General features: G+C 71.7%; 97 protein-coding genes and 12 pseudogenes (1 of these 109 only partly in view). 71 read left to right on the forward strand and 38 right to left on the reverse strand.

Annotated features, from left to right (window positions below):
- Positions 1–55: 55 nt before the first annotated feature.
- Positions 56–1,051: an asparaginase gene (locus ACFPZI_RS00440; protein ID WP_381356550.1), complete on the reverse strand. Its 996-nt coding sequence runs from the start codon at positions 1,049–1,051 to the stop codon at positions 56–58.
- Positions 1,052–1,293: 242 nt separating this feature from the next.
- Here ACFPZI_RS00440 and ACFPZI_RS00445 point away from each other — a divergent pair, with 242 nt between their 5' ends.
- The 6 genes and pseudogenes from ACFPZI_RS00445 to ACFPZI_RS00470 all read left to right on the forward strand — a co-directional run bounded on the left by ACFPZI_RS00445 (position 1,294) and on the right by ACFPZI_RS00470 (position 6,747).
- Positions 1,294–2,385 carry a LacI family DNA-binding transcriptional regulator gene (locus ACFPZI_RS00445; RefSeq protein WP_381356553.1) on the forward strand — a complete coding sequence of 364 codons (1,092 nt, stop codon included), beginning with the start codon at positions 1,294–1,296 and terminating at the stop codon, positions 2,383–2,385.
- Positions 2,386–2,932: 547 nt separating this feature from the next.
- The gene (locus ACFPZI_RS00450) at positions 2,933–3,274 is read left to right on the forward strand and encodes a PadR family transcriptional regulator (RefSeq protein WP_381356555.1); all 342 of its coding nucleotides are present in this window, start codon (positions 2,933–2,935) and stop codon (positions 3,272–3,274) included.
- A complete protein-coding gene (locus ACFPZI_RS00455; protein ID WP_381356558.1) occupies positions 3,271–4,173 on the forward strand; it encodes a hypothetical protein in 903 nt (300 codons plus the stop codon). The genes ACFPZI_RS00450 and ACFPZI_RS00455 overlap by 4 nt, the downstream gene beginning before the upstream one ends.
- A gap of 121 nt (positions 4,174–4,294) precedes the next feature.
- On the forward strand, positions 4,295–5,167 hold the full coding sequence (locus tag ACFPZI_RS00460) for a DUF4184 family protein (RefSeq protein WP_381356560.1): 873 nt from the start codon (positions 4,295–4,297) through the stop codon (positions 5,165–5,167).
- 188 nt (positions 5,168–5,355) lie between these two features.
- A pseudogene (locus ACFPZI_RS00465) lies at positions 5,356–5,472 on the forward strand (alpha/beta fold hydrolase); the annotation flags it as partial.
- Positions 5,473–5,934: 462 nt separating this feature from the next.
- Positions 5,935–6,747: a CAP domain-containing protein gene (locus ACFPZI_RS00470; protein ID WP_381356563.1), complete on the forward strand. Its 813-nt coding sequence runs from the start codon at positions 5,935–5,937 to the stop codon at positions 6,745–6,747.
- Here ACFPZI_RS00470 and ACFPZI_RS00475 read toward each other — a convergent pair.
- From ACFPZI_RS00475 to ACFPZI_RS00485, 3 genes and pseudogenes are all read right to left on the reverse strand, one after another.
- Positions 6,677–6,983, reverse strand: a pseudogene (locus tag ACFPZI_RS00475) (hypothetical protein); the annotation flags it as partial. The gene ACFPZI_RS00470 and the pseudogene ACFPZI_RS00475 overlap by 71 nt on opposite strands.
- Positions 6,984–7,132: 149 nt before the next feature.
- Positions 7,133–7,387, reverse strand: a complete 255-nt coding sequence (locus ACFPZI_RS00480) for a hypothetical protein (RefSeq protein ID WP_381356566.1) — start codon at positions 7,385–7,387, stop codon at positions 7,133–7,135.
- 285 nt (positions 7,388–7,672) lie between these two features.
- Positions 7,673–7,846 (reverse strand): hypothetical protein, encoded by a 174-nt coding sequence (locus tag ACFPZI_RS00485; RefSeq protein ID WP_381356569.1) that lies wholly within the window; start codon positions 7,844–7,846, stop codon positions 7,673–7,675.
- Between the two features lie 509 nt (positions 7,847–8,355).
- On the opposite strand from ACFPZI_RS00485, the gene ACFPZI_RS00490 reads away from it, so the two are divergent.
- Positions 8,356–8,811, forward strand: a complete 456-nt coding sequence (locus ACFPZI_RS00490; protein ID WP_381356572.1) for a PepSY domain-containing protein — start codon at positions 8,356–8,358, stop codon at positions 8,809–8,811.
- A gap of 87 nt (positions 8,812–8,898) precedes the next feature.
- On the opposite strand, the gene ACFPZI_RS00495 is transcribed toward ACFPZI_RS00490, so the two are convergent.
- From ACFPZI_RS00495 to ACFPZI_RS00505, 3 genes are all read right to left on the reverse strand, one after another.
- Positions 8,899–10,392: a sensor histidine kinase gene (locus tag ACFPZI_RS00495; protein WP_381356575.1), complete on the reverse strand. Its 1,494-nt coding sequence runs from the start codon at positions 10,390–10,392 to the stop codon at positions 8,899–8,901.
- Positions 10,389–11,264: a response regulator transcription factor gene (locus ACFPZI_RS00500; protein WP_381356578.1), complete on the reverse strand. Its 876-nt coding sequence runs from the start codon at positions 11,262–11,264 to the stop codon at positions 10,389–10,391. Before ACFPZI_RS00500 ends, ACFPZI_RS00495 begins: the two co-directional genes overlap by 4 nt.
- Before the next feature lie 358 nt (positions 11,265–11,622).
- On the reverse strand, positions 11,623–11,886 hold the full coding sequence (locus tag ACFPZI_RS00505; RefSeq protein WP_381356580.1) for a hypothetical protein: 264 nt from the start codon (positions 11,884–11,886) through the stop codon (positions 11,623–11,625).
- A 325-nt stretch (positions 11,887–12,211) separates the two neighbouring features.
- Between ACFPZI_RS00505 and ACFPZI_RS00510 the strand changes: the two genes are divergently transcribed.
- The 12 genes from ACFPZI_RS00510 (at position 12,212) to ACFPZI_RS00565 (ending at position 31,032) form a co-directional block, all read left to right on the forward strand.
- On the forward strand, positions 12,212–12,382 hold the full coding sequence (locus tag ACFPZI_RS00510; RefSeq protein ID WP_031128743.1) for a thiazolylpeptide-type bacteriocin: 171 nt from the start codon (positions 12,212–12,214) through the stop codon (positions 12,380–12,382).
- Positions 12,383–12,948: 566 nt separating this feature from the next.
- Positions 12,949–14,799 carry a BTAD domain-containing putative transcriptional regulator gene (locus tag ACFPZI_RS00515; protein ID WP_381356583.1) on the forward strand — a complete coding sequence of 617 codons (1,851 nt, stop codon included), beginning with the start codon at positions 12,949–12,951 and terminating at the stop codon, positions 14,797–14,799.
- A gap of 145 nt (positions 14,800–14,944) precedes the next feature.
- A complete protein-coding gene (locus ACFPZI_RS00520; RefSeq protein ID WP_381356586.1) occupies positions 14,945–17,200 on the forward strand; it encodes a TOMM precursor leader peptide-binding protein in 2,256 nt (751 codons plus the stop codon).
- On the forward strand, positions 17,190–19,124 hold the full coding sequence (locus tag ACFPZI_RS00525) for a TOMM precursor leader peptide-binding protein (RefSeq protein WP_381356589.1): 1,935 nt from the start codon (positions 17,190–17,192) through the stop codon (positions 19,122–19,124). Before ACFPZI_RS00520 ends, ACFPZI_RS00525 begins: the two co-directional genes overlap by 11 nt.
- Before the next feature lie 65 nt (positions 19,125–19,189).
- Positions 19,190–20,824: a nitroreductase family protein gene (locus ACFPZI_RS00530; RefSeq protein ID WP_381356591.1), complete on the forward strand. Its 1,635-nt coding sequence runs from the start codon at positions 19,190–19,192 to the stop codon at positions 20,822–20,824.
- A gap of 13 nt (positions 20,825–20,837) precedes the next feature.
- Complete coding sequence (locus ACFPZI_RS00535) at positions 20,838–23,663, forward strand: lantibiotic dehydratase (RefSeq protein WP_381356592.1); 2,826 nt, start codon at positions 20,838–20,840, stop codon at positions 23,661–23,663.
- Complete coding sequence (locus ACFPZI_RS00540) at positions 23,651–24,781, forward strand: lantibiotic dehydratase C-terminal domain-containing protein (protein WP_381356595.1); 1,131 nt, start codon at positions 23,651–23,653, stop codon at positions 24,779–24,781. The genes ACFPZI_RS00535 and ACFPZI_RS00540 overlap by 13 nt, the downstream gene beginning before the upstream one ends.
- On the forward strand, positions 24,778–25,950 hold the full coding sequence (locus ACFPZI_RS00545; RefSeq protein ID WP_381356598.1) for a metalloprotease: 1,173 nt from the start codon (positions 24,778–24,780) through the stop codon (positions 25,948–25,950). Before ACFPZI_RS00540 ends, ACFPZI_RS00545 begins: the two co-directional genes overlap by 4 nt.
- 46 nt (positions 25,951–25,996) lie before the next feature.
- Positions 25,997–26,959, forward strand: a complete 963-nt coding sequence (locus ACFPZI_RS00550) for an ABC transporter ATP-binding protein (RefSeq protein WP_381356600.1) — start codon at positions 25,997–25,999, stop codon at positions 26,957–26,959.
- Positions 26,956–27,711, forward strand: a complete 756-nt coding sequence (locus tag ACFPZI_RS00555) for an ABC transporter permease (RefSeq protein WP_381356603.1) — start codon at positions 26,956–26,958, stop codon at positions 27,709–27,711. The genes ACFPZI_RS00550 and ACFPZI_RS00555 overlap by 4 nt, the downstream gene beginning before the upstream one ends.
- Positions 27,708–29,663 carry a TOMM precursor leader peptide-binding protein gene (locus ACFPZI_RS00560; protein ID WP_381356606.1) on the forward strand — a complete coding sequence of 652 codons (1,956 nt, stop codon included), beginning with the start codon at positions 27,708–27,710 and terminating at the stop codon, positions 29,661–29,663. Before ACFPZI_RS00555 ends, ACFPZI_RS00560 begins: the two co-directional genes overlap by 4 nt.
- Before the next feature lie 70 nt (positions 29,664–29,733).
- Complete coding sequence (locus ACFPZI_RS00565) at positions 29,734–31,032, forward strand: amidohydrolase (RefSeq protein ID WP_381356609.1); 1,299 nt, start codon at positions 29,734–29,736, stop codon at positions 31,030–31,032.
- Between the two features lie 161 nt (positions 31,033–31,193).
- Here ACFPZI_RS00565 and ACFPZI_RS00570 read toward each other — a convergent pair whose 3' ends face one another.
- The gene (locus ACFPZI_RS00570; RefSeq protein ID WP_381356612.1) at positions 31,194–32,069 is read right to left on the reverse strand and encodes an alpha/beta fold hydrolase; all 876 of its coding nucleotides are present in this window, start codon (positions 32,067–32,069) and stop codon (positions 31,194–31,196) included.
- A 443-nt stretch (positions 32,070–32,512) separates the two neighbouring features.
- Here ACFPZI_RS00570 and ACFPZI_RS00575 point away from each other — a divergent pair, with 443 nt between their 5' ends.
- The gene (locus tag ACFPZI_RS00575; protein ID WP_381356615.1) at positions 32,513–35,236 is read left to right on the forward strand and encodes a cation-translocating P-type ATPase; all 2,724 of its coding nucleotides are present in this window, start codon (positions 32,513–32,515) and stop codon (positions 35,234–35,236) included.
- Positions 35,237–35,871: 635 nt separating this feature from the next.
- A complete protein-coding gene (locus ACFPZI_RS00580; RefSeq protein WP_381356618.1) occupies positions 35,872–36,972 on the forward strand; it encodes an NAD(P)-dependent alcohol dehydrogenase in 1,101 nt (366 codons plus the stop codon).
- Between the two features lie 105 nt (positions 36,973–37,077).
- On the opposite strand, the gene ACFPZI_RS00585 is transcribed toward ACFPZI_RS00580, so the two are convergent.
- Complete coding sequence (locus tag ACFPZI_RS00585; RefSeq protein WP_381356621.1) at positions 37,078–38,268, reverse strand: acyltransferase family protein; 1,191 nt, start codon at positions 38,266–38,268, stop codon at positions 37,078–37,080.
- Positions 38,269–38,624: 356 nt separating this feature from the next.
- Between ACFPZI_RS00585 and ACFPZI_RS00590 the strand changes: the two genes are divergently transcribed.
- The 3 genes from ACFPZI_RS00590 to ACFPZI_RS00600 all read left to right on the forward strand — a co-directional run bounded on the left by ACFPZI_RS00590 (position 38,625) and on the right by ACFPZI_RS00600 (position 40,718).
- A complete protein-coding gene (locus ACFPZI_RS00590; protein WP_381356624.1) occupies positions 38,625–39,617 on the forward strand; it encodes a sporulation protein in 993 nt (330 codons plus the stop codon).
- A gap of 177 nt (positions 39,618–39,794) precedes the next feature.
- On the forward strand, positions 39,795–40,061 hold the full coding sequence (locus tag ACFPZI_RS00595; protein WP_381204207.1) for a GlsB/YeaQ/YmgE family stress response membrane protein: 267 nt from the start codon (positions 39,795–39,797) through the stop codon (positions 40,059–40,061).
- 81 nt (positions 40,062–40,142) lie between these two features.
- Positions 40,143–40,718, forward strand: coding sequence for a TerD family protein (locus ACFPZI_RS00600; protein WP_381356627.1), 576 nt, complete (start codon positions 40,143–40,145; stop codon positions 40,716–40,718).
- Positions 40,719–40,825: 107 nt separating this feature from the next.
- Here the strand turns inward: ACFPZI_RS00600 and ACFPZI_RS00605 are convergent, their stop codons facing one another.
- Together ACFPZI_RS00605 and ACFPZI_RS00610 are read right to left on the reverse strand one after the other, a co-directional pair.
- The gene (locus tag ACFPZI_RS00605) at positions 40,826–41,605 is read right to left on the reverse strand and encodes a class I SAM-dependent DNA methyltransferase (protein WP_381357346.1); all 780 of its coding nucleotides are present in this window, start codon (positions 41,603–41,605) and stop codon (positions 40,826–40,828) included.
- 6 nt (positions 41,606–41,611) lie between these two features.
- A pseudogene (locus tag ACFPZI_RS00610) lies at positions 41,612–42,088 on the reverse strand (helix-turn-helix transcriptional regulator); the annotation flags it as partial.
- 354 nt (positions 42,089–42,442) lie between these two features.
- On the opposite strand from ACFPZI_RS00610, the gene ACFPZI_RS00615 reads away from it, so the two are divergent.
- From ACFPZI_RS00615 to ACFPZI_RS00645, 7 genes are all read left to right on the forward strand, one after another.
- Entirely contained in the window at positions 42,443–43,648 is a 1,206-nt protein-coding gene (locus tag ACFPZI_RS00615; protein ID WP_381356629.1) for an ATP-binding protein, read from the forward strand.
- Positions 43,645–44,046 carry a roadblock/LC7 domain-containing protein gene (locus ACFPZI_RS00620; RefSeq protein WP_381356632.1) on the forward strand — a complete coding sequence of 134 codons (402 nt, stop codon included), beginning with the start codon at positions 43,645–43,647 and terminating at the stop codon, positions 44,044–44,046. Before ACFPZI_RS00615 ends, ACFPZI_RS00620 begins: the two co-directional genes overlap by 4 nt.
- A complete protein-coding gene (locus ACFPZI_RS00625; RefSeq protein ID WP_381356635.1) occupies positions 44,043–44,417 on the forward strand; it encodes a DUF742 domain-containing protein in 375 nt (124 codons plus the stop codon). Before ACFPZI_RS00620 ends, ACFPZI_RS00625 begins: the two co-directional genes overlap by 4 nt.
- Positions 44,392–44,994, forward strand: a complete 603-nt coding sequence (locus ACFPZI_RS00630; protein WP_381356637.1) for a GTP-binding protein — start codon at positions 44,392–44,394, stop codon at positions 44,992–44,994. The genes ACFPZI_RS00625 and ACFPZI_RS00630 overlap by 26 nt, the downstream gene beginning before the upstream one ends.
- Before the next feature lie 103 nt (positions 44,995–45,097).
- Positions 45,098–46,399, forward strand: coding sequence for a cytochrome P450 family protein (locus ACFPZI_RS00635; protein WP_381357348.1), 1,302 nt, complete (start codon positions 45,098–45,100; stop codon positions 46,397–46,399).
- 103 nt (positions 46,400–46,502) lie between these two features.
- Positions 46,503–47,789: a cytochrome P450 gene (locus ACFPZI_RS00640; RefSeq protein ID WP_381356639.1), complete on the forward strand. Its 1,287-nt coding sequence runs from the start codon at positions 46,503–46,505 to the stop codon at positions 47,787–47,789.
- The gene (locus tag ACFPZI_RS00645) at positions 47,786–48,586 is read left to right on the forward strand and encodes an enoyl-CoA hydratase/isomerase family protein (protein ID WP_381356641.1); all 801 of its coding nucleotides are present in this window, start codon (positions 47,786–47,788) and stop codon (positions 48,584–48,586) included. The genes ACFPZI_RS00640 and ACFPZI_RS00645 overlap by 4 nt, the downstream gene beginning before the upstream one ends.
- A 100-nt stretch (positions 48,587–48,686) precedes the next feature.
- On the opposite strand, the gene ACFPZI_RS00650 is transcribed toward ACFPZI_RS00645, so the two are convergent.
- Positions 48,687–49,094, reverse strand: a complete 408-nt coding sequence (locus tag ACFPZI_RS00650; protein WP_381356644.1) for a RidA family protein — start codon at positions 49,092–49,094, stop codon at positions 48,687–48,689.
- 257 nt (positions 49,095–49,351) lie between these two features.
- Here ACFPZI_RS00650 and ACFPZI_RS00655 point away from each other — a divergent pair, with 257 nt between their 5' ends.
- Complete coding sequence (locus ACFPZI_RS00655; protein WP_381357350.1) at positions 49,352–50,326, forward strand: endonuclease/exonuclease/phosphatase family protein; 975 nt, start codon at positions 49,352–49,354, stop codon at positions 50,324–50,326.
- 224 nt (positions 50,327–50,550) lie between these two features.
- Here the strand turns inward: ACFPZI_RS00655 and ACFPZI_RS00660 are convergent.
- Positions 50,551–50,641, reverse strand: a pseudogene (locus ACFPZI_RS00660) (dihydrofolate reductase); the annotation flags it as partial.
- 162 nt (positions 50,642–50,803) lie between these two features.
- Between ACFPZI_RS00660 and ACFPZI_RS00665 the strand changes: the two are divergent.
- On the forward strand, positions 50,804–53,443 hold the full coding sequence (locus ACFPZI_RS00665) for a SpoIIE family protein phosphatase (RefSeq protein WP_381356647.1): 2,640 nt from the start codon (positions 50,804–50,806) through the stop codon (positions 53,441–53,443).
- A 21-nt stretch (positions 53,444–53,464) separates the two neighbouring features.
- Here the strand turns inward: ACFPZI_RS00665 and ACFPZI_RS00670 are convergent.
- Positions 53,465–54,363 (reverse strand): annotated as a pseudogene (locus ACFPZI_RS00670) (xanthine dehydrogenase family protein molybdopterin-binding subunit); the annotation flags it as partial.
- Between ACFPZI_RS00670 and ACFPZI_RS00675 the strand changes: the two are divergent.
- Positions 54,343–54,480: pseudogene (locus tag ACFPZI_RS00675) on the forward strand (serine/threonine-protein phosphatase); the annotation flags it as partial. The pseudogenes ACFPZI_RS00670 and ACFPZI_RS00675 overlap by 21 nt on opposite strands.
- A 129-nt stretch (positions 54,481–54,609) precedes the next feature.
- Here ACFPZI_RS00675 and ACFPZI_RS00680 read toward each other — a convergent pair.
- From ACFPZI_RS00680 to ACFPZI_RS00725, 10 genes and pseudogenes are all read right to left on the reverse strand, one after another.
- Positions 54,610–55,302 (reverse strand): annotated as a pseudogene (locus tag ACFPZI_RS00680) (LLM class flavin-dependent oxidoreductase); the annotation flags it as partial.
- A gap of 19 nt (positions 55,303–55,321) precedes the next feature.
- Entirely contained in the window at positions 55,322–56,533 is a 1,212-nt protein-coding gene (locus tag ACFPZI_RS00685) for an LLM class flavin-dependent oxidoreductase (protein ID WP_381356650.1), read from the reverse strand.
- A gap of 81 nt (positions 56,534–56,614) precedes the next feature.
- Positions 56,615–56,782: a putative leader peptide gene (locus tag ACFPZI_RS00690; protein WP_381356653.1), complete on the reverse strand. Its 168-nt coding sequence runs from the start codon at positions 56,780–56,782 to the stop codon at positions 56,615–56,617.
- Complete coding sequence (locus tag ACFPZI_RS00695) at positions 56,779–57,603, reverse strand: GNAT family N-acetyltransferase (RefSeq protein WP_381356656.1); 825 nt, start codon at positions 57,601–57,603, stop codon at positions 56,779–56,781. Before ACFPZI_RS00695 ends, ACFPZI_RS00690 begins: the two co-directional genes overlap by 4 nt.
- A gap of 174 nt (positions 57,604–57,777) precedes the next feature.
- A complete protein-coding gene (locus ACFPZI_RS00700; protein ID WP_381356658.1) occupies positions 57,778–58,674 on the reverse strand; it encodes a glutathione S-transferase C-terminal domain-containing protein in 897 nt (298 codons plus the stop codon).
- Positions 58,675–58,930: 256 nt separating this feature from the next.
- Positions 58,931–59,053: a putative leader peptide gene (locus tag ACFPZI_RS00705; protein WP_326756621.1), complete on the reverse strand. Its 123-nt coding sequence runs from the start codon at positions 59,051–59,053 to the stop codon at positions 58,931–58,933.
- Positions 59,054–59,190: 137 nt separating this feature from the next.
- Positions 59,191–60,171 (reverse strand): ABC transporter substrate-binding protein, encoded by a 981-nt coding sequence (locus tag ACFPZI_RS00710; RefSeq protein WP_381356661.1) that lies wholly within the window; start codon positions 60,169–60,171, stop codon positions 59,191–59,193.
- Between the two features lie 71 nt (positions 60,172–60,242).
- Complete coding sequence (locus tag ACFPZI_RS00715) at positions 60,243–61,043, reverse strand: amino acid ABC transporter ATP-binding protein (protein WP_381356663.1); 801 nt, start codon at positions 61,041–61,043, stop codon at positions 60,243–60,245.
- Positions 61,040–62,071: pseudogene (locus tag ACFPZI_RS00720) on the reverse strand (amino acid ABC transporter permease). Before ACFPZI_RS00720 ends, ACFPZI_RS00715 begins: the two are co-directional and overlap by 4 nt.
- Positions 62,072–62,098: 27 nt before the next feature.
- Positions 62,099–62,410: pseudogene (locus ACFPZI_RS00725) on the reverse strand (LLM class flavin-dependent oxidoreductase); the annotation flags it as partial.
- 893 nt (positions 62,411–63,303) lie between these two features.
- Here ACFPZI_RS00725 and ACFPZI_RS00730 point away from each other — a divergent pair.
- The 4 genes from ACFPZI_RS00730 to ACFPZI_RS00745 all read left to right on the forward strand — a co-directional run bounded on the left by ACFPZI_RS00730 (position 63,304) and on the right by ACFPZI_RS00745 (position 66,738).
- Positions 63,304–64,563, forward strand: a complete 1,260-nt coding sequence (locus tag ACFPZI_RS00730) for an acyl-CoA dehydrogenase family protein (RefSeq protein WP_381356666.1) — start codon at positions 63,304–63,306, stop codon at positions 64,561–64,563.
- Positions 64,564–64,616: 53 nt separating this feature from the next.
- Positions 64,617–65,075 carry an RrF2 family transcriptional regulator gene (locus ACFPZI_RS00735; protein WP_381356669.1) on the forward strand — a complete coding sequence of 153 codons (459 nt, stop codon included), beginning with the start codon at positions 64,617–64,619 and terminating at the stop codon, positions 65,073–65,075.
- A gap of 136 nt (positions 65,076–65,211) precedes the next feature.
- Positions 65,212–65,409: a hypothetical protein gene (locus ACFPZI_RS00740; RefSeq protein WP_381356672.1), complete on the forward strand. Its 198-nt coding sequence runs from the start codon at positions 65,212–65,214 to the stop codon at positions 65,407–65,409.
- A 222-nt stretch (positions 65,410–65,631) separates the two neighbouring features.
- Entirely contained in the window at positions 65,632–66,738 is a 1,107-nt protein-coding gene (locus ACFPZI_RS00745) for an aliphatic sulfonate ABC transporter substrate-binding protein (RefSeq protein WP_381356674.1), read from the forward strand.
- A 175-nt stretch (positions 66,739–66,913) separates the two neighbouring features.
- Here the strand turns inward: ACFPZI_RS00745 and ACFPZI_RS00750 are convergent, their stop codons facing one another.
- Positions 66,914–67,297, reverse strand: a complete 384-nt coding sequence (locus ACFPZI_RS00750) for a hypothetical protein (protein WP_381356677.1) — start codon at positions 67,295–67,297, stop codon at positions 66,914–66,916.
- A gap of 290 nt (positions 67,298–67,587) precedes the next feature.
- Here ACFPZI_RS00750 and ACFPZI_RS00755 point away from each other — a divergent pair, with 290 nt between their 5' ends.
- The 16 genes from ACFPZI_RS00755 (at position 67,588) to ACFPZI_RS00830 (ending at position 83,512) form a co-directional block, all read left to right on the forward strand.
- Positions 67,588–69,303: a hydrogenase maturation protein gene (locus ACFPZI_RS00755; RefSeq protein ID WP_381356680.1), complete on the forward strand. Its 1,716-nt coding sequence runs from the start codon at positions 67,588–67,590 to the stop codon at positions 69,301–69,303.
- Between the two features lie 54 nt (positions 69,304–69,357).
- On the forward strand, positions 69,358–70,446 hold the full coding sequence (locus ACFPZI_RS00760; protein ID WP_381356683.1) for an NADH-quinone oxidoreductase subunit B family protein: 1,089 nt from the start codon (positions 69,358–69,360) through the stop codon (positions 70,444–70,446).
- 80 nt (positions 70,447–70,526) lie between these two features.
- On the forward strand, positions 70,527–72,308 hold the full coding sequence (locus ACFPZI_RS00765) for a nickel-dependent hydrogenase large subunit (RefSeq protein ID WP_381356686.1): 1,782 nt from the start codon (positions 70,527–70,529) through the stop codon (positions 72,306–72,308).
- Positions 72,305–72,880 carry a hypothetical protein gene (locus ACFPZI_RS00770; protein ID WP_381356688.1) on the forward strand — a complete coding sequence of 192 codons (576 nt, stop codon included), beginning with the start codon at positions 72,305–72,307 and terminating at the stop codon, positions 72,878–72,880. Before ACFPZI_RS00765 ends, ACFPZI_RS00770 begins: the two co-directional genes overlap by 4 nt.
- Complete coding sequence (locus ACFPZI_RS00775) at positions 72,877–73,542, forward strand: DUF5947 family protein (RefSeq protein ID WP_381356690.1); 666 nt, start codon at positions 72,877–72,879, stop codon at positions 73,540–73,542. The genes ACFPZI_RS00770 and ACFPZI_RS00775 overlap by 4 nt, the downstream gene beginning before the upstream one ends.
- Positions 73,539–74,177 carry a DUF6084 family protein gene (locus ACFPZI_RS00780; protein ID WP_381356693.1) on the forward strand — a complete coding sequence of 213 codons (639 nt, stop codon included), beginning with the start codon at positions 73,539–73,541 and terminating at the stop codon, positions 74,175–74,177. Before ACFPZI_RS00775 ends, ACFPZI_RS00780 begins: the two co-directional genes overlap by 4 nt.
- On the forward strand, positions 74,174–75,649 hold the full coding sequence (locus ACFPZI_RS00785) for a hypothetical protein (protein WP_381356696.1): 1,476 nt from the start codon (positions 74,174–74,176) through the stop codon (positions 75,647–75,649). The genes ACFPZI_RS00780 and ACFPZI_RS00785 overlap by 4 nt, the downstream gene beginning before the upstream one ends.
- Complete coding sequence (locus ACFPZI_RS00790) at positions 75,646–76,158, forward strand: hydrogenase maturation protease (protein ID WP_381356698.1); 513 nt, start codon at positions 75,646–75,648, stop codon at positions 76,156–76,158. The genes ACFPZI_RS00785 and ACFPZI_RS00790 overlap by 4 nt, the downstream gene beginning before the upstream one ends.
- Before the next feature lie 72 nt (positions 76,159–76,230).
- On the forward strand, positions 76,231–76,347 hold the full coding sequence (locus tag ACFPZI_RS00795) for a DUF6893 family small protein (protein ID WP_381356701.1): 117 nt from the start codon (positions 76,231–76,233) through the stop codon (positions 76,345–76,347).
- A gap of 145 nt (positions 76,348–76,492) precedes the next feature.
- Positions 76,493–76,888, forward strand: a complete 396-nt coding sequence (locus ACFPZI_RS00800; RefSeq protein ID WP_381356704.1) for a hydrogenase maturation nickel metallochaperone HypA/HybF — start codon at positions 76,493–76,495, stop codon at positions 76,886–76,888.
- Positions 76,889–76,890: 2 nt separating this feature from the next.
- Positions 76,891–77,586, forward strand: coding sequence for a hydrogenase nickel incorporation protein HypB (gene hypB / locus ACFPZI_RS00805; RefSeq protein WP_381357353.1), 696 nt, complete (start codon positions 76,891–76,893; stop codon positions 77,584–77,586).
- A complete protein-coding gene (gene hypF, locus ACFPZI_RS00810) occupies positions 77,583–79,970 on the forward strand; it encodes a carbamoyltransferase HypF (RefSeq protein ID WP_381356707.1) in 2,388 nt (795 codons plus the stop codon). The genes hypB and hypF overlap by 4 nt, the downstream gene beginning before the upstream one ends.
- Positions 79,971–80,080: 110 nt before the next feature.
- Positions 80,081–80,386, forward strand: a complete 306-nt coding sequence (locus tag ACFPZI_RS00815; RefSeq protein ID WP_381356710.1) for a HypC/HybG/HupF family hydrogenase formation chaperone — start codon at positions 80,081–80,083, stop codon at positions 80,384–80,386.
- Entirely contained in the window at positions 80,383–81,573 is a 1,191-nt protein-coding gene (hypD, locus tag ACFPZI_RS00820; RefSeq protein WP_381356713.1) for a hydrogenase formation protein HypD, read from the forward strand. Before ACFPZI_RS00815 ends, hypD begins: the two co-directional genes overlap by 4 nt.
- On the forward strand, positions 81,566–82,633 hold the full coding sequence (gene hypE, locus ACFPZI_RS00825) for a hydrogenase expression/formation protein HypE (protein ID WP_381356715.1): 1,068 nt from the start codon (positions 81,566–81,568) through the stop codon (positions 82,631–82,633). Before hypD ends, hypE begins: the two co-directional genes overlap by 8 nt.
- A 213-nt stretch (positions 82,634–82,846) precedes the next feature.
- A complete protein-coding gene (locus tag ACFPZI_RS00830; RefSeq protein ID WP_381356718.1) occupies positions 82,847–83,512 on the forward strand; it encodes a CBS domain-containing protein in 666 nt (221 codons plus the stop codon).
- A gap of 119 nt (positions 83,513–83,631) precedes the next feature.
- Here ACFPZI_RS00830 and ACFPZI_RS00835 read toward each other — a convergent pair.
- Positions 83,632–84,308, reverse strand: a pseudogene (locus ACFPZI_RS00835) (family 1 glycosylhydrolase); the annotation flags it as partial.
- Between the two features lie 396 nt (positions 84,309–84,704).
- Here ACFPZI_RS00835 and yicI point away from each other — a divergent pair.
- Positions 84,705–86,978, forward strand: coding sequence for an alpha-xylosidase (yicI, locus tag ACFPZI_RS00840; RefSeq protein ID WP_381356721.1), 2,274 nt, complete (start codon positions 84,705–84,707; stop codon positions 86,976–86,978).
- Positions 86,979–87,082: 104 nt separating this feature from the next.
- Here the strand turns inward: yicI and ACFPZI_RS00845 are convergent, their stop codons facing one another.
- Entirely contained in the window at positions 87,083–87,871 is a 789-nt protein-coding gene (locus ACFPZI_RS00845; protein WP_381356724.1) for an SAM-dependent methyltransferase, read from the reverse strand.
- A gap of 129 nt (positions 87,872–88,000) precedes the next feature.
- Positions 88,001–88,748 (reverse strand): annotated as a pseudogene (locus ACFPZI_RS00850) (hypothetical protein); the annotation flags it as partial.
- 309 nt (positions 88,749–89,057) lie between these two features.
- On the opposite strand from ACFPZI_RS00850, the gene ACFPZI_RS00855 reads away from it, so the two are divergent.
- The gene (locus ACFPZI_RS00855; protein WP_381356726.1) at positions 89,058–89,510 is read left to right on the forward strand and encodes a phospholipase; all 453 of its coding nucleotides are present in this window, start codon (positions 89,058–89,060) and stop codon (positions 89,508–89,510) included.
- Between the two features lie 66 nt (positions 89,511–89,576).
- On the opposite strand, the gene ACFPZI_RS00860 is transcribed toward ACFPZI_RS00855, so the two are convergent.
- The 3 genes from ACFPZI_RS00860 to ACFPZI_RS00870 all read right to left on the reverse strand — a co-directional run bounded on the left by ACFPZI_RS00860 (position 89,577) and on the right by ACFPZI_RS00870 (position 90,655).
- Entirely contained in the window at positions 89,577–90,098 is a 522-nt protein-coding gene (locus ACFPZI_RS00860; RefSeq protein ID WP_381357356.1) for a FecCD family ABC transporter permease, read from the reverse strand.
- Positions 90,095–90,319 carry a hypothetical protein gene (locus ACFPZI_RS00865; RefSeq protein ID WP_381356729.1) on the reverse strand — a complete coding sequence of 75 codons (225 nt, stop codon included), beginning with the start codon at positions 90,317–90,319 and terminating at the stop codon, positions 90,095–90,097. The genes ACFPZI_RS00860 and ACFPZI_RS00865 overlap by 4 nt, the downstream gene beginning before the upstream one ends.
- A 63-nt stretch (positions 90,320–90,382) precedes the next feature.
- Complete coding sequence (locus ACFPZI_RS00870) at positions 90,383–90,655, reverse strand: transcriptional regulator (RefSeq protein ID WP_381356732.1); 273 nt, start codon at positions 90,653–90,655, stop codon at positions 90,383–90,385.
- 208 nt (positions 90,656–90,863) lie between these two features.
- Here ACFPZI_RS00870 and ACFPZI_RS00875 point away from each other — a divergent pair, with 208 nt between their 5' ends.
- Together ACFPZI_RS00875 and ACFPZI_RS00880 are read left to right on the forward strand one after the other, a co-directional pair.
- The gene (locus ACFPZI_RS00875) at positions 90,864–91,337 is read left to right on the forward strand and encodes a carboxymuconolactone decarboxylase family protein (RefSeq protein WP_381356734.1); all 474 of its coding nucleotides are present in this window, start codon (positions 90,864–90,866) and stop codon (positions 91,335–91,337) included.
- Between the two features lie 38 nt (positions 91,338–91,375).
- A pseudogene (locus tag ACFPZI_RS00880) lies at positions 91,376–91,934 on the forward strand (succinate dehydrogenase); the annotation flags it as partial.
- 138 nt (positions 91,935–92,072) lie between these two features.
- On the opposite strand, the gene msrA reads toward ACFPZI_RS00880, so the two are convergent.
- Entirely contained in the window at positions 92,073–92,585 is a 513-nt protein-coding gene (gene msrA, locus ACFPZI_RS00885) for a peptide-methionine (S)-S-oxide reductase MsrA (RefSeq protein ID WP_381356737.1), read from the reverse strand.
- Between the two features lie 184 nt (positions 92,586–92,769).
- Between msrA and ACFPZI_RS00890 the strand changes: the two genes are divergently transcribed.
- The 3 genes from ACFPZI_RS00890 (at position 92,770) to ACFPZI_RS00900 (ending at position 96,123) form a co-directional block, all read left to right on the forward strand.
- Positions 92,770–93,213: a helix-turn-helix transcriptional regulator gene (locus tag ACFPZI_RS00890; protein WP_381356739.1), complete on the forward strand. Its 444-nt coding sequence runs from the start codon at positions 92,770–92,772 to the stop codon at positions 93,211–93,213.
- Between the two features lie 10 nt (positions 93,214–93,223).
- Positions 93,224–93,637 (forward strand): VOC family protein, encoded by a 414-nt coding sequence (locus ACFPZI_RS00895; protein ID WP_381356742.1) that lies wholly within the window; start codon positions 93,224–93,226, stop codon positions 93,635–93,637.
- Positions 93,638–93,723: 86 nt separating this feature from the next.
- Positions 93,724–96,123: an ATP-binding cassette domain-containing protein gene (locus ACFPZI_RS00900; protein ID WP_381356745.1), complete on the forward strand. Its 2,400-nt coding sequence runs from the start codon at positions 93,724–93,726 to the stop codon at positions 96,121–96,123.
- Positions 96,124–96,208: 85 nt separating this feature from the next.
- Here ACFPZI_RS00900 and ACFPZI_RS00905 read toward each other — a convergent pair whose 3' ends face one another.
- The 5 genes from ACFPZI_RS00905 to ACFPZI_RS00925 form a co-directional block, all read right to left on the reverse strand.
- A complete protein-coding gene (locus ACFPZI_RS00905; protein WP_381356746.1) occupies positions 96,209–96,661 on the reverse strand; it encodes an ATP-binding protein in 453 nt (150 codons plus the stop codon).
- 374 nt (positions 96,662–97,035) lie between these two features.
- The gene (locus ACFPZI_RS00910) at positions 97,036–97,686 is read right to left on the reverse strand and encodes a TIGR03086 family metal-binding protein (RefSeq protein WP_381356749.1); all 651 of its coding nucleotides are present in this window, start codon (positions 97,684–97,686) and stop codon (positions 97,036–97,038) included.
- Positions 97,687–97,906: 220 nt separating this feature from the next.
- On the reverse strand, positions 97,907–99,247 hold the full coding sequence (locus ACFPZI_RS00915; protein WP_381356752.1) for an aminotransferase-like domain-containing protein: 1,341 nt from the start codon (positions 99,245–99,247) through the stop codon (positions 97,907–97,909).
- A gap of 4 nt (positions 99,248–99,251) precedes the next feature.
- Positions 99,252–100,265, reverse strand: a complete 1,014-nt coding sequence (locus tag ACFPZI_RS00920; RefSeq protein ID WP_381356754.1) for an alpha/beta hydrolase — start codon at positions 100,263–100,265, stop codon at positions 99,252–99,254.
- An 84-nt stretch (positions 100,266–100,349) separates the two neighbouring features.
- Positions 100,350–100,994, reverse strand: coding sequence for a TetR/AcrR family transcriptional regulator (locus tag ACFPZI_RS00925; protein ID WP_381356757.1), 645 nt, complete (start codon positions 100,992–100,994; stop codon positions 100,350–100,352).
- Positions 100,995–101,154: 160 nt separating this feature from the next.
- Between ACFPZI_RS00925 and ACFPZI_RS00930 the strand changes: the two genes are divergently transcribed.
- Positions 101,155–102,234, forward strand: coding sequence for an alpha-hydroxy acid oxidase (locus ACFPZI_RS00930; RefSeq protein WP_381356760.1), 1,080 nt, complete (start codon positions 101,155–101,157; stop codon positions 102,232–102,234).
- Between the two features lie 272 nt (positions 102,235–102,506).
- Positions 102,507–103,931: a class I adenylate-forming enzyme family protein gene (locus ACFPZI_RS00935; RefSeq protein WP_381356761.1), complete on the forward strand. Its 1,425-nt coding sequence runs from the start codon at positions 102,507–102,509 to the stop codon at positions 103,929–103,931.
- 5 nt (positions 103,932–103,936) lie between these two features.
- On the opposite strand, the gene ACFPZI_RS00940 is transcribed toward ACFPZI_RS00935, so the two are convergent.
- A complete protein-coding gene (locus ACFPZI_RS00940) occupies positions 103,937–104,605 on the reverse strand; it encodes a 4'-phosphopantetheinyl transferase family protein (RefSeq protein ID WP_381356764.1) in 669 nt (222 codons plus the stop codon).
- 18 nt (positions 104,606–104,623) lie between these two features.
- Here ACFPZI_RS00940 and ACFPZI_RS00945 point away from each other — a divergent pair, with 18 nt between their 5' ends.
- The 8 genes from ACFPZI_RS00945 to ACFPZI_RS00980 all read left to right on the forward strand — a co-directional run.
- Positions 104,624–104,887, forward strand: coding sequence for an acyl carrier protein (locus ACFPZI_RS00945; protein WP_381356767.1), 264 nt, complete (start codon positions 104,624–104,626; stop codon positions 104,885–104,887).
- 215 nt (positions 104,888–105,102) lie between these two features.
- On the forward strand, positions 105,103–106,752 hold the full coding sequence (locus tag ACFPZI_RS00950) for a class I adenylate-forming enzyme family protein (protein WP_381356770.1): 1,650 nt from the start codon (positions 105,103–105,105) through the stop codon (positions 106,750–106,752).
- Entirely contained in the window at positions 106,749–108,014 is a 1,266-nt protein-coding gene (locus ACFPZI_RS00955) for a beta-ketoacyl-[acyl-carrier-protein] synthase family protein (protein ID WP_381356772.1), read from the forward strand. The genes ACFPZI_RS00950 and ACFPZI_RS00955 overlap by 4 nt, the downstream gene beginning before the upstream one ends.
- Positions 108,015–108,035: 21 nt before the next feature.
- Positions 108,036–109,100 (forward strand): 4-hydroxyphenylpyruvate dioxygenase, encoded by a 1,065-nt coding sequence (gene hppD, locus ACFPZI_RS00960; RefSeq protein WP_381356775.1) that lies wholly within the window; start codon positions 108,036–108,038, stop codon positions 109,098–109,100.
- A 69-nt stretch (positions 109,101–109,169) separates the two neighbouring features.
- Complete coding sequence (locus ACFPZI_RS00965; RefSeq protein WP_381356778.1) at positions 109,170–110,087, forward strand: phytanoyl-CoA dioxygenase family protein; 918 nt, start codon at positions 109,170–109,172, stop codon at positions 110,085–110,087.
- The gene (locus ACFPZI_RS00970; RefSeq protein ID WP_381356780.1) at positions 110,087–110,983 is read left to right on the forward strand and encodes a prephenate dehydrogenase; all 897 of its coding nucleotides are present in this window, start codon (positions 110,087–110,089) and stop codon (positions 110,981–110,983) included. Before ACFPZI_RS00965 ends, ACFPZI_RS00970 begins: the two co-directional genes overlap by 1 nt.
- Positions 110,984–111,028: 45 nt before the next feature.
- Positions 111,029–113,005, forward strand: coding sequence for an FAD/NAD(P)-binding protein (locus ACFPZI_RS00975; RefSeq protein WP_381356782.1), 1,977 nt, complete (start codon positions 111,029–111,031; stop codon positions 113,003–113,005).
- Positions 113,006–113,150: 145 nt separating this feature from the next.
- A protein-coding gene (locus ACFPZI_RS00980) for a nitrosuccinate lyase (protein ID WP_381357358.1) crosses the window boundary here: on the forward strand, positions 113,151–113,684 show its start. 966 nt of this gene lie beyond the right edge of the window; only the first 534 of its 1,500 coding nucleotides appear in the window; the start codon lies at positions 113,151–113,153; its stop codon lies beyond the right edge, outside the window.

The following is a 113,684-nucleotide window of genomic DNA, read 5'->3' on the forward strand; positions in this document are numbered from 1 at the left end:
TGGGGTGGGGATGTGTCAGTAAGTCGGTGTGGGGGCGATGGGTGGTGGGTGGTGATCAGGCTCCGGACAGCGGGTCCTCTCCGGCGAGCCAGGCGCGGACGAGTGCCTCCGGCGACCGGCCGGGGACGGCGCTCGCGACGGCCAGCAGCAGCCGGGCCTGCCAGGGGCTGAGGTCGCCGGCGAACACGGCGCCGACCCGTTGCAGTTCGGCGCCGCCGCCCGCGTAGAGGGGGGCGACCGGACCGGCATGCACCCGTGAGCAGATGAGCACCGGGTGGCCCGCGGCCACCGCCTCGGCGACCGCCTCGACCAGCTCCGGCCCCGCGTTGCCCGCGCCGACCGCCGCCACCACGACTCCCGCGGCGCCGGCCGCCAGGCTGGACCGGACGAACAGCCCGTCCGCACCGGGGTAGACCGGCACCACGTCCACCCGGGGCAGCCGGGGGAGGTCGAGATCGAGAGGGAGCCGGGGGCTGGGCCTCGGCTGCCACAGCGGTGTCACGAGCCGGTCCATCACGCGGAGCGCCGGCCCGCGCCCGGGCGCGGTGAAGGCATGCGCCGACATGGTGTCGCTCTTGCGGACCCCGCGGGCGGGGAACGCGGAGCCGTCGAAGACGAGCAGGGGGCCGTGCCCGCGGGCCGCGTCGGCGGCGGCCACGGTCAGGGCGTCGCCCAGGTTGGCCGGGCCGTCGGCAGCGCGGTCGTCGAACGGGCGCTGCGCACCGGTCAGCACGATCGGCCGCGGGTCGTCGAATGCCAGATCGAACAGGAAGGCAGTCTCCTCCATCGTGTCGGTGCCGTGCGTCATCACCACTGCGTCGGCCCCGTCACGCAGGGCGCCGCGCACCTCTCGGGCCAGCGCCAGCAGGTCAGCGGTGTCGAAGGCGTAGCTGCCCCGGGTGACGACGTCCCGCGTGCTCACCTCCGCGTCTGTCGGCAGCGGACCGACCGACGCGAGCAGTTCCTTCGCGAGCACGGTCGCCCGGCGGCCCTCCACCCCGGCCCGGCTCGCGATGGTGCCGCCGGTGGCCACGACCTGGATTCGACGCATGAACTCTCTCTCCGCATCTTCGCAAACGATTGCAGTGAGGCTACGCAAACGATTGCCCTTTGGTCAATGGTTGTTGGACACTTGCCTGGCCCGGAGGGTCGGGAGTATGCGAGGCTCAGGAACGCAACAACGTTAAACAGCTGTCGAATTCGAGCAGAACCGGCCAGGGCCCAACAGGATCCGAAGAGAGCCGAGCAGGTTCGAGAAGAGGGGTAGCGGGAGTGGATCGCCAGGGAGCACGGGTGGGAACCGGTGCACAGACCGGTCGCGCCCCGGTCACGCTCGCCCAGATAGCCCGGCAGGCGGGCGTCCACGTCTCCACGGTGTCACGGGCGCTGAGCCTGGACGAGGACGTGCGCGGCGGAGTGGCCACCGAGACCGCCACGCTCATCCGAGGACTGGCCGAGGAACTCGGCTACCAGCGGGACCCGGCCGGAGCGGCACTGCGCACCGGCCGCTCCCGGATGCTGGGCGTGCTCGTCCCGCGGCTGACCGACATCGTGCTGGCCACCATCTACGAGGGGATCGACGCTGCCGCGTCGGCCGCCGGCTACCACACCGTGGTCGCCAACACCGGAGACGACCCCGAGATGCAGCGGCGCCGGGTGGACGCGCTGCTCGCCCGGCGCGTCGACGGTCTGGTGCTCGGCGACGCCCGCTCCGACTGCGATCTCGTGGCCGAGCTGGCCCGCCAGCGGATCCCCCTGGTGCTGGTGTCACGCCGGCTGCCCGGCCGGGTGTCGGTGACCACCGACGACGCCCTCGGCGGGCGGCTGGCCGCAGAGCACCTGCTGGGCCTCGGCCACCGGCGGGTCGCGGTGGTGGCCGGAGAGCCCTACGCCAGCACCGGTGTGGAGCGCACCCAGGGCTTCCTGGACGCCTTCGCCAAGGCAGGACTCCCCGTACCGAAGAGCCATGTCATCAACTCCACCTTCGATGTGCCGGGCGGCCGTGCGGCCACCGACCACCTGCTGGGCCTGTGCCCGCGCCCCACGGCCATCTTCGCGGTCAACGACTTCGCGGCGATCGGTGTGATGGCGGCCGTCCGGGACGCCGACCTCACTGTCGGCCGGGACGTGGCGGTCGTCGGCTACAACGACGTCCCGCTCGCGGCAGCCCTCCCGGTGCCGCTGACCTCCATACGCTCCCCGATGTACCGGATGGGCGAAGTGGCCGCCACCACCCTGGTGAACATGCTGAACGGCAAACCGGGCCGCTCCCGCCGCCTGCACCCCACCCTGATGACCCGCACCTCGACCCTCGGCACCCCCCACCCGGCCCGGCCCGCCGAAGCCGCAGGACAACCCCTCGCACCGACCACACCGCCGAAATGAACCGGACACCCCACGGGCGGAAATACTCCTCCGCCCCCACCGCCGGCACGCCGGAACCCGACCGGGAACACCGATCGAACCCACCGCGTGACGCCGCCCGGCCAACGCCATGGAGCGGGAATGAGGTTCCCCCGGGATGCGAAGGGAGCTAGAGCGGGTCAGATGGGACTCAGGAGAGGACCTGTGACCATGGCTGCCCCCAGAAAGTACTCGTCGGAGTTGCGTGAGCGTGCGGTGCGGATGTGTCGCACTGCCGATCCGGATCCGAAGCCGCAGACCAAGAAACCGGCCGTCGATCTCGGCGTGCATCCCGAGGCCCTGCCCGGCGATCCGCTGGGCGGCGGCCACCGTCTGCCCGGCCGTCGGTCGCCCCACACCGGACACCTGCGCCAGACGCCACACCCCGGCGTCCAGCACGTCCCGCACGGTGCGAATCCCGCCCCTCTCCAGGTCCCTGGCCCGCGCCCGCACCCCGGCCGGGGGCCCAGCTGTCGCTGACGTGGCTCACCGCATCGAGATAGTCCGGCGGAGTGACTATCATCGTGGGATGAGTGAGCGCGCGATGCAAGAGCCCACGCTGATGGTGCTGACAGCCCTCGCGGACGCACCCCGGCACGGATATGCCATCGCGCAGGAGGTCAGGGCGATGACCGGTGGCCGTGTCGTGCTGCGTACGGGCGCCCTTTACGGGGCCCTGGACCGTCTGCTGGCCGACGGCCTCGTCGACGTCGAGCGCGAGGAGGTCGTCGATGGCCGGGCCCGGCGGATCTTCACCTTGTCGCCGTCGGGGCGAAAGCGGCTGGCGGCGGAGGCCGAGCGGCTGGCCGTGACAGCAAAGGAGGCCACCCGCCGCCTGTCCGTCACGCGGCCTCCGGCGGCCGCCACATGATCGAGCGTGTGCTGCGGCTGTATCCCGCCGCCTACCGGCAAACCCATGGCGGGGAGATCGCGGCGACCTATCGCGAAATGACCGCGGGCGAGCCGCTGAGCTCGCGGCTGCAAGAAGGTGCAGGTCTGGCGGCGCACGCGGTGCGGATGCGCATGGGGCTGGGGTCGGCCGCTCCCCTCGCGCGGGTTCTCGCGCGGGCGTATCCCTTCGCGCTGGCTGCCTCGGCCGCCGCGTGCGGCCTGCACCTTCTGCGCTGGTACGCAGGCCTGGTCGCCTCGCCCACCCCGTGGGGGGTGCAGCTCAGCACCGACCTGCGGGGGGCGTGGGGTGTGCTGCTCGTCTCGTCGCTGGTCGTGTGCGCGGGTGCGGCGTCGGCGCTGGCCGGCCGGTGGCGTGCGGGGGTGCCCTGCACGGCGGCCGGGCTGCTCTCCTTCGCGGTGGCCGCGGTGGTCAGCGGGCCGGCGTTCGGTGACCCGGTCGTCACCCCGGCCGCGATGGCCCTGGCGGCGGCCGTGGTGCTCGCATGCCCGCCGGACCGGCGCCTGGAGAACACCGCGGTGAGGTGGGCGGGCCCGGCCGGTGCCATGATCGCGCTCGTGGTCGTACCACGGGCCGCCATCGACGCGCACGCGGTGCCGTGGGTCAGCACCGATTACGGGTGCTGGCCTCTGCTGGTCCTCGCCGCAACCGGTGTCGTGCTGACCTGGCGCAGCGGATCACGAGGCGGCCGTGAACTGGGAGCGATGGTCATGGCGTCCCCGCCTCTGCTCGCCGGCGCCTACACGACAGCGTGGGGCGAGGCGACTGCTGCCGTGTTCCTGGCAGTCATGGTGCCGGCCACCACGGTGATCGCCTTTCTGGCCGGCCGGCTGGAGCGGACCGGCCGCACCCTCCTCTGAACGGTCTCCCTCGACCCTCGGCCGAGCATCCCTCCCGGCAGCGGTGTCCGCCATCGTCCGATAGTCCGTCTGGCGTAACATTCCGTTCGACGGACTATCGGGTCCGTGCGAGAGGATGCTCATGCCGTTCACCCTGTCCCACCTCGCGGCCGTACTGCCGCTGATGCGGCGGCCCTTCGGCCGGGCCGCACTGGCCGCCGGAGCCGTCGCACCGGACATGCCCTACTTCGTTGTCACCACGGGCCTGCCCGTCAGCGCGCAGTCCTGGTACGAACCCTTCGTCAACGCCACGACCTCGCACACAGCCCTCGGCGCTGTCACCGTCACCCTGCCGTACGCCCTCACGCTGTGGGGCCTGGCGCGAGCCGGCCGTCGCCCGCTGGCGTCCCTGTTGCCGCTACCCGCCGCCCCGTCGCCGCCCCGGACGGCCGGCACGTTGATACGGCGAGCCGGGTGGATCGTCCTGTCCGCCTTGATCGGCATCGCCACGCATCTGATCTGGGATGCCTTCACCCACCACGACGATTTCGTGGTCACTCATGTGCCCTGGCTGACCTCCACTCCGGTGGGCGGCCTCACCTGGGCGCGGACGCTGCAACACGCGAGCACGATCGGCGGCCTGACCGCCATCGCGGCGTACGTATGGCGCAGGCGGGCCCGCCTCCTCAACGGTAAGGGCCGCACCGGACCCGGGAACGCAACGCGGCGCCGCGCTCTCCTCGCAATGGCCCTCCTCACGGCCGTCGGCGCCGTCGCCCACGCCTGGTGGCGGCTCGCCGGCCCGGAGGCGGCGACAACCGGGGTGTCGCCGAGTGCCGTGATCGAAGGGGCGCTGTCCGACGCGGCGAAAGGCGCGGGCGCGACCCTGACCGGCATCCTGCTCCTCCATGTCATCGCGTGGTGGGTCCGGCACGCCCTCACCGCAGCCCGCCCCCACGGGAGCGGAGCCGGCTCCGTGCACGACGACGCCCCGAGAGCGAACACCGCCGCCTGACGCGCCACCGGCCGGACCCGGCGCTGGGGGCGCTGTGCCCAGGGCATCGTTGTCAGGGGAAACTCAGACGCCGCTTCCCAGCCTGCGGCGCAAAACGGACCGGGACAGGGGCCCGCCTCAGCGATTACCGGCATGAACGACCGTTCAACGGGCACCACCCCGAGGGCGAACTTCAGTGCCCGCCGCGGCGGCTCGGCCGCATCGACTCCCTGCTGCGTGAGCCCGGCCGGATGAAAGCCATGCAGAACATGGACCGCCGCGCCCCGGCCGACAACGGCGCGCAGCTCGGCGACGTCCGCTGCCCGGGGCGGTTCGCCCACAGCTGTTCCATGAATCGCGCCCGGTGAGGACCAGCGACCCTGCCCCGCCGCCAGGCGTTCTGCGGGCGCGCTCCTCGGCCTCCGGCACCAGTCCAGAATGCATGATTCCGTGACATCCATCACGCGCGTCCTCGATCTACGCGGGCCGGTTAGTAGAACCCGCTCCACTGATATAGGAGATTTATCCGTCTTAACGTGAGCGTGAGGCGGGCCGAGGTGGGTGGTGATCCGGTGGGAAGCCGAGAGTCACGGTTTTTTCGCCGGGCGAAGGCTTCTGACGAGGCAGCAGGCATCCCGAGGGCCCGTCGCGAGCAGGTCGGCACGCTCTCCCGCCCGCCGCAAGAACCCCGCCGACCTACGAAGCGCAGTAGTGCAACCGCCCTTTGCGCCCGGCGCCGGGCCGTCCCAAGAATGACCAGCCTCCGGACAACAGGGGCGAGGTCACACATGGGAAAGCATCGTCATCAGCGGCGGTACCGGCGGACGGTCGTCACGGCAGCCGCCATGGGCGTCATAGGCATACCCTCGATCGCCATGGCCTGTGCCGACTGGCCCGGCAGCGGGCAACGGCAGCACCAGGGCACCGCCACCCCAGCCGCGGCCGAGGACAGGTGGGACGACGCCGACCGGCACCACCAGCGGAACAGCCGTCAGCACGGCGAGCCCACGGCGGCGCCGTCGAACACACCGCCCCCCACCCCGAGCGCTTCGAAGGCCGGGGCACCGCAGCGCAGCAGCGCCGAGCCGTCGCACAAACCGAAGAAAACGGCCCCCAAGGCATCCGCTTCCAAGCCCACCACCGCGACCCCGAAGCCCACCACGATCGGCCCCGAACCCTCCGCCGGTGCTTCGAGTCCCGCCACGACGGGCGGCACCAAGGCCTCCGGACCCGTCGCCAAGGTCGTGGAAATCGTCAACGCCGAGCGCGGCAAGGCCGGTTGCTCCCCCCTGAAGGTGAACGCCACCCTGACCGAGGCCGCGCAGAAGCACAGCGAGGACATGGCGGCAAGCGGCAGCATGTCGCACACCGGCTCGGACGGATCCTCGCCCGCCGACCGCATCACACGTGCCGGCTACAGCTGGAGCACCTACGGCGAGAACGTCGCCTACGGCTACTCCACTCCCGAGCAGGTGATGGCCGGCTGGATGGCCAGCCCCGGCCACAAGGAGAACATACTCAACTGCGCGTTCAAGGAGATCGGCGTCGGTCTCGCGCAGCCCGGCTCCTACTGGACCCAGAACTTCGGCACGGCCCGGTAGGCGCCGTACGCTCACACGCGCCGTGGCCTGCCGTCAGCACCACGTACACGACGAGCGACGCACCGGCCCCACCGCCCAGCCGTAGTCCCACGAGGAACTTTCAGGAAGGAGATCAGCCCCTCCTCGGGGAAGGGGCCCTTGCCCGGGGCCGAGTGCAAGCCGCCCACCGCGAGCACCCCGCCGACCAGGAAGGCGACGGCGTGCAGGTTCCAGCCGGACAGGCACCAGCACCGGCCGGCAGCGAGAGCGACGGCAAGGAGCAGGAGCGCGCTGCACGCCGCTCTCCCGCAGGGGCCGACCCTTGGGAACCAGAACCCGGCCGCCCGGTCGTGGCGGGATTACGTGGCGACGGTGGGTGTCCCTCAGCGGGGCGCCGTCGCGCGACTCATTCACGTTGTCCCGGCAGCTGGATGAGCTCCATGCGGAGCGCGTGGAACTGGCGGTGGTGGAGACGGTGCTGCGCCGGCTGGAGCAACAGGTTGCCGCTGTTGCGCCCGCGACTGGGCCCTGCCAGGTGGGTGGACGGGCGGTGCTGCTGGTGCCCGCACCAGGAACGGGGCATGGACGAGGCGGCGCTGCCGTCGGAGTACCGGCAGATCCGGCACGTGGTGGAGGCCGTGGGCGGGCCGGTGATGGCCAAGGACGTGTGGCACCGCGCTCGGTCCGGGCATCGAGCTGCGCCAGGTCGAGCCGATGCGCGACAAGCTCAGCCGACTCGCACAACGCGGCTGGCTGCGCAAGACACCCGACGGACGATCCACCACTGGTCTGTGACATCAGGCGGGGAGCGCAACCAAGCTTCCTGCAAAGGTAGTTGAGCTTGGCGTGAAGAAGAACAACTGCCCCATCGAAGGGTGGGGGTGCTCAGGGTGGTGGCGCGGCCCCGAGCACCCCGTCAGCGGGTCGGCGGGCGCAGAGGCCAGGGTCAGCGTCGGCTCCTGGAAGCCCGGCCCGCACCGATTCCCGCCACATGCAGAGCCAGCGCAGTCAGCCCCAGCAACATCACATTCACCGAAGAGAACACATCGTTGGTACCGATGTCCGCCGCGTTGATCAAAAACGCGAGGAAGAACAGCACCGCGGCCACTATGCCAAGCATGAACAGGCTCCTCTCCAAAGGGTGAAGCCCGTATGCCCAGACATCACCCCCACAAGCCTGGCACGGAGACTGAGCTCTTTCAGCGTTGCCTCTCCAGGGGGAGGTTGGCTGCGGCGATTGACGTCGTCCGGTTCAGGGTGTTTGAGGCGCGCCGCAACTTTGCGAGTCGCAGAGCCGGATGACCGGCGGACCGGGCGAGAATACACCCCGGATCCCCATTCTCCGCCAACGCGCGCCGCACCTGTATGCGAGGGGACGCATCTCAACCGCACACATGAACAATCCACATGAAGACCACGCATACCTCGAATACGACGCCCCAACCGGTGACTCGGTGCAGGCGAACGGCGTCGACCGGACGACTCCAGTGCGCCACAGGCACCCCTGCCGAAATTTGTGCCTGCTCTGGCCTCCGTCTCGCCTCTTCCTCACCTTTCGCTGGTCCATCGCTCGCTAGCGTCCTCCTTCCGGGACAACAGACCGGGGAGTCGCATTCCAAGGAGGAATCGATGCGGAAGACGAAGGTGTTCACCCTGCTCGGCGGCGGGCTGCTGCTCTCCGTCACGGTGGGAGCCACACTGGCCATGGCAGGCCAGGGGGAGCAGGAGTCGCAGGGTCGGCAGGCCACCGTCCGCGCGGCGTCGCCGACCGGCTTCGAAATCGAGATCGATCCGGAGTTGGACGCCCGGTTCGGGCCCAGGCCGGTCAACGCTGTCCAGGCTGCCGGGATCGTCACCGACAGCCGCCCCGGCGCCCGAGTGATCAAGGTGGAGCTGGACGAGGAGGGTGGCAGGGCGGTGTGGGAAGTGGAGGCGCAGGACGGTGCCGGTGAGATCGAGGCCCTCGTCGACGCCTTCACCGGTCAGATAGTCGGCCAGGATTCCGAGGACGAGGGCGAAGGCGGGGACGAAGACAGGAACGGGGACCGGGGCGGGGACCGTCGGGACGGCGATGACGACGACTGAGCCGGCCCCTGGCTGAAGTTGATGACAGTGACCGCCGATTACCGACGGTCACTGCGCCGCCCCACAGACGTGCGAAGCGGCAGCGCGTCAGATCTCGGCCGGCTGTCGCCGGGCAGGTGGGCGTGGGCGGGGGAAGGCGTGACTGCCCTCCGGGCGGTCGACGCGGGACAGGCGGACCACCGCGCTGAGGCCGCCGGTGGGGGCGGGGCGGAGGGTGACGTCACCACCGCTGGCGTGGGCGAGGCGCTGGACGAGGGCCAGGCCGAGGCCCGTCCCCCCTTTGGGGGCGTCCGGGGCGCGCCAGAAGCGGTCGAAGGCGCGCCGCCGCTGTTCTTCGGTCATGCCGGGGCCTTCGTCGCTCACGTGCAGCTCGGCCCAGGAAGCACGCCCGTCGGATGCGGTCCGTCGACGGTCGGCGCGGTAGCGGTCGGCGCGGTGGCGCAGCTGGAGGCTCACCGTAGTGCCTGGCGGTGAGTGACGCAGCGCGTTGGAGAGCAGGTTGTCCAGAATCTGCTCGACGGCTCCGGGCAGGGCGCGGACCGGGCCGACACGGTCGCCGGTCAGGCGGAGAAGGACACCGTGGTCCTGGAAGGCGGGGGCCCAGGTCCGGTGGCGTTCGGCACAGACTCGTGCCACGTCGACCGGTTCGCGCCGGGCAGCCTTCTCCTCCAGGCGGGCCATCGCGAGCAGACCCTCGACCATGCGGGCGAGCCGGTCGGTCTCGGTCTGCGCGGCGGCCAGGCTGCCGCGGCCATGGTCGGCGACGGCGGGCTCGAGGTTGTCCAGGCGCAGCCGCAGAGCGGCGAGCGGGGTCTTGAGCTCATGTGAGGCTTCACCGGCGAAGGCCCGCTGGGAAGCGAGCAGGTGTTCCAGCCGGGCTGCGGTCTGGTTGAAGGCGGCGGCCAGGCTGCGTACTTCGGGTGGTCCGTTGGTGACCGTTACGGGGCCACCGGCCAGGCTGCCCCCTGCCAGCTGGAGCGTGGCCTGCTCTAGCTCCCGGATGGGGCGACCGGCCCACCGTGCGATGGCGAAGCCCACGCCGGCCACGACGGCCAGTACCGCGAGTCCGACCAGGGCGAGGAGCAGCCACACCTGGTGCACGCGGGCGTGGACGGTGTCGGTCGGCAGGGTGATGCGAACAGCTGCGACAGGGGGGACGGCGTGGCCGACCGGGGCGGCGACGGACAGGTACTGCACCCCGCCGATCCTGGAGGTCCGCACATCCGTGGAGCCCCGGCCGCCCAGGGCGGTGGCGACTTCCGGGAGCCCGGCCAGGTCGCGTGCCCGCTCCGGGGACATCGGCTGCGAGGAGGCGATCACCGTGCCGTTGCGGCTGACGGCGGTCACCTGTCCGCCGATGCGGCGGGCACACTCGGTCACCCGGCGTGGCAGGTCCTGCGCCTCCCGGCCGGCGTCCATGGACAGTTCGGCGAACGCGGACAGGGATGCGGCTTCGTCATGGGCGACGCGGACCATACGGTCCCGCTCGGCACGCGAGTACACGAACCCCAGCGGGATCTCCAGGCAGAGCAGGACGAGCGCGGCGATGCTCAGATACGTCAGCAACAGGCGGCGGGTCACCGGGAGGCAACTTCTCGGGAGGCCCCGTGCCCCTGACCCGGGCCGCCCGACCCGGCGGGGATCACGGTGAGGCGGAAACCCACGCCTCGCAGGGTCTGGATCCAGTCCGGATGGCGCAGCTTGCGGCGCAGCGCGGCCACGTGGACATCAAGGGTCTTGGTCGGGCCCTCATAGTAGGGATCCCACACCCGGCCGAGAATCTGCTGGCGCGAGCACACCGCGCCAGGGTCCTCGGCAAGCAATGCCAGCAGGTCGAACTCCTTCGGCGTCAGGGCGATCAGCGACTCGCCGACCCACACCTGGCGGGTCCGCCGGTCCACCACCAGCGGGCCCGGTACGGCATCACCGGCCGAACCGCCCGCGGGAGCCGGGGCTTGCGGGGTCGTGGGTGACCCGTATGCGGGCTGATGCGAGGACGGTGTCCGTGGTGCGGGGGCGTATCCGTACGACGGGGCACCCGTCGCCGAGGCCATGGGTACGAAGCCCCCGGGTGCCGGGGCGAAGACGATGTCGGTTCGCTGGGCCCGGCGGGTGACCGCGCGTATACGAGCGACCAGTTCCCGCAGACTGAACGGTTTCGCCAGGTAGTCGTCAGCGCCCAGTTCCAAGCCCAGGACGCGGTCGGCCTCCTCGCCCCGTGCGGTGAGGATGATGACGGGAACGTCGGAGACCTGCCGGATGCCGCGGCAGACGTCGATGCCGTCCATGTCCGGCAGCCCCAGATCGAGCAGAACGACGTCCCCGTACGGCCCCTGGAGTCCTTCGGCACCCGTGGCGACCCGGCTGACCGACAGTCCGTAGTTCCGCAGGCCCTCGCCCAGCGGTTCGGCGATCGTCTCGTCGTCCTCGACGAGCAGCACCTGTACGCCCATGTGAACCGTCTCTCCGTGAATCCGGACAACCCAAAAGCCCGCACAACGCAGGCTGTTTCATCCCGCCACACGGCAAGCACCAGGCATCCGGCGAGGCCGCCCTCCAGTACGCGTGGGAGGCGCTCGGCGTTCAGCGCACCACCACGCCCGCTCGGGCACGCAAGAAGCTACTGCCCCGGCCACTCCTCGGATCCGTACGAGCCGCTGTTCGACGAGATCCTCCGGACGGATCTGAATGCGCCACGCGAGCAACGGCACACCGTCGCCCGGGTCTTCCACCGCCTGGTCGATGGGTGCGGGGCGAACGTCTCCTACGGGATGGCCCGCCCCTACGAACCATGCTCTCATTCCGCCCGTCTCACTCGCGTCCGCTGAACCCCGGCCGGGCCCCCGGACCGGCCATCACCATTCCCGGCGCCCCGCCGATCAACGACAGCCCACGCGGCTTCCCGGCAAGCCAGTTACGGGCCGTTCCGGCCAGGAGGCCCCATGTCGCATCGGAAACCAATGCGATCAGAACGCGGATCAGGCCCAGCAGCAACAGCTGCACCTGGACGTTTCCCGTCGAGGGGTTGACGGACCGCGGCAGCACCGAAGACAGCAGCCCCTTGGGATTGCTCACCCCCACGATGAAGCCCTCTCGGAAAACCCGGCCCGTATGGTCCGGGAGCTGCCCGGCGTGGGCACGAAGGCGGCCGCAGCCCTCGCCGAGTACGCCTGCACACGTCGGCAATGTCGCCGACGTCTCCGAGTTCACCCTGCAGCGCCTCCCGGGTGCCCGGACCTGCCTGCCGGGAGCCCCGGTCGGCCTGCGCTGGCGCGGCGTGCCAGCGGAATGACAGCGGAAGGCATGCCGAACGGTGAGTGGTGGCCGCTGGAATGGTCCTGCAACCGCCCGGCGGCCACCACCGGACACGGTGGTCCGCCCCGACTCCTGGGGAGACACCATGAACAAGGACCTGAGCACCCTCGCCGACGAGATCCTCGAGCTCGAGGCCGAGACCTTCGAGATCTCCGACTACTCGGACGCCAGCGAGGTCGTGCTGGCCGGCTGCACCAGCACCAGCTCCACCTCGACCTCCAGCTCCACCTGCAGCACCACCTCCTGCTCCGCCTGACCCAGCGTCCGGCGCCGCAACGCCCGGCCGGTACCCGCCTCCTCCATGGAGGAGGGCGCCGGCCGGGCACTCGGCGTGCCCCGGGACCGGTCGCGACGGTGCCCGACGGGGCATGTTCCGGCCGCGGGCCGGAGAACCGGCGGGGCGGAAGTGAACACCGTGAAAAGGTTCGGAGAATCCGGTGGATCGAGCACGTTCGTTTCCCTGTCCGTACCGGCGGTAAGTTGACGCCCCGTCGACCACCGGTAAGCCATTTACCAGTAAATATGCCCTGCTGGTAGGTATTTGACGGTACGTCAGTGACTGAAACTTGCCTCTCAGGCATTTCACAACCACCCCTTGACCCACCGTTCTACGCCAGTAGACACTCACCACTGCCGCAAGTCCGAAGGCATACGTGCAGTACAACTTCACAATCTGCGCCGTACCGCCCGTGCTGGCGAAAAAGCAGGCGTCCCGAATGAGCCACCGCTCCGACAGCGCCCGCTTCGACGGCACGGCACCGCTGCCCCGAAGGGGGTGGCGATCCGGATCCGCAGAAGTTCGAGGGTCAACGGGGGAACCAGGTGCGTTTTCAGTTGCTCGGCCCGCTCAGCATCACCGACGGGCGTGAGGTGGTCGTCCTGCCACCGGCCAAGCCGACGTCGCTGCTGGCGGCACTGCTGGTCCGGCCCGGCGAGGTGGTCCCCACGGAGCGGCTCCGCCAGGCCGTCTGGGGGGAGAGACAGCCGGCGACGGCGAAGGCGGCCCTGCAGAGCTGCGTCCTGCGGCTGCGCCGTCTCTTCGCCAAGTACGACATCGAGGAGCAGGCGGTGGTCGCGGTCGCCGGGGGCTACCGCCTTCCGGCCGACGACGACACCCTGGACCTGCTGCACTTCCGCCGCCTGGTGTCCGAGGCGGCCGGCGGCGGAGAGTCCGAACTCCCTTTGCTGCGCACCGCACTCGGCCTGTGGCGGGGACCGCTTCTGGCCAACGTCCCCTCCGACCTCCTGCACCGCGACGAGGTTCCCCGGCTGGTCGAGGAACGCCTGCGCGTCCTGGAACGCGTCTGCGAGATACACCTGGCCCGCGGACGATGTCGCGAGGTCCTGGTGGACCTGTGGGAGGCCACCCGGACCCACCCCCAGCACGAAGGACTCTCCGCCCAGCTGATGCGGGCGCTCTACGGGGCGGGACGGCAGAACGAGGCGCTCGCCGAGTGCCGGAGGATCAGGGCGCACCTGCGGGACGAACTCGGCGTCGACCCGGGCGCGGCACTGCAGAACCTGGAACTGGCCATTCTGCGCGGCGAGGAACTCCCCGGCGCGGCCCTCGCCCCCGCGGAGCGCGGCGGGCACGGCGCCGCGGCCGGAGTGGTCCCGTACGGCGACGGCCATCCGTCCCCGGGACCGGCCCCCTCGCCGCGCCCGCGGCTGCCCCGCGTCCCCGGCTTCACCGGACGCTCCCGCGAGACCTCCGACCTCGTGGACCACCTGAACAGCGGCGGCCGGAGCGACGGGCGGACCGACGCCGCACCGGTGATCGCGGTCATCTCCGGAGGGCCCGGCATGGGCAAGACCGCGCTGGCCCTGCACGCCGCGCGGCTGGTGGCCGACCGCTACCCGGCGGGCGGCGTACTGCTGCCACTGACCCGACCCGACGGTACGCCGCGGCCCGCCGACGAGGCGGCGGCCGAACTGCTCGCCGTGCTCCCCGCCGGCACCCCCCGCGGGTCGTGCCTGGTGGTGCTCGACGACGTCGTGCACCCGGACCAGGTACGGGACCTGCTCGACGTGCCCGGCTGCGGTGCCCTCGTCGTCACCAGCCGCATGCGGCTGGCCGCCCTGGTCGCCACGCACGGCCCGGCGGTACTGCAACTGGGCGCGCTGACACCGCAGGAGTCGACGGCCCTGCTCACCGCTGTCCTGGGGCGGGAGCGGGTCACGGCGGAGGCCGAGGACGCGTGTGCCCTCACGGACCTGTGCGGGCATGTCCCGCTCGCACTGCGAATAGCCGCCGCCCGGCTGCTGACCCGGCCCAAGCTGCGCCTGGCGGACTACGCCGCGTGGCTGCGCCGGGACCTGCCCGCCCGGCTGGCGCTGCCCGACGACCCCCGGATGTCGGTGCCCCTGACGCTCGACGGAGCCCTGGACCGGCTGCCCGGACCACTGGCCGACGCCCATCTGCGGCTGGCCCGGCTCAACGGACAGCTCACCGCACCGGACGCGGCCACCGCGCTCCGCGTGCCCGAGACCCACGCCGAGGAACTGCTCGAGCGGCTCCTCGACACCGGGCTCCTCGATGAGGAACAGCCCGGAACCCTGCGCATGAACAGCCTGTTCCGGGCACACGCGCTGCACCGGGTGGCCCGGACCGGCGACCTCCCGCGGGCCGTCGTCGCCGCGGACCGGCTCGCACTGCCCTCCGGAGCCACCTGACGGCCCCGGCGCCACCACAACGGGGACGCGGCCGGCCCGGCCGGTCCGCGCCCGAACGCCCCGCCCCCACCCACTCCTTCAGATTCACCCACTCCTTCAGATCCACTGCGGCCGACAGGCCCCGACCCGGAGGTGCGATCCCCGCATGCCCACGACGCCCTACGAGGAGACCGCGGACACCCGGCCCAGGGTGCGCCGCGACGTGCTGTTCACCGAGACGCCCAACGGCGTGATCTTCCACAACGCCGACGGTGGCTTCCAGCTCAGCTCCCCGTCCGCCTACCGGTTCGCCACACTCCTCGTCCCGCACCTGGACGGGAGCCGGACCGTGGCGGAGATCTGCGCGGGTTTCCCGGACCCGCAGAAGGCGATGGTCGGCGGTCTGGTCAAGGCGCTCTACGCCCGCGGCTTCGCCCGGCCCGTGCCGGACACCGGGCACCGACCCGGCACGTCCCCGGACGCGGCGGTCACCGCACACTTCGCGCAGCAGATCGCCTACCTCGACCACTACACCGACAGCGCCGGGGAAAGGTTCGCCGCCTTCCGCGGCACCCGCGTCGCGGTGCTCGGTGACGGCCCGGTCGCGCACTGGTGCGCGCTGTCCCTGATACGCAACGGCTGCGCGCACGTCGCCGTGGAGGCCGCCCTGGCCGAAGGCCCCGCCACCGCCGCGGAGTTCGGCCGGCTCCGGGAGGCGGCGGCGGAGTTCACCGCGCAGGGGGTCCCGGCCGAGGTGACGGTGCTGCCCGCGGCCGGCCCGGCCGGCTGGGACGCGTACGAGGGGTACGACGTGGTGGTCGTCGCCGCCGGCGGCGACGCGTTCCGGACCGCGGTCACCCTGCTCGGCCGGGGCGTGCCCGAGGGCCGCACGCTGCTGCCCGCCTGGACGTTCGGCGGCCGGGCGGTGGTCGGACCGGTCAGCGCCCCGGACACCGACGGCTGCCTCGCCTGCGCGGCGCTGCGGCTCGGCGCGACCGGGGACCCGGCGGTCGCGGCCGGCTTGTGGAGCGGACTGGCCCTGGGAACCACCCCGGCCCCCGGGCCGCGCGGACCCCTCGCGGCGATGCTCGGCAACCTGCTCGGCTACGAGGTGTTCCGGCTGGTCACCGAGGCCCTGCCGGCCGAGACCCGGGGCCAGGTGCTGCTCCAGGACATGGCCTCCTTCGACGTCCTGGCGGAGCGGCTGCTGCCCCACCCGCGCTGCCCGTACTGCCGGACCCTGCCCGCCGAGCCCGAGCCCGTCGACCTGACCGCGGCCCCCGCACGGCCCGTCTTCGAGCCGGTCGTCGCCGCCGCCCCGGACGACGGCGCGACCGAGGGGCCGCTGGCCGAGCTGGACCGCCGGTCGCTCGCGATCCGGCCGTCCGTCGGGGTCTTCACCCGGTACGCGGACGAGCCGGTCACCCAGACCCCGCTGAAGGTCGGCGCGGTGGAAGTCGGGCTGGGCGCGGCCGGGACGCGGACCGTCGTCGCGTTCGACGTCCAGCACACCGCGGGCGCCCGCCTGCGGGCTCTCGACGCCGCCGCCGAGGTCTACGCGGAGCACGTGGTGCCCGCCTTCCCCGCGCCGGGCGGCGCGTCCCTCTCGGACGGCGCGGAGGCCGCGCGGGTGCGGCCGGAGACGCTCTCCACGGCGACCGGCGCCGGGGGCGACCCGGTCTCCACCTGGACTTCGGCCACGTCCCTGCTGACCAAGGAGCGGATCCTGGTGCCGGCCGGTGCCGTGCGGCCGTTCGGGCCGGACAACCAGGACCGCCGGTTCGAGCCGTCGCGTGCCGGGGCCGGCGCGGGCGACGGGCTGCCCGCCGCCGCGGCGGCCGGACTGCTGTCGGCGCTCGCTCACGACGCGCTGCAGCGGGCCGTGCGCGGCACCGGCCGGACCGCGGTGTTCTCTCCTGCGCTGCTCGCCGACGACCCCGAGGGAACCTTCCTGCTCCGTTCCGCCGGTCATCTGGGCCTGGAGACCGAGCTCCTCGACCTCGGGGAGGCGGACCGCACCGGGGTGTCCGTGGTGCTGGCCCGCACCCGTCCCGCGGAGCCGGACGAGCCGGTCCGCTGGGCCGTCGGCGCCGCCCTGGACCGGGCGGCGGCGGCCGGCGACGCCCTTCGCGACCTGATCGGCACGGTGCAGCTCACCGCCGAGGGGGTACTGGGCACGCCCGACCTGGGCGATCCGCTGCTGGCCGATCTGGACGCGGCCCTGATCCCGGTCACGGCCGACGCGGCCGGGAAGGAGCCGGCCGCCGACCGGCCACCGGTGACGTGGGCGGACGTCCTGGAGCGGCTGGCCTCGGCCGGCCGGGACGCCCTCGTCGTGCCCACGCACGCGGCCGACCTGCCCGCCGCCGGGATCCACACCGTCCGCGTTCTGCTCACCGGGGCGGCCGGCGATGACCGTTGACCTGACCGAGGCCGCCGCGGAGCCGCGCGAGGACGCGTGCCGCCGCTTCGCGGAGGACCTCCGCCGGACCCTGCGCGACCTGCCCGCCCTGCCCGGACGCCCGGTTCCCGACATCGGTGTCGGCGCGCTCGGGGTGCGGGACGCCTTCACCGACACCGGGGATGCCCCGGACACCGTCCTTCCCGTGCATCTGTACGGCCGGCAGGCGGTGATCGGTCCCTGGCCCGCCGAGGGCCGGGCGGGCTGCGCCGTGTGCCTGCGGCGCCGCTGGCAGGGGGTGCGCTCGGTCGGTCTGCGGGAGGGCCTGGAACTGCGCGGCGGCACCCGGGAGGCGGGCCCCTGGCCCTATCTGGTGCCGTTCGCCGCGCAGGCGGTCGCCGCGCTGATCGCCCGGCTCGCCGAGGCCGGCCCGGACGGGGACGCGCCGTTCCCCGACGTGTGGCTGATGAACCTGGATGACCTGACGGTTCGTCACCATTCGCTGGTGCCCGAGCCGGACTGCCCCCGCTGCGGCACCCCTGAGCCGATGACCGCCGGGTCGGCGGCCCTGAGCCTGCGGCCCGCGCCGAAGTACCGGCCGGGCGTCAGCCGGGTCCGCCCGCTGGACGACTACGGCCTGCGGGTGGACGCGTTCGCCAACCCGCACTGGGGGGCGATCGGCCCGTCGGTGGTGTGCGACGTCACCTCGCCGACCACCTCGGCCACGGTGGGCTGCTTCTCCAGCCGCTCCGGCGACTACCTGCGGGAAACGTTCTGGGGCGGGCACGCCGACACGTACCACGACAGCACCCGCATCGGCGTGCTGGAGGGCCTGGAACGCTTCGCCGGGATGCGTGCCCGGGGCCGCGCCGTCACTCTGACCGCCGCCCTGGACGACCTCGGGCCGGACGCCGTCGACCCGCGCGAGACCGGCCTGTACACGGACGACTTCCACCGGGCGAACCCCTGGGTGCCGCCGTTCACACCGGACCGGGCGATCCCCTGGGTGTGGGGCTGGTCGCTGCGGGACGGGCGGCCGCGCCCCGTGCCGGAGATCCTGGCCTTCTACCACAAGCCGGGCATCGAGCACCGCTTCGTGCAGGAGAGCTCCAACGGCTGCGCCTCCGGGGGCAGTCTGGAAGAGGCCGTGCTCAGCGGACTGATGGAGGTCCTGGAGCGGGACGCCTTCCTGCTCGCCTGGCACGGAATGCAGCCGCTGCGCGAGATCGATCCGTCGACCAGCACCGACCCGCGCACCCGCTTCATGGTCGACCGCATGGCCCTGTACGGGTACCGGGCCCGGTTCTTCGACACCCGGATCACCTTCCCGGTTCCCGTGATCACCGGGGTCGCCGAGCGGTTCGACGGGGGGCCCGCCCGGATGTGCTTCGGGGCCGGGGCCTCCCTCGACCCGGAGGCCGCGCTGGCCGCTGCCCTGTGCGAGATCGCCACCGACTCGGTGCAGTTGCCGCAGCGCTTCGAGCGCGACGCGGCCGGGTACCTCGCCATGGCCGCCGACTACGAGAAGATCACCAGCCTGCACGACCATCCGCTGGTCTACGCGGTGCCGGAGATGGGCCGTCACGCCGACTTCCTGCTGCGGCAGTCCGCGCCCGCGCGGCCCCTCGGCGTGGCCGACCTGGCCTGGAGCCGCGCCGACGGCTCCGGCCCGGACGTGCGGGACGACCTGCTCGCCGCCGTGGAGGCCGTGACGTCCGCCGGGTTCGACGTCGTCGCCGTCGACCAGACCACGCCCGAGCAGCGCGCCCTCGGGCTGTACACCGTGAAGGTGCTGGTGCCCGGGCTGCTGCCGCTCGACTTCGGCTGGAGCAGGCAGCGGGCCCGGCACATGCCGCGCATGCGCACCGCGCTGCGCGAGGCAGGGCTGCGTGCGGACGACCTGACCGAGGCCGGTCTCAACCCCGGCCCGCATCCGTTCCCATGACCGGCCGACCACCCCGGCGCGCGAGCACCGGCGAACCGAGGAAGAACCGAGGAAAGGGGGATCTTGTGGGGTACGCCCATGAATACGCGCACGCCATCCTGCACCGCGGCCGCGTCCCGATGGAGCCCACCGACCATGTCGTGAACTGGGACGACGGTCCGCGCAAGGGCAAGTACTATCCGCATGCCGAGGCGTTCGCCCTGCCCGCCACCGAGGACCTCGCCGACGTCCCGGTCGGGCCGGGTCTGCTGCCCGGCACCGTCCCGGTGCGGGACGGCGACGCCGCCCGCGGCTTCAGTCTGCCGCTGCTGTCGGCGATGCTCCGGGACTCCTACGGGCTGACCGGGCGCCGCCTGGGCATCCAGGCCAACACCGACCTGCCCGGTCTGCCGTTCTACACGCACGCCAACTGGTCGCGCGGCACCGCGGGCGGCGGGGGCCTGTACCCGGTGAGCATCCACTGGGCGTCCGGCGCCTCCGGTCCCCTCACTCCGGGCCTGCACTACTACGACATCCACCGGCACGCCCTGCAGCGGCTGCTGGCCGGCGACGTCACCGACCGGGTCCGCCGGGCGCTGGGCCCGGACGTGCCCGCCGAGGCCCTCGACACCGACCAGTACCTGATCCTCGGCGTCAAGTACTGGCAGAACTCCTTCAAGTACAACAGCTTCTCCTTCCACGTGGTCTCCACCGACGTCGGCACCCTGGTGCACACCTGGCGGATCTGGGCCGCCGCCCGGGGACTGCGCCTCGCCCCCGTGATGTGGTTCGACGAGCCCCGGCTGAACGAGCTGCTCGGGGTGACGGGCGAGGAGGAGTCCGTGTTCGCGGTCGTGCCGCTGCACTGGGACGCACCGGCGTCTTCGCGGGCCCCGGCCCTCGACGACACCCCGCGCACCGACCCGGCCCACCGGCCCTCCGTCCGGCACCGGGACGTCGAACGCTCCCGCACCCTGATGGACTTCAGCGCGCTGCGCGAGATGCACTCGGCGACCCTGGCCGGCGCCACCGACCGGCCCGCCTCCGGGGCGCTGGCGGCCGCCGCGGCCCTGCCCGCCGATGCCGACGGCGACCGGGTGGAGCTGCCCGCTCCGGCCTTTCCCGGCACCGGCCTGCGCCGCACCCTGCGCGACCGCCGCTCCAGCTTCGGCCGGTTCGACGCCCGACGCCGGGTGGCCGGGGAGCACCTGTCGGCGGTACTGGCGGCCTGCGCCGGGACCCGGCTGGCGGGCGACACCGACCCGGCCGGCGAGGTCCGGCTGGCCCGGATGTACGCCTTCGTCAACCACGTCGAGGGCGTGGAGCAGGGGGCGTACGTCTACGACGCCGACCGCGGCGACCTGCGGCTGGTCGCCGCCGGCCCGCAGGGCTCCTTCCTGCAGGAGAACTACTTCCTGGCCAACTACAACCTGGAGCAGGCCGGGGTGGTCCTCGTGCCCACCGTACGGACCACCGCCGTGCTGGACGCCGCCGGCGACCGCGGCTACCGGCTGGCCGTGGGCACCGCCGGCGCCGTCGCGCAGAGCTTCTACCTGGCGGCGTCCGCCCTGAGCCTGGGCGCCGGTGTGGCGCTCGGCTTCGACAACGTCTCCTTCGTCGAGCGGCTCGGCCTGGCGGACGGCGACGAGGCACCCCTGCTCATCATGGCCCTCGGTCACGAACGGCCCGGGCCCGCCGACTACCGCCACGAGATCGCCTGACGGCCGCGAAGGAATGCTCATGACCCCGATAGAGTCCGGCGCCCCGGACACCCTCCCGGAGCCCGCCGCACCCGGCGCCCACTGGGAACTCGGCCGGCGCTTCGTGCTGCGCGCCGCCGGTCTGCCCGTCGAGACCGTGCACGGCCTGCGCTGCCCCGGCACCCGCCGCTGGGCCGACACCGTGCTGGACGAGGAGGAACGCCTGAGCGCCGCCGGTGCGGCGCTGAGCGACCTGCTGCACACTCTGGTCAAGTCGACCACCGGCCCCGAGGAGGACGCGGGGGACGCCGCCGCCCGCCGTGGCCTGATCAACCTGCGGCGGCAGATCTTCAACAACCGGCTGCCGGCCGACCCCGCGGCCGCCGTCCGCCTGGTGGCGGAGCGGGACCCGCACACCGGGCGGCTCACCGAGGAGTGGCTGCGCGACCGTGCCCGCCTGGAGGAGCTCCGGGCCGAGGGCGCCGACCTCCTCGCCGGTGAACTGCGGGAGAACCGCGGCGTGTTGCGCGAGGTGTTGGCCGACGACCGGCTGCGCCTCGGTCTGCTGCTCGCCTCGCCCGCCCTCGACGGTCGGTTGGACACCTACCTGCGCGACACCAGTGCGCGGCCGGGCAACCGCCTGCGCAAGATCGAGCGGTCCGCGCTGACCTACCTGTACCGCACGGCCTGCAAGACGAGCCCCTTCAGCACCTTCACCGGCATCGGCCTGGGCACCTTCGCCGACGGCCCCGAGGACGGCGCGGCGTTGCGCACCGGCGAGGACTGGGTGAGCCACGTACGGCTCAATGTGGTGGCCCTGGCCCGGCTCACCGAACTGATCATGGCCGACCCGGCACGCCACCAGGACCTGCCGGTGGTCCTCTCACCGGGCTGGGGACGCGAAGCCGACCGCATCCGCTATGTGCGCCACGTGCTGGCCGCGGGCGACGACAGCGCCGCGGTCACCTTCGACGCGGTCCGCGACCGGTTGTTCTTCCTGCGCAGCAGCGGCACTCTGGAGCGGCTGCTGGAGTGGCTCGGCGGACACGCGCAGCCGGTGCGCCACCGGGACCTGGTGGCCTGGCTGGAGAGCGAGCACGACGCGGGACACGAGGCGTGCGAACGGTACGCGTCGGCTTTGCTGGAGCTCGGCATGGTGCAGGTGCCGGTGCTCCGCGCGGACGTGCACGACCACGACCCGCTGCGCTCCTACCAGGACGCCCTGCGCTCGCTGGGGGCCGCCTGGGCCGACCGGCTGGCCGGCCTGTTGGACGGTCCGGCCGACTGCCTCGCCCGCTACACCGGGGCCGGCGTCGACGAACGCCGTTCTCTGCTGGGCACCCTGCGGACGGGGCTCCTCGACGCCCAGCGGGAACTGGGGGCGGCCGAACCGGCGCTCCCGCAGACCCTGGTGTACGAGGACGTGGACACCGGTGACGTGTCCACGTGCGCGTCCGCCGTGCTCGGCGGGGACACCGGACGGGCCCTGCGCGCCGTCGAGGGCGTCCTGCCGCTGTTCGACCTGACACTGCCGCAGCGCATCACCCTCATGGGCTTCTTCATCGCCCGCTACGGCCGCGGCGGCCGGTGCGACGACCTGCTCGGCCTGGTCCACGACTTCCACGAGGACTTCTTCGACCAGTACATCTCCTTCACCTCCAAGCGGGCCTCCTTCGACGACCAGGGCATCTATGTGCCCGAGGAGAACTGGCTCGGTCAGAGCGAGATGAAGTCGCTCGACCAGGCCCGCCGCCACTTCCACGCGGGGATGAGCGCCCTGTGGCGGGACGACGCGGAGCACGGCGCCGAGGAGATCGAGCTTCCAGCCGCGCTGCTGTCCGAGACCGTCGGCGAACTCGGCGGGATCACCGGCCACTTCACCCCGCAGAGCCACCATCTGCAGTTGTCCCGGCCCGAGGGCGGCCGGCCCCTGGTGGTGCTCAACAAGTCGTACGGCGGACTGGCCTTCCCCTTCAGCCGGTTCACCCACCTCTACGACGGCACCGCCCCGGACGGCGACCCCGCCGCTCCCGGATTCTGCGACGCGCTGCGCGCGGAGATGGCGGCCCGTTGCCCGGACGGCGCCGTGCTGGCGGAGGTCACCGGCGGTCCGGTCACCAGCAATCTGAACCTGCACGGACGGCTGACCGACTACCAGATCGTGTGCCCCGGCGAGACCAGCACCGTGCCCGAGGAGGACCGGATCCACCTGGACGACCTCTACGTCGTCCACGACGAGGCGGCCGGCCGTCTGGTGCTCCGCTCCCGCCGCCTCGGCCGCGAGGTCGTGCCGGTGTACCTCGGCTACCTCGTGCCGATCGCGCTCCCGGAGATCCCGCGCAGCCTGCTGCTCCTCTCCCCCAGCACCATGGCGCCCTTCGACGTCTGGTCGGGGGTGCCCGAGGGCGAGGCGGTCGACGGCGTCACCCGCAGGCCCCGGGTCACCCACGGGGACGTGGTGGTCGGCCGGCGCACCTGGACGGCGGACGCCGAGGTCCTGCCGGTCCGCTCCCAGGGCTCGGGCGAGGAGGAGCACTACCTGGAGTACCGGCGCTGGCAACGCGCCCACGGCCTGCCGGACCGCTGCTTCGCCACGGTCTCCCACCCCGGCCAGGGCCCCATCGGGGCCAAGCCCGTCTACGTCGACTTCGACAGCCCGCTGTGCCTGGCCACGTTCGACGCCCTGGTGGAGCGGAAGCCCGGTACCCGGGTGGCCTTCCGGGAGATGCTTCCCGCCGAGGACGGCCTCCACCTCACCTCCCGGCGCGGCCGGCACGTCGCCGAACTCGCCGTGGAGACCTTCACCACCCGTCAGCAGCCGCAGTCCGACCAGGAGGTCGCACCGTCATGTCCGAACTGACCGAACCCGCGGCCTTCCGGCCCGCCCCGGGCACCGCCGCCTCGCCGTGGCTGGCCCTGCACATCTTCTACGCCGCCAACCCCCAGCCGCTGCTGGTGAAGTGCGTCCGCCCGCTGGTGGAGCGGCTCACCGAGGAGGGGCTGCTGTCCGGTTACTTCTTCATCAACTACTGGCTGGAGGGGCCGCACGTCCGGCTGCGGCTGCGTCCGAGCGGTCCGGCCGCCGAGGCCGAGGTGCGGCGCCGCGCCGAGGAGGCGATCAGCGGCTTCCTGAAGACCCGCCCCGCCCTGTACGAGGTCGACTCGGGCTTCCTGAAGGACTTCTACAACTCCCTGTTCGACATCGAGTTCCCCGATGAGGACCGCGCCGCGTACATGGGCCCGGACGGCCGGATGAACCTCAGGCCGAACAACTCCTTCTCCTACGAGGTCTACGCCCCCGAGTACGCCAAGTACGGCGGTCCGGCCGGGGTGGAGCTCGCCGAATGGCACTTCCGGCACTCCAGCGACCTCGTGCTGGAGGCGTACCGGAGCATGAACCTGCACCTGCGGACGGTGCTGCTGGGCACCTCCGCGCAGCTGATGATGGTGATGGCCGGCTGCTTCCTGCCCGAGGAGGAGCGGCTCGCGGACTACCTGGACTCCTACTACGAGTTCTGGCACCGGCTGTTCCCCGGCACCGGTTTCATCGGGTCCAGCGAGTACGAGCGCACCTACGAACGGGAGGCACCCGCCCTCGGCGCCCGTTTCGCCCAGGTGCGGCAGACGGTGGCGAGCGGTGACCTGTCCCGGCTGCCGGCGTTCCTGCGCCGCTGGGCCGAGCACTGCCTGGAGCTGCGCGAGCGGGTGGTGGACCTCACCGCACGCGGCGAACTCGCCTTCCCGGCGTGGGACGGCCCGGCCCGGGAGGACGCCGGCCAGGTGCGCGCCGAGGACCCCGACGCGGCCCCCCTGGTGACGGTCACGCACGCCCCGGCCGTGCTGCCCCGCCTCCTCTCGCCGTACATGCACATGACCAACAACCGGCTGCACGTCACCATCCGGGACGAGGCGTACCTGGCCTTCGTCCTGGGCCGGGTGCTGCGGGAACCGGCCGGGGGACGGCAGGCGGCCTCATGAGCGCCACCGACCACGCCGGCACTGCCGCCGGCCAGTCCGGCCGGGCCCCCGGCGGCGGTCCTGCCGCGGGCCGGGCCGCCGCCGCCCGGGCCTACCGGCCCGCCCTGCGGCCGGGCGTACTGATCAGTCCTGCGCTGCTGCGCGGCCCACGCACCGTGCACCTGATCAAGCACCCGGTCAGCGGCGCCGCGTTCGAGGTGGGCCCGCGCGAGCACTTCGTCATCGGCCTGCTCGACGGGACACGGAACGTCGACGACGTCGTGGCCGCGTACGCGGAACGCTTCCGGCGCAGGCTGCCGGAGGAGCAGTGGACGCGGCTCCTGGGTCTGCTGGGCACCCGGGGTCTGCTCGACGGCTCCCCGGAGCCCGCGCCGCCGGAGCCCGGCCCGGCACGTACCGGCACCTTCTGGGCGGGCAGCCGGCGGACCGTCGCCGACGCCCACGCGACGACCGGGCGCCTGCACCGGCTGCTGCGGCCGGTGCTGCGCCCCTGGGCGCAACTGCCGGTGGCCGCCGCCGCCGTGGTGATGACCGTCGCCGTCCTCGCAGACGCGGGGGCGTTCCTCGACGGGACGTGGGAGCTGCTCACCAGCCCCCTGGCGCTCGTCCCGTTCGCGGTCTTCCTCTGGTTCAGCATCTGCCTGCACGAGCTCGCCCACGGCGTCGCCGCCCGGCACTACGGCGGAGTGGTGTCCGAGATCGGGCTGCGCTGGCGGTTCCCGGCCATGATGATGTACTGCACGGTCGACAACTACCTGTTCCTGCCCGGCCTGCGGGCGAAGCTGGTGGTCGCCGCCGCGGGCGCCTACGTCAACCTGGCGCTCCTGCTGCCCTTCGCTCTGTGGTGGGCGCTCCTGGACCCGGCCGATCCGGTCCGCCCGGTGCTGACCGGGATGCTCTTCGTCGGCATCGTGCAGGCGCTGAGCAATCTGGTCCCGCTGTCCCCGCTGGACGGCTACCGCATGCTCGGCCACATCCTGGGCGCCGCCAACCTCGCCCCGGAGACCGGCGCGTACCTGACCCTGCGCCGCCGCGGGCGGGACGCCGTCGCCGACTACCCGCAGCGCGCCCGCCGCCTGTACGTCTCCTACGCCGTCACCGCGGCCGCCTTGGTGCTCGTCGCGGCGGCCGGCACCTGCGCTGCCGTCGTGTGGCTGTTCCTCCGCTGACTCTCCGACCCTGAAAGAACACGCAACTCATGAATGAGGTACCCGTATGAGCTCCCCCTCCCCCACCACGGACCACGGAGCCCAACCGGCCGTCGTGGTCGACGACGTGACCAAGAACTACGGCAGCCGGCGGGCGGTCGACGGGGTCTCTCTGGACATCCGGCGCGGTGAGTTCTTCGGGCTGCTGGGTCCCAACGGGGCGGGCAAGTCCACCCTGGTGGAGATCATGGAAGGGCTGCGCCGGGCCGACTCCGGCTCGGTCACGGTGTTCGGCGAGTCGCCCTGGCCACGCAACACCGCGCTGCTGCCGCGCATGGGCGTACAGACCCAGTCCTCGGCCTTCTTCGTACGGCAGACCGTGCACGAGCACCTGCGCACCGTCGCGGCGCTGTTCGGCACGGACCGCGCGGCCGTCGACCGCACCCTGGAGGCCGTGGGCCTGGGCGGGAAGCACGACGTCCTGGTCGACAACCTCTCCGGTGGCCAGCGGCAGCGGCTCGCCATCGCCTCCGCGCTGGTCCACGGCCCCGAACTGATCTTCCTCGACGAGCCGACCGCCGCACTGGACACGGAGGGCCGGCGCGATCTGTGGGAGGTGCTGCGGGGGCTGAAGGCGGAGGGCCGGACCATCGTCTACACCACCCACCACCTGGACGAGGCGGAAACGCTCTGCGACCGGGTGGGCATCCTGGTGGACGGCCGGCTCGTCGTCACCGACGAACCGCAGAACCTGATCGGGACCTTCGGTGCCGCCAGCCGGCTGCTCGTCCCGCTCGGCCGGATCGACGAGGAGCAGGCCGCCGGCCTGCCGGGCGTCGAGGGCGTCACCGTACAGGGCGGGCACCTCGTCCTGCAGACCCGCGCCACCGGCCGGGTCCTCGCCGCCCTCGACCCCCTCACCGGTCTGGACGGCGTGCAGACCCGCAGCCCCAGCCTCGAGGACGTCTACCTCGAGCTCACCGCCCGGCCGCAGTCCCCCCTCGCATCGAACAACCAGGAGCAGTCATGAGCGCCTACTCCGCGCTGACCACGGCGGGTTACCGCGCCCAGGTCCGGGACAAGACGACCGTCTTCTTCACCTTCGCCTTCCCGCTGATCTTCCTCGTCGTCTTCGGTCTCGTCTTCCGCGGTCGCAGCGTCGAGGAGAGCGGCTTCTCCTACCTGTCCTACACGGCCGCCGGGGTGCTCTCCTGGGGTGTCGCCAACGCCGCCGTCTTCGGCATCGGGTTCACGCTGATGCAGTGGCGCTCGGACGACATCCTGCGCATGATCCGGCTGTCCCCCGCCCCGCTGACCGCCGTCATCGGTTCCCGCTACGTACTCGCCCTGGGCGTGGGCCTGGTGCAGTCGGTGCTGTTCATCGGGGTGGCGATGCTTCCGGGCTTCGACCTGGTGCCCGACTCCCGGTGGCCGCTGCTGATCCCCGTCATGATCCTCGGCATCACCACGTTCCTGCTGCTCGGGGTGATCATCGGCAGCGTCGCCGACACCCCGGAGTCGGTGGCCGGCATCGCCAACTTCCTGATGCTGCCCATGGCGTTCCTGTCCGGTTCGTTCTTCCCGCTGGACGCCATGCCGGACTGGCTGCAGAAGGTCTCGATGGTCCTGCCGCTGCGCTATCTGAACGACGCGGTGTCGGCCGCGCTGACCGGCCGCGGCGATCTGTCGGACATCGGCTGGGGCGCTCTCGGGCTCGTCGTGTTCGCCGTGGTCTTCGGTGCCGTCGCGGCGCGCGCCTTCCGCTGGACGAAGTCCTCATGAGCGCCGCGACCCTGCCGCTCGCGCACCCCATGGCGCGGGCCCGCGACGCCCTGCAGGAAGCCCTGGACGGCCACTTCGGCGCCGTGGACGCCCCCCGGGTGGTTCCGGTGGGCGCTGTCGGCGCGGGCGGCCCGGACGCCCGGGACCGGGACCCGTGGGCCGCGGACCGGCCCACCGCGCTGGTCCACGTCACCGCCTCGGCGGTGCTGCTCGGCCCGTGGGGCGGCGACGGGACCGCTCCCGCCTGCGGCCGCTGCCTGGCCCTGCGCTGGCAGCGGCTGCGCAGCCGCAGCGAACGCAACGCCCTGGAGACCGCCGGGCCCGACGGGCCCCGCCCCGCCGGGGCCTGGCCGGTACTCACCGGCCACGTCCGGGACACCGTGACCGCGCTGTGCGAGGCGCTGCTGCGCGGGCCGCTCCCGGCGCCCCCGGCGGAGCATCCGGCGGACCGCGCCCTGCCGCAGGTGACCCGGCTGGACCTGGCGAACCTGACGATCCGGACGTACCCGCTGCTCGCCGACCCGCTCTGCCCGGACTGCGGCCGCCGCGCCCCGGCATCGGTCGCAGTCGAGCCGCTCACCCTCGCCTCGCGCCCCAAGCCGGACCCGGACACCTACCGGCTGCGGTCGGCCTTCGCCTACCCGCTGCCCACCGACGCCCTGGCCAACCCGGTCTGCGGCGCCCTGGGTGCAGGCACCTGGACCGACGTCACCTCGTCCACCACCGCCCCGGTGGCCGGCAGTGCCTTCGTCCGCGGCTACGCGGGACTGCACGACGTCACCTGGAGCGGGCAGGAGAACTCCTTCGCCACCAGCCGCCGGCTGGCGTTCCTGGAGGGCCTGGAACGGTACGCGGGCACCCACCGGCGCGGGGGCCGCGCCCCGGTCGTCGGCTCCTACGAGGAGCTGCGGGCCGACGCGGTCGACCCCGGGGTGTGCGGGCTGTACAGCCCGGAGACCTACCGGGACGACCCGCTGACCGACCCCTTCGACCCGGGCCGCCCCATCCCCTGGGAGTGGGGCTGGTCGCTGCGGGACGAGCGTCCGGTGCTGGTGCCGTCGCGGCTGGTCTATTACAGCGCCCCGCTGGCCGGCGACAACTTCGTCTTCGAGTGCTCCAACGGCTGCGCCATCGGCGGCTGTCCGGAGGAGGCCGTCCTGGGCGGTCTGCTCGAACTCGTCGAGCGGGACTCCTTCCTGAACGGCTGGTACGGCGCGGCCCGGCTGCCCCGCATCGACCTGGCCACGGTGGGCAGTCCCACGGCCGTCGCGATGGCCGAGCGGGCCGCCCTGCAGGGCTACGACGTCCACGTCTTCGACAACCGGATCGACCTGGCGATCCCGGCCGTCACCGTGGTCGGCGTCCGCCGGGACGGCGGACCGGGCACCCTGTCCTTCGCCGCGGCGGCCTCCCTGGACCCGAGGTCCGCGGTCGAGGGGGCCCTGTCCGAGGTGCTGAGCTACATCCCGCACCTGTCCCGGCAGACCGCCGAACGCCGGGACGAACTGGAGGCCATGGCGGACGACTTCTTCCTGGTGCGCCATCTGAAGGACCACCCCCAGCTGTACGGGCTGCCCCGGATGTCCGCGTACGCACAGGCCTACCTGGAGCCGTCCCCGGCCCGTCCCTTCGACGAGGTGTACGGGGACTGGGAGCGCCACGGCCGGCCCCGCACCGGCGACCTGCGGGACGACGTCGCGATGGTGCGGGACGAACTGGTCGCGGCGGGCCACGACGTGATCGCCGTCGACCAGACCTCGCCGGAGCAGGAGCGGGCGGGGCTGCGCACGGTCGCCACGGTGGTGCCGGGGCTGCTGCCGATCGACTTCGGCTGGAACCGGCAACGGGCCCTGCTGATGCCCCGGCTGCGGACCGCGCTGCACCGCGGCGGGCACCGGGACCACGACCTGACCGACGCGGAGATCCTCCGGGCCCCGCACCCCTTCCCGTGAATCCGTCCGTCCCCTTCCGGGTCCCCACCGCGGCGCGGCGGGGACCCGGCCGTCCTCGCGGAGCCCGCCGATGAACCCACCGTCCCACCCCTCCCCGGCTCTCCCGGTATCCGACGCCCCGGCCCCGGACAGTCTCCTCGCCCGCGCCGGGGAGGTGCTGCGGCCCGCCCTCGACCTGTACCTGGACCTGCACGCGCATCCGGAGACGTCCGGGCGGGAGGAGCGCACCGCCGACCGTTTCGCCCGGTCCCTGGAGGCGGCCGGCTGCACGGCGACCCGCCGGGTGGGCGGCCGCGGCGTCGTCGGCGTCCTGCGCAACGGGGACGGTCCCCGGGTGTGGCTCCGGGCGGAACTCGACGCGCTCCCGATCGAGGAGCGGACCGGACTGCCGTACGCCAGCCGCAACGGCGCCATGCACGCCTGCGGCCACGATCTGCACCTGGCCGCGGCCACCGGCGCGGCCGGCCTGCTCGCGCGCCTCACCGACCGGTGGCGGGGCACCCTGGTGGTGGTGGGGCAGCCCGCCGAGGAGACGCTGTGCGGGGCCGAGGCCATGCTGGGTGACGGACTGTACGAACGGTTCGGCCGGCCCGACGTCGTGCTGGCCCAGCACGCCGCGCCGCTGCCCGCGGGCACGGTCGCGCACGCGCCGGAGCGGGTGCCGATGACGGCGGCCGGCGCGGTGCTCGACGTCCTGCTGCACGGGCGGGGCGGCCACGCCGCCACCCCGCACCTGGCGGTGGACCCGGTGGTCGCCGCGGCCTCCGTGGTGACCCGGCTCCAGGGCGTCGTGGCCCGCGAGACGGCGCCCGCCGACCAGGTGACCCTGACGGTGGGCACACTGCGGGCCGGGACGGCCGCCAACGTCATCCCCGACGAGGCCCGCCTCGGCATCGCGCTGCGCGCGGCGAACGAGGCGTCCCTGGAACGGGCGCTGTCCGCGGTGCGCCGCGTCGTTCTCGCGGAGAGCGCCGCCGCGGGGGCGCCGCGCGAGCCGGAGGTGACGGTCGCCTCCCGCTCGGCGGCCCTGCTGTGCGACCCGCACCACACCGCCTCCGTACGGCGGGCCCACGCCGCGCTCCTGGGCGCCGGCCGGGTGCTGGACTGGCCCGGCTCGATGGCCACCGAGGACTTCCCGCTGTTCGGGGACGCCGGCGCCCCCGTCCACGGCCTGCGTGGAGTCCCGTTGGTCTACTGGATGCTGGGCGTGGTGGGCGCGCGGGAGTGGCGCCAAGCGGCGGCGGGCGGTGCCGACGCCGCGCCGGCCCCGAACCATTCCCCGTTCTTCGCCCCGCACATCGGCAGCGTCCTGCGGCCCGCGATCGGCGCGCTGGCGGCCGCGGCGGTGGACCGGTTCGCCGACGGGTAGCGGGCCACGGCCGGCTGGGTCACCTACAACATCGGCGCCGGGTGGCCCGACCCCATGGAGTACAAGATCGCCCTCGGCGAGGCTCACGACGTCCTCATCCACCTCAACGACGTCGAGGCCACCACTTACCTGGGCACCCCCTGAGTCGGACCGACGGGCCGTCAGCCGGCGTGGTCGAGAACCTCGCGCAGTTTGCGCGCGAATGCCTCGGGTTGCCCGGCGTAGCCGAACTCGCCGTCCAGGAAGCCGCCGTGGTGGCTCGGGAACACCGTGGGCTGCTGTCCGAGCAGTCCGGCCGTCGCCACCGCGGTGCGTCCGGTGAGGGTGTCCAAGGACTCCTCGCCCACTGCGATCTCGATCCGCGTCGGCGCGTCGGTGAGCGCGTCCGTGTCGGGGCGGTGGCTGCTGACCGTCCATGAGCGGTCGGAGAGCAGCGGATCGTCACGGGAACCGTCGTCGTCGGCCGGCATCCCCAGGGCGGCGGGGTCCGGCGCGGGCCGGGCGAAGTAGTCCTCGGTGAACTCGCCCTGCCAGGAGGTCATCATGACGAACGCGGCCATGCCGGCACCCCAGCCCTTCTCCTCGTAGGCATCCCGCACGGCCGCGCGGGCGCGTACGGCAGCCTGGGCGTCGGGGAGCAGGGTGATGAGCGGAGGCTCGTGGGCCACCAGGGTGGTCACGGCGTCGGGGTACGTTTCCACCAGCGCGAGCGCGGTCACCGCTCCCCCACTGCTCGCGAACATCTCGACCGGGCCCGCGCCGAGCGCCTCGATGACAGCGTGCACGTCGGCGGCCTGGAGGGCGGGACTGTGGTCGACCCGGCCGTCCTTTCGGACGCTGCGGCCGATACCACGCGGGTCGTAGGTGATCACGGTGCGCTCGGGGAAGTACGACGCCAGTGCGCGGAAGCCTGCGGCGTCCATGGGCTGGCCGATCATGAACAGCGGCGGGCGTCCGTCGGCGGTCGGCAACGGGCCGAGGACGTCGTGGACGAGGTCGGCTTCGGAGGTCCTGAGGATCTGTGCTTGTGTGGTCATGGCGGTGTGGACCGGTCCCGAGCCGAGAACTCATCGGCCGCCGCCTCGGGCGGTCGCGGACAGGACGGCGGTACGGCGCCGTGCGGGCCGGACGGTGGTGCGCGGGGTGGTGGCAGGCCGGTGGCAAGCCGAACAGGTGACACCGTCTCCGGGTCTCGCGGTCGCCCGGTCTCCTGCTTGCCCGCCGTCGCTGCCACTGCCACTGCCACGATCGTCCATGCCTGTGGCGGTTTTGAACCGGTGGTGACCGGCTCCGCTTCGTCTCCCGGTACGAGAAACAAACACACCGGACGGGCCGGTCGAGGGCGGGTCAGGGCAGCTCTCTTGTCCCCGGGCCGGCCTCCGGATTCTTCCTGTACGCGCATGCCCGGCCGCGTCACCGCATGCAAAATGAAGCAATGTTTCCTTCCGACGATTCCGCCACGCCACCGCCCTGGCATGCTTTGCCCGCAACTGACGCAACGGGCCGGCTCGACGTGGACCCCGGTGCGGGGCTTTCGTCTGCCGAAGCTGCCCGGCGGCTGGCGGAGCACGGGCCGAACCAGTTGGACGAGGCTCCGCGGGAGCCCCGGTGGCGGGCCTTCCTCCGGCAGTTCCAGGATCTGCTGATCATCATTCTGCTGGTGGCCGCCGTGGTCAGCCTGGTGGTGTCCCAGGAGTGGGAGACCCCGATCGCGATCGCGGTGGTGGTGCTGCTCAACGCGACGATCGGGTTCGTGCAGGAGTCCCGCGCCGAGGCGGCACTGGACGCCCTGCGGGAGATGACGGTCACTCACGCCACGGTCCGCCGCGACGGCCGCCTGATGCAACTGGCCGCCAGTGAACTGGTCCCCGGGGACGTGGTCACCCTGGCGCCGGGCGACCGGGTGCCCGCGGACGGACGACTGCTGACATCGGCTTCCCTGGAGGTGCAGGAGTCCGTCCTGACCGGCGAGGCACAGGCCGTGGCCAAGGACGCGGATGCCGAGGTCGCGGAGGACGCCCCACTGGCCGACCGGGTGACGGCGGTGTTCATGAACACCGCCGTCACGCGCGGCCGCGGCGAGGTCACGGTCACCGCCACCGGTATGAGCACCGAGACCGGCCGCATCGCCGACATGCTGCACTCGGCCAAGCCCGGTCCGACGCCGCTGCAGCGTCAGATCGACACGCTCAGCCGCACCCTCGCCCTGATCGCCGGGCTGGTCATCGCCCTGGTGTTCATCCTGGGCCTGGTGCGCGGGCAGGACTTCGGCGACCTGTTCATCAGTGCCGTGTCGCTGGCGGTGGCGGCCATCCCCGAGGGCCTGCCCGCGGTGGTCGCGTTCACTCTCGCGATGGGCACGGGCCGGATGGCCAAGAAGGGGGCGATCGTCAAGAAGCTGGCGTCGGTCGAGACTCTCGGCAGTACCACCCAGATCTGCACGGACAAGACCGGCACGCTGACGCTGAACCAGATGACGGCGCGGGAGATGCTGCTGGCCGGCCGCCGGCTCACGCTCTCCGGCGAGGGCTACTCCTCCGAGGGGCGGATCCGCACCACCGACGGACAGCCCCTGCCACAGACCCTGGACCACGCACTGACCGCGATGGCTCTGTGCACCGACGCCGTGATCCGCGACGGTGAGGTCGTGGGTGACCCGACCGAGGGCGCCCTGGTGGTCCTGGCCGAGAAGGGCGGCATCGACGTGACCGGGCTGCGGCAGGGTCGGCCGCGGCGACTGGAAGTCCCCTTCGACTCCGACTACAAGTTCATGGCGACCTTCCACGACTGGACGGACGACTCCGGGCGTGCGGTGATCCGGTGCTTCGTCAAGGGCGCCCCCGACGTCCTCGCGGACCGTGCGGACCGCCTCGTGGGCGAGGCGGGGGTCCTGCCGTTCGACGACACGGCCCGCCGTCGGTTCTACGAGGGCAACGCCTCGCTGGCCGAGCAGGGCATGCGTGTCATGGCGCTGGGCATGGAGGATTTCCCCGCCGACGACTTCCAAGCTCCCGAGGACCCCAAGGATCTCCTCGACCGGATCGTGCTGACGGCCATGGTGGGCATCGTCGACCCGCCCCGTCCGGAGGCGCGCACGGCGATCGCCGAGTGCATCGACGCCGGAATCCGGGTCCGCATGATCACCGGTGACCACGCGGTGACCGCCGGTGCCATCGCCCGCGAGCTCGGTATCCCCGGAGCCGCCGTGACGGGCGCCGAGCTGGACCGTATCGACGACGAAACCGCCCTGGCCGACCGGCTGGACGAGGTGGGCGTCGTCGCCCGGGTGTCGCCCGAGCACAAGATCCGTATCGTCCGGGCGCTGCAGGACCGCGGGGATGTCGTCGCGATGACCGGTGACGGTGTCAACGACGCCCCCGCGCTACGCAAGGCCGATATCGGGGTGGCGATGGGTGTCACCGGGACGGAGGTCACCAAGGAGGCCGGCACGATGGTGCTGACCGACGACAACTTCGCCACCATCGTGTCCGCGGTCCGCGAAGGCCGCGGCATCTACGACAACATCGTGAAGTTCACCCGGTTCCAGGTCTCCACCGCCCTGGGCTTCGTGGCTACCTTCCTGATTGCCTCACTGACCGGCCTGGCCGGCGGGGCGCCGTTCACCGCCCTGCAGATCCTGTTCGTCAACCTGGTCATGGACGGCCCGCCGGCCATGTCCCTGGGCGTCGACCCGGTCAGCCCGGACGCGATGAAGCGCGCGCCCCGCGCAGCCGGCGAACGGATCCTCAGCAGGCAGCGTCTCGCCCGCATCCTGCTGGCGAGCACAGTGATGGCGGCCGGCACGCTGGCGGTGCTGATCTGGGCCCCCGGCCCGGAGGCGGAACTGGGAGAGGCGACCGTCGCGGGCACGATGGCCTTCGTCACCTTCGTGTTCTTCCAGGTCTTCAACCTGCTCAACGTGCGGCACGACACCCGCAGCATATTCAGCCGTGAAACACTGCAGAACACCTCCGCTTTCGTCGCCACGGCGGCCGTGATCACCCTGCTCATCGTCATCGTCGAGACCGAAGCACTGCACGGCTTCTTCACCACCACCGACCTCACCCCCGGTCAGTGGCTGGCGTGCGCTGCCGTCGGCTCGGCGATCCTGTGGACCGGCGAGGTGCTCAAGTCCGTGCTGCGTGCGCGTGCCCGCCGCACGCGCGTCACCGGCTCGCAGCCGACGTCCCGGCAGGCGGCATGACGGCGGTGCGCCGGGCGGACCGACCGCGCGGGCAGGGCAGGCAGGCAGGCAGGCAGGCAGTCGGACACAACAGGTAGGCAGGGCAGGGCAGGGCGGACGGACCGGGCTGTCCGCCCTGCTCTGCCTTCTGCTCCTGCCTTCTGCGCCCCCACGGTCGTGAGGGTCTACGGCCTCTCAACGAGGTCACGGTCGCCGGGCGTGCGCGCGGGCCGCGGGGGCCCTGCAGCCGCTGCCGTACCGGCCCGACCGCACCGCACTGCGCGGGCTGTCGGACGCTGTCACGCCCGGCGGCACCCTGCTCGTCGTCGGCCACGACGTCGCCGACCTGCCTCCGCACCACGAGTCCGATCCGACTCCGCCGCCTCCTGACTGCCCGACGACATCGTCGGGTTTCTCGACGAGAAACTGGGCTGTTCTGCTCAACGAGGACCGCCCGCGCACGGCCCCCGTGCCCGTCGGTAGGTACCCCACCCGCGACACCGTCCTGCGGGCGCGGCACCTGCGGTAGCCCGGCATCCTCACGCAAACCGGGCCGGCGGAACCGAGGCACGCGGGACCCCTGTTCGCATCCACTTTCAAAATAGTTTACGGTTCAACTATCTGCTGAATGTACGCAGGAAAGGATGGTTTGCACCATGAACGTCACCGCCGCTGTAGTCCGAGGCAAGTCGATGCCGTTTGCCGTCGAGGAGCTCGAACTGGACGACCCTCGTCCGGACGAGGTCCGGGTCCGGATGGTCGCCACCGGTGTGTGCCACACGGACGCGATCGTGAGGGACCAGGTGTATCCGACACCGCTGCCCGCCGTCCTCGGCCATGAAGGCGCCGGGGTCGTGGAGGCGGTCGGCAGTGCGGTCACCAGCCTGGTCCCCGGGGATCACGTGGTCCTGTCGGCCGCGTCCTGCGGAGTCTGCGCGCAGTGTCTGAGCGGGAACCCGACCTACTGCGAGAACGCCTACGACCAGTGCTTCGGCGGTCGGCGCTCGGACGGCACCACTTCCCTGTCCTCGAACGGGGAGGCCGTCTCCTCCCACTTCTTCGGCCAGTCCTCCTTCGCGACCTACGCCAATGTCGTGGAACGAAGCGTGGTCAAGGTTCCCCACGACGTGCCCCTGGAGAAGCTCGGCCCGCTGGGCTGCGGCCTGCAGACCGGCGCCGGAGCGGTGCTGAACGAACTGCGTCCCGAGGCGGGCACGTCCCTGGTGGTCTTCGGCGCCGGAGCGGTGGGCTCGGCGGCCATCATGGCGGCCAAGGTCGCCGGCTGCACCACCGTCGTCGCTGTGGACCTGCACGACTCCCGGCTGGACCTCGCCCGCCGGATCGGCGCCACCCACACGATCAATTCCGGCAGCGCCGACGTCGTGTCCGAGCTGAAGAAGATCACCGGCGGCAAGGGTGTGGACTTCGTCGTGGACACCACCGCCGTACCGGCGCTGCTGACCCAGGCGCTGGACGCCCTCGCCATCCGGGGGACCATCGTGCTGGTCGGCGCCGCCGCGTCGGGGACGACGGTTCCCTTCGAGATCGGTGACTCCCTGCTGAAGGGCTGGACCTTCAAGACCGTCATCGAGGGCAGCTCGGTTCCGCAGGTCTTCATCCCCCGCCTCGTCGAACTGTGGCAGCAGGGCCGCTTCCCGTTCGACGCGCTCGTGAAGACCTACGAACTCGGAGCGATCAACGAGGCCTTCGCCGACTCGGCCAGCGGCGTGGCGATCAAGCCGGTCGTCGTCTTCTGACGGTCCGGGGCCTCTGACGGTCCGGTCGGCTCCCGCGGGAGCCGGCTGCCCACCCGGGAAGGGGCGTACGAGCCCACAGGGCAGGGCTCGTACGCCCCTCGGGTCCTAACCGGACCGCTGTGATGCCGCTGCCGGTGCCGGACCCGGTTTCCGTGCTGATGCGGGCGCGGGGGCCTGCCGTCGGAAGGCCCAGTCCATTTTCGGCTCGAACGCGGCACGGAAGATCCGCCGCACCGGTGCGGTGCACAGGGCGGTCACGACCACGGCCGCGATCACGGTGACGGTGATCTCGCCGAGCGGGGTGTGGAACCAGTCGTTGTGGGACCAGTGCCAGTGGTTGGCGGCCTGGATGAAGAAGCCGTGCAGCAAGTACCCGTACAGCGTGCCGGCGCCCAGCGCGGTGAACCACGTCCGACGCCGCGGGACGAGGGCTACGAAGGCGGCGACGAGGACCGTCGAGCAGCCGAAGACCGCCAGCGTCATGACCGGCCCGTACCAGGAGGGCGCCGCGAGATCCTCGGCACTGGACTTGTGGAAGAACCAGGCGTAATTCATCCGCGTCACGGCCCAGTAGGCCACGACCAGCGCGCCCGCGAGCACCGGCACGGCCAGGATGCGCACCTCACGACGGCGCACCACCTCGAAGTGCTTCTTCTCCAGTGAGAGGCCGAGTACGAAATACGGCAGGAACTGAAGGGTGCGGTGGAGGTCGAGGTCCTTGCCGATGGACGGGGTGAGGCTGGCCAGTGCCGCGATGGTGAGGGCGATGGGCAGCGGCCGGCGCAGGGCCCGCCAGATCGGGGTGGTCAGCCGCCAGATGAACAGGGCGGCCAGGAACCACGTCAGATACAGGGGGTCCAGCAGGCTGATCGAGCGATCCGGTTCGTTGTCGCTCCACCGGGTGAAGAAGGTGTACGCCACCTCGAAGACGACATACGGCACGGCGACGCCGGTGATCAGGCGCTTGATCTTCCCCGGGCTCCAGTCGAAGCTGCGCGAGAAGTAGCCGGAGATGATGATGAACGCCGGCATGTGGAAGGCGTAGACCAGCGTGTAGAGGGTGGTGACGGTGCGGCTCTCGCCGCGCAGTGGTTCCCACGCATGGCCGACCGCCACCAGCACGATGGCCAGGTACTTGGCGTTGTCGAAGAGCGCGTCCCGCGGCTTCACCGACCGGGTCTGCCCGCCGACCCTGTCGCCGGCCGGTGCGGTGTCGGTGCGGGTCTTCTCCTTGTTCGGTCTCGTCGGCGGCCCGTCCGTCTCCCCGGGGCTGCGCGAGGGCAGCGTTTCGTTCACGATTCCTTCCTTCGGGAACCCAGACAGAGCAGAACACCTCTTACGGGAGTTACGTAAGTGACATGAGAGTAACGACCCGGGAAACCGTAACCGCGGCCGACGTCCGGGTAAACCCGAACCCGTGGACATGTGACCATCGCGATCATGCGCGGTGACGGGTGAGGGAGGTCCCGTGTCCATCGGCGGCGCGGGGCCCATTTTCGGCCATTCCCGCCGCGTCGGCACTGAGTGCACGTCTGCCCGGACACCGCCGCCCTATGCTTCTACATGCCTGTAGAAGGCCTGTGCCGCGCGTCCGCGGAGACGTGCGGCACTGCGCTTACGAAACACTCGCACGTGAAGGAGTGGACGCCGCGATGGTGTTCAAACGACTGCTCGGCTCGCTCGGTGTGGGCGGCCCCACGGTCGACACGGTCCTCGACCCCGGTGCGCCCCGGCCCGGAGCCGCACTGACCGGGCAGGTCCATCTCAAGGGCGGTGACGCCGACTTCGACATCGAGCACATCACGCTGGAGCTGGTGGCCCGTGTCGAGGCCGAGCATGAGGAGGGGGAGAGCGAGGGCGCCGTCGCCTTCGAACGGTTCACCGTGGGCGGCGGCTTCCGGCTCGGCGCCGACGAACTGCAAAGCGTCCCGTTCACCGTGGCGCTGCCCTGGGAAACCCCCGTCACCGAGCTCCACGGCCAGGGCCTCGGCATCATCCTGGGCGTGCGGACCGAGCTCGCTGTGGCGGGCGCCAAGGACAAGGGCGACCTGGACCAGCTGAGCGTCGGGCCGCTGCCCGTACAGGAAGCGATCCTCGAGGCGTTCGGCGGGCTCGGCTTCGGCTTCCGGTCCGCCGATCTCGAGTACGGCCGTATCGGCGGCACCGGCCAGCAGCTGCCCTTCTACCAGGAGATCGAGCTGACCCCGCCGGCGCAGTACGCCCACCGGATCACCGAGATCGAGGTGACCTTCCTCGCCGGTCCCGGCGGCATGGAGGTCGTACTGGAAGCGGACAAGCGCGGCGGACTCTTCTCCTCCGGCCACGACGCGGTGAACCGGTTCACGGTCTCCCACGACGGTGTCGAGCACCAGGACTGGAACGCGATCGTCGACGAGTGGATGCGCCGGCTCATGGAACACCGGGCTCCGTACGGCTCGCACGGCGATCATGGGCACGCCGGGCACCACGGGTACGACGAGCGCCACCACGACGGGCAGCACTCCGGCCCCGGCATGGGGACGGTCGTCGCGGCGGGCGCGGCCGGACTGGCCGTGGGGGTCGTCGGCGGCATGGTCGCGGCCGAAGTCATCGACGAGGTCGGGGACTTCTTCGAGGGCGAAGAAGAGGCGGAGGACGAGGGCTGACCGCACGGGGCGGGCCGGGCACGGTATGCGCCCGGCCCGTCTCGCCCCGTCGTACGGCACCCCACCCCACAGCTTCTACAGAATTGTAGAGGTTAGGCTTGCCCATGTACGGATGCCTGCTGTGCCGCACCGTCGGCATGGCCGGCGCGGCACGGCGACACGACTAGGAGGGGCGTCATGGGCGTCATCGCATGGCTGGTGCTGGGACTGCTCGCAGGGGCGATAGCCAAGGCCGTCCTCCCCGGGCGCGACCCGGGCGGGCTCATCGGTACGACGGTCATCGGCGTCGCGGGGGCCTTCCTGGGCGGCTGGTTGTCGTCGCAGTTCCTGGACCGGCCGGTGCAGCGGGAGTTCTTCGACGCCGCCACCTGGGGATCGGCCATCGTGGGCGCGCTCGTCCTGCTCATCGGCTACCGCGTCCTCTTCGGCAACTCACGCAGCTGAGTGTCGGCCGGGAACGACCCATCGACCGCGGGCCACCGCGAATACTCGATACCACCGAGAACGACCGAGAAGGAGTACCCAGTGGGAGTTTCCCTTTCCAAGGGCGGCAACGTCTCTCTCAGCAAGGAGGCCCCGGGCCTGACCGCGGTCGTGATCGGCCTCGGCTGGGACGTACGCACCACCACCGGCACCGACTACGACCTCGACGCCTCCGCGCTGCTGCTCAACGCCTCCGGCAGGGTGCTGTCCGACCAGCACTTCGTCTTCTACAACAACCTCAAGAGCCCGGACGGTTCGGTGGAACACACCGGGGACAACCTCACCGGTGAGGGCGAGGGCGACGACGAGTCCGTCAAGGTGAACCTCGCCGGTGTCCCCGCCGAGGTCGACAAGATCGTCTTCCCGGTCTCGATCCATGACGCGGAGAACCGCGGCCAGAGCTTCGGCCAGGTCCGCAACGCCTTCATCCGGGTCGTCAACCAGGCGAACAACCAGGAGATCGCCCGCTACGACCTCTCCGAGGACGCCTCCACCGAGACGGCGATGGTCTTCGGCGAGCTCTACCGCAACGGCGCCGAGTGGAAGTTCCGCGCCGTCGGCCAGGGGTACGCCTCCGGGCTCGCCGGAATCGCCGCCGACTTCGGCGTCGGGGTCTGACACCCGGCCGGACCAGCTGCCGGGCCGGCTCCTTCGTGGCCGGCCCGGCGCCGGTCCCTGTCACGGGGCGGGCGCCACGGCCCGCCCGGGAATCCTCCGCGCGGGGGCTATCTCCCGGGCGCGGTCGAGGACTCGGCCGGGTGCGCGGGCGCGGGCGGGATGCGGTAGACCGAGACGTGGGAGCGCGACTCGGCGGTGAACTCGGCGCCGTTCCAGTCCGCGTGCCTGGTTTCCAGTTCGAATCCGGCCAGCTGCGCCATGAGGTCGAGTTCGGCAGGCCAGATGTAGCGGTGCGGGGAGCGGTCCAGCCGCGCCGTCCGGGTCTCGTCGAACCGGACGTGGTGCGACACCACCTGCTGGTGCAGTACGTCGTACGTGTCCAGGAGGATGTAGCCGGGTTCGGACCGCATGACCGTGGCCGCCTGGCCCGGTGGGAGCCTGCGCAGCTCCGGCACCCAGAGTTCGATCACGAACCGGCCGCCGGGGGCGAGGTGACGGGCCGCGTTGTGGAAGCACTCGACCTGCTCGGCCTGGGTGAGCAGGTTGGAGATCGTGTTGTAGACGAGGTAGACGAGGCGGTACTCCCCCGGCGCGACGGTGGTCGCCATGTCACCGATGACCACCGGGATCGTCGCCTCGTCCGCCTTGGTGCGCAGTCGCTCCACCATCGGGCGCGACAGCTCGATGCCGGTGACGGGAACACCTCGCTCGGCGAGGGGCACCGCCACCCTGCCGGTCCCGACGGCGAACTCCAGCGCCGCTCCACCCTCGGCGAGCCGGGCGAGCCGGTCCACGGTCGGTCGCAGGGCCTCGGGCGCGAACATGCCGGTCCCGGGCGTGTCGTAGCGCCGTGCGGCGTCGGCGTCCCAGATGTCCTGCTGCTGCAACATTCTTCAACGCTCGCCTACTGCCGGTGGGTCGTCCAACGAATTTCGGGGCGCGACGGGTCCGCCGTGCGGTGCGGGGGCCGCGGGGGCGGCAGTCGCGGCGGCGGTTGTGTATCGGCGGCCCAGGTGGGCGAAAGCGGCCTTGAGTTCGGGCGGGCCGACGACCTCGATGCCGGCGGCGAAGAGGCCGCCGGTAGCGGCGAGGCCTGCCCATGACCACGCGCCCGGGGTGAGCCGGCAACGGTCGGGGCCGAGTTCCTCGACGACTCCGTCGCGGGCGTAGCGGGACACCTCGGCGGCGGGCAGACCGAGGATCACCTGGCCACGGCAGGGCCACTCCCCCGACCCGTCGGAGCCCCGGAACCTGGCGGCGACGAAGCGGGACACCTCGCCTCCGGGCAGTTCCCGCGGGGTGAAGCGGGGGCCCGTGGGGGTCCGTGGTGTGATCCGGTCCGCCCGGAAGGTGCGCCAGTCCTCGCGGTTCCACCCGGAGTTCCGCCAGGGTTCCCTGCTGGTTTCGGCCCGGTTTCCTCCGGATCCGGCAGCACGCATTCCGTGTCGGTGACACGCGGAAGGCAGGCGTGTGAGGGTCTGGTGAGGGTCGCTGAGTGACACACGGGGCATACGTTTTGCGCATATGTAGCTGATAAGATCATCGGACTTTCAGCAGACTGACGGCGCGTCATGAACGCGTACGGGGGACAGTCTCTAAGGCCCCATCGTCAAGGAGTGAGGTGTGGTCCGCCCGTGGGCCCGAGCCGTTCGACGGCCGGGTCGCTCAGCATGGACCGGTGGGCCTCCCGCGCTCCCGGCGCGATGCGACTTGAAGAGAGTCTCATGACGTCATTGATCCGGGATCCACTGTTGTGGATCTTGCTGGTAGTGCTCATCGCTGCGGTGTTCGCAGTGATGAGGGCGCGGAGAACCAACCTGGCTCTCCGCAGAACGAGGAAGGACCTGGAAGCAAGCCTGGGGCAGACCCAGGGTCAGCTCGCCCAGCAGCAGGGGCAGATCGCCGCGCTCAACGCGCGGCACCGGGGCGACCTCGCCGACGTCCGCGCGGATGCCGAGTCGTCGACCAAGGCCGTACTGAAGTCGGCGATGGGAACACTGCAGTCCCTCGCCGAGGAGCAGCAGCTGCTGCTCGACGAGCTGCTGAAGAAGTACGGCAACGACACCGAGGTCCTCGCCGACCTGATGTCGGTGGACCACACCGGCAGCCAGTTCAGCCGCCGGGCCAAGGGTATCTCGGTACTGTGCGGCGGATGGCTGGGCCGGCGTGACGGCGCGGCGACCGTGTACGACGTGGCGCGCAGCGCCCAGGGACGGATCAAGGACTTCAACCGGGTCGGCATCCACGCCCAGGTCAGCGTCTCCGTCTCCACCAAGGCCGTCGAACCGGTGGCCGTCGTACTGGCCGAGCTGCTGGACAACGCGACCACCTACAGCGCTCCGGGCACGCCGGTCGAGGTCAACATCCAGGCCGTCCCGACGGGTGTGTGCTTCATCGTCGACGATGCCGGGCTGGGCATGGACCAGGAGACCAAGGACCGGGCGGTGGCGCTGTTGTCCCCCGAAGGCGCGGTCGACATCACGAGTCTGGGCGATCCGCCCCGATTCGGGTTCGCGGTCTGCGGCATGCTCGCGGCGCGGTACGGCTTCGCCGTCTCCGTGGGCTCGGTGTCCCCCTACGGCGGAGTGCGTGCAGTGATCCGTGTACCGGAAAGTCTCCTTGCCGCCGAGACGCCCGCACCTGCCGAGCCCGTCCAGGAAACCTCCGGGGAGGAGGCCGTCCCGCAGCGGCTCGCTCCCGTCCCGGTGGGCCCCTCCCATGTGGTGGGCAGGACCAACGGCGGGCTTCCCAAGCGGCGCCGGCGGCAGGGCCCCATCTCGGTGGTCCCCTCGCCGGACGCCACGGCCACTGCCGACGAGCCCACGCCCGAGCAGGCCAGCGAGGTGACCGCGTCGCGCCTCGGCGCGTTCGCCCGCGGCACCCAGCTCGGCCGGATCACGAACACCATGGAAGGACCTGATCAGCGGTGAACACCGACCTGTCGTGGGTGCTGAACGACGTGCTCGAGGTGCGCGGTGCCCGTCACGCCGTCCTCGTCTCGGGTGACGGCCTGCTGCTGCAGCGTTCGGACGACATCTCGCGCGACGACGCGGAGACGAATGCCGCGGCCATGAGTTCCATGCAGTCCCTCAGCCGCGCGGTCTCCGGTTTCGTCGGTTCGGGCAACGGCGTCTGGAAGCAGACGCTGCTGGAGTACGACGGCGGCTGGATCTTCCTGAGCGCCGCCGGTCAGGGCGCCTACCTGGCCGTCTCGGCGGCTCCGGACGTCGACATGGAAGCCGTGTCGTTCCGTATGCAGAAGACGGTGGTGGCGCTCAGCAAGGCGATGAGCGTCGCACCGCGCTCGGCCCATGGTGGCGGCTCATGACGGCTCCCGGCGAGGAGGAATCCGTCTCCAGCGACTTCGTCCGCTCCTACGTCATCACCGGTGGCCGGAGCCTGCCGGCCTCGGACGATCTTGCATTGCACACCCTCGTCACGCTGGCTCCCGAGCGGACTCCTCCGCTCGGGGCCGGGCCCGAAGTGACGGCGATCTGGGACCTGTGCGCGGGGGGCTACCTTTCGGTGGCCGAGGTGGCCGGCCACCTCGGGCTGCCGGTCGGGGTGGCCCGCCTGCTGCTGACCGACCTGTCCGAACAGGGGCACCTGCTCCACCGCGCCGAGCCGCCCCGGGCCCAGAACGTTGACAGAGCGACCCTCGAGAAGGTTCTGCATGGACTCCAATCCCTCATCAGCTGAGACGGCCCAGGGCTCCATCTACGTCTCCAGCGCGGTGACCAACGCCGCCAAGATCCTCGTCGTCGGGCATTTCGCCGTGGGCAAGACGACGCTCATCGGTTCGCTGTCGGAGATCACTCCGCTGCGCACCGAGGAGAAGATGACCCAGGCCTCCGTGCACGTCGACGACCTGCGGGGCGTGACGGGCAAGACCACCACCACGGTCGCCCTGGACTTCGGCCGTCTCACGCTGAGCGAAGACCTGGTGCTGTACCTCTTCGGCACGCCGGGGCAGCAGCGCTTCATGCAGCTGTGGGAGGACATGGCCCGCGGTGCGCTGGGAGCACTGCTGCTGGTCGACCCCGCGCGGCTCGAGGAGACGTTCCCCGTCATCGACCTCGTCGAGGGGTACGGCCTGGAGTACGCCATCGCCGTCAACACCTTCGACCCGTCCGCCGCCTACGGCGAGGCGGAGGTGCGTGAGGCGCTCGACCTGCTCCCGGACACCCCCGTCGTCTACTGCGATGCCCGCGACCAGCGGTCCTCCGCCGAGGCGCTGATCGCGCTGGTCCGGCATCTGCTCGAGCGCGCGGCCTGACCGCCCCGCGCCCACCCCGTCCGGGAGCGTCAGCTCCCGGTTCATCAAGGAAGACTTCATGGATCTTCAGCAGACATCTGCGCCCGCGGGCAGCAGATGCCCCATGCACGACGCCTCGTTCGCCGCCGATCCGCAGGCGCTCTACGACCGGTTGCGGGCCCACGCTCCGGCCGGTCCGGTCGAGCTCACCCCGGGCGCGGACGCCACGCTGGTCGTGGGACACGAGATGGCGCTGCGCGTCCTGCAGAACACCGAGCTCTTCGCCCGCGACGCCCGCCGCTGGAAGGCCCTGAACGAGGGGCGCATCGGGATGGACAACCCGGTGCTGCCGATGATGGCGTACCGGCCGAACTGCCTTTTCACCGACGGTGCGGTGCACCTGCGGCTGCGCAAGGCGGTCACCGACAGCCTGGCCAGGCTCAACATCACCCGGGTCCGCCGCGACGTGGAGCCGATCGCCGACTACCTGCTCGACCAGTTCAGCGAGCGGGGCCGGGCCGACCTGCTCAACGACTACGCCAAGCTGCTGCCGCTGCTGCTGTTCAACAAGCTGTTCGGCTGCCCCGCGGACATCGGTGACACCCTCACCACCTCGATGTCGGCGATCTTCGACGGCAAGGACGCGCTGCGCGCCAACGAGGACCTCACCGCCTGCCTCATGGAGCTGATCGCCCTCAAGCGGCGCCAGCCGGGCGACGACGTCACCTCGTGGCTGATCCAGCACCCGGCCGGACTGACCGACGAGGAACTGAAGGACCAGCTGGTGATGCTGATGGGCGCCGGGGTGGAACCCGAGCGCAATCTCATCGGCAACGCCCTGCTGCTGATGCTGTCCGGCGCGGGCGGCCGGCAGAGCGGCATGATGATCGAGGAGGCCCTCGACCACGTGCTGTGGAACGAGACCCCGATCGCCAACTACGCGACCCACTACCCGGTCCAGGACGTCGACCTCGGCGGCCATATTGTGGAGGCGAACACCCCGGTCGTCATCTCCTTCGCGGGCGCCAACGGCGACCCGGCGCTCGCCGAGGCCCGCCGCGCCCACAGCAAGGGCGCGCATCTGGCGTGGGGGGCAGGACCGCACGCCTGCCCCGCCAAGGACCCGGCGACCGTGATCGCGACCACCGCGCTCGAGCGGCTGCTCAACGCGCTGCCCGACCTGGCGCTGGCCGTGCCCCGGGAGGAACTGCAGTGGCGGCCGGGGCCGTTCCACCGGGCCCTGGTGACACTGCCCGCGACCTTCAGCCCGTCACCGGCCACGCGCATGGCGGCGGCTCTGCAGAGCCGTGCCTCGGTGCCCGGCGCGGAGCAGCCCATGGCCGTGGCGCCGTCCGTCCCGATGCGGCAGGAACCGGGACGGAAGAGGGGATTCTGGAGCAGTTTCCTCGATGTCTTCCGTGTCTGATGCACCGCATGTGACAGGAGCAACACTCTGAGGCGCATGACGGAGGAGGGTGGAGGGGTAGGTTCCGGCGGAACCCGGCAGCGCCCAGCCAAAGGAGCTCCGCGTGACCACCGTTGGCGACATACGTGGCATCAGCGCCATTCCTGGCACGACGACCACCGACCGCCGAGCCGTCATCTCCCTCCTCCGTCGACTGCGTTCCAGCGAGGGCCAGAGCAACCCACTTCCCATCTGGTCGGATCTGCGTTCCATGGGAGACGTCGTACGCGCCCCCTGGGGCGGCTACTTCGTCACCGGATTCGAGGCGTGCAGCCAGGTCCTGCGCGGCAGGAACTGGCTCGTCCCCGACTTCGCCTGGCAGGAGCGCCAGGGCGACCAGGAGCGCTGGGAGGCCCCCGCCACCCGTGAAATGACCAGGACACTCATCCGGCTCAACGCGCCCGCCCACACCTGCCAGCGGCGGTCCCTGGGCAATCCCTTCGACCGCTCGTCGATCGAGGACATGCGCCCGGGGATCGCCGCTCTCGTCTCCGGACTCCTCGACGGACTCGCGGACCGGCTGCGGGCCGAGGGCGAGGCCGACTTCGTCTCCCTCGTCGCCGAGCAGTTGCCCATCCACACCGTCGGCCGGTGGATCGGCATCGGCCCCGAGGACCATGCGCGGATTCTCAGTTTCACCCACCGGCAGGTCTACGCACAGGAGTTGCTCCCCGCCAAGAGCGAGCTCGCGATATCGGCCCAAGCGACCCTGGAGATGCGGGCCTATTTCACGGAGCTGATCGAGCACCGGCGCGCGAACCCCGGCCACGACGCCCTCACCGGATGGATCCACCACTGGGACGCCCAGTACCCGGACGACCGGGAGGCCGCGGACCGAATCGTCTACGACCTGACCATGTTCATCACGATCGCCTCCCTGGAGACCACCTCGGTCCTCCTTGCCAACATCGCCTGGCTGCTGACCCAGGACCCCTCGCGCGCCGAGTGGCTGCGACAGCACCCGGAGGACATCGACGACGCGATCGAGGAGACGCTCCGCTACGACCCGCCCATCTTCGTCAACTCCCGTATCGCCGCCGACGACACCGTCCTCGCGGGGGTGCCCATGGCGAAGGACACCACCGTCCACGTCCTGTACGGTTCCGCGGCCCACGATCCCCGCCGCAACCCGGATCCCGGTGCCTTCGACATCCGGCGGGGCGGCGGGCACCTCGCCTTCGGCGGCGGCGCGCACTACTGCCTGGGGGCGGGCCTCGCCCGGCTCGAGGCACGTGAGCTCATCACCCAACTGCTGGAACGATTCCCCACCTTGCGGCCCTCCGCACCTCCCACGTACGACACGACCCGTGTCGTATTCCGCCGCGTCACCTCCCTGAAAGTGGCCGTATGAACACCCCGCTCCTGTCCGGCGGCCCCGACGATCCCGACGACCGGATACTGAAGACCCTGCGCACCCGTCGGCAGGGTCCTGTCCTCACCATCGAGTTGAACGTTCCCGAGCAGGGCAACGTCGTCAGCGAGGCCATGCTGGACGACCTGCTCTCCGTGCTCGACGACCAGGACCCCTCGGTACGCGTCCTGGTGCTGACCGGCGCCGGGCAGGACTTCTGCCTCGGCGGGGACCGCGACGAGTTTGCCGAGCACCTCGCCCAGGACGCCACCGGCAACGGCATCCGTGTCTCCGGCGTCAAAGGCCGGCGAGTGTGCGACGCGCTGACGTCCCACCCCGCCGTCACCATCGCACGCGTCCAGGGCAGGGCCATCGGGGCCGGCTTCGCCCTCGCCCTCGCCTGCGACCTGCGGGTGGGTGCCGACACCGCGTCCTTCCGACTGCCCGAACTCGCCCTCGGTCTGCCCACGGCGTGGGGCGGCCTGCTGCCACGGCTGGTCAGTGAGGCAGGCGCGGCGTCCGTGCGCGAGATCATCCTCACCGGACGCCCCCTCGCCGCCCAGGAGGCTCTCGGCCTGTCGATCCTGCAGCGGGTCGTGCCCGAGGACTCGCTCGACGCCGCGGTCGATGAGTGGGCCAGACCGCTCCTGCGGCGCTCGTTGCCTGCGGTGCGGGTCACCAAGACGCTGCTGAACTCCCTGACCGCCTCAACCCGTCTCGCCGACGCGTCGGTCCTGGATCCCGAACTGATGGCGGCGGTCGCCAGCGAAGTACACCATATGCGTACGAGCCGCTGATCACGCCCTTCGCAACGTCACCGGCCCCTGGAACACGCCGACTTCCGGGGGCCGTTACTGTTCCCGCCGTCCTGGGCCGCAGCCGAGGACCGTGACGGCCTCAGGCGAGCACCGCGATGGCCTCGATCTGGACCAGGTGGTCGGGGATGTCCAGTGCCTGTACGCCCACCAGCGTGGCCGGAGCCGCCGGGGCGGTTCCCAGCTTCTGAGCCGCGCGGGTGGCGCCCTCCATGAACTGCGCCATCTTGTCGGGGGTCCAGTCGATGACGTAGGCCGTCAGTTTCGCGGCGTCGGCGAAGGTGGCGCCCGCCGCGGCCAGGGCGGTGGCGACGTTGAGGCAGCACTGCTCGACCTGGGCGGCGAGGTCGCCCGCGCCGACCGTGACGCCGTCGGCGTCCCCTGCGACCTGCCCGGCGATGAAGGCCGTCCTGGAACCGGACGCGATCGCCACCTGCCGGTAGACGCCGATCTCCGGAAGTCCCTCGGGGTTGACCAGGGTGATGGCCATACTGCCTGCCTCCTTGCGCTGTGAGCCCGCGGGCTCGCTGCCGTCGGCCCGCTGATGGCCCGGGCGGCCGTGGTCACCCGTGGTTACTCGAGAACCGTAAGAGAGTGGCCGCTGACATGGAAGAACGCACTTTTTGGTGACTGGGGAACCTGAAGGTGACCCAGGTACGGAAACCGCGTCACGCGGGAGCGCGTCCTGAGGAGAAGGATCATGCGGGCGGGCAGCGGGACAGCGGGGAGGAACGGGTGGGCGACGGACTGTGGGGGGCGCGCGGTGGATCGGTCTGGACACGGGGGCGGGTGATCGCGGCGGCCGCGGCGCTGACGGCGGGGCTGCTGGTGTTCCACCGCGCGGTGCCCAACTCCGTGGGCCGGGCGGGCAGTCTGCTGGAGTCGTTCCTGCCCTGGCCGGGACTGGTGGTCGTCGTGCTGTTCGCGGCGGCGCTGCTGCGGCGTTCGGCGACCGCGCTGCTGGCCCTGCTGCTGCCGGTGACCGCCTGGACGTATCTCTTCGGCGGGCTGTTCCTGCCCGAACCGCGGGCCGGGGCGCGGGATCTGGTGGTGGTGCAGCACAACGTCAGTGACGAGAACACCGACCCTGCGGGTACCGCCCGCGCCCTGGCCGACGCCGGCCCCGACCTCGTCGCGCTGGAGGAACTGGTGCCGGCGGCACTGCCGGTCTACCAGCGGACACTCGCCCGGCGCTACCCGTACCACGAGGTCCGGGGCACCGTCGGTCTCTGGTCGAGGCATCCGCTCACCGATGCCCGGCTGCTGGACATCAAGCCCCGGGGGATCACGGAGCCGTGGAGCCGCGGGCTGCGGGCCGTGGTCAGCGGCCCGCACGGGGACATCGCGGTGTACGTCGCGCACCTGCCCTCGATCCGGGTCGGGCCGGGCGGCCTCGCCTCGGCCCACCGGGACGAGAGCGCCCGCCTGCTGGGGCGGGCCCTCGCCGCCGAGGAACTGGAGACGGTGATCCTGCTGGGCGACCTCAACGGCACCGTCGACGACCGCGGCCTGGCCCCGCTGACCTCTCGGATGAACGTGGCGGAACGCGGCTTCGCCCTCAGTTTTCCCGCCGCGCTTCCACTGGCCCGCATCGACCAGGTGATGGCCCGCTCGGCCACCGTCCGCCACATCCGCACCCTGTCCGGCACCGGCAGCGACCATCTGCCGGTCGCCGCGCGGATCACACTCGACCGAAGCACCCGGCCAAAACGGCAGACCTGACGGTGGGTCCGGAACAGGCATGGGGCCTGCCTGCCCTGTCGACGGGTGCGGAAGAGCAGGTGCACAGGACGCGGTCACCCTGGATACCGTGTGCGGGTCGTCGAGCAGGTGCTGGGGACTCTCGTTTGGATCGGGCCGGATCGGGGAGCGGGGCCGGTGCCGGGGGCACCGCCCACCAGCCGCGATGCGCTCCCCACGCGAGCTCTCCGGCCTGGCGACGGCCCGGGTGACGTCGTCGACGAAGTGGTACGACGCCTCGGGGTGCCATCCCTCGGGCCTGGGCCGATGCGACACCACGACCACATGTTCGCCGGAGATGAAGCCGTCGAGAGACATGGACATGTACAACACGAGCCGCGCCATGAGGTCTTCCGGGAAGGGTTCCGGGTTCCGGATTCTGTATGAGGTGGGACCGCCGCGGACGTACGGACTCATCGGTCGCACGCGGCGGCGGGTGCCGTGGGGCAGACTGATCCCATGGGCGACCTCAATGCCCCCGGGGCACCGTCACGGCGGTTCCCTCCGGAGCCGGAGAGCGTGGCGGAGGCTCGGCGGTTCGTGCGGGCCACGCTCGACGGCGCCGCACCGGCCACACTGGACACCGCGCAGCTCCTGGTCAGCGAACTGGTGACGAATGCGGTGCTGCACGCACGCACCGAGATCGAGGTGACGGCCCGGACCGGTGACGGCGGGGTCCTGGTACGGGTGAGCGATTGGCGGCCGGAGCGCGGGCTCGTGCCGTACGAGAGTCCCGCGTACACCGGTACGGGGCAGGGGCTGGCCCTGGTCGAGCGGCTGGCGTCCCGGCACGGCGTCGACACGGGCGACGCGGTCAAGACGGTGTGGTTCGAGCTGTGGCCCGAGGGATCGCCGCCTCCGTCGGACGGGTGGGTGACCGCCACACCCCGTTCCGGGCAGGGCGAGACCGTGACGCTCCTCGATGTACCGGCGGCGCTCTGCCTGACCTGCACACAGCACCGGCACACGCTGCTGAACGAGGCCGTTCTGACCCTGGCCTCCGGGGACGTCCCGGGTGTGACGGCGGAGGACCTCGCGGTCGCCCTGGACATGAACGACGTGATCAGTGCGGGTGTGACGGCCACGCTGCGCCGGCAGCACGCCGAGGCGGAGTTCGGGTCCCTGCCCCTGTGGGTGCCGTCGGACGCCGGACCTCCGATGGAGACCTTGCGCGCGGTTCTCGACATGGCCGAGGAGGCTGCCCGGGACGGGCGTCTTCTGACGCTGCCGGCACTTCCGCGCGGCCGCGGCTTCCAGGAGTGGCTGTTCGACCAGATCGGCGACCAGCTCGCCGGGGAACGACCCACGGCGTGGACGGTGATGCCCCGGAAACCGGGCGCCGGTGCCTCGGAGCCGGTGCTGTGGGACGCCGGGCAGGTGCAGGCCAGCAGGGTCGCGACGATCGCCGCCGACGAGTCGAATCGGATCATCGCGGTCAACGGGCCGGCGGCGGACCTGCTCGGCTGGCCCGCGGACGATCTCGTCGGGCAGCCGCTCACCGCGCTCATCCCGGAGCATCTGCGCAGGCGTCACACCATGGCGTTCACGTCCCTGCTGCTCAGCGGGCAGCCCCGGATCCTGGGCCGGGCGCTGCCGCTCCCCGCATTGCACCGCGACGGTGGGCTGGTCCCCGTCCGGCTGTTCGTCGAGAGCCAGGAGACCGGCGACGGCCGCACCGTGTTCGTGGCCGAGTTCTCCCCCAGGGGATCCGCGCCGTCGCCCCCGTCCCGTCCGCCCGGCCGGCTCCGGCCCGGAGCCCTGCGGGAGGCGGGTGGCGCCCCCTGGTCCGCCTCTCCCGGAGGGGACCGGAGAACGGGCGTGGGCCGGATCGTTGGCACGTCCGATCTGGAACGGCTTTCCCTGCTGGCCGAGACGGGGGCCACGCTGAGCACCCTTCCGGACCTGAACGAGGGCCTGCGGCGGGTGGGCCGGATCCTGACCCGATGGCTTGCCGACTGGTGCCTGGTGGACCTGTTCACGGAGCAGGACGAGGTGGAGCGGGTCTGCGTCATGCACCGTGCGCCCCAGGGGCCGTGGCCCGAGGAGTACGAGGGCCGGCTTCCGCCGCTGTCCGAGACCTCCCAGGGGCCGCTGGCCCGCGCACTGCGCGGGGCGGGCCCCCTGCTGTTCACCGAACTCCCGCCCCCGGGCCGGGCCGCGAGCCCACTGGACGCCCACTATGCGGAGCTGTTCCGGAAACTGGGTGCGAACAGCGCGGTGGTCGCCCCGCTCCGGTCGCCCCGGAAGGTCATCGGCGCGCTCACCCTCGCCCGGAAGGGGCGCGGACGGCCGTTCACCGAGGAGGATCTGCCGCTGGTCGACGAGCTGGGGCGCGCGATCGGCCTCCGGGTGGACAACGCCCGCCTCCACCAGGAGACGCGGAAGATCGCCGAACGCCTCCAGCGTTCGCTCCTGCCGGCGCTGCCCGAGATCCCGCGTCTCCGGCTGGCCGCCCGCTACGCGGCCTCCTCCGCCACGGCCGAGGTCGGCGGCGACTGGTACGACTGCTTCGCCCTGCCCGACGGGGACACGGCGCTGGTCATCGGTGACGTCGCCGGGCACGACCTCGACGCGGCCGTCGCCATGAGCCAGCTGCGCAGCATGCTGCGCGGTATCGCCGTGGACCGTCAGGAGCCGCCGGGGGAGGTTCTGCGTCGCCTGGACATGGCGAACCACACCCTGCACCAAGAGGCTACCGCGACCTGCGTCTACGGTCTGATCAAGGAACTCGGGAACGGCCTCTGGAAGTTCGTCCACTCCTCCGCGGGCCATCTGCCGCCGCTGCTCGTCAGCCCGGACGGCCCCACCCGCTACCTGGAGGACGGGGCGGGGCTGCTGCTCGGCGTCGACCCCGAACTGGTCCGTCCCCAGGCCAATGACGCGATCCCGGCCGACTCGACCGTGCTGCTGTACACCGACGGCCTCATCGAACGCCGCACCGAGTCCCTGGACCACTCCCTGGACCGGCTCCGCGGACACGCCGCCGGGCTGGCCCACGAGCCCCTCGACGTGTTCTGCGACGAGTTGCTCATCGGACTGGCCGCCGGCAGCGACGACGACATCGCGGTACTCGCGGTCCGCCCCGGGCCTTTGCCCTGACGGCGCGTGCGGCGAGGCCGTTCAGTCCGCCAGCGCGGTCAGCACCTTGTCCGGCGTCAACGGGAGGTCGCGGAAGCGGATGCCGGTGGCGTGGTGCACGGCGTTGCCGATGGCCGCCGCGGTGCCGACGATGCCGATCTCGCCGATTCCCTTGCTCCCCATGGGGTTGAGGTGGGCGTCCTCCTCGTCGATCCAGTGCGCCTCGATGCGGGGCACGTCTGCGTGCACGGGCACGTGGTAGGTCGCCAGGTCCGACTCGGTGAAGTCGCCGAAGGCGGTGTCCATCGTGCTGCCCTCGGTCAGGGCCATGCCCAGGCCCATGATCATGCCGCCGACGAACCGGGACCGCGCGGTGCGGGCGTTGAGGATCCGTCCCGCGGCATAGACACTCAGTAGCCGGCGCACCCGGACCTCGCCCGTGACGCGGTCCACGGCGGTCTCCGCGAAGTGCACGCCGAAGGCGTGGCGCGCGTAGGGGCTGTCGGCGTCGGTCTGTCCCCCGGTGTCCGCGTGGACGGTGATTCCCTCGTCGGGCAGCGGACCCGGGCGAGCGGCGAGGGCTCCCGCCAGCCGGGTGCACGCCTCGTGGACGGCCCTCGGTTCCGGAGGAGCCTCCGGCCGGCGGTACGGCGGGCAGGTCGCTGTTGCCGACCTCGGTCCGTACCCGGTCGAGGGGGACGCCGAGGACGTCCGCCGTCACCTGAGTGAGCACCGTGCGGGCTCCCGTGCCGATGTCGGTGGCGTTGATCCGTACGACGAACGTTCCGTTCGGCAGCGCGCGTGCCTCGGTGGTGGACGGTGCCACGAGAACGGGGTAGGTGGCTGCCGCGACGCCCGTGCCGACGAGCAGGGGGCCCTCGCCACGCGAGCGGGGGCGCGGGACGGCGCCCGGCCCAGCCGAACCGCCGCGCGCCGTCGCGGCCCTGCACGAGGAGCTGCTGACGCATGTGGGCGGCAGGCTGCACGACGACGCGGCACTGCTCCTGCTGCGCAAACCCGCCGTCACGGAGCCCGCAGTGTCCGAGCCGAAGGCCGGCGAGGCCGGGCCCGCCATCCCCGAACCCGCCGCCCCCGAGTCCCCCGTGCGGGGGACGGCGGCCACCGGACCGGTGGTCCCGGCTCCCGCGGCCGCCCCGGTGACGGGGCTCGGCAGCGGCGGACTCGACGGCGTCGGCGAACTCGCGGCCCTCCTCGGAGTCGCCCGCCTGGAAGATGACGGGGCGGCCCTGCGGCGAGCGGGGGACGTTGAAACGTCCCTGGATGTCGAAGTGCTGTCCTCGGTGGACGAACGCTCCGGCGCGGGCGTCCCTGAGGAAGGTGCCGGTGGCCCGGTCGGCGAGGATCTCGTCGCCGTGCCAGGAGTCGAGGAGTTCGATCGCCGTGGCGAGGAACTCCTTGGCTCGGGAGTACCGTTCCTCCTCGGGCAGGAAGCCGCCGCGGCGGAAGTTCTCGCCGGTGAAGGCGTCCCAGGAGGTGACGACGTTCCAGGCCGCCCGACCGCCGGACAGGTGGTCGAGGGAGGCGAACTGGCGGGCCACCTCGTACGGTTCATTGAAGGTGGAGTTGATGGTCCCGGTCAGGCCGAGGCGGTCGGTGACGGCGGCGAGAGCGGTGAGGACCGTGAAGGTGTCGGGGCGGCCGACGACGTCGAGGTCGTAGATCTTTCCGCCCTGCTCGCGCAGGCGCAGCCCTTCCGCGAGGAACAGGAAGTCGAACTTGGCGCGTTCGGCGGTCCTCGCGAAGTGGACGAAGGAGCTGAAGTCGATGTGGCTGCCGGCGGCCGGGTCGCTCCATACGGTGGTGTTGTTGACGCCGGGGAAATGGGCGGCGAGATGGATCTGCTTGGTCGGCTTGCTCATGATGGGGTGGTCCTCCGGCTCAGGCGGTGGCTGCGGCGGCGTAGCGGCCGGCGGGGCACTCGAGGCCCAGGAGGCCGCGCAGGGTGCTCGCCTCGTAGGCGTGGCGGAAGGCGCCCCGGCGCTGCAGTTCGGGCACGAGCGCCTGGGTGATGCGGGGCAGGTCGTGGCCGAGCACGGCGGGGCGGAGCCGGAAGCCGCTCAGCCCCGTGCTGTGCAACTCCTGGAGGAGATCGGCGAGTTCGTGGGGCGTGCCGGTGAAGAGGGGGGCGTCTGCGGTGTACGTGTACCCGGCGAGGGCATCGAGGCGGTCGCGGCGGGCTCGGGCGGCCGCCGGGTCGTCGTCCAGGAAGACCACCAGGTCGCCGAAAAGGTGCAGGGGTTCTGCGGCGCGGCCGGCCGCCTGCTGCTCGCTGCGGATCTCGGTGACGATGGCGCGCGCGTGGTCGGTGTCGTACGGGGTGACGTAGCCGATGTCGGCCTGGCGGGCGACGAGACGGTACGGGATCGTCGCGTGGGCGAGGGCGCTGACGACCGGCTGGCCCTGGGGCGGGCGCGGGGTGACGGACGGGCCCTTGACGCTGAAGTGTCTGCCTTCGAAGCCGATGTGGTGCAGTTTGTCGCGGTCCACGAAGCGGCCGGTGGCGCCGTCCCGGATCTCGGCGTCGTCCTCCCAGCTGTCCCAGAGGCGGCGGACGACGTCCACGTAGTCGGCGGCCTCGTCGAAGAGGTCGGCCAGCGTGTCCCGGGCGCCGGGGCTGTCGTAGCCGTCGATGCGGGGGACGGTGCGGCGGCCGAAGTGCGCGGCCTCGTTCGGCCGGGCCGTGATCTGCACGCGTACACCGGCGCGGCCGGAGCTGATGTGGTCGAGGGTGGCGACGGCCTTGGAGTGGTGGAACGGCTCGGTGTGCGTGACGACCACGGTCGGCACCAGCCCGATGTGCCGGGTCAGCGGTGCGATGCGGGAGGCGGTCAGGACGGCGTCCAGGCGGCCCCGGACCTGGTCGGTGCGGTCGTCCGGGTCGAAGGGGTGCGAGGACTGCGGGCCGAGACCGTCCTCGAAGGTCACGAAGTCGATCAGGCCGCGCTCGGCCTCGGCGACCAGGTCGGCCCAGTAGGCGGCGGTGAACAGGTCCCTGGGCCGGGCCACGGGCTCACGCCTTGAGGCGGGGTGCCAGCCGGTTCCGTCCAGGGCGACGGCGAGGTGCAGACGGGAAGCAGGGGTCGACGACACGAGGGGTGCCTTCCTGAAGGTCCGTACGGGATCACCGGGCCCGGTACGTGGAGGGGCCGCGGCGGCTTCGGGGGCGACGGGTCAGGGGCGACAGAGCGCGCCGGCGACGCGCTGGAGGTCGATGTGGGGCCGGGAGTGGAGAGGGACGGTGCACGGGACGCGTATCGCGCGCGGCCCGCCCGCCGGCTGCCGTCCGAGGCATGCCGCGGGTCCGGGTGGTGGTGCGTCTCGTATCGCGCCGGGGTTCACCGTGTCCGTCCCTCGGGCGGTGTTCCGGGGCTGCGGACCTGGAGGAGGGTGGCGCGGCGGCGCACCGTGAAGCCGATCGCCTCGTAGAGACGGATGGCCGGGGTGTTGTCCGCCGCGGCGTGCAGGAACGGGCGGTCGCCGCGTTCCCGGATGCCGTCGGCGACGGCCCGGACCAGCCGGGTGCCGAGGCCCCGGCCGCGGTGGCCGGGGTCGGTGCAGACCGCGCTGATCTCCGTCCACCCGGGGACCCGGATGCGTTCACCGGCCAGGGCGACGAGTCTGCCCCGGTGACGGATGCCGAGGTAGGTGCCGAGTTCGACGGTCCGGCCGAGGAAGGGGCCCGGCCGGGTGCGGGCCACCAGGTCCAGGATCTCTGGCACGTCCGCGGGGCCGAGCCGTACCGCGTCGGGGGCGGGCTCGGTCCGCAGAGCCGTGCCGACGAGTTGTACCGCTGTGCCGCGGCCGGTGACCTGCCAGCCGTCGGGGACATCGTCGGCGGGCTTGAGCCGGACGGTGGTCCCCGGCCCGACGAGGGTGTGCAGATCGTCCCAGGCTGCCGGGTCGGCCGGATCGGCGAGCGCGGCGAAGTCGTAGACGTCCGCCGGATAGCGGGCCGCCCGGCCGGCCCGCTCGGCGAGGTGGGCGTGCGACCCGTCCAGGGCGGCCCATACCGCGTTGTCGAGCCGGGACGTGTCCGGGAGCACCGGAACGGGTGCGGCGGGTGCGAGTACGGAAGGGACGAGTACGGATGGCGCGGACACAGCCGGGGTGGGTGCGGGCGGGGCGGGTGCGTCGTCACTGAGGTCGATGGGGTGGGCCAAGGGAGCGGAGTCCTCTCGGGTACGACGGTCGGGCGTGGACGGGCGCAGGTGGACGCGGTCCGCTGTATGCGCGAGCGCCACGGGACCGGCCGGTCTCTCGGTGCCGGTGTGCTGCCGACCGACGGGGGCGGACGCCGGAGCGCCTGGCGGCCGGCGTCCGCAGCCGGGCGGGGGTCAGGGCCCCTCGGTGGATGCGCCCGAAGGGGTGCGGTCGGGGGCACGGCCGGGCCAGGTGACGATCGGCACGGCGGTTCCGGTGGCTGCCGGGGCACGACAGTGGGCGCGGTGGCGGCGGGCGATGGCGTCGACGTCGAGGTGGCCGCCGAAGGCCGGGTGGCCGGCCAGCCGGCGGGCGTAGGCCCACAGGATCTCGTACGCGGCGATGTCCCGTACGGCCTCGGCGTCGAGGTGGTGGCGGTGCACGGTGTCGAGCTGGACCAGGGTGACCCACAGCTCCACGTCCGCCACGGTGATCCGGTCGCGGATCATGTGGTCGCGGTCGACGAGCCAGCTGTTCAGTGAGCCAAGCGTGCGCAGCAGGGTGCCGAGCGCCTCGGCGCGTGCGGCGGGTTCGGCGTCGGCCGACCCGGCGGAACGTGCTGCCTCGTCGATGCCCTGGGCACACATGCGCTCCACGGCCTCGATCTCCGACTCCGCGCCGCACGGGTACGCCGTGGAGCGGCCGCCGTCGAACCGCCGGGCCAGGTCGCGAGCGATGTCGGGGGCGTGGGTGCTCACGATCCGCCCCGACCAGTCGTCGCTGAGCACCGGTGCCAGGGCCGGTCCGGTGTAGCGGTGGGCACTGGCGTCGTACAGCGGGGACAGCTCCGTGTACCCGCCGTCCGGACGGTCGGGGACGGCGGGCAGGACGGTGACCGCGCAGGCATCGTCGAGGTCGAGCAGGGTGTGCGTGATGGCGATGCGCAGACAGGCCGGGTCGGCGGTGGACAGGTGGAGGCGGTAACGGCGGGGCACGGCGTAGTGACCGCTGCGCACGTCCCGGCCGATCCGGCCCCGGAAGGCGGGGGCGGACGGCACGGGCGTGTGCGTGGCGGGCGAGATGACGGACATGGCTCTCCCCAGGGCAGGCGCGCGGACGAGGGCGCGGAGGAAACGTCGTCGGTGCAGAGCGCGTGGCACACCGGCACGGCGACGGGCGGCGGCCCGTGAGACGGAGCGGTGGGGTGTGGACGCGCGGAGGCCAGGCCGGCTAGGCCGGCTAGGCCGGCTAGGCCGGCTAGGCCGGCTAGGCCGGCTAGGCCGGCTAGGCCGGCTAGGCCGGCTAGGCCGGCTAGGCCGGCTAGGCCGGCTAGGCCGGCTAGGCCGGCTAGGCGAAGGATCCGATGGCGCTGCAGACGCGCAGCAGATCGATGTGACGGCGGGAGGTCAGAAGAAGCGACCGTCGGGGCGCGCGGCTCACTCGGCTGGTGACCGGCTCAAGGCGCCCCATGCTTCCCTACCTGTTCACTAGGAATCCTTCATCGAGTGTCGAGCCGGCCGCGCTCCGCGTCAAGAGGTGTCCACAGGGTGACCACGGCCCCCGCGGCTCGCCCGGAGCCCGCCCGGAGCCCGAATCCCGCCCGACGCCTACTTGTTGGTTTTGGGCAGGCCGGGCGGGTTGATCTCGGATTCGGTCACCGCCTCGTCGGTCAGCCCCCAGCGCTCCAGCACCTCGGCGTACGTACCGTTGTCGATGATCTCGTCGATCGCGCCGGCGAGCGCGTCGACCAGGCCGCTGTCCTTCTTCGTGGTGGCCGCGATGAGGCCCTGGAGGGTGGCGCCGCCACCGGAGTACGAGCCGACGACCTCGGTCCTGCCGGTGGTGGCCGCGTAGTAGGCGGAGGTCGGGCTGGGGCCGAGGTAGAGGTCGATGCGGCCGGACTGGAGCCCGAGATGCATGTCGCTGTCGTTCTGGTAGTACTTGATGTCCACCGGATCCCGGCCGGCCTTCTCGTTGTCCTTGCTCCACTCGACCAGCAGCTTCTCCTGGTTGGTGCCGCTACTCACGGCCACGGTCCTGCCCGCCACGTCCTCGGCCCCGGTGATCTTCAGGCCGCTGTTCTTCTTCGCCTCGAACGCCAGGTTGTCCTCGCGGTAGGTGGCGAAGTCGTACTTCTCCTTGCGTTCCTCGGTGACGGTGATGTTGCTGAAGCCGACGTCGTACTTGGCGCTGTCCAGGCCGACGAAGATGTTCTCCCAGGAGACGGGGTTCAGCCGCAGTTCGAGGCCGAGGACGTCGGCGACCAGCGAGGCGATGTCCGGCTCGACGCCGATGACGGTCTTGTTGTCGGTGGCGTGGAAGGTCAACGGCGCCGCGGAGCCGGAGGAATTGACGACCTCCAGTGTCCCTCTGCCGCTGATCTCCTTTGGCACCTGTGCGGCGATGGAGTCCACCTTTTCAGTGGTGACGCGGTTCTGGTCCGGGCTCAGGTTGATCTTCGTGAGGGCGCCGGACGTCTGCTTCACCTCGGTGGTCCCGCCGTCCGAGGGGTTGCCGCATGCGGCGAGACCGAGGACTGCGATGAGTCCCAGCGCGGCGGCGGTGCGGCGGTTGAGCGAGGTGGGCATGGGCGTACTCCTTGGGTGCGGGACGGAGAGGGAAACGGGAAGAAGAAGGGGACGAGGAAGGGGGCGGCGGGTCAGAGGACCTTGGAGAGGAAGGCCCGGGTGCGGTCGTGCCGCGGAGCGTCCAGCACGGCCGCGGGCGGCCCCTGCTCCACGACGACCCCGCCGTCCATGAACACCACGGTGTCGGCGACCTCACGGGCGAAGCCGATCTCGTGGGTCACGACGATCATGGTGGTTCCGGTGCGGGCCAGGTCCTTGATGACGTCGAGGACCTCACCGACGAGTTCCGGGTCGAGCGCCGAGGTGGGCTCGTCGAACAGCAGCACTTTCGGTTCGAGGGCGAGCGCGCGGGCGATGGCCACCCGCTGCTGCTGGCCGCCGGACAGCTGCCGCGGATAGGCGTCGGCCTTGTCGTCGAGCCCGACCCGCGCGAGCAGCCGCCGGGCCGTGGCCTCGGCCTCCCTGCGCGGGCGGCGCAGCGCGGAGACCGGTGCCTCGACGAGGTTCTCCAGCACGGTCAGGTGCGGGAAGAGGTTGAAGTTCTGGAAGACGAAGCCGATGCCGGTACGCTGCTTGAGGACGTCCTTCTCCTTCAGCTCGTACAGCTTTCCGCCCGAGCGGCGGTAGCCGATGAGCTCGCCGTCGATGGCGATCCAGCCCTGGCCGACCTTCTCCAGGTGGTTGATGGTGCGCAGGAGCGTGGACTTCCCGGAGCCGGACGGGCCGAGGATCACGGTGACCTCACCGGTGCGGACCTGGAGGTCGACGCCGCGCAGCACCTCCAGCGTGCCGAAGCTCTTGTGGACGCCGTGGACGTCCACCATGACCTGGCTCGTCACCTGGCTCGTCGGCTCGCTCGTCACCGCGCTCATCGGCTGCCTCCCAGGGGCTTCAGTGGTACGACGGGCTGTTCGCGCTGTGCCGCGGCCGCGCGCAGGGTGCGGATCAGGCGGCGGGCGCGCTGGAGGGGGGTGGGCGGCGGGGTGCGGTCGGCGCCCCGGGCGTAGTGCCGCTCCACGTAGTACTGCGCGACCGACAGCAGCGAGGTCAGCACCACGTACCAGGCGGTGGCGACCAGCAGCAGGGGGATCACCCGGCCGTTGCGGCCGTAGATCACCTGCACCTGGTAGAACAGCTCGCCGATGGACATGACGTAGACGACCGAGGTGCCCTTGAGCAGGCCGATGATCTCGTTGCCGGCCGTGGGCAGGATGGCGCGCATCGCCTGCGGCAGCACGATCCGCCGGATCTGACGCAGCCGCGGGACGCCCAGGGCGGCCGCGGCCTCCAGCTGTCCCGGGTCGACGGAGACGACTCCGCCCCGGACGATCTCGGCGGCGTAGGCGGCCTGATGCAGCGTCAGCCCGATGACGGCGGCGCCGATGGTGCCGATCAGGCTGTTGCTGTCGACGGACCAGAACACCGGGCCGAAGGGGATACCGACGCCCAACTCCTTGTACAGGGCGCTGAGATTGAACCAGAACACCAGCTGGACGATCATCGGGATCGACCGGAAGATCCAGATGTAGGTCCAGGCGACGGTCTGCAGCAGCGGACTGCGGGACAGCCGCATGAAGGCGAGGACGGTACCCAGGAGGAAACCCAGCACCGTGGCGTAGGAGGTGAGTTGGAGGGTGACCCACACCGCCTGGACGATGGTCTCCGAGAGGACGTAGTCACCGAAGACGCCCTATTCCCAGACGGGGTTGGTGGCCATCCCGTGCACGAACTGCGCGACCAGGACGGTCACGGCGACGGTCGCGGCCCACCGGGCGTAGTGGCGTGCGGGGACGACCTTCGACGAGCCCGGATCGTCCGGGGCGGGTGTGGCCGAGGGGCGGCCGCGGCCAGGGGAGGACGCGCCGGGCGGTGCGGCGGCGGATTCGGTGGGGAGTCCCATCGTGGCGTTCCTGCTCACTCGTCAGGCGTGTTCGGGCAGCCGGCCGTCGCTGATCCGGTCGAGGGTGGCGAAGATCTTCGCCGCGAAGGTCGGGCAGGAGACGTTGGGCCGGTGGGCGAGGAGGATCTGCAGACGGCCCGGCCTGCTCGCGATGCAGGCGGCGGCCGGTGCGGGGTCCGGCGCTCCGGAAGCGTAGGCGAACAGCACCCGGTCCCAGCCGTGGTCCTCGTGGGCACGGGCCAGCCGGAGGGTGTGGTCCTTGTCGAAGGCCGCGCCGGAGCGCGGTGTCGTCTCGGTGCCGTCGTTGGTGGCTGCGATGCCAAGGAACTCCACTGACATGGGAGAATGCCTTTCCTCGAATCTTGGGACGCCGTCGGCCGGCACGGAAGCGGCGCCGAGGTGGCTTGGGCGGCATGAAGGCGGCGGGGAAGCAGCAGGGGGCGGCAGGGAGGAGCGCACGGGATCCGGGCGGGGCAGCGGCCTTCCGCGCAGCCTGATTCGGCGGCGCTTCGGTGTGCTGGGGTGCCGGGGTGGGCCGAGCGGGTGTGACGACGCCGGGGGCATGGGCCGGGAACGGGGCGGCGGCAGCGCGTGTCAGGTCCGGCGGGACCGACCGCCCCCGGGCTCAGGGTGTGGCGTCGGGTGTTCTTGACGCCCGCTCACGGCGGTTCCGCGCAGGAGGAGGTCCGGCCCCACGACGGGGGTGCCGAGGAAGGGATGGGCCGGTCGGACGGCCCGCTGCCGCGTCAGGCGCAACACTGGGCGGACCACACACGACCGAAGTCGATGTGGTCGCGAGTCACCAAGTGCTGCGCGGCGTTCATGCGACCCATTGAGCAGCACATCGCGCTTCTCGTCAGCTGTCGCCCGGATACCGGACTGTCGCCGGGCTGCTGCCGAACATGGCTGACGTGGACGGGCGTTGGGCGCCTACGATCGGCGGGCCGTGTTGAGGGACACGTTCAGCACCGAGCACGACGACGCCGGTTGCCACTGCGTATGCGAACGCACGCCGTATGCACGCCTGGTCACAGCGACGGCGCCGGACGCCCGGAGCACGCTCAAGGGCCGGCGTGACCGATAACCGACCCCTTTCCCCTATCTTCCCTATCGATTTACTAGGGAAGTGTTGACGGGGCTCAGCGCGGGCGCACAGGATGAGGAGCGGAATCCAGGTTCCGCACCGCGTGCCTGCGCCGCGCCGAGCGGCCGACCTCGAGGAGACCACCGTCATGGGCGTTGCCCCCGCGCCGGCCGGCCCCGTCCAGGACTCCGACCGGCGTTCCTTCGGCCGCCAGGACGTTGACCGGACAGGGCCGGACCGTGCGCACTGGCTGCGCGTCGCCCGTGAGACGGCGGACGACCTGGCCACCGACGCGGCGGCGAGGGAACAGGCGGGCAAGGTCCCCGTCGACGAGGTGTCCCGGCTGCGCGAGGCGGGACTGCTGGCCCTGCTGGTGCCGGCCCGGTTCGGCGGCGGAGGCGCGGACTGGCGTACGGCCTACGCCGTTGTCCGGGAGATAGCCGCGGCGGACGGCGCGATCGGCCAGCTGCTCGGCTCGCACTACTTCCTGTCGTGGAGCGCCCGGTTCTTCACCAATCCGGCCCGTGCCGCGCGGATCGAGCGGCGGTCGGCGGCGGAGCAGTGGTGCTGGGGCGGCGGTTTTGCCCACCAGGAACCCCCGCTGACGCTGACCGGGAAGGCCGGCGGGCAGGTGCTGGACGGTCGGCAGAGTTTCGCCGCCGGGGTCCTGGTCGCCGACCGGCTCGCCGTGCGCGCCGTCCGGGCCGACACCGGTGAACCACTGGCCGTCACGGTCGATCCGGCCCTGCCCGGTGTGGGGGTGGACGGGGACGCGGACACCTTCGGCCAGCGGCTGGCGGCCGGCGGGTCCATGGAGTTCGACGCCGTGCCGGTCACCGCCGACGACATCCTCGGCTCGCTGTCCGCGGACGAGGACGTCCTGTCGCCCCTGACGGCGCTGGCGTCCCCGGTCAGCCGTCTCCTCTCCGTGCAGCTCCGGCTCGGCCTGGCGGAGGGCGTGCTCGCCGAGGCCCGTGAGTACAGCAGGTCGGGGCAGTGGCCCTGGCACCCCGCCTGGCCCGCCGAACAGCCCCGGGATCCGCAGACGCTCACCGCGTTCGGGGAACTCACCGTCCTCACCCGTTCCGCGGCCGCGCTCACGGATCAGGCGGTGGACACCGTACTGGCGGGGCTGGAGCGCGGGGAAGGGCTCACCTACGACGAGTACGCGGAGATCTCGGTCCTCGTGGCGATGGCGGAAGCCGCCGCGTCCAGGGCCGCGCAGGAGTCCACGTCCCGCGCCCTCGACATCATCGGCGCCCGCTCCATGTCCGCGCGGCTGGGCTTCGACCGGTTCTGGCGCAACGCCAGGGCCCACACCCTGTACGAGCCGGTCTCCCACCGGCTGCGCGACGTCGGCGACTACTTCCTCAACGGCGCGCACCCGCCCTTCGTCCTGCCCGCCTGATCATCCGGGGGCCCGCGCCGGACACCGGCCGCGACGTGCGGGATACTACGGATATGCGGATCTCAGCCAGGGCGGACTACGCGGTGCGGGCCGCGCTGCAGCTCGCCGCCTCACGGGACGACGTTCCCCTCAAGACCGAGGCCATCGCCGACGCCCAGGACATTCCGCACAAGTTCCTCGAAGGCATTCTGAACGACATGCGCCGGGGCGGTCTCGTCCTCAGCCGGCGCGGCGGCAACGGCGGATACCGGCTGGCCAGGCCGGCCGAGTCCATCAGCATCGCCGATGTCATACGTGTCGTGGACGGGCCGCTGGTCTCGGTGCGCGGGGTCCGCCCGCCGGACCTGTCCTACTCCGGGCCGGCCCAGTCGCTGCTGCCCCTGTGGATCGCCCTGCGGTCCAATGTGCGCGAGATCCTCGAGGGGGTGTCGCTGGCCGATGTCGCCACGGCCGAACTGCCCGCCGATGTCGCGGCGTTGACCGATGCCCCGGACGCCTGGGTGAACCCCTGACACACCGGCCGACCAGTCAAGTGTCAGATCATGAGATGACTCCATCCAGCATATGAACACCCCCTTGGGGTGGGCGTCGTCTTCTGCCACGATCCCTAGCAACCAGGTAGGAAAACTAGGGATCAGGGGGGCGGCCATGGTCATGCGTACGCTCGACCGTGCGGCTCGCCTGCTGCCCCACCTGACCTCGCGCCGCCACATCGACTTCGGCCGCACGTCGAGCGCCATCTGTCGTCACTCCGCGCCCCAGCAGGCCCCCTCCGGGCAGCCCGACCGCGGGCCGTCGGGTTCCGGACGGTCCGTCAGCGGACTGTCCGCCTCCCGGCACGCCTGAGGCGGCCCGCTCACGGGACGCCCGGGCTCCGCGCAGCGCACCGCCGCGCCCCGCCCACCCCGGTCCCGTCCTCCCGTCCGCCGGTCCTCCCGCCCGCGCCGTACGTCCCGCCCGGCCGTGCGCCGGGGCCCGGCAACCGGCGTACCCGTCGGCGCGCTCCGGCGGGCCCGCCGCCGCACCCTGCCGTTTCACCTCCTCACCCCTTTCCGAAAGGACACCTCCGTGTCTGCCGCCAGACCGCTCACTCTCCTGCGTGCCATCGCCGTCACCGCGACGCTGCCCCTCCTGCTCACCGCGTGCGGCTACGGCTCCGAGTCCACCGACGACGGCGAGCAGTCCGAGGTCGCGGCGGACGCCGAGAAGCTGTCCGTCGGCGAGGTGAAGCTCGGCTACTTCCCGAACCTCACCCACGCCAACGCGCTGGTGGGTGTCCAGGAGGGCCTGCTGCAGAAGGAACTCGGCGCCACCAGGATCAAGTCGGCGACCTTCAACGCCGGGCCGTCCGAGATCGAGGCGCTGAACGCCGGTTCCATCGACATCGGCTGGATCGGCCCCTCCCCCTCCATCAACGGATTCACCAAGTCCCAGGGCAAGAACCTGCGCATCATCAGCGGCTCCGCCTCCGGCGGCGTGAAGCTGGTGGTGAACCCGGACAAGATCAAGTCCGAGGACGACCTCAAGGGCAAGAAGATCGCGACTCCGCAGCTCGGCAACACCCAGGACGTCGCGTTCCTCAACTGGATCGCGGAGAAGGGCTGGAAGGTCAACGCGCAGAGTGGCAAGGGCGACGTCTCCGTCGTCCGCACCGACAACAAAGTGGCGCCCGACGCCTACAAGTCCGGCTCGATCGACGGTGCCTGGGTGCCGGAGCCGACGGCGTCCAAGCTCGTCGCGGAGGGCGCCGAGGTGCTGCTCGACGAGGCCGACCTGTGGCCCGACAAGAAGTTCGTGATCACGAACATCATCGTGTCGCAGAAGTTCCTCAAGGAGCACCCGGACGTCGTCGAGGCCGTGCTGCGCGGCTCGGTGAAGACCAACGACTGGATCAAGGCCAACCCCGACAAGGCCAAGGCATCCGCGAACAAGGCCCTCGAGGAACTGTCCGGCAAGGCCCTGCCCCAGGACGTCCTCGACCCGGCCTGGGAGTCCATCGCCTTCCTCGACGACCCGCTGGCCTCCACGCTCGACTCACAGGCGCAGCACGCGGTGAAGGCCGGCCTGCTGAAGCAGCCCACTCTGGACGGCATCTACGACCTGGCACCACTGAACAAGGTGCTCAAGGCCGAGGGCAAGGAAGCGGTGGACGACGCGGGTCTCGGCGTGAAGTAGCAACCGCGCTCCGGTCCGGGTGAGTTCGCAGGAGCGGCGGCCGTCACCACGGCCGCCGGTGCCGCCCGCGCCGACGGCCGGGCGCTGAGCGCGGCCGCCGCCTCACCCGACGGCGGCCGATGAGGCAGCCGGCCCGGGCCCGGCGGCCCCTCCGGGCACGGGCGCCCGCCGTCCGTCAACCCGACCGGTGTCCGGTGTCGGAGTCGTCGGGGTCGACCCCGGTGTAGGCGTCCTCGTCCTTCGTGCCGCTGGGGCGCCCGGAGCGGCCCCGGCGCCCGGTGGCCCGCATGCCTTTCTCCTGCTCGGCGCCGTAGTCCTCGCCGCGCCGGGTGTCACTGCTCACGACGTCACCGGGGACCGAGGTGCGCTCCTCCTTGGCGTGCTCGCGGCCCGGTCCGCGTGAGGGGGCGTGCTCCTCGGTGTGGAAGGACCGGCGAGCGCTCGGGTTCTCCTGCTGCCGCGTCTCGTCGACGTCCGGGGACCAGCCGTGGTGCTCGGTCCCCTTGTGACGACCGGCCCCGCCACCGGAGGGTTTCGACGGTTTGCGCTCCTTGGCCATGTCTCGGCCCACCTGTCCACTGTCGTAGTCGTAGGCGGCACGTCTCCTGAGTGCCCAGGACAGTAAAAGTCTCCCACTCACTCGCATCGCCGGCATATCGGGCAGTCCACGGGATGGTGGTCCCGGCGTGAGAGCGCGCGAGCCCGACGGCCGTCGGCCACGTGCCGTGAGCGGTCACTCGGTCGAGTGAGGAGCGGGATTCATGTCGACGCTCACGCCCCGCCATGGCCGACGATCGCAGGCAGCCCGTCGCCTCACCCTCACGGCCGCGGTCCCCCGGAAGGGTCGTCATGCGCATCCTGCTCATCGCCGGCGCGTACAACAGCCTCACTCAGCGCGTGCACGCGGAGTTGCACGACCGTGGGCACGCCGTAGCCGTGGAGGTGACGTCCCGGGGCCCGGACGTGGTCGCCGCCGTCGGCCGGCACGGACCCGACCTGATCGTGGCGCCCATGCTGAAGACGGTCGTACCGCGAGAGGTGTGGGCGGCCAGGACCTGTCTGATCGTCCACCCCGGGCCCGTCGGGGACCGCGGACCGTCGTCCCTGGACTGGGCGCTCCACGAGGACGCCGGGGAGTGGGGCGTCACCGTCCTCCAGGCCGAGGAGGAGATGGACGCGGGGCCCGTCTGGGCCACGGTGACCTTTCCCGTGCCCCGGGTGGGCAAGAGCGACCTGTACCGCAACGAGCTGTCCGACGCGGCGCTCGACGCGGTGCTGACGGCCGTCGACCGGTTCGCGTCCGGCAGCTTCACCCCCCTCGACCAGCGCACCCTGCCGAGCACGCCGGGTGCCCGGGTCCGTCCCCCGATGCGCCAGGAGACACGCCGTATCGCGTGGGCCGACGACGCGACCGAGACGGTCCTGCGCAAGCTGCGCGCCGCCGACTCCCAGCCCGGCGTCCTGGACGAGCTGCTCGGCGGGCAGTGGTTCCTGCACGGCGGCCACGCCGAGCGCGACCTGCGCGGACGGCCCGGCGAACTGCTGGCGACCCGGGCGGGTGCGATCTGCCGGGCCACGACGGACGGCGCGGTCTGGATTCCCGAACTGCGGGCCCGTACCGGTGCCGGCGCACCGAGGGCCTGCAAGCTGCCCGCCGCCCGCGCCCTGGCCGGACGGCTGCCGCGGCTGCCGGACCTGCCCGCTCCCGTACTGCCCTGCGCGGACGACGCCGGCTGGTCGGACATCCGCTACCGGGAGGAGGGTCCGGTGGGAGTGCTGTCCTTCTCGTTCCCCGGCGGCGCGATGTCCACCGACCACTGCCGACGCCTGCTGGACGCCTACCGGGCGGCCTGCGACCGGCCCACCGCCGTGCTGGTGCTCGGCGGCGCCCGCGACTTCTTCTCCAACGGCATCCACCTCGGCGTCATCGAGGCGGCTGCGGACCCCGCCGCGGAGTCCTGGGCCAACATCAACGCCATGGACGACCTCGTCGAGGCCGTCCTGAACACCACCGACCGTCTCGTCGTCGGCGCGATCGGGGGCAACGCCGCCGCCGGCGGCGTCATGCTGGCACTGGCCGCCGACGAGGTGTGGTGCCGCTCCGGCTCCGTGCTCAACCCGCACTACCGGCGCATGGGCCTGTACGGATCCGAGTACTGGACGTACAGCCTGCCGCGCCGGGTCGGCGCCGCGACGGCCGAGCTGCTGACCCGGGAGGCGCTGCCGGTCAGCGGCGCCTCGGCCCGGGACATCGGCCTGGCCGACCGGTTGGTCGAGTGCCCTCCCGCCCGTTTCACCGCCGAGGTCACCCGGCTGGCCCAACTCTGGGCGGGCTCCCCCGGAGCACAGTCACGCCTCGCCGCGAAGAAGGCGGAGCACGAGCGCCGGGAGGCCGTCACCCCTCTGGCGGCGGTACGCGAGCGGGAACTCGCCCGCATGCACACAATTTTCTTCGAGCCCGACGCGCCGTACCACGCACTGCGCCGGGCGTTCGTGCGCAAGGAATCGGCTCCTGCGGACCCGGCCGCCACGCGTGCGGTGGCGGGCGAGCGGGCCGACGCTTAGCAAGGAACCGGGCCGATCAACCGGCTCTGTCGTATTCCTCCCCAGGAGGCGTTGATGAACGCAGCAACCCCGACCACGAGCGAGGAGCCCGAGACGTCCGGCGCAGTCGGCACGGACGAGAAGCCGATCCACATCCTCTGGATCAACGCCGGGCTGAGTTGCGACGGCGACTCGGTCGCCCTGACGGCGGCCATGCAGCCCAGCATCGAGGAGATCGCTCTGGGCGCCCTGCCCGGACTGCCGAAGATCGCCGTGCACTGGCCACTCATCGACTTCGAGTGCGGGCCGGTCGGTGGCGCGGACACGTTCATCGAATGGTTCTTCAAGGGTGAGCGCGGCGAGATCGACCCGTTCGTCCTCGTGATCGAGGGGTCCATCCCGAACGAGAAGATCAAGAAGGAGGGTTACTGGTGCGGCTTCGGGGACAACCCCGAGACGGGCCAGCCCATCACCACCAGCGAATGGATCGACCGGCTCGCTCCGAAGGCGCTGGCGGTCGTGGCCATCGGCACCTGCGCGACCTACGGCGGCATCCACGCCATGGCGGGGAACCCGACCGGCGCGATGGGCGTGCCCGACTACCTGGGCTGGGACTGGAAATCCCAGGCGGGCATTCCGATCGTCTGCGTGCCGGGCTGCCCCATCCAGCCCGACAACTTCGCCGAGACCCTCACGTACCTGCTCTACCAGGCCGCCGGATCCGCACCGATGATCCCGTTGGACGACAAGCTCCGCCCGACCTGGCTGTTCGGGGCCACCGTGCACGAGGGATGCGACCGCGCCGGCTATTACGAGCAGGGCGATTTCGCCACCTCCTACGACTCCCCCAAGTGCTCGGTGAAGCTCGGCTGCTGGGGCCCCGTCGTGAAGTGCAACGTGCCCAAGCGCGGCTGGATGAACGGCATCGGCGGCTGCCCGAACGTGGGCGGTATCTGCATCGCCTGCACCATGCCGGGCTTCCCCGACAAGTTCATGCCGTTCATGGACGAGCCCCCCGGCGCCAAGCTCTCCAGCACGGCCAGCGGCGCCTACGGGGCGGTCGTCCGCAAGCTGCGCGGCATCACCGCGCGGACCGTGGACAAGGAGCCCAAGTGGCGGCACACGGGCCGGAAGATCACCACCGGCTACCGGCCGCCGTGGTGAGCGCCCCTCCCCCGCTCCCCGCCCCGCCTGACGCAAGACCCGCTCACCGACCCGACCGACCGAAGGGCAGCACCCACACAATGGCGACCTCGACGACGACCGGTGACGGCACCGGCCTGGTGGAGATGGCATGGGACCCGATCACCCGGATCGTGGGCAGTCTCGGCATCCACACGAAGATCGACTTCAAGCAGAAGCGGGTCGCCGAGTGCTACAGCACCTCGTCGGTCTTCCGCGGCTACAGCGTCTTCATGCGCGGCAAGGACCCGCGCGACGCCCACTTCATCACCAGCCGTATCTGCGGCATCTGCGGTGACAACCACGCCACCTGCTCGGTGTACGCGCAGAACATGGCGTACGGGGTGAAGCCGCCGCACCTCGGCGAGTGGATCATCAACCTCGGCGAGTCCGCGGAGTACATGTTCGACCACAACATCTTCCAGGAGAACCTGGTGGGGGTCGACTACTGCGAGAAGATGGTCCGCGAGACCAATCCGGGGGTGCTCGAACTCGCCGAGCGCACCGAGGCGCCGCACGCGGCCGAGCACGGCTACCGCACCATCGCCGACATCATGCGCTCGCTCAACCCGCTGGAGGGCGAGTTCTACCGGGAGGCGCTGCAGGTCAGCCGGTACACGCGGGAGATGTTCTGTCTCATGGAGGGCCGCCACGTGCACCCCTCCACGCTGTACCCGGGCGGCGTCGGCACCATCGGTTCGGTCCAGCTGTTCACGGACTACATGAGCCGCCTCATGCGCTACGTCGAGTTCATGAAACGGGTCGTGCCGCTCCACGACGACCTGTTCGACTTCTTCTACGAGGCGCTGCCCGGCTACGAGGAGGTCGGCCGCCGGCGCGTGCTGCTCGGCTGCTGGGGCGCGCTCAACGACCCCGAGTACTGCGACTTCACCTACGCCAACATGACGGACTGGGGACGTCGCATGTTCGTCACCCCCGGCGTGATCGTGGACGGCAAGCTGGTCACCAACGACCTCACCGAGATCAACCTCGGCATCCGCATCCTGCTGGGCAGCTCGTACTACGAGGACTGGGCGGGCCAGGAGCAGTTCGTCACCCACGACCCGCTCGGCAACCCGGTCGACCCGCGCCACCCGTGGAACCAGCACACCATTCCCGCACCGCAGAAGCGGAACTTCGACGACAAGTACAGCTGGGTGATGTCACCCCGCTGGTTCGACGGCAAGGACCACCTGCCGCTCGACACGGGCGGCGGCCCCCTCGCCCGCCTGTGGTCCACGGCCCTGTCGGGGCTGGTCGACATCGGGTACGTCAAGGCGACCGGACACAGCGTCGTCATCAACCTGCCCCGCACGCTCACCAAGCCGGAGACCACCTTCGAGTGGAAGATCCCGCAGTGGAGCAACGCGCTGGAGCGCAACCGTGCCCGCACCTACTTCCAGGCCTACGCCGCCGCCGTCGCCCTGCACTGCGCGGAGAAGGGCCTCGCGGAGGTGCGCGCCGGACGCACCCGGACCTGGGAGAAGTTCGAGGTGCCGGACGAGTCCATCGGCGTCGGCTTCACCGAGGCGGTGCGCGGTGTCCTCTCCCACCACATGGTCATCCGGGACGGGAAGATCGCCAACTACCACCCGTACCCGCCGACGCCGTGGAACGCGTCCACCCGTGACACCTACGGCACCCCCGGCCCGTACGAGGACGCGGTGCAGAACACGCCGATCTTCGAGGAGAACACCCCCGAGAACTTCAAGGGCATCGACATCATGCGCACCGTGCGCAGCTTCGACCCGTGTCTGCCGTGCGGCGTCCACATGTACGTCGGCGACGGCAGGACCGTGAAGTCGATGCACGTACCCACCGGTCTGAGTGGTCTGGCCGGATGAGCGGGGTGCGAGGCGGGACGGACGCGGAGACGGCCGGACGGATGGTCGAGGAGACCCTCGACCGGCTCGCCGCCGCCGGCGACCGCGCGGCGTGCGAGGCCGCCGAGGAACTCGTGCGGGTCCTCATGGAGTTCTACGGTGCCGGATTCGCCCGCGCCCTGGACCTGCTCGGACGTGATCCGGACAGGCCGGTCCGGGAGGCGCGGGACGCCCTCTTCGGTGACGAACTCGTCGCGAGCCTTCTGGTCCTGCACCGGCTGCACCCGGACGACGTTCCCACCCGCATCACGCGGGCGCTGAACGCGGTCCCGCATCCCGTGGAGAGTGCCGGATTCGACCCGGCCACGGGCGAGTTGCGGCTGCGGCTCACCGGATCGGGCGGCGGCTGCGGCAGCACCCGTGAGGCCGTCGAGCAGACGGCGCGAGACGTCCTCGCCTGTTTCGCACCGGAGGTGACCGCGGTGGCGCTGGAGGCGGACGCGGAACGTGAACCGGTCCTCCTCCAGATCGGTGCGGGCCCGCCGGCCGCGTCCGGTACGAACGGCCGGCCGCCGGCCACCACCGCGCCGTGAGCGCGCCCCCGGCCGGACCTGAACGAACCCGGCAACCTCCCGCTTCCCAGGGGCTGTTCCGTTTCACCGGGCCCCGCCCGCCCCGCGAGGAACGCTGTGAGCTGTGCGCGGTGCCGCTGCCCGAAGAGCGTCACCGGCACCTCGTGGACGTCGAGAACCGTGCGCTGGCCTGCGCCTGCGACCCCTGCGCCCAGCTCCTGGACCGTACGGGCGCGCCGACGGGCCGCTTCCGCACGGTTCCCGGCCGCTACCTCAACGACCCTGCGCACCGCTTCGACGAGCAGACCTGGGAGCGGCTGCGCATCCCCGTCGGCGTCGTCTTCTTCTTCCGCAACTCCGCACTCGACCGCCTGGTCGCGCTCTATCCGAGCCCGGCCGGAGCGACCGAGAGCGAACTGGAGTCGGAGTCCTGGCAGTCCGTCCTGGACGCCTCGCCCCTGGCCGCAGTCCTCGAACCCGACGTGGAGGCACTGCTGCTGCGCCGCCATCAGGGGCGAGTGGAGTGCTACCTGGTGCCGATCGACATCTGCTACGAACTGGTGGGCCGTATGCGACTGACGTGGCAGGGCTTCGACGGGGGCGCGGAGGCGCGGGCCGACCTGGACGCCTTCTTCGCCCAGGTGCGGGGCCGGGCCCGTGCGTTCGGGGGTGACCGGTCGTGACCGGGTTCACCTTCACCTGCACCGGTGTGCGCGCCGATCCGTACGCCGCGGGCCCCACGCTCGTGTTCCGGCTGCGTATCACCGCCTCGCCGGGCACCCGGGTCCACGCGCTCGCGCTGCGCTGCCAGATCCGCATCGAGCCCGCGCGCCGGGGCTACGGCGACGCCGAGGCCGAGGCGCTGGCCGACCTGTTCGGGGAGCGGTCCCGCTGGGGCAGCAGCCTCCACCCCGTGCAGTTCGCCCACGTGCCCGTGATGGTCCAGGGGTTCACCGGCGAGACGGAGACCGACCTGGTGGTGCCCTGCACCTACGACATGGACATCGCCTCCTCCCGCTACTTCCACGCGCTGGAGGAGGGGGAGGTCCCGCTGCTGATGCTGTTCTCCGGTACGGCCTTCACCGGAGCCGGCGGCTTTCAGGTCGAGCCCGTCCCCTGGGACCGGGAGGCCACGGTCCGGATGCCGGTGAAGACCTGGCAGGAGATGGTCGAGCAGCATTTCCCGGGCTCGGGCTGGATCCGTCTGCCCCGGGATGCCATGGACGCGCTGCTCGCCTACCGGTCGCGGCAGGCGCTGCCCTCGTGGCAGGCGACCGTCGAACACCTTTTGCACACGGCCGGGGAGAGGACACCGTGACCACGACGACGTTCACTTCCCGGGCCGAGGCCCGGCTGGCGGTGGCACGCCACGTCGCCGACGCCGTGCTGTTCGAGGGGTACGTGCTCTACCCGTACCGTGCCTCGGCGGCCAAGAACCGGCTGCGCTGGCAGTTCGGCGTGCTCGTGCCGCCGTCCTGGACGGCGGCCGCCGCCGAGCACGACTTCCAGCACACCGAACTGCTGATGGAACCCCGTCGGGGCGCGACCCTCGCCGTCGAGGTGCGCTTCCTCCACGCCCAGCGGCGCACGGTCCAGCGCGCCCTGCCGGACGGCGGTTTCCAGACCGTAAGCGAACTGCCCCTGGACGACCGGGTGCTGGTGCCGTGGGACGAGGGCCACGAGGAGCGGGTCCGTCTGGCCGTCGGTGTGGACGAGCTGACAAGGACCGCTGCCGTGGTGCCCTTCGCCCGTCCCGCGGCCGAGGAGACCGAGCCCGTCACGGACGCCACGGGGGCGGTCGTGGGACGGCTGGTGCGGCGCCGTGAGGAGATCGACGGAGTCCTGCGCCTGTCGGCGAGCCCGCTGGACGGACCGTACGCCACGCAACGGCTGCGGGTGGTCGTGGAGAACACCAGCGACTGGCTGCCCGAGGAGGGGGCCGTCCGCGATGCGGCGCTGCCCCGTTCCCTGGTCGCCACCCACACACTGCTGTACCTGGACTCCGGGCAGTTCCTGTCGCTGACGGACCCGCCCCGGTGGGCCACGGGCGCCGTAGCGGCCTGCCGCAATCTGCACACCTGGCCCGTACCGGCCGGTGAGCCGGGCTCGCGTGACCTGGTGCTCTCCTCTCCGATCATCCTGGAGGACCATCCGGCCATCGCTCCGGAGAGTCCCGGCGCCCTGTACGACGCCACGGAGATCGACGAGATCCTCGCGCTGCGCACCGCCGCCCTCACCGACGAGGAGAAGCGCGAGGCCAGAGGCACCGACGACCGGGCCGCAGCGGTGATCGACCTCACCGACTCGATGCCGGCGGAGATGCTGGAGCGACTGCACGGCGCGGTACGGAGCCTGCGCGAGGTCACCGCGCCCGGGGTGCCCGCGCTGCGGTCACCGGCGCCGGACGTGCCGGGGTTCGGCGCCGGCGCCGGGGCGTCCGGCGTCTTCCGGGAGGACGGCTTCGTCCGGCAGGACACACCCTGGTGGGATCCGGGCGCGGACGCCTCCGTGGATCCCGCCCGTGATCACGTCCTGGTCGACGGACGGGAGGTGCGGGCGGGCAGCCGCGTCGTGCTGCGGCCCGGGCTGCGCCACTCCGACGCCCAGGACCTGTTCGTCGCCGGCCGGCGCGCCCTGGTCGAGGCGGTCCTGCACGATGTCGACGGCGGCGTGCACATCGCGGTCACCCTCGAGGACGACCCCGGCGCCGACATCCGCCGCGAACAGGGCCGGTATCTCTACTTCCAGCCCGACGAGGTCGACGTCGTGGACCGCGAGGAGACATCATGACCAGCGGCCCGGCACCCCGTCCTCGCACCCTGGTCGCCGGGGTGGGCAACATCTTCCTCGGCGACGACGGCTTCGGAGTGGAGGTTGCCCGCCGGCTGACCGAACAGGGGTGCCCCGCGGGCGTCGAAGTCGCCGACATCGGCATCCGCGGCGTCCATCTGGCGTACCGGCTCCTCGACGGCTACGACACGCTCGTCCTCCTCGACGCGACAGCACGCGGAGGGGAGCCCGGAACGCTGTACCTGATCGACGCCACGGAGCCCGCAGGCCGGCGGCCACCGGACGGTGTCGCCCTGGACGGCCACCGGATGTCGCCCGATGCCGTACTGGCCCTGCTGGACACCCTGTGCGCGGGCACCGGCGCGGTGCCACCGCGGCGCATCCTGGTGGTGGGCTGCGAACCCGCGACCGTCGAGGAGGGCATCGGCCTCAGCCCTCGGGTGGCCGACGCCGTGCCCGGGGCGGTGCGCATGGTCGGCGAACTGATCCGCGACGAAGCCGTCGTCTGACACGTACACGACGTCGTACGACCGAGCCCCCGTCGGTCGGCGAGAACACCCTCCGCCTCTTGGGAGAACACCATGAAGAAACGCCTCATCGGCGGTGCCACAGCCACCGTCACCGCAGCGGCACTGGCAGCACTCGTCGTGAACGTCTGGCCGGACGTCCGGCGTTATCTGCGCATCCGCAGGATGTGACACACCGGACCCCCGCTCGACGGCCCAATCGGCGTGCCCCGAAAGAGCTATGCGTCCGCCTCGTCCCGGCGCGCCGGTCGGACGGGCGACGCGAGCCCCCTCTACTGGACGGTACGACACAACCCCGGCCCAGGACGGAGAGGCGATGCACGAGATGTCCGTCGCCCTGTCGGTCGTGGACCAGGTCGAGCAGGCGGCACGGTCCCGCTCCGCGCGCGGCGTGCACCGGGTCCGTCTCGACATCGGCGAACTCGCCGGCGTCGTCCCCGACGCACTCGCCTTCTGCTTCGAACTCGCCTGTTCCGGGACCGTTCTTCAGGGCGCCGAACTCGTCACCGGGTTCGTTCCCGGCCGGGCGTCGTGCGCGCCGTGCGAGCGGACCTGGGACACCGGGATGCCCCCGGACATGATCTGCGCCTCCTGTCACGGGGGTGCCACCGAACTGCTGTCGGGCCGCGAGCTGAGGATCACCGAAGTGCACTGGGCCTCGGACTCCCCCGCCCCGGCCCCAGCCCCGGCAACCCTTCACGAGGAGAGCTGATGATGTGCCGCACAGTCGACCTCCGGCAGGCCGTGCTCGCCAAGAACACCATGGCGGCAGGCATCCTGCGCACCGAACTGTCGGCCCGGGGGACGACGGTGGTCAACCTCATGTCGAGCCCCGGCAGCGGCAAGACGGCCCTGCTGGAGCGTGAACTGCTGCTGGCGCGGGAGCGCGGCATCAAGGCCGCGGCCCTCACCGCGGACCTCGCCACCGAGAACGACGCCACCCGCCTGGCCCGTTCGGGCGTCCCGGTCAAGCAGGTACTCACCGACGGGCTGTGCCATCTGGAGGCGGACATGCTCGCCGGGCATCTGCACGACTGGCTGCCCGAGGACACCCGTCTGCTGTTCGTGGAGAACGTGGGCAATCTCGTCTGTCCGGCCTCCTACGACCTCGGCGAGTCGCTGCGCGTCGTCCTCGCCTCCGTCACCGAGGGCGAGGACAAGCCGCTCAAGTACCCCACCTCGTTCGGCCTCGCCCAGCTGGTGATGGTCACCAAGTCCGACCTCGCCGGGCCCGCCGAGTTCGACGAGGCCGCTTTCCGCGCCCACGTGGAGCGGGTGAATCCCGGCGTGGACGTGGTGCTCACCTCCGTACGCACCGGCGAGGGGGCCGGCGTCCTGGTCGACCGGGCGCTCGCGGCGGCCGCGGGAGACGCCGTTCACGCTCCGGTGATGGCCCGGGCGCAGGCGTGAGCACCCTCCCGCCCGCCGACGTGGCGGCCGCCGTGCGGCGCGCCCGTGTCGTCGTACGGGGCGTGGTGCAGGGGGTGGGGTTCCGCCCCTTCGTGTACGGGTTGGCCACGGATCTGCGGCTCACCGGGCATGTGACCAACACCGGCGACGGTGTGGTGGTGGAGGTCGAGGGCCCGCCCGTGGCCGTCGACCTGTTCTGTTCCCGTCTTCTTCCCGACGCTCCCCCACTGGCGGTGGTGGAATCGGTGGAGACGACCGGGATTCCCGTCGTCGAGGACAGCGGGTTCCGCATCGTCCCGTCCCGTGCCGGCGGCCCGGTCCGTACGCTCGTCCCGCCCGACACGGCGACCTGCGACGACTGCCTCGCCGAGCTGGGCGACCCCGCCGACCGGCGCCACCGGCACCCGTTCGTCACCTGTACGCACTGCGGGCCGCGTTTCACCATCGTCACCGGCCTGCCGTACGACCGTGAGCACACGACGATGGCGCGCTTCCCCCTGTGCCCCGACTGCGCCCGCGAGTACCACGATCCCGCCGACCGGCGGTTCCACGCGCAGCCCGTGGCCTGCCCGTCCTGCGGTCCGCGCCTGCGGCTCGTCACGGGTCCCGGTGTCGCCCCGCCTCCCGGTGACGACCCCGTCGCCGGGGCGCGCTCACTGCTCGCCGCCGGATCCGTCCTCGCCGTCAAGGGCATCGGCGGCTACCACCTGGCCTGTGACGCCACCCGGCCGGAGGCGGTCGCCGTACTCCGCCGCCGCAAGGCCCGCGGGGACAAGCCGTTCGCGCTGATGGCCGCGCACGTGCGGGACATCGAGCACCTGGTGCACATGAATGCCGCGGAACGGGAGTTGCTCACCGGGCGGGTGCGGCCCGTCGTCCTGATGCGACGGCGCACCGGCGTCCGGGGCGCACCCCGCATGCTCGTTCCCGCCGACGCCGTCGCGCCGGGCAGCCCCGATCTCGGCATCATGCTGCCGTACACCCCGGTGCATCACCTGCTGCTGGGGACGGCGGACACGGCGGCACCCGCGGACGCGCCGCGTCTGCTGGTGATGACGAGCGGCAACGTGTCGGGGGAACCCATCGTCACGGACGACGAGGACGCCCTGGAACGGCTGGCCACTCTGGCCGACGCCTGGCTCACGCACGACCGCCCCATCCATGTGCCGTGCGACGACTCCGTGGTCCGCGTCTGTGACGGCGAGCCGCTGGTGCTGCGCCGCTCACGCGGCTATGCGCCGCTCCCGGTCCCCCTGCCCATGCCGGTGGTCCCCGCGCTCGCGGTCGGCGGCGATCTGAAGAACGCCTTCTGCCTCGCGGACGGCGACAGGGCCTGGCTGTCCGCCCATGTCGGGGACATGGACGACCTGGCCACGCAGCGGGCGTTCGACCGTGCCGAGCGGCAGTTGGAGTCGGTGACCGGTGTGCGTCCGACGGTGCTGGTCACCGACGGCCACCCCGGATACCGGTCGGGTGCGTGGGCGCGGCGGCACGCCGAGGGCCGCCCGGTGGTCCGGGTCCAGCACCATCACGCGCACATCGCCGCCGTACTGGCCGAGCACGGTGTGGCGGCCGGTGACCGGGTGATCGGGGTGGCCTACGACGGCACCGGGTACGGGGACGACGGTGCTGTGTGGGGCGGTGAGTTCCTGGTCGCGGACTACGACGGGTTCCAGCGGTTCGCGCATCTGGCCTACGTACCGCTGCCCGGCGGCGACGCGGCGGTGCGGCGGCCGTACCGCATGGCCCTGGCGCATCTGCACGCGGCGGGCATCGCCGCCGCCCCCGACCTGCCGTGCACGGTTGCCTGCCCGCCCGCTGAACTTACTGTCCTGGGTGCCCAGTTGGCGCAAGGGATGAACTGTGTGCCGACGTCCAGCATGGGCCGGCTCTTCGACGCCGTCGCGTCGCTGGCGGGGGTCTGCCAGCACGCGGGATACGAGGCGCAGGCGGCGATCGAACTGGAGGCGGCGGCGGTGGCCGCCGGTGACGTGGCCGACGACCCGCGCTACGTCTTTTGCCTGGAGGGGCATCCGGAGCCGGGTTCCGCGCCGCTCGCCGCCGCCCCGGGGCCCCTGCTGGCCGCGGTCGTCGAGGACGTACGGCGGGGCGTGCCCGTGGGCGTGATCGCCGCTCGCTTCCATCTCGCCGTCGCCCGCCTGGTGCGGACGGTGTGTGCCGCGGCCAGTGGGGCCACCGGTCTGCGGACGGTTGCGCTGACCGGCGGCGTGTTCTCCAACACGCTGCTCTCCTCGGTCTGCGCCCGCGACCTGCGCGCGGACGGTTTCACCGTGCTGCGCCACCGCGAAGTCCCGCCGAACGACGGCGGACTGGCCCTCGGACAGATGGTGGTGGGCGCTCGGGCGCGAGCCGGGACCGGGTGACGGGCGCGAGTCCCGAACCACGAGCCACGAGCTACGAGCTACGAGCTACGAGCTACGAGCTACGAGCTACGAGCTACGAGCTACGAGCTACGACAAGTGAGGAGATACGTATGTGCCTGGCGGTCCCCGGCAGAGTGCTGAGCGTCGAGGAACGGGACGGCACCCGGATGGCCACCGTCGACTTCGGCGGAGTGGTCAAGGAGGTGTGCCTGGAGTACCTGCCCGACCTGCGGGTCGGCGAGTACGCCATCGTCCATGTCGGCTTCGCCCTGCAGCGGCTGGACGAGGAGTCGGCCCACCGGACCCTGGAGCTGTTCGAGAACCTCGGCATGCTGCAGGAGGAGTTCGGCGATCCATGGGAGCAGGCCGCCCAGGCCGGCGGCAGTGACGGCCTCGGCCGGGAGGTGCAACGATGAAGTACATCGACGAGTTCCAGGACCCCGCGCTGGCGGCGCGACTGCTCGACGACATCAGGGCGACGGTGACCAGGCCGTGGGCGCTGATGGAGGTGTGCGGCGGCCAGACCCACAGCATCATCCGGCATGGCATCGACCAACTGCTGCCCGATGAATTGGAGTTGATTCACGGGCCGGGTTGCCCGGTGTGTGTGACGCCGCTGGAGGTGATCGACAAGGCGCTGGCGATCGCCTCGCGGCCGGAGGTGATCTTCTGCTCCTTCGGCGACATGCTCCGAGTCCCGGGCACGGGTCGTGACCTGTTCCAGGTCCGGGCCGAAGGCGGTGACGTGCGCGTCGTGTACTCCCCGCTCGACGCGCTCCGGCTTGCGGAGGAGAACCCTGACCGGGAGGTCGTGTTCTTCGGCATCGGCTTCGAGACCACGGCACCGCCCAACGCGATGACGGTGCATCAGGCCCGCAAGCGCGGCATCCGCAACTTCAGCCTGCTCGTCTCGCACGTCCGGGTCCCGCCCGCGATCGAGGCGATCATGCAGTCGCCGGACTGCCGGGTGCAGGGGTTCCTGGCGGCCGGCCATGTGTGCAGCGTGATGGGAACGGCCGAGTACCCGGCGCTCGCCGAGCGCTTCCGGGTGCCCATCGTGGTGACCGGGTTCGAGCCGCTGGACGTCCTGGAAGGCGTACGGCGGACCGTGCGACAGCTGGAACGGGGGGAGCACACGGTCGACAACGCCTACCCGCGGGCGGTCCCGTCCGGGGGCAACCCCGCCGCGCGGGCCATGCTGGACGACGTCTTCGAGGTCGCCGATCGCGCCTGGCGCGGTATCGGCGTCATCCCGGACAGCGGCTGGCGCCTGTCGGCGCGCTACCGGGACCACGACGCCGAGCACCGCTTCCAGGTCGGGGACATCGCCACGCTCGAACCGGCCGAGTGCCGCAGCGGAGAGGTGCTCCAGGGGTTGCTGAAGCCGCACGAGTGCGAGGCGTTCGGGACGACGTGCACCCCGCGCACGCCGCTCGGCGCCACCATGGTCTCCAGTGAGGGTGCCTGCGCCGCGTACTACCTGTACCGGCGACTGGACCTGCCGGCCCGTCCCGGCTCCCGCTGGACGCCGGCCGCCGCACCGACGGCCGGCGGCACGGCGGCCGTGACGGTCCCGAGCCGGGAGGACAGTTCCGTTGTCTGACACCACCGCACGCCCGGACCTGCTCTCCTGGACCTGCCCGGCGCCGGTGCGCGACCGGCCGCGCGTGGTGATGGGCCACGGCGGGGGCGGCGCCATGTCCGCCGAGTTGATCGAGCAGGTCGTCCTTCCGGGGCTCGGCAGGCCCGTGCGGGCTGCGCTGACCGACTCCGCCGTGGTCGAACTCGGCGGTGCACGGCTCGCGTTCTCCACCGACTCCTTCGTCGTCCGGCCGTTGTTCTTCCCCGGGGGGAGCATCGGTGACCTCGCCGTCAACGGCACCGTCAACGACCTGGCCATGAGCGGGGCCCGGGCGGCCTTCCTGTCGTGCGGCCTGATCCTGGAGGAGGGGGTCGAACTCGACACCGTCTCCCGCGTGGCCGAGGCGCTCGGTGCCGCCGCCCGGACGGCCGGGGTACGCGTGGTCACGGGCGACACCAAGGTCGTGGAGGCCGGGCACGGCGACGGGGTCTACATCAACACCGCGGGCATCGGCCTGATCCCCGCGGGGGTCGACCTGCGCCCGGAGCGGGTGACTCCCGGCGATGTCGTCGTGGTCAGCGGCGCCATCGGCGTCCATGGCGTGGCCATCATGAGCGAGCGCGAGAACCTGCGGTTCGAGGTGGAGATCGAGAGCGACTGCGCGGCGCTCGGCGGGCTCGTCGACGCGATGCTGTCCGTCACCTCCGATCTGCATGTGCTGCGCGATCCGACCCGCGGCGGCCTGGCCGCCTCGCTCAACGAGATCGCCGCGGCCTCGGGGTGCGGGGTCGTCGTCCAGGAACGCGCCGTTCCGGTGCCGCAGCCCGTGGCCGGTGCCTGCGCCATGCTGGGGCTCGACCCGATGTACGTGGCCAACGAGGGCAAGCTTGTCGCCTTCGTGCCCCGGGAGCACGCCGACGCGGTCCTGGCCGCGATGAGGGCACACCCCCTCGGTTGTGAGGCCGCGATCATCGGTGAGGCGGTCACGGACCATCCGGGCATGGTCGTCGCGCGGACCGGACTCGGCGGCACGCGCGTGGTGGACATGCCGATGGGGGAACAGCTCCCGCGGATCTGCTGACCGCACCGACCGGCCCCCGCTCCTCACGACTCGTGACGGGCGGGGGCCGGACCGGCGCCTGTGACCCCTTCCCGTCGGCGGTACTGCCGTCGCGGGCCTCCGTCGTTTCTCCGCTCACGCGTCCCGACCGACAATGATGTGGATGACGGCCTCAGGCGGACAGGGGCCGTCCCTCCATCGGTCCTGCGCCGTCAGCAGAGAGGAACCACCACGATGAGCCACCAGAAGGTGCGCGACGTGATGAGCGGCGCGGTCGTCCGGATCCAGGGCGCAACGCCGTTCAAGGAGATCGCGCACCTGCTGCTCGAGTACGACATCACAGCCGTTCCCGTCGTGGACGCCGACGACCGCCCGGTGGGTGTGGTGTCCGAGGCGGATCTGCTGCACAAGATGTGGGGCCGGCAGGAGGGCGAGGCCGGCGGGCCGGGCGTGGTGCCCCAGCCGGAGAAGGCGTGGGCCACCGACGCCGCCGGGCTGATGACGTCGCCCGCGCTGTGTGCCGCCGAGGACTGGAGCGTGGTGGACGCCGCCCGGATGATGGCGCAGCACGGGATCAAGCGGCTGCTGGTGGTCGATTCGGCGGGGCGGCTGAGGGGTGTGGTGAGCAGGAGCGACCTGCTGCGCGTCTTCGTGCGCGAGGATCGGGCGATCCGTACGGAGATCGTCGAGGATGTGCTGGTGCGGGCGCTCGGCGAGGCACCCTCGGCGGTCGAGGTGAATGTGACGCACGGTCACGTCAGCCTCATCGGGCAGCTGTCGTCCCGGGCGATGGCCGAGGAACTCGAGGAGCTGTGCCGCAACGTCGACGGAGTCGTCGACGTGGAGTTCCGTACGGTGCCCGGGGCCGGCGCAGACGGCGGCCCGGCGCGGGCGGGCTGACCGCGGCGGCCCGGTGGGGCCGGGCAGGGCTCGCCGCGGCCGGCCCCGGTACCGGAAGCCGGAAGGGGCCGTCGCGTGACGGGCCGGCCCCGGTGCGGTCGCTTGTCGGCTGTGGTCCGTCAGGGGTGCTGTGCGGCGATCATCCGCCGGTACCAGTGGTAGCTGTCCTTCGGGATGCGCCGCCGGCTGTCGTAGTCGACGCGGACGATGCCGAAGCGCTTGCCGTAGCCGTAGGCCCACTCGAAGTTGTCGAGCAGGGACCAGACGTAGTAACCGCGTACGTCGACGCCCCGGTCCATCGTGGCGCGCAGGGCGGTGAGGTGGTCGCACAGGTAGGCCACGCGGTCGGGGTCGTGGACGGCGCCGCCGGTGACCCGGTCGTCCTCGGCGGAGCCGTTCTCGGTGATGTGGAGGGGCGGCAGCGCGGCCCCGTACTGCTCCTTGAGGTCCACCAGCAGGTCGGTGAGGATGTGGGGCACCACCGGCCGGCCCATCGCGGTGTGACGCACACCGGGTGTCGGGGCCTCCTCGTACCGGTTGTCGGTGGCCGCGCGCCGGGCGGGGTCGCTCTCGCGGTACGGGGCGTCGGCGACGGTGATGGGGCGGTAGTAGTTGATGCCGAGGAAGTCCAGTGGCTGCGAGATCAGTTCCAGGTCACCGTCGCGGCGGAAGTCCTGGCCGGTGATCAGCTCACCCCAGGTGTCCTGTTCGGTGCCGGGTAGCGGCCGGCCAGGACGGGGTCGGTCCACATCAGGTTGTGCAGGGTGTCGGCGCGGACGACGGCGACCAGGTCGGCGACGGCGGCGAAGGATGCGACGGCTCTGCGGGGACGGCTCCGACCACGCTGTGCGGCGACCGGGGAATGTGCTGTCACGGTGGGTGCCCTTGGGTGGGACCGGCTCAGCGTTCTGCCGGGCCGGGCGGCTCGTGGGAGGGGTACGGCCGAGGAGGGATCCGAGCTGGTGAAGCGCTTCGACGACTGGTCGGCCCTACTCGTGGGAAAATCGGCCCTGAGGTCGGGTGCAATTTGTTTTTCCTGACTACCAACACGTCAGCGGAAGCCGGTCGCGCTAGCCCCCAGCGGTGCGATCTTCCTGCACCAGAGCGTGACAGAAACCTTTGAACCTGCCATAGTTCCTGGTCAAATACCGCTTTCCTCCCGCCATCGCCCCCTCTCCCATCGAGGAAGATCATGAAGTTCACCGACGGCTTCTGGCGCATCCGCGACGGCGTCCGGATCTCGTACGCCACCGAGGTACGTGAGGTGCGCCCGGAATCGAAGCGCTTCACCACCTATGCCTCCGTACGGAAGGTGGCACGGAGGGGCGACACCCTCAACGCGCCGCTCGTCACGGTCGAGTGCTTCTCCCCCGCCGAGGGCGTGGTCGGTGTCCGCGTCACCCATCACGCGGGCAAGCGACGGCCGGGGCCCGACTTCGCCCTGGGCGGCGACGCCGACGGCGTCGGGACGGTACGCCAGGACGGCCCGGTCACCGAGCTGACCAGCGGACCGCTGACGCTCCGCCTCGACGGGTCCGGCCCCTTCGCGCTCACCTTCCACGATGCCGACGGGCGCGAACTGACCCGTGCGGACGCCAGGAACACCGCTTTCGTCACCACCGGCCACGGGGCGCAGCACCACATGCTGACCCGGCTGGCACTGGGTGTCGGGGAACAGGTCTACGGCCTCGGCGAGCGCTTCACCCCGTTCGTCAAGAACGGCCAGACGGTCGACGTGTGGCAGGCCGACGGCGGCACCAGCAGCGAGCAGTCCTACAAGAACATCCCGTTCTACCTGTCGTCCCGCGGTTACGGCGTCTTCGTCAACCACCCCGGTGCGGTGTCCTTCGAGGTCGGCTCGGAGTCGGTCGGCCAGGTGCAGTTCAGCGTCGAGGACCAGTCGCTGGAGTACTACGTCGTCGCCGGCCCCACCCCGAAGGACGTCCTCACCCGTTACACGGCCCTCACCGGCCGTCCCGCCCTGCCGCCGGCCTGGTCGTTCGGCCTGTGGCTCAGCACCTCGTTCACCACGTCGTACGACGAGGAGACGGTGACGTCGTTCGTGGACGGCATGGCCGACCGCGGCATCCCGCTCACGGTGTTCCACTTCGACTGCTTCTGGATGCGCGAGTACCAGTGGTGCGACTTCCAGTGGGATCCCGACGTCTTCCCGGACCCGGACGGCATGCTGGCCCGGCTCAAGGAGAAGGGCCTGCGGATCAGCGCCTGGATCAACCCGTACATCGCGCAGAAGTCGCCGCTCTTCGACGAGGCCGCCGCCCTCGGGCACCTGGTGCGCCGGGCCGACGGCGACGTGTGGCAGTGGGACCTGTGGCAGGCCGGCATGGGCCTGGTCGACTTCACCAGCCCCGAGGCGCGGGCCTGGTTCCAGTCGAAGCTGAAGCCCCTGCTCGACCAGGGCGTGGACTGTTTCAAGACGGACTTCGGCGAGCGCATCCCCACCGACGTGGTCTGGCACGACGGCTCGGACCCCGAGCGGATGCACAACTACTACACGCAGCTCTACAACCGGACGGTGTTCGAGCTTCTCGAGAAGGAGCGCGGGCAGGGCGAGGCCGTGCTCTTCGCCCGGTCCGCGACCGCCGGCGGGCAGCAGTACCCGGTGCACTGGGGCGGCGACTGCTGGTCGTCCTTCGAGGCGATGGCCGAGTCGCTGCGGGGCGGTCTGTCGCTGTCGCTGAGCGGGTTCGGTTTCTGGAGTCACGACATCGGCGGTTTCGAGGGCACGCCGGACCCCTCGGTGTTCAAGCGCTGGCTCGCCTTCGGCCTGTTGTCCTCGCACAGCCGGCTGCACGGTTCCACGTCGTACCGGGTGCCGTGGGAGTTCGGCGACGAGGCGGTGGACGTCGCCCGGCGGTTCACCCTGCTCAAGCACCGGCTGATGCCCTACCTGTACGGCGCCGCCGTCGAGGCGCACGACGCCGGGGTGCCGATGATGCGGCCGATGGTGCTGGAGTTCCCGGACGACCTGTCGTGCCGTCAGCTGGACCGCCAGTACATGCTGGGCCCGGATCTGCTCGTCGCCCCGGTGTTCGACACCGGCGGTGAGGTGGAGGTGTACCTGCCGGAGGGCACGTGGACCCACCTGCTGAGCGGCGAGACGGTCACCGGCCCGCGTTGGCGCACCGAACGGCACGGCTACGACAGCCTCCCGCTGTACGTCAGGGAGGGCGCCGTGCTGCCGCTGACCGCCGACGACGCGCGGCCGGACGGCGACTGGCTGGACGCGCCGGTCCTGCTCGTCCACCCGCCCGCCTCGCCCCGCTACGAGGCCGAGGTCACCGTGCCCGACACGATGGGCGCGCGGGCCGCGTCCTTCCGGGTCGTGCGCGACGGCGACGTCCTGCGGGTCACCGCGTCGGGCACCGAACGGCCGTTCACGGTGCGTGTCGCGGGCGGGCCGGAGGCCCGGGGAGCGGGCGAGGTGACGGTGCCGCTGGGGTGACGGGGGCCGGGGTTCTGGCCCTGCGGGAAGACCGTTGGCGTCCTGCCCGCCCGAAAGAGGTCCTCGGGCGGGGCGGGGCGGGTCCGGCGCGGGCCGGGCGGGGGTCAGCGGAGCTGGGCGACGCCCGCGTAGATGCCGCTGTCCTCGGGTGCCGGGGCCGGGGCCCCTTGGAACCACTCCGTGGTGGTGACCAGGCCCGGCTCCACCAGGTCCAGGCCGTCGAAGAAGCGGGCGACTTCGGGTCGGGTGCGGAAGCCGAGGCGGATGCCGGCACGGGCGTACTCGGCGGTGACCTGGGCGGCCGGTTCCGCGTGGAGGTCGGACGCCACGTGCGACAGCACCAGGTAGCTGCCCGGTGGGAGTGCGGAGAGCAACTCGCCGACAATGGCACGGGGTTCCTGGTCGTCGGGGATGAAGTGCAGGAGGGCGATCAGGGACAGTGCGACCGGACGGTCGAAGTCGAGGACGGTCCGGGCGTGGTCGATGATCTTCCCGGGATTGCGCACATCGGCCTGGAAGTAGTCCGTGGCGCCCTCGGGACTGCTGATCAGCAGGGCTTCCGCGTGCCGCAGAACAATGGGGTCGTTGTCGGTGTAGACGACCTTCGCGGCCGGGACGACGGCCTGCACGATCTGGTGCAGGTTCGGCTCGGTGGGGATGCCGGTGCCGACGTCGAGGAACTGGTCGACGCCCTGCCCGGCGAGCCAGGCCGCGGCCCGGTGCATGAACCGGCGGTTCTGCCGGGCGGCGTCCCGCGCCTGGGGCGGCAGCTTCTCGCCGACGGCTTCGTCCACGGGGTAATTGTCCTTCCCGTCGAGCAACCAGTCGTAGACCCGCGCGGGGTGTGCCCTGCTGGTGTCGATCTGCGGATGGCTGGACCTGCCGGCCGGCATGACGAACTCCGTCCCACGGTGGATCACGGCTGCTGACGATCAACGAGTGTTGCACATCAACACGCAAGCAGACAGGGCGAGTTGAGCCAGATCACGGGCTGCTTCAGCTGCTCGCCCACCCCTTCGTCGCCGGCGCCCGTCGCCGATCCGCGCGACGACCGTGCCGGTCGTGCGCCCCGTGTCGCGCAGAACGAGCGCGGCCTCGTCGCGCCACCGGTCGACGGCGCAGCGACGGCCGGGCGGGAGCAGTTCCGGTGAACCCGGCCGTGCCGCCCGGTCGTTGGCGTCGGCCGGCCGGTCCGCCCCGGAGCGTGACCGCAGTTCGCCGCTCCGGCGGGCGTCCCACAGGTGGCGGTGCGGATCGAGGCGGAAGCGCGGGCTCGGACACGGGTGCGGATGGTGACGGGCGTCGGCCCGGAGCCGGCGGCCGTCCCACAGCTCCGGGCCGAACCGCCGGCCACCGTCCGCCCAGGCGGGCGGAGTCCGGACCACGAGGTGCACCGGACCGGACCCGGTGTCGGCCCCGGGGCCGTCACTGCCACCACCGACGCTCCTGTCGTACCGGGCCAGGGCGATGGTCGGGCCCGGACGCAACAGTCCGTCGGGGGGCGATCCGCGGCAACTGCCGGCACAGCAGGCCGGGTACCAAGTGGCTTAGGTCGGACCGGACTTCGGCCACGAGGGCCCGGCCATGGGCGCGGGCCAGGGACCGCAGGTCCAGGTCGACGTCGACGCCCGCGGCGGCGCAGGCCCCCACCCGGTCGCCCACGCGCCGGCGGGCGGTCGCGGTCTCGATCATGGAGGGCGGCACGGCGAACTTCCGCACGCGCAGCCAGGGAAAAAGACGGGTGTCCCCGTTCGCGGTCGGTGTGAGCATCAGCGCTCACCTTGCGCGGACGGAACCCCCGTTCCCCGAACGAAGTGAGTGTTCATCACCAGGAGCACAACTCTCCCGCCCCCACGGGCCCAGCGATTGCTCTCCGCCCCCACTCGGCGGCCCTGCGAGCCCATAACCCCGTTCGTCGGCAGTGGAGTTGGTTCACGTGACGCGATCACGACGCCTGGCCGACCCGAACTTTGACAGGCTGTTAAGCCGGTCGTGGTGTGAATGCGCGGACGACATGGGCATCTTCTTGTCATGAACCTGCGGCCCGGTGGTCGGGTCACAGTCTCGTGGAGGTATGGGATGCACCGCAAGTTCGCCACTGCCCTGGCCACGACGGCTCTCGCCGCCGTCGGTGTCCTGGGTACCGCCACAGCCGCCGAGGCCGCTCCCGCCGACAAGGCGCAGGTCCTCACCGGCTGGACGCAGACCAGCGCGTCGAGCTACAACCAGTGGGTCGCCGCGCGCTCCAACCAGGCCGCCTGGGCCGCCTACGGGTTCAACTGGAGCACCGACTACTGTTCCACGTCCCCCGACAACCCGTTCGGCTTCCCCTTCGCGACATCCTGCGCACGCCACGACTTCGGTTACCGCAACTACAAGGCGGCCGGCTCCTTCGACGCCAACAAGGCACGCCTCGACAGCGCCTTCTACGAAGACCTGAAGCGCGTCTGCACCGGCTACACCGGGGCCACGAAGACCGCCTGCAACAGCACCGCGTGGACGTACTACCAGGCGGTCAGGGCCTTCGGCTGACCGTTCCCGCCCGGACCGGCCGGGTGCCGTCGGTTGCCCCAAGGGGCCGGCGGCACCCCGCTTCCGTTACCGCCGGCTGCGCACGAGCACGTACAGGAAGTACGGCGTGCCGATGACGGCCGTCATGAGGCCGACGCCCGGTTGGGCCGGTGCGATCACGGTGCGGCCCAACAGATCGGCGGTGCACACCAGTACGGCGCCGAGCAGCACCGCGACCGGGAGGACGCGGGTGTGCCGGCGCCCTACGAGGGCCCGTGCCGCGTGCGGGGCCACCAGGCCCACGAAGCCGATGGGGCCTGCGAGGGTGACGGCCGCCGCGGAGAGCAGCGTCGCCGGCACCACGGCGGTGACGCGGGTCGCCCGCACCGGGACGCCCGGTCCGAGCGCCGCGTCGTCGCCGAGGGCGAGGGCGTCGACCCGGCGGGCGACAAGCAGCAGGACGACCAGGCCGACGACCGTGACGGGCAGCATCTGGAGCACGCCGTCGAGGCCGTTCTGGGCGATGCCGCCCTGGTTCCCTCGGTCTGCTGCCCGCCCGCACCCTGCGCAACGGCTGACCGCCGACAGCGGCGCACCGGGCCGGGTCAGAACAGGTGCTCCTGCTCGGCGGGCGTGCCGCCGCGCGGGGGCCGGCGCGGGCCGGGGCGCCGGGCCGGTGCCTCCTCGCCGAACAGGGGCACCGTGCCGTACGCGTCGGGTTCCGCCGGGACCACGACGGGTCCGGTGCCCACGTTCAGGCACAGCGGAGCGTCCCGGTCGAAATCTCCTGGCGTCATGTCCGTCCAGTCGCATTCCTGACGCTCACTCACCGACGCTCCGCTCCCCCGTCCGGGCTTTCAGTCCCCTCATTGTTCCCGTACCCGGGCCGGGTGTCAGTCCTCGTCGCGGGTCTCGGTGACATGCCCGCCGACGTGCTCGGCGACGGCTGCCGACAGCAGCGCGGACCGCAGTCCCGGGAACCGGGCGTCGAGGCTGTCGCGGCGCAGGGTGACGAAGCAGCGGGTGCTCTCCTGCCGGGGCCGCGTGATCCCCTCCCCGCCGGACAGCACCCGGACGGTGCCGAGCCGCGTCGGATCGCCGGGCGCGCCCAGGACACGCGGCAGGGCGGTGCCGCTCTCGGCGGGTGAGGAGGCGTGGTCCTGCATACGACCAGGTTATCGCTCGTTCGCCGCCTCTCGAACGCCGCCTCCGCGGCCCCGCCGCATCCCCGCAGGCCCTCTCCTCGCGGGCCTTCTCCGACTTCTCGCGGGCCTCTCCGACAGAGAGACGTACGTCACATCCCGGGTCCTGTCACACCTCGGCGGGCTGTCCCGTCAGGAGTACGTAACCGCAATCGCGACCCAGGAGATCACCATGGATGCCCGTCTCGACTTCTTCGGCAACGCACTCGGCGCCAAGGTGCTGAGGCACATCAACTCGGCGGGCAAGGCGGCGTCCGAATCGGGCCTGCCGCACGCCACCCAGGAACTGGTGAAGATCCGCGCCAGCCAGATCAACGGCTGCGGCTTCTGCACCGACATGCACACCAAGGACGCCGCCCACGCCGGCGAGACCGCCCAGCGCCTCCACCTCGTCGCCGCCTGGCGCGAGGCCACCGTCTTCACCGAGGCCGAACGCGCCGCACTCGAACTCGCCGAACAGGGCACCCGTATCGCCGACGCCGCCGGCGGCGTCACCGACGAGGTATGGGCCGACGCGGCCAAGCACTACGACGAGGACCAACTCGTCGCGCTCATCTCCCTCATCGCAGTCATCAACACCTACAACCGCATCAACGTCATCAACCAGCAGCCCGCCGGCGACTACCAGCCCGGCCAGTTCGGCTGACGGGTGTCCGCCCGCTCCGGCCCGGTCGGGGCCGGAGCGGCAACAGCCTCATCGAGCTGCTGGTGTACGGCCGGGCCACCGGGCAGGCGACCGCCGCCCACTCACAGGGCCTGACCGCGCAGCCGCGGTCGGCGGCCGCCGTGGCCCGCGCGGAGGTCGACAGCCTGCTCGCCGCGGACGGTCCGGAGAGCGTCCGCGCCCTCCAGCGCGCCATCCGCACCGCCATGACCGAGCACGCGGGCGTGGTGCGCGACGAGGAGGACCTGCGCACGGGACCGACGGAGCTGCCCGCGACCGAGAAGCGCACGGAGGACATCGGCGTCCACCTCGTCCTCGCCGGTCACCAGGATCTCGCGCACGCCTTCGACCTCATGGCCGCCGCCCTCGCCGCGCGGGCCACCCTCGAGGCGGCGCTCGAGCGCCGCGAAATCCGGGGCTGCCCACAACCGCAGCGACTATCCGGACACGGACCCGGAGCTGCGGGTCCACCTCGTCCGGTCCCCGACGACGGGCATCACCCGCGAGAGCGTCCCGCCCGTGCCCGACCAGATCTCCTCCCTGATGCGGGAGGTCTCCACCGAGGGCAAGCTCGTCGAGCGACCACCGGGCTCCGGTCCGGGACCCGGCTCGGAGCCCCGGCGCCCCACCCCAGGGGGCGCGCCGCCTAGCGTGCGCGCCCCCTGGGGTGGGACGTGGTGGGTGCCCCCCGGTCCGACGTCCTGGGATCTCAGCGGCTCAGGACTCCGCGCGCCGGGGCAGGCGCCAGCCGGGGCGGACGAAGTGGCAGGTGTAGCCGTCCGGGTACCGCTGGAGGTAGTCCTGGTGCTCGGGCTCGGCCAGCCAGAACGGGCCGGCCGGTGCGACCTCGGTGACCACGGGCCCCGGCCACAGACCCGACGCGTCGACGTCGGCGATCGTCTCCTCGGCGACGCGCTTCTGCTCGTCGTCGAAGTAGAAGATGGCGGAGCGGTAGCTCAGCCCGATGTCGTTGCCCTGCCGGTTCTTCGTGCTCGGGTCGTGGATCTGGAAGAAGTACTCCAGGATCGTGCGGTAGTCGGTGACCGCCGGGTCGTAGGTGATCTCGATCGACTCGGCGTGGGTGCCGTGGTTGCGGTACGTGGCGTTGGGGACGTCGCCGCCGCTGTAGCCGACGCGTGTGCTCAGGACGCCCGGGAACGTGCGGATCAGCTCCTCCATGCCCCAGAAACAGCCGCCCGCCAGCAGCGCCTTCTCCTCGGTCCTCGTCATCGTCTCTCACCCTTCTCCCGCATCCTTCGACGGACACGTCCGCCTCGCACTCATGATCCCGTACGGCCGCGGCCGTACGCGCACCGGTCACAACCATGCCGGGAACCCTGTTGTTCCGTCCACGGCCGTCCGCCCCGGCGGATTCCGCCCTGACCGGACGGTGGGCGTGTGTACGATTTCGCGTATGACCGGTTCATCCGCCTCGGCACAGCGGCTGCGCGATCTCGCGCGGCTGCGCCGGGTCCGTGACCGGATCGACCGGGAGTACGCGCAGCCGCTGGACGTCGAGGCGCTCGCCCGGGGCGTGCACATGTCGGCCGGGCATCTGAGCCGGGAGTTCCGGGCCGCGTACGGCGAGTCGCCGTACAGCTATCTGATGACGCGTCGCATCGAGCGGGCGATGACGTTGCTGCGCCGCGGCGACCTGAGTGTCACCGAGGTCTGTTTCGCGGTCGGCAGCTCATCGCTGGGCACGTTCAGCACGCGCTTCGCCGAACTCGTCGGCATGCCGCCCAGCGCCTACCGGCGCCTTGCCGCGGACGCGACAGAGGGGATGCCGGCGTGCGTGGCGAAGCAGGTGACCAGACCGGTCAGGAATCGAGAAGCTTCGGCGCCGGGCCACATCTAGCGTGTTGTCCATGGACATCACCCTTCACGCGAGTTTCCTCCCGCACGACGACCCCGAGGCCTCCCTGGCCTTCTACCGCGACACCCTCGGCTTCGAGGTGCGGGGCGACGTCGGGCACGGCGGCATGCGCTGGATCACCGTCGGTCCCGTCGGCCGGCCCGGCACATCCATCGTGCTGACCCCGCCGGCCGCCGACCCCGGTGTCACCGACGACGAGCGCCGCATGATCACCGAGATGATGGCCAAGGGCACCTACGCGGGCCTGCTGCTGGCCACCGACGATCTCGACGGCACCTTCGCGAAACTGCAGGGGGCCGACAGCGCCGAGGTCGTCCAGGAGCCGACCGAGCAGCCGTACGGTGTGCGCGACTGTGCCTTCCGCGACCCTTCGGGCAACCTGATCCGCATCCAGGAGCGCCGCTGAGCCCCACGGCCCGAGCCCCGGGCCGTGGCCAGCCCCAGGGCTCGAACAGGACCACGCATCGCCTACGAGAGGACGAGACCACCAGCATGACCACGAGGACGAAGGCGCAGCCGCCCGCACCGCACGGCGCCGACAGCCACGAACTGATCCGCGTGCACGGCGCACGCGTGAACAATCTCAAGGACGTCAGCGTCGAGATCCCCAAGCGCCGGCTGACCGTGTTCACCGGCGTCTCGGGCTCGGGCAAGAGCTCGCTGGTGTTCGACACGATCGCGGCGGAGTCGCAGCGGCTGATCAACGAGACGTACAGCGCCTTCGTGCAGGGCTTCATGCCGACCCCGGCGCGGCCCGACGTGGACGTCCTCGAAGGGCTGACCACCGCGATCATCGTCGACCAGCAGCGGATGGGTTCCGACCCGCGCTCCACGGTCGGCACCGTCACCGACGCCCACGCGATGCTGCGCATCCTCTTCAGCCGGCTCGGCACTCCGCACATAGGTCCGCCCGGCGCGTTCTCCTTCAACACCGCCTCGGTCCGGGCGAGCGGGGCGATCACCGTCGAGCGCGGCAACAAGAAGACGGTGAAGGCCACCTACGAACGCACCGGCGGGATGTGTACGCGCTGCGAGGGCCGGGGCAGCGTCTCCGACATCGACCTCACCCAGCTCTACGACGACTCCAAGTCGCTGTCCGAGGGCGCGTTCACCATCCCCGGCTGGAAGTCGGACAGTTTCTGGACCGTCCGGGTCTACGCCGAGTCGGGCTTCGTCGACCCGGACAAGCCGATCCGGAAGTTCACCGACCAGGAAATGCGGGACTTCCTGTACCGGGAGCCGGTCAAGGTGAAGATCGACGGTGTCGGCCTCACCTACGAGGGGCTGATCCCGAAGATCCAGAAGTCGTTCCTGTCGAAGGACAAGGAGTCGATGCAGCCGCACATCCGGGCGTTCGTGGAGCGGGCGGTCACCTTCACCACCTGCCCCGAGTGCGACGGCACCCGGCTGAGCGAGGGGGCCCGGTCATCGAAGATCAAGGGCATCGGCATCGCCGACGCCTGCGCGATGGAGATCCGGGACCTGGCCGAGTGGGTCCGCGGTCTGTCCGAGCCGTCGGTGGCGCCGCTGCTCACGTCTTTGGGCGGCACCCTCGACTCGTTCGTGGAGATCGGGCTCGGCTACCTCGCGCTGGAGCGGCCGTCGGGCACGTTGTCGGGCGGCGAGGCGCAGCGCGTCAAGATGATCCGCCATCTCGGCTCCCCGCTCACCGACATCACATACGTCTTCGACGAGCCCACCATCGGCCTGCACCCCCATGACATCCAGCGGATGAACGACCTGCTGCTGCGGCTGCGGGACAAGGGCAACACGGTGCTGATCGTGGAGCACAAGCCGGAGACGATCTCGATCGCCGACCATGTCGTCGACCTCGGCCCCGGCGCCGGTGCGGCGGGCGGCACCGTCTGCTTCGAGGGAACCGTCGAGGGGCTGCGGCGCGGTGACACTGTCACGGGCCGCCATTTCGACGACCGGGCGACGCTCAAGGAGTCGGTGCGGAGGTCTTCCGAGGCGTTGGAGATCCGCGGGGCGACGACGCACAACCTGCGCGGTGTCGACGTCGACATCCCGCTCGGTGTGCTCACGGTCGTCACCGGTGTCGCCGGTTCCGGCAAGAGTTCGCTGGTGCACGGGTCGCTGTGCACGCCGTCGGGGGTCGGTGGCGAGGGCGTGGTGTCGGTGGACCAGAGCCCGATCCGCGGCTCGCGGCGGAGCAACCCGGCGACGTACACCGGGCTGCTGGACCCGATCCGCAAGGCGTTCGCCAAGGCCAACGGCGTCAAGCCGGCGCTGTTCAGCGCCAATTCCGAGGGCGCCTGCCCCACCTGCAACGGCGCCGGTGTCGTCTTCACCGATCTGGCGATGATGGCCTCGGTGGCCGGCACCTGCGAGGACTGCGAGGGCAAGCGGTTCCAGGCGTCGGTGCTGGAGTACCGCTTCGGCGGCCGGGACATCAGCGAGGTGCTCGCGATGTCGGTGGCCGAGGCGGAGGAGTTCTTCGGCGCCGGTGAGGCGCGCACTCCGGCGGCGCACCGTATCCTCGGCCGGCTCGCCGACGTGGGGCTCGGCTACCTCACTCTCGGCCAGCCGCTGAACACGTTGTCCGGCGGCGAGCGGCAGCGTCTCAAGCTGGCCGTGCACCTGGCGGAGAAGGGCGGCGTCTACGTCCTCGACGAGCCGACCACCGGTCTGCACCTCGCCGACGTCGAGCAGTTGCTCGGTCTGCTCGACCGGCTGGTCGACTCCGGCAAGTCGGTGGTCGTCGTCGAGCATCACCAGGCGGTCATGGCACACGCCGACTGGATCATCGACCTCGGGCCGGGCGCCGGGCACGACGGTGGCCGGATCGTCTTCGAGGGCACCCCCGCCGACCTGGTCGCCGCCCGCTCCACCCTCACCGCCGAGCACCTCGCGTCCTACGTCGGCGCCTGAGCCCCGGCTCGGGCGCCGGGCTCCTGCCCGGCGCCCGAGCCGGGAGGCCGCCGTGCGGCACCGTGCGCCACCCCGGCGGGTACCGTCACCAGCCGCCGGTCTCCCTGAGGGAGATGAGGGCCGTGATGCGTTTGCCGGTCGGCTCGGGCTGCACGTCCACCCCGCGGGCGACGGCCAGCACGATCTCCAGGCCGTGCCGGCCCACGCGGTCCGGGTTCGCGACCCCGGCCACGGGCAGCGCGGTGCTGCCGTCCCGGACCATCACCTCGAGGGCGTCTCCGGCGATGCTCAGGTCCAGCCGGACGGGACCGGGCGCGTATTTGCGGGCGTTGGTGACCAGCTCGCTCACCACGAGCTGGGTGACCTCCATCGCGCGGACCGACACGGGCAGCGCGTCCTCCGCCTGCGCCCGCGTCAGGAACACGGCGGCCAGCCGCCGGGCCTCCGCTATCCACGCACCGTCGCCGTCCAGGACGTAGGATGCCCGCCGCGGTACGCCGGGCACCGGGTCCCCTTCGCCGGCAGGAACTGCTTCCATTCAATCCGCCTCACTCACCGATCACACCGCGCGACTACCCGCGATGCCCGGCCGCATTCCCCCGGCCCACGGTGCCCGGCCCACGCCAACCGTCCCACGATGCCGGGCCGGACGGGCGCCCACCCCCGGTTCGGGGAAACGCGGCCTGGGTCAGCGCAGGAGTCCCTGGTCGAGCCGGGCGTCCATGTGGGTGCGCGCGGGCTTCCCGCTCGCGGTCCGGGCGATGCCGCTGTGCGACACCTCGATCACGGCCTCAGGGGCCGTGCCGAAGGCGGTGGTGACACAGGTCGCCAGGTGGCGGGTGTCGATGCGCCGGGCCCGTTCGGGCGCGACGCCGACGGCGAACGAGTCGCCGTGCGACGTTGCTTCTGAGGTCAGCGAGCAGGGACGTCTCCCTGTCCGGATCGGTGTCGCGGTGCGGACGCGGGCGCTGCGGGGGCGGACCAGCCGGGCGACCTGCCGAGCGTCGTCAGGACGAGGTCGAGCGTGTCCGCTCCGGGCGGCGCGGACAGGGCGGGCCGAAACTGTGCGGCGGGGCCGATTCTGCGTTCACCGTCCGGCACCCGCAGGGCGATGACCAGGGCGGCCTCGGCGGTCTCCGTGTCCAGGTGGAGCGGGACACCGAGTGCTCTGGCCACGTCCCAACCGTGGACGACGTAGTCCAGGAAGTGGAAGCCGATCGCGGTCGGGGCGGGGAAGCGGATGCCCGCGCTGATCTCGGGGATCGCGAACTCCCGGGTGAGAACGTCCGGTCGGGCGAAGGCGTCGAGGACCGCGTCGGCCGCGGTGCGATAGGCCGTCAGCGGATCGGCGCCGAGCGCGGCGGGCTGCCAGACGGCGAGGTCGTCTCCGCCTCCCGCGGCCGCTGCCGCGAAGCCGTGGTGCTGGCCCGCCATGTGGGCCACCAGCCGGCGGAGCGTCCAGTCGGCGCACGGGGTGGGGGCGTCCCAGTCCTCGATGTCCGCCTGTTCCAGGACGCGTGCGGTCTCCCGCACAGCCGTCCGGTCGAGCTTGCGGATGTCCATACGGATCCTTTCGGCTCACGGGTGTCCCATGCCGCCTGGTAGGGAGAGCGCGGACGGAGAAAATATTAGCACGATCGTGCGTTCAGTTAGTGGGTTTCGAACGGTGGTCCCGGGTTCTCGGGATGCGGCGGACAGGTGCGGAGAGAGGGTGCGCGGGAACGGAGGGCCCGGCCGCGATCGGCCCGGCCCTCCGTTCCCGCACCCCCGGGTCCGCCCGGCGTCACGTATCCGCTTCCGCCGCCTGTTCGGTGATGAACGCGGCCAGCCGGCCCACTCCTTCGGCGATCGACCCGGGGGCCAGGGCACTGCAGGACAGCCGGAGCTGTGTGTCCCCGCCGCCGTCGAGGTAGAAGTCGCTCATCGGCGTCCAGAGCACGCCGAAGTCCTGCGCCGAGCGCTCGAGGGCCTTGGTGCCGGCGACGAACGGCACGTCGACCACGAGGAAGAAGCCGCCGTCCGGCTCGTTCCAGCCGACGCCGAGCGCCCGTCGGCGTGCGGCCGGGAAGTGCCGCTCCAACTCGCCGAGCAGGGTGTTCAGATTGGCGCGGTAGAAGGCGATGGCCTCGGCGTTGGCGTCCCGGAGCCGGCAGCCGGACTCGACGAGGAGTCCGCCGATGACGGCCTGGCCGACGGCCGAGGTGTTGACGGTGGTCATGCTCTTGACCTTGGACAACTGGTCGGCTAGCAGCGACCGCTCGCCCGCCGGCCCGATGACCTCCTGATCCGCGATCACATAGCCGACGCGGGCGCCGGGAAGCGCGGTCTTGGCGAAGGAACCGAGGTGGAGGACCCTGCGGTCGCGGTCCAGGGCCTTGAGCGTGGGCTTGGCCGTTCCGGCCCGGACGAAGAAGCCGTAGGGGTCGTCCTCCAGGATCAGCAGATCCTCCTGGGAGGCGATCTCCAGCAGCCGTTCGCGGGCGGCGACCGTCATGCTGGCGCCCGAGGGGTTGGCGAAGTCCGGGACCACGTACAGGGCGCGGGGCCGTCCGCCGGCGGCCCGGGTCTCCCGCACGGCGGCCAGGAGCGCCTCGGGATCCGGCCCGCCGGTGCCCTCCCGGACGGGGCGCAGCGCGATGTCGAGCAGGCGTGCCGCGCCGGTGATCCCGACGTAGCAGGGCGAGCTGACGAGCAGGGTGTCCTCGGGCCGGGCGAAGAGGGCGCGCAGGGTGAGCAGCATCGCCTCCTGGCAGCCGGTCGTGACGACGACCGCCTCCGCCGGCACGTGGATCCCCTCGTCGTTGGCGAGGGAGCGGGCGATGAGGTCGTGAATAATGCCGTTGGTGCGCCCGTACTGGAAGAGCTGGGTGCGCACCCGGTCGCGCGGCCACCCGAGTTCCCGCTCCAGGTGCTCGGTGTAGACCCGGAGGTAGCGCGCCAGGTCGTCCGGTTCGAAGGCGCCTTCGGAGGGTCGGCCGGGAGCGAAGGAGATCGCTTCGGGGAAACGCGAGACGACCTCGTTCAGGAAGTTCATCGCGTCCAGCACGGGGTCGGTGAGGGACGCGTGCAGATCGCCGAGGGCGAGGGCCCGGGGCCGGGCCCCCGGGGCGGTGACGTAGCCCATGGGGTCAGCCTTTCGTCACGGGGGGCAAGGAGGACACGGCGGGCAGGGCCGGCCCGGAGAGCTCGGGGGCGTCGTCGGGCACGGGGGCGGCCAGCGTCGTCCGCAGATATGTGGCGGCCTGTTCGACGGCGCGGCGGCCCGCGTCGAGCGTCCCGGCCATGGCGAAGAAGCCGTGTGTCACACCGGGGTAGCGGGTCGACTCGGCGGGGACGCCGCTGCCCCGCAGGCGCGCGGCGTACTGCTCGCCCTCGTCGCGCAGGGGGTCGTACTCGGCGGTGATCACCAGGGCCGGCGGCAGCCCGGAGTGGCCGGGGGCCCGCAGCGGGGAGGCGAGGGGGTCGGTGCCGTCCTCGGGCGAGGCGAGGTAGTTGTCCCAGTACCACTGCACGGACTTGTCGTTGAAGAGCAGCGGGTCGGTGTTCTCGCGGCGCGACGGGGTGTCCGCGAGATGGTCGGTGTTGGGGTAGACCAGTAGCTGGGACCGGATGCCGGGGCCGCCCCGCGCACGGGCCATGAGGGTCACGGCGGCGGCGAGGTTGCCCCCGGCGCTGTCCCCGCCCACGGCCAGACGGCCGGCGTCGCCGCCGTAGCGTCCGGCGTTCGCGGCGGCCCAGCGCAGACCCGCGAAGCAGTCCTCGGGCGCGGCCGGGAACGGGTGCTCGGGCGCAAGGCGGTAGCCCACGGCGATGGTGAGGCAGCCGGCGGAGTTGGCCAGGCTCCGGCAGATGGCGTCGCCGGTCTCGAGGGAGCCCAAGGTCCAGCCGCCGCCGAAGAAGTAGAGAAGTACGGGCAGCGGTCCCTCACCGGCGGGCCGGTAGATCCGGACGGGAAGGGCTCCGGCCGGGCCGGGCAAGGACGTGTCGGTCACCTGTTCCACGGGCTCGGGTGCCCCGGCGTCGGCCTGTACGGCGGCCAGGTCGGCAGCCCGTGCCTCCTCGAGGGACATCGTGTACAGAGGGCGGACCCCCTGTGCCACACGCCGGTCGTACAGGGCTTGGAGCTGTGGATCCAATTCCATGATGCCTCCGGGCCGGGCCGCGGTCCCCAGGACCGCGGGCGGTGTCTGTCAGGGTGTGTCAGGGCATGCCGGGGTCAGGCGATGTCAGGCCGCGTCGGGCAGCAGCGACGGGTCGGTCGAGACGCCGCGGAGGCGATTCAGGATCCCGTTGGCCGCCTTGCGGTAGCTGGTGCGGTCGTGGTGCAGGACGGATTCGGCGTTGGCCATCTCCAGGAGCGCGACGAGCTCGAAGGCGAGCTGGGGGACGTCGACACCGCTCTGGACCTCCCCCACCCGTGCGGCCTCCGCGATCGTCTGCTCGACGAAGGAGAACCAGTTGCCGTGGGCTGCGGCGACCGTGTCGTGCACCTTGCCCTCACGTGCGTCGTACTCGGCCGAGACCGAGTAGAAGAAGCAGCCACCGGGGAAGACGCGCCGCTCCGAGTAGGTCAGCCAGCCGCCGCACAGGCGCCAGACCCGGCCGATGCCGGCGGGCAGTTCGCGGGTCGGCTGCACCACGTGCTCGATGTAGACCTTGATGGCGGCCCGCACGGTGGCCAGTTGCAGCTCCTCCTTCGAGCCGAACAGGGCGAACACGCCGCTCTTGCTGAGGTCGAGCTCGCCCGCCAGGCGGCCCAGCGCCAGCCCTTCGAGGCCTTCGACCGACGCGATCGCCACAGCTCGCTGAAGGATCAGCTGCCGGGTCCGGTTGCCGCGCGCGATCCGTCCATCGGTGTGCGTCGCAGTCACGCGACACCTCCTCCGTCTCCCTGCGAGGGCGCTCGCCCCCTCCGCCACGCCCATCCACCAGACTAAGTGGACGACCGTGCGGTCATTATGCAAGAGTACAGTTACTGTACGGCCGTGCGGTTAGTTTGGTGCACAGTGAGCGATCACGGGGGTGTGCTCAGTGACGGGGACGACGCTCAGCGAGTACGAGTCGAGAGCCAGGGAGCTGCTGCCCGGGCCCGTGTGGGACTTCCTGGCCGGCGGGAGCGGCACCGAGTCGGCGGTGTCGGCCGGACGTGCCGCCCTCGACCGGGTGCGGCTGCGCCCGCGCGTCCTCGTGGACGTGTCGGCGTGCGACACCCGCTGTTCCCTGCTGGGCGCGCCACTGGCGGCCCCGGTGGGCATCGCCCCCATGGCCTATCACCGGCTCGTACACCCCGAGGGCGAGGTGGCGACCGCACGCGCGGCCGGCGACACGGGCGCGCTGTTCACGGTCAGTATGTTCGCGAGCCGCACCCTGGAGGACATCGCCGCGGCGGCCACCGGCCCACTGTGGCTCCAGCTCTACTGGCTGAGACGGCGGGAGCAGCTGACCGGCCTGATCCGGCGGGCGGAGGACGCCGGATACCGGGCCCTGGTGCTCACCGTCGACGCTCCGCGCGTCGCCCATCGTCCACGTGACGCGCGCAACGGGTTCGCCGTCCCGGCGGGGATCCGCGCGGTGAACGTGGACGCTTCCGTCATGTCCGCGTCCCACGGCGGAACGGCAGGCGAGTCCGCCGTCGCGCGGCACTCCAGGGAACAGTTCGACCCGTCCATCACCTGGGCCGATCTGGCCTGGATCCGGGAGCGCACCGCACTGCCCCTGGTATTGAAGGGCATTCTCACGGGCGAGGACGCCCTTCTTGCCGTGGAACACGGTGTCGACGGGATCGTCGTCTCGAATCACGGGGGCCGTCAGCTCGATTGCGCGATACCTGCCGCCGACGCCCTTCCGGAGATCGCGGAAGCTGTCGCCGACCGATGCCGCATTATCCTCGACGGGTCCATTCGACACGGTACCGATATCGCCAAAGCACTATGTCTCGGCGCACATGCGGTTTTTGTCGGCCGCCCCGCACTGTGGGGTCTCGCCCACTCCGGGAGCGAAGGAGTATCAGCGGTCCTTCGAGGGCTGTCGAACGAGTTCGACGAGGCGATGGCGCTGATGGGTGCGGTTCGGGTCGAGGATTTCGACCGTTCAGGAATTGTTCATCACTGAATGGAATGCCCGTACGGTCACACCATCGCCCTGCCCAGGTCACTTCGGAATGAATGAGATGCCCGGCGTGCCCGAATGGGCAATTCCAAGGTGGGCTCATTTGTCTACTCGCAAGTAAGAACTCATGCAAAAGTCTTTACTTGATTAATCGATGGCAGTACGCAACGATGGATTCGCCGCCGGGGAAAGAATGGCGCTGCGCACATCTGACGAGCCAACGGACAGAGTCGTCCTGAAAAGTTTCCGTCGGGTTGTTCCGAAGTTGAGGATGGGTGGGGAGTCCCGTGGGGGAAGCGGAATTAATACGGCCCGTTTGCACCGAGGGCGCATGGGTCGACGACCTGTTGCTCCAGGGGGACGGGGAGCATGTCGCCCTGCATGTCGGGGGGCCGGTGAGCCGGGCGGAACTCCGCCGGCTCGTCACCGAACAGCAGGCGCGCTTCGAAGCGGCCGGCCTGGCCGCCGGAGGCACGGTCGCGGTGCGGCTGCCTCCTTCACTCAGCTGTATCACCGCGATACTTGCCGGGTGGCGAGCGGGGGCTCAAGTGGCCCTGCTCGACTACCGGTTGACGGTGCATGAGTGCGGCAAGGCGATCGCGCGGATCGCACCGCAGCTGGTCGTCGAACCGGTCGGCGAGGTCACCGGCACGCTGCGCGGATTCTTCGAGGTCGACACCCGGGTCGTCCCGCTGCGCGGCGGGCGCCCGGCCGGTTCGGAGCACGTCCTGCTGCAGCTGAGCTCCGGCTCGACCGGCCCCTCCAAGGTCATCGGCCGCACCACCGGCAGCCTCCTCGCGGAGCTGGACCGGTACGCACAGCTCAAGCACTTCCCCCACCGGGGCGAACGCATCGTGGTGCTGGCCTCGGTCGTCCATGTCCTCGGCCTGGTCGGCGGGCTGCTGTACGGACTCGCCGGCGGGGCACAGGTGATCCTGCCCGCCCGGCTGACGGTCGACGGCATCCTCAAGGCCGTCGCCGCGGGGGACGAACCGACGACACTGCTCGGGGTCCCGTCGCAGACCGCGGTGCTGGCCGCCGCCCGGACGCCTCCCCGACTGCCCCAGCTGCGCCGGATGATCACCGGCGGCGAACTCGTCAGGCCGCAGGTCCGGGAACGCTTCACCAGCGGCTACGGGGCCGAACTGGGGGTCATGTACGGCATGACCGAGGCCGGTGTCATCGCCACCGACCTCACCGGAAGAACCAGCCCCGGCCTCGCTCCGGCACCGGGCATGAAAGTACGGGTCGAGGAGGGCCAGATCCTGCTCGCCCTGCCCGAGAGTCCGTACGTGGGACAGACCGACCCGACCCGCTACGTGGACGGCTGGCTGCGCACCAAGGACGCGGGCAGCCTCGACGAGGCCACGGGGCTGCTGACGGTCCTGGGCCGGCTCGACTCCCAGGTGTCCGTCGGCGGACTCAAGGTGGATCTCGCCGAGGTCGAGGCGTCCCTCCTCGCCCTGCCGGGCGTCACCGAGGCCGTGGTGGTGCACGGAACGGGCATCGAAGCCTTCGTGACCGTCGCAAGGACGGCCACGTCCGACGGCCTCGCCGAGAGTCTCGCGACCCGGCTGGCACCGTACAAGCGGCCGCGGACGCTGCACGTCCTTCCCGAATTCCCCCGCACCGCGACCGGCAAGCCGGTACGCAACGCCGAGATCCTCCGCGCCGCGGCGCGGTCGGCCGCCGGTGTGTGACCGGCTCAGCCGTACGCGTCCCCGTCCACCCGACGCACCTGGAGGCCGACACCGGAGCCACGCAGGGCGCTCCCGTCCGCGCCGCGCAGAGCGACACCGATGATGTGCCGCCCCGCACCGACCATGACCGCCGCTGACGCCAGTTCGGGTGCGTCGGGCAGGGGCCGCAGTACGAGCCCGGCGGCGTCGCCCGGGGGCCAGTACTCCGGCAGCGGCACCCTACGGCTCATGCCCCCGTGCCTGAGGCCCTGACCGAGCGCCTTGCCCACCGATTCCTTCTGCGTCCACAACCACAGGAACGCGGCTGACCGTTCGCCTTCGGGCAGCCCCGTCACCCAGGCAGCCTCGGCCGGGTCGAGCCAGGCACGGGCCAGTGCCCCGGCCCGCAATCCACGTACCACCTCCACGTCGACCCCCACGGGGGCTCTGCCGGTCAAGGCGACCGCCAGTGCCCCGCGAGCGTGAGTGACGCTGACCCGCAGCGCCTCGCCGGCTCCGCCGAGGAACGGGCGGCCGCCGGCCTCGTGCTCCAACCAGAGCTCGGACGGCGCGACGTCGAGCATCTCGGCCGCACTCCGCACCAACAGGGTGTGCGCCTTGTGCCGTTCGTCGCCGTCCGTGGTGCACCACAACACCGTCACCGTGTCCGGGGCCGTTCCCGGGTGCCTCTCCATGGATGAGGAGTCAATCAAATGTCCGCTGAGATCGAGAAGTTCATCATCGAAGCCCTCCGGAACATGAACTACGACGTGTCGGACGTCACCGGCGACACCCAGCTGGGGCCGGCCGGACTCGATCTGGAGTCCCTGTCCGTCGCCGAGGTCGCCATACAGGTGGAGGACGCCTACGGCGTCAAGTTCGAGGAGGACGAGATGGAGACCGTCGCCCTGCTGACCGTCTCCGGACTGGTCAAGGAGATCGTCGACCGGGCGTCCGCGGCTGCCGTGGCCAAGTGACTCCGAGCCCGTCCGGGCCTGCCGGCCCTCCCCCGCCCGCGTGCTCCCGGCAACGGGCGGGAGAGGCCGGCGGTGGCCCGCGGGCGTGACCGGCCCCTCGACGCCGGCCCCTCGACGCCGTGGAAGTCGAACGCGGCGAGCCGAACCTGCAAGCCCGGAAAAGCACAGAAAAGACCAGAGAGTCCAGAGAGTCCAGAGAGCGGAGACACCGGGGAATGAATCCGAAGAACGAGCGCGCGGCACTCGCAGCCGATCAGGGGCTGGGTGTCGGCAACACGCTCACCACACTGCTCGCACAGGGCACCGGCCTCGACACGCCGACCCTGACCTTCGACACCGAGGTGGACGGACACCCGGCCTGGCAGTCCCTGACACTGGCCGAGCTGGGCGAGCGGGTGGCTGCCCGCGCCGCCGCCCTGCACTCGCTCGGGGTCGCTCCCCGGGACCCGGTCGCCGTGTTCGTGACGGCCGGCGCCGATCAGGTGCTCAGCTACCTCGCACTGGTCCGGCTCGGCGCGATCCCCGCCCTGATCAACGGCAGGCTCCCCGCCGAGCAGGCCGCCGAGTACATCAGGCGGCTGCGCGCGGCCGGGGTGATCGCCGACGCCGCGCACTGGAAGGCCCTGGTGGAGTCCGGTACCGGGACACCGCTCCTCGCCGATCCGGCCGACCTCGGCAAGGGCGATCCCGCGGCGGCCCCCGGGCCGTACCGGCACCACGGCAACGAGCCCGTGGTCATCACCCACTCCTCCGGAACCACCGGCCTGCCCAAGGCCGTCACCCACTCGCACCACAGTCTCTTCGCGGCCATCCGCCATCGGTTGTCCCTGCCCAAGGGCCAGGGACTCGACCGGATGCTGGGCGCGCTGCCGTCGGCGCACGCGGCCACCGTCATCGCCGTCAACCTGGCGCTGACCAACCGTGTGCAGCTCGCCGTGCTGTCCCAGCAGACCGGCGGCCCCGTGCTCGACGCGATCGAGTCCTGGCAGCCGCAGAGCGTCCTGGGCTTCGCCACCACCTGGTCGGAGCTGGCGGGCGAGGACCTCTCGGCCCGAAACCTGGACTCCGTACGCATCTGGTGGAACACCGGGGACTGCGCGCACGAGGCGCACATCCGCAAGCTCATCGCCATGGGCCGGCGGGAGTCCGTCGGCGCGCGGGGCCGCGTCAGCCGCCCCGGCTCGTTCTTCGTCGACGGCCTCGGCTCGTCGGAGATGGGGCACTCCCAGTTCTTCATCACCCACACCCCCGACACCAACCGGTACGGACGGTGCATCGGCCGGCCGCACGCCTTCTCGGACGTGGCGGTCGTCGACGACGACGGCGAGAAGCTCGGCGCGGGACAGGTCGGGCAGCTGGCCGTCAACGCGCCCACGCTCTCGCTCGGTTACTGGAACGACTCGGTGACCACCTACCGCACCCGCCGGGACGGCTACTTCCTCACCGGGGACCTCGTCCTGCGCGACGACGACGGGTACTACTACCACGTCGACCGTGCCGTGGACGCCGTCGACCTGGGCGACGGCCACACGCTCTACACCATGCTCTGCGAGGAGAAGGTCCTCGCGGCCTGCCCCGACGTGCTGGAGTGCACCGTCGTCGCCGTGCGGACGGACAGTGGTCCCGTCACCTCGGTCCTGCTGCTGCTCGACCCGCAGGCGGACCAGGACACCGACCGGACCGCCGAGGTCCTCGCCGCGCTGGAACCCCATGTGGCCCGCACCGTCGAGCGCGTGGTCGTGGTCAGCCCCGACCTCATTCCGCTCGGAGCGACCGGCAAGGTCCGCAAGATCCTGCTGCGCCGGCGCTTCCTCGACGGCGAGCTGCTCGCCGTGCGGCCGGCCGCCGGGCAGGTGGCGGCATGAGCGGGCGCGCCGCCGGCCCGGACGCCGTCGTCACGGGGCTCGGCACGTTCTCCCCGCTGGGCCGGGGCGCGGCCGAGACCTTCGACGCCCTGTGCCACGGGAAGTCCGGGCTGCAGCGGCCGCCGGCGGGCCATCTGCTGGACGGCACCGTGGACGTGGCCGGCATCGCACCGGACATCGAGGCACGCGACGTGCTGCCGCCGAGCGAGGGCCGACTCGTCGACCGCTACGCGCTGATGGCCCTGGCCGCCGCGGACGACGCGCTGGCCGACGCGGGGCTCGTCGTCGGCGACGGCGTCGACCCGCACCGGGTCGCGGTGATCGTGTCCAGCGGCGCGGGCGGTCTGACGACGTACGAGGCGCAGACCCAGGCACGCGCGGAGCGCGGTCCGACCGCGGTCAGCCCGTATCTGCTGCCCGGCATGCTGCCGAACATGGCGGCTGCCAGGATCGCCATCAAGCACGGTATACGCGGCTGGAGTTCGGCGATCGCCACGGCGTGCGCCGCCGGTGCCCACGCTGTGGCGGAGGCGGCCCGGCTGATCCGGTACGGCGAGGCCGACGTGGTGGTCTGCGGCGGGGCCGAGGCTCCGCTCAACCCCACCTCCGCCCTGGCGTTCAGCCACGCACGGGCGCTGGCCCACGGCTGGGAGGACCCCGAGGCGGCCAGCCGCCCCTTCGACCGGCGTCGCAACGGGTTCGTCCTGGCCGAGGGTTCGGGGGTGCTCGTCGTCGAACGCGCCGGGCACGCCGACGCGCGCGGCGCGGCCGGCTACGCCAGTGTCCTCGGCTGGGGCGCCACCACCGACGCGTACCGGCCCACGGCACCCCGGCCCGACGGCGAGGGTGCCGCGCTGAGCATGCGCGGGGCGCTCGCGTGTGCCGGCCTCGTACCCGACGACGTCGGGTACGTCAACGCCCACGGCACGGCCACCAAGCTGGGCGACGTCGCGGAGACCAAGGCCGTGCGGGCCGTGTTCGGGGACCGGTCGCCGGCCGTCAGCAGCACGAAGTCGATGACGGGCCATCTGCTGGGCGGATCCGGCGCGTTGGAGGCCGCCATCTGCGCCCTGGCGATCTCGCGGGGCACGCTGCCGCCGACGCACAACCTCGACGAGGTGGACCCGGGCTGCGACCTGGACCACGTGCGGGGCGAGGCCCGGCAGCAGCGGGTCGAGGCCGTGATCTCCAACTCGTTCGCCTTCGGCGGCCACAACGTGAGCCTGCTGCTCGGCACCGCGACCACCCGTCACAAACGCTAGAAGGAAGAGAGGGAACCGCACGTGAAGATCGGATCCGTGGACCATGTCGAGTTCTATGTCGGGGACGCGCAGCAGTCGGCCTTCTACCTCTGCACCGCGTTCGGATTCCGGGTGTGCGGCCAGGCCGGACCCGAGACGGGGCAGCCCGGCCGGCGCTCGCTGCTGCTGCGCCAGGGCGGCATCGACCTCGTTCTCACGTCCGCGCTGTCGCCCGAGGACCCCGTGGCCGCGTACGTGGCCCGGCACGGTGACGGGGTGGCCAATATCGCCTTCGAGGTGACCGATGCCGCCAAGGCGTTCGCGACGGCCGTCGAGCGGGGCGCCACCCCGGTCGAGGAACCGGTGACACACAGCCGGTGCGGCACCGAGGTCGTCACCGCCGCCGTGCTGGGTTTCGGCGACGTCGCCCACCGGTTCGTGCAGCGGACCGGGGACCGGGACGAGTTCCTGCCCGGCGTGATGGACATGATCGCCGACGACCCGGACCAGGTCACGGGCCTCATGCGCACCGTGGACCACGCGGCGATCTGCCTGCCGGCGGGACAGCTGCGGCCGACGGTCGCCTTCTACGAGAAGGTGTTCGGTTTCAGCCAGATCTTCGAGGAGTTCATCGAGGTCGGCGAGCAGGCCATGGACTCGAAGGTGGTGCAGAGCCCGTCGGGGCAGGTCACCTTCACGCTGATCGAGCCGGTCACCGACCGCAAGCCCGGCCAGATCGACGACTTCCTGGCCCGCCACTGCGGCGCCGGCGTACAGCACCTCGCCCTGCTCGTCGATGACATCGTTGCCGCCGTGCCGGCTCTCGAGAGCCGCGGCGTGAAGTTCCTCCGGACGCCCGACGCCTACTACACCGAGCTGGCGGAGCGTCTGGGCAGCCCGGAGCTGGGCACCGAGGACCTGCGGCGCACCAACGTGCTGGTCGACCAGGACCACTGGGGCCAGGTGTTCCAGATCTTCACCCAGTCCCTGCACATACGGAAGACCTTCTTCTGGGAGGTCATCGACCGGCACGGCGCCCGCACGTTCGGCAGCGGCAACATCAAGGCCCTCTACGAGGCCGTCGCCCGCGAGAAGGCCACCGCCTGACCCGCCGGCACCGCCCGTCCGCATGCCTGCCCACCCGTACACCCGCACACTTCGCACCGAAGGAAGACCGTGACTGTCCAGGACTCACAACTCTTCGCCCTGACCGAGGAGGAGCGCCTGCTCCTCCCCTCCGACGACGACGTGGCCTTCTACGCCCGGCACGGCTGGTACCTGTCCGAGAAGCTGTTCACCGACGAGGAGACCGGTCTTCTGGAGTCGGCGAGCGAGCGCTTCTACGGCGGTCACCGCGACCGGACGCTGCCCTTACGCCCGCCGAAGCTCGCCTACTGGGAGCCCGAGCACGGCGCGGTGCAGCGGCACAACGACTACATCCACTACGAGGACGACACGATCGGCCGCATTCTGCGCAAGCCGCTGCTCGGCGCGGTGGCCGCCCGGCTCGCCGGGGCCGAGGTGATACGGGTGTTCCAGTCCACCCTCATCCTCAAGCCGCCGGTGGCGGGAGAACAGTCCAACATCGTGCCCTGGCACTTCGACCGGCACTACTGGTCCACGTGCACCTCGGAGCGGATGCTGACCGCGTTCATCCCCTTCCACGACTGCGACGAGGAGATGGGCACGATCACCATGGTGGACGGCAGCCACCGGTGGAAGGAGACCGCGGAGAACGACGCGACCTCGCTGCACTTCGCCGAGCGCGACCGCTCCGAACTCGACGTGATGCTCGAGGAGAACGCCCGGCACAACGGCGTCGAGGTGCGCAGGATCCCCGTGCGCATCCCGAAGGGACACGTCAACTTCCACCACTGCCGCACCTACCACGGCAGCGGGGCCAACGTCAGCGACCGTCCGCGCCGGGCCATCTCCTTCCATCTGCAGGACGGCGAGAACCGCTACCGGGAGTTCCGCCGCTCGGACGGCACACAGGTGGCGTACAACCACGACGTGCTGGTGCGCAGGACCGCCGAGGGCACCCCGGACTACAGCGACCCCGAGTATCTCCCGGTGCTGTGGAGCAGCCGCTGATGCCCAGTGCCGCCGTGGTCGGAACCGGCCTGATCGGTACGTCGATCGCCCTGGCCCTGCGGGGCCGGGGCGTGACCCCCTATCTCCTCGACCGGAACCCGGAGGCGGCCCGCACCGCGGCCGGCCTGGGCGCCGGTGTGGTGGGTGTCCCGCGCACGCCCGTGGACCTGGCCGTACTCGCGGTGCCCCCGCAGCATGTCGCCGCGACGCTGCACGAGTACCAACTGCTCGGCCTGGCCGACGACTTCACGGATGTGGCCAGTGTCAAGGCCCGTCCGCAGGAGGAGGCGGCCGAGCTGGGCTGCGATCTGACCCGCTTCGTGGGCGGCCATCCCATGGCGGGCCGGGAGCAGTCGGGTCCGCTCGCGGCCCAGGGCGACCTCTTCCACGGCAAGCCGTGGGTGCTCACCCCGCACGCGGGTTCCCTCCCCCGGACCCTCGGCCGGGCGCGGGAGCTGGCCGAGCTGTGCGGGGCCGTACCGGTCGCGATGGGGCACGCCGAGCACGACCGGGCGGTGGCCCTCACCTCGCACACCCCGCATCTGGTGGCGAGCCTGCTGGCCACCCGGCTGCTGCACGGCGACGACTCCCAGCTTCGGCTCGCCGGGCAGGGGTTGCGCGATGTCACCCGGATCGCCGGGGGTGACGCCGAGCTGTGGACGGAGATCATCGCCGCGAACGCCCCGGCCGTCGCCGAGGTGCTGGCGGAGTTCGCCCTGGACCTGCACGAGGTCGTGGATGCCCTGCGGGACCTGGGCGCGGGCCCGCCGGAACGGCACCGCGCCGGCCGGGCGCACCTCACCACGGCCCTGGTCCGCGGCGTGCAGGGGCGGGCCCGGATCCCGGCGCGTGCGGCGGGCGGGCTGCGCCTGAGCGGTGTGGCGGCCGGCAGCTGAGACGCGGGGACCACAACGACTTCCGATTCAGTGGAGAGACCGATTATGACCAGCCGACGGCTCGACGTCTGTCTCATCGGTGCCGGGCCCCGCGGGCTCTCGGTCCTTGAACGGCTGTGTGCGAACGCCGGGCCGGTCCCGGAGGACGTGCCGATCACCGTGCATGTGGTCGACCCGTATCCGCCCGGGGCCGGACAGGTGTGGCGCAGCGACCAGTCCGGACACCTGCTGATGAACACGGTGGCCTCCCAGGTCACCATGTTCACCGACGACAGCGTGGAGATCCGGGGTGCGCTCGCCCCGGGACCGAGCCTGTACGAATGGGCACGCTTCCTCACGCTCATCGGCCCGATGGACGACCGGCAGTACGACGAGCGGGTGTTGACGGAGGCGCGCACGCTCGGCCCCGATTCCTATCCGTCCCGTGCCTTCTACGGCCATTACCTGGAATGGGTCTTCCGGCGGGTGACGCAGACGGCACCGAGCCGGCTGACCACCGTCGTGCACCGCGCCCGCGCGGTGGCCCTCGAGGAGACGCCCGGCCCGGGAAGTGACGCGGGCGGTGGCAGGCAGAGCGTTCTGCTGGACGACGGCGACCGCGTCGACGGGCTGGACGCCGTGGTGCTCGCGCAGGGTCATCTGCCCGTACGCCGCTCCCGCAGGCAGGCCGAGCTCGCCGCCTTCGCCGAGGCCCACGGCCTGGGCTACGTCCTCCCGGCCAACCCCGCGGACGTGGACCTGTCGCCGATACGGCCGGGCGAGACGGCCGCGCTGCTCGGGCTCGGCCTGAACTTCTTCGACTACATGGCGCTGCTGACGCTGGGCCGGGGCGGAGAGTTCGTACGGCGGTCGGGCCGGCTGGTCTATGCGCCGTCCGGCCGTGAGCCGCGCCTGGTCGCGGGTTCCCGGCGCGGGCTGCCGTTCCACTCACGGGGCGAGAACCAGAAGGGCCCGCATGGCCGTCATCTGCCGGCCGTGCTGACCCCCGAGGTGATCGCGGGCCTGCGGGAGCGGTCCCGGCAACAGGGCGGGACCGACTTCCGCGCCTTCCTGTGGCCGTTGGTCTCCAAGGAGGTCGAGACCGTCTACTACACCGCGCTGCTCACCGCCGCGGGCCGTTCCGGGGACGCGCAGCGACTGCGGGCCCGCCTCCTTGAGACCGAGCCGGGCAGCGAACGGGAGCGTGACGTGCTCGGGGAGTTCCGGATCGCCCCGGAGGAGCGCTGGGACTGGGCCCGCGTCGCCCGCCCGTACACGGGCCGGGTCTTCGCCTCGCCCGAGGACTTCGAGGGCTGGCTGCTCGGGCACCTCCGCGAGGATCTGGCGCAGGCGCGCGCCGGAAACGTCGAAGGTCCGCTCAAGACGGCGCTCGACGTCCTGCGCGACCTGCGCAACGAACTCAGGCAGCTCGTCGATCACGGTGGATTGACGGGGAGTTCGTATCGGCAGGACCTGGACGCCTGGTACACGCCGTTGAACGCGTTCCTGTCCATCGGGCCGCCGGCCCGGCGCATCGAGGAGGCGATCGCGCTGCTGGAGGCCGGAGTGCTGCACGTCCTCGGACCCGGCGTCCAGGCCGTGCCCGACGAGGCGGCAGGGGTCTTCGCGGTCGAGTCGGGTTCGGTGCCCGGCTCGCGCACCTCGGCGACCACCCTGATCGAGGCCCGGTTGCCGGAGATCGATCTGCGGGCGACCGCAGACCCGTTGCTGGTGCGGCTCCTGAAGGAGCGGCAGTGCCGTCCGTACGAGATCACCGACCCGGACGGCTCGGTGTACGAGACGGGCGGACTCGCCGTGACCGATGCGCCGTTCCATCTGGTCGACGCCGAAGGACGCCCGCACCCGCGCCGCTTCGCCTTCGGTGTGCCCACGGAGTCCGTCCACTGGGCCACGGCGGCGGGCATCCGTCCCGGGGTCAACTCGGTGACTCTGCAGGACTCCGACGCCATCGCCCATGCCGTGCTCGCTCTGGTCCCGGGGCTGCACCCGGACAGCGAGATGATCGGAGAGCTGACGAGGTGAACGCCCCATGGCTTCTGCCCGCATGACCGCGGCCCCCGCACCCGGTGCCCCGACGGCCACTGACACCACGACCGCTGACACCACGACCACCGACTCCGGGGCCACTGACTCCACAGTCACCGCTCCTGCGGCCGCCCCTGCCTCCATGGCATCCGGCCCCGCGCCCCAGGTCGTCGACGCCGGCCTGCTCAGCCCGGTGCGGGCGGGTACTCCGGCCGAGGCCGCCACGTCCGACGACGCGTGGCTGCAGGCCATGCTGGACGCCGAGGCCGCACTGGTCCGCGCCCAGGCGAGCCTGGGCAACGTGCCTGCGGCGGCGGCCCGGACGATCAGCGAGCTGGCCCACGCCGACCGCCTGGACCCGCGCGAACTCGCCGTGCTGAGCCGGGGTGCGGCCAACCCTGTGGTGGCCCTGGTCCAGGCGTTCACCCGCCTGGTGGCGGCCGCGGATCCGGACGCCGCCGAGTACGTGCACCGCGGCTCGACCAGCCAGGACATCTTCGACACCGCGCTGATGCTGGTGGCCCGCCGGACCCTGGACCTTCTGGTGGCGGATCTGGAGCAGGTCACCGGCTCCCTGCGCGCGCTGGCCGAGGCGCACGCGGGGACGCTCATGGCTGGGCGCACGCTCGCGCTGCACGCGGTGCCCACGACCTTCGGGCTCAAGGCGGCCGGTTGG

Source organism: Streptomyces chlorus, from assembly GCF_042655885.1.
Lineage (GTDB): Bacteria > Actinomycetota > Actinomycetes > Streptomycetales > Streptomycetaceae > Streptomyces > Streptomyces chlorus.

Excerpts from the sequence above, each read along its gene's own strand:
- ACFPZI_RS00800 (WP_381356704.1), top strand. The coding sequence starts at position 76,493 with ATGCACGAGATGTCCGTCGCCCTGTCGGTCGTGGACCAGGTCGAGCAG.
- ACFPZI_RS00900 (WP_381356745.1), top strand. The coding sequence starts at position 93,724 with ATGACCACGAGGACGAAGGCGCAGCCGCCCGCACCGCACGGCGCCGAC.
- ACFPZI_RS00790 (WP_381356698.1), top strand. The coding sequence starts at position 75,646 with ATGACCAGCGGCCCGGCACCCCGTCCTCGCACCCTGGTCGCCGGGGTG.
- ACFPZI_RS00795 (WP_381356701.1), top strand. The coding sequence starts at position 76,231 with ATGAAGAAACGCCTCATCGGCGGTGCCACAGCCACCGTCACCGCAGCG.
- ACFPZI_RS00845 (WP_381356724.1), bottom strand. The coding sequence starts at position 87,871 with ATGCCGGCCGGCAGGTCCAGCCATCCGCAGATCGACACCAGCAGGGCA.
- ACFPZI_RS00895 (WP_381356742.1), top strand. The coding sequence starts at position 93,224 with ATGGACATCACCCTTCACGCGAGTTTCCTCCCGCACGACGACCCCGAG.
- ACFPZI_RS00740 (WP_381356672.1), top strand. The coding sequence starts at position 65,212 with ATGGTCATGCGTACGCTCGACCGTGCGGCTCGCCTGCTGCCCCACCTG.
- ACFPZI_RS00715 (WP_381356663.1), bottom strand. The coding sequence starts at position 61,043 with ATGAGCGCGGTGACGAGCGAGCCGACGAGCCAGGTGACGAGCCAGGTC.
- ACFPZI_RS00555 (WP_381356603.1), top strand. The coding sequence starts at position 26,956 with ATGAGCGCCTACTCCGCGCTGACCACGGCGGGTTACCGCGCCCAGGTC.
- ACFPZI_RS00635 (WP_381357348.1), top strand. The coding sequence starts at position 45,098 with ATGCACGACGCCTCGTTCGCCGCCGATCCGCAGGCGCTCTACGACCGG.
- ACFPZI_RS00510 (WP_031128743.1), top strand. The coding sequence starts at position 12,212 with ATGAACAAGGACCTGAGCACCCTCGCCGACGAGATCCTCGAGCTCGAG.
- ACFPZI_RS00770 (WP_381356688.1), top strand. The coding sequence starts at position 72,305 with ATGAGCGGGGTGCGAGGCGGGACGGACGCGGAGACGGCCGGACGGATG.
- ACFPZI_RS00645 (WP_381356641.1), top strand. The coding sequence starts at position 47,786 with ATGAACACCCCGCTCCTGTCCGGCGGCCCCGACGATCCCGACGACCGG.
- ACFPZI_RS00630 (WP_381356637.1), top strand. The coding sequence starts at position 44,392 with ATGGACTCCAATCCCTCATCAGCTGAGACGGCCCAGGGCTCCATCTAC.
- ACFPZI_RS00735 (WP_381356669.1), top strand. The coding sequence starts at position 64,617 with ATGCGGATCTCAGCCAGGGCGGACTACGCGGTGCGGGCCGCGCTGCAG.
- ACFPZI_RS00460 (WP_381356560.1), top strand. The coding sequence starts at position 4,295 with ATGCCGTTCACCCTGTCCCACCTCGCGGCCGTACTGCCGCTGATGCGG.
- ACFPZI_RS00760 (WP_381356683.1), top strand. The coding sequence starts at position 69,358 with ATGAACGCAGCAACCCCGACCACGAGCGAGGAGCCCGAGACGTCCGGC.
- ACFPZI_RS00910 (WP_381356749.1), bottom strand. The coding sequence starts at position 97,686 with ATGGACATCCGCAAGCTCGACCGGACGGCTGTGCGGGAGACCGCACGC.
- ACFPZI_RS00730 (WP_381356666.1), top strand. The coding sequence starts at position 63,304 with ATGGGCGTTGCCCCCGCGCCGGCCGGCCCCGTCCAGGACTCCGACCGG.
- ACFPZI_RS00485 (WP_381356569.1), bottom strand. The coding sequence starts at position 7,846 with ATGCTTGGCATAGTGGCCGCGGTGCTGTTCTTCCTCGCGTTTTTGATC.
- ACFPZI_RS00535 (WP_381356592.1), top strand. The coding sequence starts at position 20,838 with ATGCTCATGACCCCGATAGAGTCCGGCGCCCCGGACACCCTCCCGGAG.
- ACFPZI_RS00665 (WP_381356647.1), top strand. The coding sequence starts at position 50,804 with ATGGGCGACCTCAATGCCCCCGGGGCACCGTCACGGCGGTTCCCTCCG.
- ACFPZI_RS00455 (WP_381356558.1), top strand. The coding sequence starts at position 3,271 with ATGATCGAGCGTGTGCTGCGGCTGTATCCCGCCGCCTACCGGCAAACC.
- ACFPZI_RS00650 (WP_381356644.1), bottom strand. The coding sequence starts at position 49,094 with ATGGCCATCACCCTGGTCAACCCCGAGGGACTTCCGGAGATCGGCGTC.
- hypD (WP_381356713.1), top strand. The coding sequence starts at position 80,383 with ATGAAGTACATCGACGAGTTCCAGGACCCCGCGCTGGCGGCGCGACTG.
- ACFPZI_RS00560 (WP_381356606.1), top strand. The coding sequence starts at position 27,708 with ATGAGCGCCGCGACCCTGCCGCTCGCGCACCCCATGGCGCGGGCCCGC.
- ACFPZI_RS00570 (WP_381356612.1), bottom strand. The coding sequence starts at position 32,069 with ATGACCACACAAGCACAGATCCTCAGGACCTCCGAAGCCGACCTCGTC.
- ACFPZI_RS00975 (WP_381356782.1), top strand. The coding sequence starts at position 111,029 with ATGACCAGCCGACGGCTCGACGTCTGTCTCATCGGTGCCGGGCCCCGC.
- ACFPZI_RS00750 (WP_381356677.1), bottom strand. The coding sequence starts at position 67,297 with ATGGCCAAGGAGCGCAAACCGTCGAAACCCTCCGGTGGCGGGGCCGGT.
- ACFPZI_RS00955 (WP_381356772.1), top strand. The coding sequence starts at position 106,749 with ATGAGCGGGCGCGCCGCCGGCCCGGACGCCGTCGTCACGGGGCTCGGC.
- ACFPZI_RS00540 (WP_381356595.1), top strand. The coding sequence starts at position 23,651 with ATGTCCGAACTGACCGAACCCGCGGCCTTCCGGCCCGCCCCGGGCACC.
- ACFPZI_RS00940 (WP_381356764.1), bottom strand. The coding sequence starts at position 104,605 with ATGGAGAGGCACCCGGGAACGGCCCCGGACACGGTGACGGTGTTGTGG.
- ACFPZI_RS00765 (WP_381356686.1), top strand. The coding sequence starts at position 70,527 with ATGGCGACCTCGACGACGACCGGTGACGGCACCGGCCTGGTGGAGATG.
- msrA (WP_381356737.1), bottom strand. The coding sequence starts at position 92,585 with ATGACGAGGACCGAGGAGAAGGCGCTGCTGGCGGGCGGCTGTTTCTGG.
- ACFPZI_RS00580 (WP_381356618.1), top strand. The coding sequence starts at position 35,872 with ATGAACGTCACCGCCGCTGTAGTCCGAGGCAAGTCGATGCCGTTTGCC.
- ACFPZI_RS00550 (WP_381356600.1), top strand. The coding sequence starts at position 25,997 with ATGAGCTCCCCCTCCCCCACCACGGACCACGGAGCCCAACCGGCCGTC.
- ACFPZI_RS00525 (WP_381356589.1), top strand. The coding sequence starts at position 17,190 with ATGACCGTTGACCTGACCGAGGCCGCCGCGGAGCCGCGCGAGGACGCG.
- ACFPZI_RS00625 (WP_381356635.1), top strand. The coding sequence starts at position 44,043 with ATGACGGCTCCCGGCGAGGAGGAATCCGTCTCCAGCGACTTCGTCCGC.
- ACFPZI_RS00855 (WP_381356726.1), top strand. The coding sequence starts at position 89,058 with ATGCACCGCAAGTTCGCCACTGCCCTGGCCACGACGGCTCTCGCCGCC.
- ACFPZI_RS00500 (WP_381356578.1), bottom strand. The coding sequence starts at position 11,264 with ATGGGCGTACAGGTGCTGCTCGTCGAGGACGACGAGACGATCGCCGAA.
- ACFPZI_RS00470 (WP_381356563.1), top strand. The coding sequence starts at position 5,935 with ATGGGAAAGCATCGTCATCAGCGGCGGTACCGGCGGACGGTCGTCACG.
- ACFPZI_RS00815 (WP_381356710.1), top strand. The coding sequence starts at position 80,081 with ATGTGCCTGGCGGTCCCCGGCAGAGTGCTGAGCGTCGAGGAACGGGAC.
- yicI (WP_381356721.1), top strand. The coding sequence starts at position 84,705 with ATGAAGTTCACCGACGGCTTCTGGCGCATCCGCGACGGCGTCCGGATC.
- ACFPZI_RS00440 (WP_381356550.1), bottom strand. The coding sequence starts at position 1,051 with ATGCGTCGAATCCAGGTCGTGGCCACCGGCGGCACCATCGCGAGCCGG.
- ACFPZI_RS00970 (WP_381356780.1), top strand. The coding sequence starts at position 110,087 with ATGCCCAGTGCCGCCGTGGTCGGAACCGGCCTGATCGGTACGTCGATC.
- ACFPZI_RS00875 (WP_381356734.1), top strand. The coding sequence starts at position 90,864 with ATGGATGCCCGTCTCGACTTCTTCGGCAACGCACTCGGCGCCAAGGTG.
- ACFPZI_RS00905 (WP_381356746.1), bottom strand. The coding sequence starts at position 96,661 with ATGGAAGCAGTTCCTGCCGGCGAAGGGGACCCGGTGCCCGGCGTACCG.
- ACFPZI_RS00615 (WP_381356629.1), top strand. The coding sequence starts at position 42,443 with ATGACGTCATTGATCCGGGATCCACTGTTGTGGATCTTGCTGGTAGTG.
- ACFPZI_RS00950 (WP_381356770.1), top strand. The coding sequence starts at position 105,103 with ATGAATCCGAAGAACGAGCGCGCGGCACTCGCAGCCGATCAGGGGCTG.
- ACFPZI_RS00945 (WP_381356767.1), top strand. The coding sequence starts at position 104,624 with ATGTCCGCTGAGATCGAGAAGTTCATCATCGAAGCCCTCCGGAACATG.
- ACFPZI_RS00890 (WP_381356739.1), top strand. The coding sequence starts at position 92,770 with ATGACCGGTTCATCCGCCTCGGCACAGCGGCTGCGCGATCTCGCGCGG.
- ACFPZI_RS00830 (WP_381356718.1), top strand. The coding sequence starts at position 82,847 with ATGAGCCACCAGAAGGTGCGCGACGTGATGAGCGGCGCGGTCGTCCGG.
- ACFPZI_RS00870 (WP_381356732.1), bottom strand. The coding sequence starts at position 90,655 with ATGCAGGACCACGCCTCCTCACCCGCCGAGAGCGGCACCGCCCTGCCG.
- ACFPZI_RS00450 (WP_381356555.1), top strand. The coding sequence starts at position 2,933 with ATGAGTGAGCGCGCGATGCAAGAGCCCACGCTGATGGTGCTGACAGCC.
- ACFPZI_RS00520 (WP_381356586.1), top strand. The coding sequence starts at position 14,945 with ATGCCCACGACGCCCTACGAGGAGACCGCGGACACCCGGCCCAGGGTG.
- ACFPZI_RS00545 (WP_381356598.1), top strand. The coding sequence starts at position 24,778 with ATGAGCGCCACCGACCACGCCGGCACTGCCGCCGGCCAGTCCGGCCGG.
- ACFPZI_RS00920 (WP_381356754.1), bottom strand. The coding sequence starts at position 100,265 with ATGGAATTGGATCCACAGCTCCAAGCCCTGTACGACCGGCGTGTGGCA.
- ACFPZI_RS00700 (WP_381356658.1), bottom strand. The coding sequence starts at position 58,674 with ATGTCCGTCATCTCGCCCGCCACGCACACGCCCGTGCCGTCCGCCCCC.
- ACFPZI_RS00490 (WP_381356572.1), top strand. The coding sequence starts at position 8,356 with ATGCGGAAGACGAAGGTGTTCACCCTGCTCGGCGGCGGGCTGCTGCTC.
- ACFPZI_RS00565 (WP_381356609.1), top strand. The coding sequence starts at position 29,734 with ATGAACCCACCGTCCCACCCCTCCCCGGCTCTCCCGGTATCCGACGCC.
- ACFPZI_RS00710 (WP_381356661.1), bottom strand. The coding sequence starts at position 60,171 with ATGCCCACCTCGCTCAACCGCCGCACCGCCGCCGCGCTGGGACTCATC.
- ACFPZI_RS00595 (WP_381204207.1), top strand. The coding sequence starts at position 39,795 with ATGGGCGTCATCGCATGGCTGGTGCTGGGACTGCTCGCAGGGGCGATA.
- ACFPZI_RS00915 (WP_381356752.1), bottom strand. The coding sequence starts at position 99,247 with ATGGGCTACGTCACCGCCCCGGGGGCCCGGCCCCGGGCCCTCGCCCTC.
- hypB (WP_381357353.1), top strand. The coding sequence starts at position 76,891 with ATGTGCCGCACAGTCGACCTCCGGCAGGCCGTGCTCGCCAAGAACACC.
- ACFPZI_RS00705 (WP_326756621.1), bottom strand. The coding sequence starts at position 59,053 with ATGGGGCGCCTTGAGCCGGTCACCAGCCGAGTGAGCCGCGCGCCCCGA.
- ACFPZI_RS00590 (WP_381356624.1), top strand. The coding sequence starts at position 38,625 with ATGGTGTTCAAACGACTGCTCGGCTCGCTCGGTGTGGGCGGCCCCACG.
- ACFPZI_RS00755 (WP_381356680.1), top strand. The coding sequence starts at position 67,588 with ATGCGCATCCTGCTCATCGCCGGCGCGTACAACAGCCTCACTCAGCGC.